This window comes from Mesorhizobium loti (genome assembly GCF_003148495.1).
Taxonomy (GTDB): domain Bacteria; phylum Pseudomonadota; class Alphaproteobacteria; order Rhizobiales; family Rhizobiaceae; genus Mesorhizobium; species Mesorhizobium loti.
In genome coordinates this window covers 1-109,365 of the sequence record NZ_QGGH01000016.1, presented here as the reverse complement: position 1 = coordinate 109,365, position 109,365 = coordinate 1, and the positions used below count along the sequence as shown (strand labels likewise).

The following is a 109,365-nucleotide window of genomic DNA, read 5'->3' as shown; positions in this document are numbered from 1 at the left end:
GCATGGTCGCCATGGTTGATCGTCTCATAGAGGCTCATGGCATAAGCGAGCGACACCCCAACCGCGATCGGCACGTCCATGTTCATGCGGCCGTGGCGCAGTGCATTCCAGGCCGAGCGGAAGAAGATGCCGCCGGCGAAGGCGAGCGCCGGGATGGCGATCAATGCGGAGACCCAGTGAAACAAGTCGCGGGTTGCACCTTCGGCGCCGGACCAGACCGAGACCGAAAGCAGCATGATGTTGCCTGCCGCGAAGCCGGCAACAGCGACGGCGCGGATCAACTCGGCAAGCGTCTTGTCCTTCTTATCAGCGTCGGCTTCGAACAGGTGCGCCTGAAAGCCCAGCCGTCCCAGCGCGGCGACAAACGGAGGCACAGAGTCCCCACGCCACCGGATCGCGACCCGTTTCGTCGACAGGTTGACACGAGCGCCTTCGACGCGATCGAGCCTTCCGAGAGCCGTCTCGATGGCCTGGATGCAGGCCGCGCAGTGAACCGTCGGCACTGAAAGGTCGGTCTGCCAAAGATTGTCGCCAAGCGATCGGCTCGCCAACCTGATCTCCTGGCTAGACGGCAGGACCGATGTGGTACTGGTCAGATCCAGCGCCAGTTCCGCGCTGGGTGCACAACAGCTCATTGCAGCGCTCCTTGCGAAATCATGATCCGGCGAACGTCGCGATAGGGCTCTGTCAGACCGGCATCGGCGTCGACTTCGACGATCCAGACGCCATCCCTTGGCAAGTGCTGCGCGGCAAATTCCTGGTCCGAGACGAGGGCGAGAGTGACGGCCTTGTCCCCAGCCTCGTAGGCGGGATGACGAAACAGTATCTTGACGCCATGCAAGGGGACCGGCTTGCCGGTGGTATCGCTCAAGCTGTAGCGGACCTCACCCCGAGCGATCGTCAGTTTGCCGGTCCAGCCGAGTGCCGCCTGCGCGCGCCCTTCCTCGGCCTTTCGGTTGAATTGCTGGCTGGCCACATAGGTGTTCTCGACGACAAGGCCGGTCCAGCTCGTGCTGGCGAGTGTCGCCATCGTGAGATTGACCGCGATGATCACGCCGAAAAAGCCGAGAATGGTGAGCAGCATGTGCCTGCCGGTGAACTCACGCGTCTTTTGCGTATTGGTGCTCATCTGGCGATCTCCGGGGCGTTGAAGGTGGCGGTGTATTCGTCCGATTCGAAGCTCGCTCTGTCCTCGACGCGGAACTTGAAGGTTTGTGCAGCGTGCCGAACCTCACCCGCTGGCTGGCGCACGAAGACCTTCAGCATGTTCAGCCGGTCGGGTTGGACCGCGATGGCGAAGAAGCGAGCTGCCGGCAGATCACTGCCGACGACGCTCATTTCGGCTCCCTGCAAGCCCTGCATCGTGACGACGATCGTCCTTGGCTCGGGGATCATGTTAAGCAGCTTGACGGTGTAACCGTTGCGGATCGAGCCGTCGGACAGGGTCACGAATTGCGGATTGCGGTCGTGCAGGACGTTGATCTCGAGTCGGTCGCGCGTCAGCAGCGAATAGATCAAGGCAAGCCCGACCGCCGTCCACGCGCCCATGTAGAAGAAGGTCCTCGGCCGGAAGATCTTGCGAATATGGAAATGCGCCAACCTGGCGGAGAATGTGCTGTCGGCCGTTCTGACGAGTGAAGGGTTCACGGGACCGGAGCCGCCTGCGGTCGCCACCGCCATGTTGGCGTTGTAGTCGGACAGCGTCGCATAGGAGATCAGCCCGCGCTCCTTGCCGAGCTTGTTCATGACGCCGTCGCAGGCATTAAGGCACAGCGCGCAAGTGATGCATTCGAGTTGCTGGCCGTCGCGAATGTCGATCCCCATCGGGCAGACTGCGACACAGGCATTGCAGTCGACGCAGTCACCGACCGGCTGCCCCGCAGCCTGGACCTTCTTGGCGTGCCGCGAACGAGGTTCGCCACGCCAGTCATTGTAGGTCACAGTGAGCGAATTCTCGTCGAGCATGGCAGCCTGGATGCGCGGCCACGGGCACATGTAGGTGCAGACTTGCTCGCGCATCAGCCCGCCGAATGTGTAGGTGGTGGCCGTCAGCACCGCGATGGTGACGTAGGCGACCGAAGCGGCGGTGCCGTTGAATACGTCGCCGATCAGCGTCGGCGCATCGGCTAAATAGAGGATCCAGGCGCCGCCGGTAGCTGCCGCTATGACCAGCCAGATGGCGTGTTTCGACACACGCAGCACCAGTTTGCGCGCGGTCCAGCGGCCGGCGTCGAGCTTCATGCGAGCGTTGCGATCGCCTTCGATCGCCCGCTCGACAACTAGGAAAAGATCGACCCATACCGTCTGCGGGCAGGTATAGCCGCACCAGGCGCGGCCGACGGTGGACGTGATCAGGAAGAGGCCGATGCCGGCCATCATCAAAAGGCCGGCGACATAGTAGAATTCCTGCGGCCATATCTCGATGAAGAAGACGTAGAAACGGCGGTTGGCAAGATCGATCAGCACGGCCTGATCAGGAGCAAACGGACCTCGATCCCAGCGCAACCAGGGCATCAGATAATAGATGCCCAGCGTGACCGCCATCACCAGCCATTTGAAGCGGCGAAAGCTGCCCGAGGCGCGTTTAGGGAAGATTTTCTTGCGCGGAGCATAGAGCGGCTGTCGTGTCTTGGCGGAGTTGACCGCTTTTGCCTCGAGCCGCTCCATCTGCGTTTTATCCAGCACGTGCATCTCCACTCGCGCGCGGCCTATGACATCGTTGTGCGACGGACTGCTTCGACAGACGTCCGGTCTGCAGTGAGCCCGCTTCGCCGTGTGGGCCGCGCCGCCTTGCTGCAGGTCAATCGCCGCATGCCGGAATGGTGTCGGGGCCCGACTCGTGCCGGGCCCCGTCGCTTGGCGGGGAGGGCCGAGAATAGGCTTCCGTTCCTATTCTCCGCCGCCAAGCGAATGGACATAAACCGCAAGTTCCTTAACCTTGGTCTCGCCGAGACGCCCGATCCAGGCCGGCATGACACCGTGCTTCGGCGCGCGGACTTGGACGGCGATGGCTGTCTCGCCGGGTGCGTAGAGCCAGATCGCATCGGTCAGATTGGGCGCGCCGAGCTCTTTGTTGCCTTTCGCATTATCGCCATGACAGGCGACGCAGTTTTCCGCGAATACCTTGGCGCCGGGCTCGATAAGACTTGCATCCTGGACCTTGCCCGAGAGGCTGGCGACATAGGCGCCGACCTGTGCGATCTGTTCGGGCGTGATGATGTCACCGAAGGGGGGCATTTCCGACTGCCGAGTATCCGGGTCGGATGCGAAACGGATGCCGTGCGCGATCGTTTGCTGGATCTGCTCGGTCGTGCCGCCCCACAGCCAGTCATCGTCGTTCAGGTTTGGAAAGCCCTTCGACCCTTGGGCGCCCGAGCCGTGGCATTGCACGCAATTGACCTTGAAGGTAGCTCCGCCGGCCGCTACCGCGAATTCACGCAGCGCGTCGTCGGCTGCAATCTCGGATACGGTCTTCTGCTGGATGGCCGCGACATATTTGCCCTTGGCGGCTTCGGCAGCCGCCAGCTCAATCTTGACAGCGTTGCGGCTGGAATAGCCAAGCACACCCTTGGTCGCGGAAGACAGCATCGGCCAAGCCGGATACGCAATTGTATAAGCCACCGCCCAAGCGACGGTGATGTAGAAGGTTATCACCCACCATCGGGGCAATGGGTTGTTGAGTTCCCTTATCCCGTCCCATTCATGACCGGTCGTTGAGATGCCCGAGACTTCATCGATATGCTCGCTGCTCATGATCAGTCGTCCTTGAGTGGAATCTGGGCGGCTTGATCGGCCTGTGTTTTGCCGCCGGGACGCAAGGCAAAGGCAATGCAGCCGACGAAGAAGAGCGCCATGGCAAGCAGACCCCAGCTGTCCGCGAATTCCCGCATCAAATTATAGCTCATTGCGTCCCCCCTCAGCGGTAGCCGGCTGCATCGTCATAGGTCTTGAAATCGACCAGTGTTCCCAGCATTTGCAGATAGGCGACGAGGGCATCCATCTCGGTCACCTGCTGCGGATTGCCGTCCAGATCACCGACTTTGGCTTTCGGATAGCGTTTCTCGACGCCGGAGACATCGGCATTCGGGTCGGCCTGGGCCATCAGATCGGCATTGGCATGCGCGATCATGTCATCGGAGTACGGGACGCCAACACGCGCGTTCGCAACCAGATGCGTCGAGAAGTCCTTCACCTCGATCGGAGCGTCCTTCAGGAAGGCATAGCGAGGCATGATAGATTCCGGCACCACCGAACGTGGATCCATAAGGTGCTGAACGTGCCATTCGTTGGAATAGCGGTTGCCGACTCGTGCAAGGTCAGGGCCGGTGCGCTTCGAGCCCCACTGGAAGGGGTGGTCGTACATGGACTCGGCGGCCAGGCTGTAGTGGCCGTAGCGCTCGACCTCGTCCCGGAAAGGCCTGATCATCTGGCTGTGGCAGAGGTAGCAGCCCTCGCGCACATAGATGTTGCGTCCGGCGAGTTCCAGTGGCGAGTAGGGCCGCATGCCTTCGACTTTCTCGATCGTGTTGTCGAGATAGAAAAGCGGCGCAATCTCGACGATGCCGCCGACGGTCACGACAAGAAGAGAGCCAACGAGAAGAAGCGTGGCGTTCTTCTCGATGATCGCGTGTTTGTCCATCAAGCCCATTATCTGGCTCCCTATTCGGCAGGCCGGAGGGCGGGCTCGGAACCTGGCAAAGGCTGCTCTTTGCGCTGGTAGCCGCGAATGGTCATGGTCACGTTCCAGGCCATGAGCAGGGCGCCGGTGAGGTACATCGCACCGCCGATGGCGCGCATGACGTAGAAGGGATGCATGGCGGCGACGGTTTCGGCGAAGGAGTAGACCAGGAAGCCCTGCTCGTCGTATTCGCGCCACATCAGGCCCTGCATGATGCCGGACACCCACATCACGGCGGCGTAGACAACGATGCCGAGCGTCGCCAGCCAGAAGTGCCAGGTGACGAGCCGCAGCGAATAGAGGCGCTCGCGGTTCCACAGCTTCGGCACCATGTAGTAGATCGCGCCGAACGAGATCATGCCGACCCAGCCGAGCGCGCCGGAATGGACGTGGCCGATGGTCCAGTCCGTGTAGTGCGACAGCGAATTGACCGTCTTGATCGACATAATCGGACCTTCGAAGGTCGACATGCCGTAGAAGGCGACTGCCATCACCATCATGCGGATGATCGGATCAGTGCGGAGCTTGTCCCAGGCGCCAGACAGCGTCATCAGGCCATTGATCATACCGCCCCATGACGGCATCCACAGCATGATCGAGAACGCCATGCCGAGCGTCTGCGCCCAGTCGGGTAAGGCGGTGTAATGCAGGTGGTGCGGGCCGGCCCAGATGTAGAGAAAGATGATCGCCCAGAAGTGGACGATCGACAGGCGGTAGGAATAGACCGGCCGGTTCGCCTGCTTGGGCACGAAATAATACATCATGCCGAGGAAGCCGGCAGTCAGGAAGAAACCGACGGCGTTGTGGCCATACCACCATTGCGTCAAGGCGTCCTGGACGCCGGAGAAGGCGGAGTAGCTCTTCGAGCCCAGGAACGACGCCGGCATCGACAGATTGTTGACCACATGCAGCATCGCGATTGTCACGATGAAGGACAGGTAGAACCAGTTGGCGACGTAGATATGCGGTTCCTTGCGCTTCAGGATCGTGCCGAGGAACAGGATGAGATAGGCGACCCAGACGATGGTCAGCCAGAGATCCACATACCATTCGGGTTCGGCGTATTCGCGGGCTTCGGTGATGCCGAGCAGGTAGCCGGTCGCGGCCATGACGATGAACAGCTGGTAACCCCAGAACACAAACCAGGCCAGTTTGCCGCCAAACAGCCGGGCGCGGCACGTGCGCTGCACGACATAGAGCGACGTGCAAAGCAAAGCGTTGCCGCCGAAGGCGAAGACGACGCCGGATGTGTGCAGCGGCCGCAGCCGGCCGAAATTGAACCAGGGTTGGATGTTGAGGTGAGGGTATGCCAGCTGCAGGGCAATGATCACACCGACGAGCATGCCGACGACGCCCCAGAATACCGTTGCAATGGCTCCGTAGCGGATCGGGCCATCCATGTAGGCGGAGGTGTCGATCGGAGCCGCCGGCTTGAAATCTGTGTTGCGCAGCAGGATCGCGGTAAAGCCAGCCACGGCGAAGAACAAAACCCCCATATGCTGGCGAAAAGGTCCTTCTACGCCGAAGCCGGCAGCCACCAGGGCCGCAAAAGCAAACAGGCTTAGAACGACGATCTCCGTGCCGAATTTCATGACATGTCCCCGACCAGGATTCCAATGCGCGGACGCCAAATCCGCGGTGCATTAATTCCGTAGTTGCCGCCTGCTCGCCCTGATCCATGTCAGAGCCGCACGATTTTGCTTCGGGCAGCATCGAGTTCGGTGCAATCAGAAGGTGGCGAATTGAACAAGGAAACGCAGCACGGGCCAACCCGCTCATGGACAAGTGCGGCTTTCTCGCGCCAGGCCGGCACAGAGGCGATTCCGGGCGAGGTCATGAAGCTTGCCCATCGGGAAAAGCTGGAGCTCTGCTTCTCCCTGGAAAGCATTGCCGATGCACTGCCGAACGTCGACCGCCTCAAATGTCTTGGAACGGCCAAGAAGATCGTTCCGCTGCTCCGTGACATTCATGGGTTTGAGGAGAGGGTGATTTTCCCTGCGTATGAGGCGCACTTGACTCCGGCCGAGGCCAAACTTGCCTCTACCAGCCGGTTGCGCATCGAGCACCTTGAGGATCAATGCTTCGCTGGCGAGGTGGCCGAAACGCTCCTAGCGATCGGTCATGGTGATCCGATAGAGAGCGCGGAAGCTGTCGGATTCATGCTACGTGGCTTCTTCGAAGGCTTGCGGCGACACATCGCTTTCGAACGCGAGCATGTCCTGCCGCGGATCGTAATAAGCGACGAAGGCCCCGACGCTTAGGTCTCATTCACAAAGGCCGGTTGCCGCGCGCCTCGGCCGCCGCAGCGCTGCTCCAGCCGGCTCATGCTGTCGACCGTTACATGGCGTTTGTTCTCGATCCGGATCACGCCGTCAGCCCGCAATCGCGTAAGCTGGCGGCTCACGGTCTCGTTCGTCAGTCCAAGGAAATCAGAGATGTCGGCACGTGTCAGCGGCAGATCGAAGCATGCCGACCCAGCCGCCGGGTCGATACTGGAATCCATATTCTGGGCGATGATGAGGAGAAAGCTCGCCACCTTCTCCGGTGCGGTCTTGCGCCCGAGAGTCACCATCCATTCAAGTGCCTCGTCGAGTTCGTCCAGCGTCTGCTTGAGCAGGCGATGCTCGAGTCCCGGTGATTCCTTCATTATCCGTTCAACGGCCGCCTTCGGAAACGAGCACAGCGAGACGGAGGTTGCCGCTTCCACATTGATCGTGCTTTTCACCTTGAAGGGCCGTCCCAGAAAATCCGGTGCGAACCGAAGACCGACAATCTGCTGGCGGCCGTCCGAAAGGCACTTCGTCAGCTTCACAACGCCTGAAAGCAAGTTTGAATAGCTGTCGACGGCCTCGGCGTCGGTGATCAGTTCGACCCCCGGCTCGATCTTGTGCCGCGACGAAGTTTTGGCGAGCCCAACCAAATGGTTTGGATCGAGCGCACCGCAGACGCCGCGATGTCGTGCTGCGCAAGACAGGCAAAGAACGGGAATGCCGGAACTGTGAATGTCTTGCCGTACTGTCATTACGCTCGCGCTACCGATCCCAAGTTTCGACAGGATAGCAAGCGATGGCAGAGAAATCCTTGCGGCAGTTTGTCCGTGCTGGAGGCTGACCGAAATCAGGGCATTGGCTCTTCGACGCGTCCAGACTTCCGGCGAGGCAAAAACGGCGGACCACCAAATGAGACCGGAATTAGCTGCCAGGCTTGGCGAGAACGTCCCGCGTTATACCAGTTACCCGACCGCGCCGCATTTCCATCCTGGCGTCGACGCTGATGTCTATCGAAGCTGGTTGAAGGCGCTCGAAAGCGGTGACGAGGTCTCGCTCTACCTGCACATCCCTTATTGCGACCGGCTGTGCTGGTTCTGTGCGTGCCATACAAAGCAGACCCGCCGCTACGAGCCGGTGGCTTCGTATCTCCGCTCGCTTCACGCGGAGATCGCGACTGTCGCCGGTCTTGTCGGCGGCAAGGCCCATGTCCGCGCCGTGCATTTCGGCGGCGGCTCGCCGACCATGCTGAAGCCCGAGGATATGATAGCCTTGGGAACTGTCCTGCGGGATAGCTTCGATTTTCTTGCCGATGCGAAGATCAGCGTCGAAATCGAACCCAACGACATGGACGAAGCCCGCCTTGATACACTTGCCGAGATCGGCATGGCGCGGGCGAGCCTCGGCGTTCAGGATTTCGATCCGAAGGTGCAGAAGGCGATCAACCGCGAGCAGAGCTTTTTGCAGACCAAGGCGGTTGTCGACGGCATTCGCTCTCGCGGCGTGGGGTCCGTGAACCTCGATTTGCTTTACGGCCTGCCGCATCAGACCAGGGAGAGCGTCTGTTCCACCGTGGCGCAGGCGCTGACTCTGGAGCCGGACCGGATGGCGCTGTTCGGCTACGCGCATGTGCCCTGGTTCAAGAAGCATCAGACTATGATCGACGAGGCATGGTTGCCGGGTCCGGCCGAACGGTTCGCTCAGTGGCAAATTGCCGCCCGTCTGATCATGGGCGCCGGATACGAGGCAATTGGAATAGACCATTTCGCCAAGCCGGATGATGCGCTTGCAGTCTCGGCTCGCGCGGGAACAATCCGCCGCAATTTCCAGGGCTACACCGAGGATCGCTGCGAAACACTGATCGGGCTCGGGCCGTCATCGATCAGCCGGTTTCGACAGGGCTATTCGCAGAACATGCCGTCGACAGCCGAATATGGACGCATGGTCGAGGGGGGACATCTGGCCACGGTCCGCGGCATCGCGTTTTCCGAAGATGACCGTGTTCGCGGCTGGATCATCGAGCGCTTGATGTGCGATTTCGGCTTTTCAGCAGCCGATCTGGTGGAACGCTTCGGGGAAGCCGGACAAAAGCTTCTTTTCCAAGCAAGCTCCATCGCCATTGGCGACCCTGCTCGACCGCTTGAACTCCAAGGTGACAGTTACGTCGTATCGGCGGAAAGTCGTCCCTTTGTAAGGAGCATTGCAGCGAAGTTCGACAAATATTTCGAAAGTGGAACGGCCAGGCACTCAGTGGCAGTCTGAGTGCCACAGACGAACGTCACCGTCTTCAGTCGATCGCGAACCTCCTCAAAATCGCCGAAACCAGCAGCTAACAATTCGATAGTGCATGTGGCGCCACTTTACGATGCTGTGACGACGCGGGTATTTCCCAAAGGGGGTCGCATGGCAGAGGGCTGGGACCCGCCTTAACCCTGCAGGCAGGGCTCCACTTCGTATCCGCCCAAGCAGGTTGGATTGTTCGGCCCAGTCTTTCACTGAATGTCAACGACGCACCCCATTGCGGCTTCCGCTACTCAGCGCTGCGGCTCTTGAATGCCCCTTTGAGATGAGCTCATTCTGAGTAACAACCGCACGGCGTTCCCACGTGTCTGAAACCATGCATCAGTGCGGCTAGCACGCCCTGCGCCTGTTCGCGGTTTCCGGGCCGCCCAGGCACTTACTTGACCTCGAGCTGCTCGAAGTTCGCGCATAGGCCTTACATGACGGATCGGTAGGCCGCGACCGCTGGGAAATTAGGCACCCGGGCGGCTGCGCCAATTGACCAACTTTATGCTTCGATTACTCGGAATCTGAACCTGACACGCGTCGCGATTTCTCTGACATGCCGGCGGCAGGCAAGCTTTCCTTTCTGGCCTTGGCAAACGCTCTGTCACCTTCCAAAAACCCTGCCAGCATGAAAGGTATGAGTTCCGCTACCGTTTCAGACTCGCCATAGGTCTGGCGGTAAAGCGCCGCATAGTCCTTGAGTGCTTGGTTCAGGTCCGCGCTAACGGTGATGGTCATCTTCGAAGGTGTCCGGTCTGGAAGCTTTCCAAGTTTCAGATCTGCCATGATTACTCCTGTTCAAGTCGGGTATGGGCGCAGCACAAGATCCTTGTGTACAATCACGCGTAGGGGCCAACCGGGGCGGACGATAATGGTGGGTTGAATATTCAGGTTCTTTTCGGTGATGCGCTGGCCGGCTTGACTGATGTTTTGCTGAGTGGATTCCCGGATTGCCTTAACTAGGTCGCTTTCGTTTTCCCCAAAGCTCAACTCGGTACCAACGCCCAGTAGCGTCGCTAGAGCAACTCCCTTGATCAGCTGCCAGGTGTGAAAATCGACCTTGTCTTCAAGCCCGGCATAGCCGGCAGTATCCGTCGCTGGCAGATTGTCGATTTCGATCGAGGAACCGTCGGGCAGGATTATTCGCTGCCAGACCAGCAATGCGCGCCTCTGCCCAAAAGCCACGACGCTGTCATAAGTGCCGATGAGGCGTGAGCCTTGCGGAATGAGCACAATGCTGCCGGTGACTGTGTCGAGCACATTCTCGGTGACCTGCGCGACGACAAGGCCAGGCAAGTCGGAATTTATGCCGGTGACGAGACTGGCCGCGATCACGCTGCCGGCCATCAGTTGGTAGGGCGAGGCCGGCGTCTGCAGCGCATGCGGATTGTAGATCCCGCTTGTGTTTCGCTGACTGATAAAATCGAGCTTGCGCTGTTGGTTGTTCTGGTCACCCTCGGCTGGGGCAACGGAAGCTGACGCGCGCGTCGCTCCGGATTGCGGAAGCGCCTCAGACGGCTGCTGCGCACTCGGCCCGCCGCCGGCGACATCTGTCTGTCTGGGTCGATTGTCGATCCGGAACAAGACTTGCGACTCGCGCGCCTCAATTGCTTGCTGGGCAAGGCGCTGCTCCTCGGCGGAGATATCCTGCCCTGGCGCGATGCCGAGCTGACGTTGGCGTTCAAGGATGGGGCGACCGAGGTCGCCGGGCAGTGGCGGTCCGAGCACAGGGGCCTTCGGCATGATCCCGGTATAGTCCTTGGGAAGCGCTTCTAGTCCCTCGGCGGGTGGCTTGCGCTCGGTGTTATAGCGGTCCTCTGCCTGGTGCTTGATACGCCATGCCGGTCCTTGAAGCGCCATCATCGTGACGCCCAGAATGGCACCGGATCCGACTGCAGCGATGGCGACGATCACACCGCGCCTGAATCGGACAGCGCGGCGGGGCGAGGCTCGCAATTGCAGCTGCTCGGGATCGAGTTTCGGCGGCGCATCGGATCGGGAAGTGTCGGTCATGAGCGCTCCCCTCACCTGCTGGGCCGCGCAAAGAGCGGAATCCGCCGCGGCGGTTGCCGGCCGTCAGTCCTGGTGATGCGCACCACTTGCTGCTGTTTGGCGCCGAGGCGCAGTTCGGCGGCAGCAAAGAGGCGATCGACGATGTAATAGTTGCCGCGCATACGGAAGTTGACGAGCTGGTCATTGCCATCGGCGCCGACGATGAAGAGAGGAGGCGCTTCACCCTGATCAATGCGACGGGGGAATTCGATATAGACCTTGCTGCCATCGTCGAAAGCGCGCGTCGGCCTCCAGGGTGGTGTGTCGCCGGTGATTGAATACCGAAAGCGGATATTCTCGAGCGCCACATTCGAAGCTACCGGCATGGCACCCTCGGCTTGAGCGTTGCGCTGGCGTAGCGCGATGATCTGGTCCTCGCTATAGGTCCAAGAGATCGCCGCCATCGAGGTTTTCTCGGTGCTTTGAAGCTGCAAATGGTAGGTGCGTCGTTCTGTGGTGATCACCAGATTGGTGGTAAGCCCCGGCGCGAAGGGTTTTACCAGCACATGGGTGCGCTGATTGTCACCGGTGCCGCTGACGGTATCGCCGATCACCCAACGCACCGTGTCGCCGGCCGACACGGCTGTTAGCTTCTCGCCCGGCTGGAGTGCGATATCGGTGACGCGCTCCGGTGCGGCGTAGAGCTGATAGAGCGCGCCATCGGCGAATGGATAAACCTGAACCGCATTCATGTACCCATACCTGGTAGGTTGCTGCGTCGCTGCTTTATTGGCATCGGAGACCCGTTCTTCAGGAGAGCGCTTGTCTTCGGCCACCCTGCCCGGATTGGGCTGTAACTGACCGGGTAGCGGCAGCGGCTTTGGCACCTCGACTATCTTGACCGGCTTCTCCGGCGGCTTCTCGATTGCGGCTGGTTTGAAATCGGCAGCATCATAGGAAATCTCAGGCGGCGGTACCGGCTTCGACGCGCAGGCGGAGAGGACCGCTGTAGAGGCCGACAGGATCAGCACGGCACGGACCGGCGACATTCTATTCTTCATTGGTGGACTCCTTTTGGGGAAACGGACGTCGGCGCAGCACTGTCGAGCTCGCGCGACCAATCGATGGCGTTGATGAAGACGCCGAGCGGGTTGTTGCGCAGTTGGTCAGTATTGCTTGGCGGGCGGATCACGATGGTGAGGATCGCGGTCCAGCGCGTCGTGCTGGCAAGGCTGCCGCGCTCAAAAACCTGCTCGGCCCATTTGACCTGGAACGAGCTGTCGGAAGCCCTGACCACGCTGGTCACTTGCACCGACACGCTGCGTGTGCCGATCTGACCGAAAGGATCGTTCGCCTTGGCGTACTCGTTGAGAAAGAGCGCCGCGCGGTCGGTGGCGAAGTCATAGGCCGAAAGCCAGTTCTGCCGCACCAGCACCGGATCGGTGGAAACGGAACGGACATTCTGAATGAAGCGGCCGAGATGCCACGCGATCTGGGCATCGGAGGGCTCGTAGTCCCGGATTGCCGGCGCAACGGCGCGTGCCTCGCCGAAGCCGTCGACCTCGACGACGTAAGGCACGACGCGGCTCTGGATCGACTGCCACACGAGTCCGCCGGAAAGTCCGGCCGCCAAGGTCAGACAGCCAAGAGCCATGAACCGCCAGTTGCGGGCCTGCACTCGAGATGAGCCTATGCGCTCGTCCCAGAGCTGCGCGGCCTTCTGATACGGCGTGACCGGCTCGGGCGTCTTGCCGTAACGTTGAATGGGTCGCTTGAATAGCATTTAGTCGTCCTTGTCGTTGAGAGAGGGATTGGCGCTGCCTCCCGGCCTGTCGCCTTCACGGACGGCCTGCATGGCGGCGTGACGGTGGGCACGGGCTGTCTGTTCGGAACGCAGGCGCCTGGCCCAGCCGGGCGCGGCATCAGCGACCGGACCAGTAGGGCTTCCGGTCATGGATGCGGTCGGCGCACCACCGGTCGCGGTCCAGGCAGCTTCGCGCCCGGCATCAACGCTGCGCCCGAAGCCTCCTGCGGCAGATCGTGCCGCCCGCATTGCGGCGCCGCCGGCGGCGCTGGTCACACCATGCATTCCAGCAGCTACACCGGGCAGGCCGGACTCGGGCGATGTTGCGCGCCCCATCTGCCAGGCCGTAGAAGCCGCTGACCCCATGGTCGTGCCGGCACGGAGTGCGGTGAGACCGCTGCCGGTTGCCATGCGCGCGCCGGCAAATGCTGCGCCTGCGGCAACGAGCGATGCACCGGCTGCGGCTGCCGTGGTTCCAAGTGCGGCGCCCGCGCCAAGCTGCGGCGCGCCCGAGACAAGACCGGAGGCTATCCCAGGTCCGAAAATGCCGAGACCAAGGAGCGCCAAGGCGCCCAGGACCTGTGACATGGCGGCGGCCAGATCCGGCTCCTTGCCTTGCAGCGCGGAAGCGAACTCGCCAAAGAGCGTGGAGCCGATGCCGATGATGACGGCCAACACCATCACCTTGATGCCCGACGAGATGACATTGCCGAGCACGCGCTCGGCGAGAAACGCTGACCGGTTCCAAAGCGCGAAGGGCACAAGAATGAATCCGGCCAGAGTGGTGAGTTTGAATTCGAGAATGGTGATGAAGAGTTGGATGGAGAGGATGAAGAAGGCGATGATGACCAGGAACCAGGCCACGAGCAGCACGAAGATGGTGAGCGCGTTGCCGAAGATTTCTGGGAAGCCGAGAAGCTGGCTTGCCTGACCGAGAAGCGGCCAGGCGCCCTCGAAACCGGTTGCGGCAATGCGGCCCGGATGCAGGAGATTGTCGGCAGATAGGTTGCCGGATGACGCATTGATGCCGAGACCGGCAAAGGACCGATAAATGATATCGGCGAGGTTCTTGAAGTTATTCAAGATGAAGGCAAAGACGCCGACATAGAGCACTTTGCGGATGAGCCGGCCGAATATGTTGGGTTCGCCGCCGAATGCCCAGGCGAGGCCGGCAAGTGTGACGTCGATGCCGATCAGGGTCGTGGTAAGGAAGGCGACATCGCCCGAGAGCAGACCGAACCCGCTATCGATGTAGCGGATGAAGGTCTCCATGAAGCGATCAATGACCCCAAGGTCGTTCATGCCGCCTTCCTCGTCGTCAAGAGATTGGTGATCAGTTGCCGGGATAGGCCGTGCCTGTGCCGAGGAAGCGCTTTGTCGTCTCGCGCGCGGCCTCCTCGGACTGCGCCTTGCGCGCCGCATCCTCGGCCTCAGCGCGGAACTGCGTTGCGAGCAGCGTCTGGATCTGCATCTGCTGCTTGGTCGAAAGCGCAAGGAGCTGGTTAGTGGCCTGACTTGCCTGAAGCGCACCGGCCGCGCCTTGGCTGCGGTTGACGAGATCGGCAAGCAGGTCGCCATCACCGCGAACATTCTCGACGATCTGCGACTGAACACCCATGGTCTGACGGAATGCCTGCATTGCGCTTTGCCAGCGGTCACGTGCGGCGCTCGCCACATCGCTGACCTTGATCGTGGCGTCGTAGCTTTCCGGATATTGATTACGCCACTGGTCCTGAAGCTTGTTGAGATCAAAGCTCAGGCCACTCGCCTGGTCCATCAGACCGTCGATCCGTTGGAGCGAGCCGGTAAGCTGACCCACGGAAGAAAAATCCAGACTCTGAAGATTGCGTGCCATGTTCTGCAGCACGGTCGCCTGGTTCTGGAGCGACTGGATCTGGTTGTTGATCTGCTCCAGCGAGCGCGCCGCCGTGAGCACGTTCTGTGCGTAGTTCGACGGATCGAACACGATGAGCGCGTAGGCCGGCTGCACGTAGTCGGCCATCGGCTTGGCGATCAACGAAAGGGTGATCAGGCCCGAGAGAAAGCGGCGCCGCATCATGACGATTGCTCCTTGGTTGGTTGAGGGAATTGCTGGAGAAGCTCGGCCGCCCAATCCAGGCCGCGGGCGCCGAGGAAGCGAAAGACAAAGCTGTCCTGCCCGTGCTTGGACAGGACCCTGTCGATCAGGCTTTGCTCGGCTGGACCCGAGGCGCCGCAAAGTGCAAGCGCGATGGGGCCGAGCCCGAGCTCGAAGAGACGGTTGCCGCAGCGCGACTGCAAATAGTAGTGCCGCTTCGGCGTGGCCCGGGCGATCAGTTCAATCTGCCGGTCGTTGAGACCGAAGCGCTCATAGGCAGTCCGTGCCTGCGGTTCCACGGCACGATCATTGGGGAGAAAAATGCGCTGTGGGCAGCTCTCGATGATCGCCGGCGCTATTGCAGAGCCGGCGATGTCGGCAAGCGACTGCGTGGCGAAGATCACCGATACGTTCTTCTTTCGCAGCACCTTCAGCCATTCGCGGATGCGGGCAGCAAAAAGCGGATTGTCGAGATAGACCCAGGCCTCATCGAGCATGAGCAGCGTCGGTCGCCCGTCGAACCGCTCCTCAAGGCGATGGAAGAGATAGGTGAGCACAGGCAGCACAGCGCTTTGGCTATGCATCAGCTCCTCGGTCTCGAAGCACTGCACATCCGACAAGGCCAGCCGATCGTCGTCGGCATCGAGCAATCGGCCGAAGGGACCGTCGAGCGTGTAGGGCATTAAGGCGGACTTCAGTGCATTGGACTGAAGCAGGACCGACAGACCGGTCAGCGTGCGCTCCTGCGCCGGCGCGGTGGCGAGGCTGTTGAGCGCCGACCAGATCGCCTCCTTCACCTCCGGCGTGAGGGTGACGTTCTCATGGGCAATCAGGCCGGCGATCCATTCAGCTGCCCAGCTGCGCCTACCCTGATCACCGATATTGCGCAGTGGCTGGAAGGCAAGCGCACCGTCCGAACCCAATACATGATGCTCTCCACCCATGGCGAGCGTTGCCGCGCGCGCCGAATTGCCTTTGTCGAAGACATAGACCTGCGCGCCGGCATAGCGACGAAACTGCAGGGCGATCAGGGCAAGCAGCACCGATTTTCCGGCGCCGGTCGGTCCAACGATCAGCATGTGGCCGACATCTTCGACATGGGAAGAAAGCCGGAACGGAGTCGACCCGCTGGTTTCGGCGATGAGGAGCGGCGGGGCCTCTCGTCCAGTGAATTCAGCCAGATGCTCGTTCGCCGCAGGACCGGCCCACACCGAGGAAAGCGGCATGAGATGGGCAAGGTTCAGCGTGTGAACGAGCGGCTGACGAACGTTGGCATAGACATGACCCGGCAGCGAGCCGAGCCAGGCTTCGACCGCATTGACGCTTTCGCGGATGGTGGTGAACCCGAGCCCATTGATGATGCGCTCGACCGCGCGAAGTTTCTCAGCGGCGGCTTGGCGATCCTCGTCCCATACCGTCACCGTTGCAGTGAGATACCCGAAGCCGACATGATCGCCGCCCAACGCCTGAAGTGCTTCATCGGCGTCGAGCGCCTTATTGTCGGCGTCGCTGTCGATGAGCGGAACGGGTTCGTTGCTTACAACCTCGCGCAGGATTGCGACGATCGATTTGCGCTTGGCAAACCACTGCCGGCGCAAGCGGGTCAGCGTCTTGGTGGCCTCGGTCTTGCCGAGCGGAATGAAGCGCGTCATCCAGCGATAGGCGAAATCCTGATGATTGAGGGCATCGAGGATTCCGGGCCGGGTGAGGTTCGGAAAGCCGAGGATGGTAAGTGTGCGAAGATGTTGCTCACCCAGCATCGGCTCCAAGCCGCCGGTAAGCGGCACATCGACCAGGATGCCGTCCAGATACATTGGCGTTTCCGGCACGGCGACCGGATGGCGGCGGGTCGAGATCGTGTCGTGCAGGTATGTCAGCGTCTCGGCGTCATCGAGCGGACGCACTTCGGGCATGAAGCCCGACAGAAGATCCAGCACACGGTCGGTCTCGTCACGGAACCGCGCCATCTCCTGGCGCCAGTCTCTTTCGCCTTCTGAATGATGCGAGTCGACGAGCGCGCTTTCCGCCCGCGCCTGGGCGTCCGGTGGCGGCATGGACAGCAAGGTCAGGTGATAGCGGCTCTCGAAATGCGCGACCTTGCCTTCGAAGGCAGCACGCCGTTCTTCATCAACCAGCCATGACGCCGCGTCCGGGAAACGCGAGGACGGATAGCCCAGCGCTTCGATGCGCTCGGCCTCGAAAAACAATGTCCAGCCGGAGCCAAGGCGTCTAAGCGCATCGTTGGCCCGGGCGCAGATGCCGATGAGTTCGGCTTCGGTCGAGCTTTCCAGATCGGGCCCGCGAAACCGAAGAGTCCGCTGAACGCTGCCGTCCTTGTTGAGCACGATGCCGGGCGCCACCAGTGCTGCCCAGGGCAGATGGTCGGCAAGCCGGTCGGCCTTGCCGCGATATTCCGAAAGGTTCAGCATGCGAGCCATCCCCTCAGGCGAAGGTGACGGACAAGCACGCTGGCAAAGTCGGGATCGCGCCTTGCGGCAAAGACCGCGAGCGTGTGGCCGCCAAGCCAGAGCACTAGCCCGGCAATCCATTGCTGCAAGCCTAGTCCGATGGCCGCAGCCACCGTGCCGTTGAGGATCGCCACCGCCCGCGGCGCGCCGCCAAGCAGGATCGGTTCAGTCAATGCCCGGTGAACGGGAACCTCGAAGCCCTCGATATGTTGCACTCCGGCGGCCATCAGACGAGCGCCCCGCCGCCAAAGGAGAAGAACGAGAGGAAGAAGCTCGATGCGGCGAAGGCGATCGACAGGCCGAAGACGATCTGAATCAGCCGGCGGAAACCGCCTGCAGTATCGCCGAAGGCAAGGGTCAGGCCGGTGGTGATGATGATGATCACCGCGACGATTTTGGCGACCGGTCCCTGCACCGATTCCAGGATCTGCTGCAGCGGCTGTTCCCAAGGCATGCCGGAGCCGGCAGCGTGCGCCGGAACTGTGAGAAGAAACGCGAGCGCGGCAAACGAAAGAAAGCGGAGCTTCTTGCGCATAAGGGGCCTTTCAGAGTTGCTGGAGTTGCGGAGGCGTGAGTGGGGTGACGGCGTAGTCGCCGCTGCCGTCGAGACCTGTGACCTCAGCGATTGCATCGATGCGGCGCGACGAGCCGCGCCCCGCGATGAAGACGATGAGATCGATGGCATCGGCGATGAGGCGGCGCGGCACGGTGACGACAGCTTCCTGTGCAAGCTGCTCGATGCGATAGAGGGCAGAGCGCGCCGAATTGGCATGAACCGTGGCGATGCCGCCGGGGTGCCCGGTGTTCCATGCCTTGAGCATGTCCAGCGCTTCCGCGCCCCTGACTTCACCGACGATGATGCGGTCGGGGCGGAGCCGGAGCGTCGAGCGCACGAGATCGGCGAGTGTGACCGAGCCCCGCCTGGTTCTCAGGGCAACGCAGTCCTTTGCTGCGCATTGCAGTTCGCGGGTGTCCTCGATGAGGATCACTCGCTCGTCGCATTCGGCGACTTCGGCCAGCAGCGCATTGGCAAGCGTCGTCTTACCCGACGACGTGCCTCCGGCGACAAGGATGTTGCGCCGTTCTCGGACTGCCTTTATCAACGCATCGGCCTGCAGCGGCAACATGATGCGATCCGCAACATAGTTGGCCAGCGTGTAGAGCTTTGCGGCTGGTTTGCGGATGGCAAAGCAAGGCGCCAGCACGACAGGCGGCAGCAGTCCCTCGAAGCGTTCGCCCGACGGCAATTCGGCGCTGACAATCGGATTGTCCGCATGCGCCTCGGCACGCACGTGGGAAGCGACCAGGCGGATGATGCGTTCCGCCTCGGAAGGATGCATATGCACGGCCGTATCGATTCGGCCTTCTCCCAGCCGGTCGAGCCGCAGCGCGCCATCGGGATTGACCATCACCTCGATGACCAATGGATCGGCCAGCGCCTCAGTGATCGTCGGACCCATGGCGGTGCGCAGCATGGCGCGGCGTCGGTGGTCGGCCTCTGGATGAGCGCTCATCCTTCCCCTCCTCCGCCATTGTCTTTGCCAAGCGAGCGTTTCCCCGATGCGATCTGGCGACCGACCTGCTCGACGAATTTGTCGAAACGCTCCTGAGCAATCGCCTGTGTCGCCTTGTCCGGAACAGGCGTGTGGGCATGAAGCGTGATCGAAAAGCGGATGAAGAGCGCCAAGCTTTCCAATGTCATGTCGACATCGCGCCTGACGTGACTGAGGTCGCGGGAAAGACGGTCCAGCCTCATGCCATAGCGCCGATCGAGTTCATTCTCGCCACGCCGCTCGATGAAAGCTTCTACGGCCTTCGCGACGACCGCGGATTTTGTGGTCGAGGGATCGCGGCTGAGGTTGTCCAGCTTCTCGCTCAATTCCGGTTCGAGCAGAAACTGGTGACGAATGCGGTGGGGCTTCATGCGCTTGTTCCAACTGGCCGGCGCTGGCGGGCCGGCGGCGGAACAAGCATTATCGAGATGCCCAAAATTGCTTACGGCCGTTATCTACGCTGAGATACGCTCGAGCTGCGGAAAGCGTTCAGAAGCCGGGGACGATATCCTTATCATCGCCCCTTCCCTCGTTGATGCCATAGGCACCTGCGACGGTGGAGATCCGGTCCATGACGCGCTTGTCCGCCATCGCCTCGCTATCATCGTCTGCGGGTCTGGACAGATCGTCCTGGTCCGGTTCCTGGGTGACGGCGGTATGTTCTTCGGGTAGGCCAGGATGGCGCTGCTGCTGAACACCTCCCTCGTCCGCATGCGCGGCGCCAGCGCTTTCATCGTCGGACGCAAGACGACGGTCGACGCCGCGTACTTGCCCAGTCCAATCGTCCGGCCGCGACATCGGGCAGTCCGCGTAGGGTCCGTCGCGCAACACCGGCGAAGGCAGCACCCGCTCGGTGAAATTGTGATCCTCATAGTATCGCAGCTTTTTGGCCCGGATGGGGGGCAATCCCGAAACCAGCACCAGTTCGTCCGCGGGCGGCAACTGCATCACCTCGCCCGGTGTCAGCAGCGGGCGGGCGGTTTCCTGGCGGCTCACCATGACATGCGAGAGCCAAGGTGCCAGCCGGTGGCCCGCATAGTTGCGCATGGATCTGAGTTCCGTGGCCGTGCCAAGCGCGTCCGAGATTCGCTTGGCCGTGCGCTCATCATTGGAGGAAAAGGCAATTCGCAAATGGCAGTTGTCCAGAATAGCGTTGTTGTCGCCATACGCTTTGGAGATCTGGTTCAACGATTGCGCGATCAAGTAGGCACGAATTCCGTAACCGGCCATAAACGCGAGCGCGGTCTCAAAGAAGTCGAGGCGACCGAGCGCCGGAAACTCATCCAGCATCATCAGCAGTTGATGCTTGCGGCTCTTCTTTGGGTCACCCTCGAGGCGCTCCGTCAGCCGCCTGCCGATCTGGTTCAGGATCAGTCGCACCAAGGGCTTGGTGCGCGAGATGTCCGATGGCGGCACGACCAGATAGAGCGACATCGGCCACTCCGCATCCATCAGATCGGCAATGCGCCAGTCGCAGTCCGATGTTACCGCCGCCACGGTCGGATCACGGTAGAGGCCGAGAAAAGACATGGCGGTCGAGAGGACGCCTGAACGTTCGTTCTCCGATTTGTTCAACACCTCTCGTGCCGCCGAGGCCACGACGGGATGGACCTGAGGCTTATTGGCCGCGCCGAGATGGTTGGTCGTCATCATTCGCCGCAAAGTCGCGGCAAACGAGCGTTGCGGGTCCGAGAGAAAGGTGGCGACGCGGGCAAGAGTCTTTTCCTCTTCGGCGTAGAGCACGTGCAAGATAGCGCCCACCAGGAGTGAATGACTGGTCTTCTCCCAATGATTCCGCCGCTCCAGCGCGCCTTCCGGATCGACTAGAATGTCGGCGATGTTTTGGACATCGCGAATCTCGTCCGAACCTTTGCGTACCTCCAGCAGCGGGTTGTAGCGGGCCGATCGCGGATCAGTCGGATTGAACAAAAGGCAATGCGAGAACCTCGACCGCCAGCCGGAGCTCAGCTGCCAGTTCTCGCCTTTGATGTCGTGAATGACGGCCGAGCCGGACCAGGAGAGAAGGGTTGGGACAACCAGTCCGACGCCCTTGCCGGAACGTGTCGGCGCAAAGGCCATGACGTGCTCAGGCCCGTCATGACGCAGATACCGGTCCTTCAGTTTGCCGAGGAAGACGCCTGCCGGCTGAAACAGCCCTGCTTTCTCGATCTCCCGCGTCGCCGCCCATCGAGAGGAGCCATAGGTGGTGACCAAGCCGCGCTGGCGCGCGCGCCAGAGGGAACCAGCGATCGCAGCGGCACAGCCCATGAATCCACTGGTGCCCGCAAGCATGCCCGCCTTGTCGAATACCTCGGGCGCATAGGCATCGAATTGGAACCACCATTCCAACAGTTTCCACGGCTCGTAGATCGGCCAGCCAGCCGCGTAAAACCATGGCGCGCCGAGTTGTTCCTGAAAGGCTAGCATATGAGCGCACCATTGCGTGGCAGCCCACACGCCGAGGAGAACGATGGCGAACACAATGGCGATCTGCCCAATCAGAAGCTTCGTGGGCGTCACTGGCTTGCTCCGCTGTTCTGGAGAGATGGATCGAGCATCGCCCGGGACGGCCGGAACAGGAATGCGCCCTATGTACGACTTGGTGCGATGAGAGGCTGTTTGGCGCGCCGTTGCTCACCTTCGAGGTGTATCAATATTCGCGCATTCCCGAGGACTGCTAAGTCGGAGGGGACTCATATCGGTCGTGCCTATCGTGAGCACGTGGTCGGCGAGCTGGCGGTGGCGTGCGGGCAAGCCGCTGAGGAAATTCCGAACATCGAGTCCGGTCTGAGGTACAACAAGCCTATCGAGATCGGATCGCAAGGTAGCCCTGCCCGCCATGGGAATTCCTCAGGCGAGTACCGACATATTGGGCGCTGCCTTATAAGTGGAAGGCGCCTTCCCGTTGCCTCTATCGCAGATAAGTTACCTTCCGGCCTTCGCGCTGGGTTTCCCAGCTGGACTGCGTTTCAGTCCCATTCGCTGTGCTTCTTGTGAGCCAGACACCATTTCTCGGACGGTGAATTGACGACATTCATTGTCCGACAAGCCCTCGCCGGCGATCTGTTGGGCAGAGGCGGCTATCACCCCGGCCGTGGCACATCCGCGCGCTGCAGAACCTCGATGAGCCGCCGGCTCAAACGCCCAGGCGGGTGCAAAGATCCACAGACGCGTTCCGCCCTAGTTGCGAAGCATATGACCGGCATTTCGCAACGCGCCTAGGAAGAGGCCGGCATGGTGAGTGACATCGATTTTGGCCTGCATTGACACCGGCATGTTGGTCCAATTCTCCAACGGTGCAATGAAGCGGGAGAAGGTACCGTCGACGACGCAGTAGCGGCTAATAAGGCCTTGTCTGTCCAACGCCAGCACACCAATCTGCCCACCTCGATATCGGATGGCTGCGAGCCGTTGGACCTCGGCGTCATCATCGATCCGCACATCGAAAAGCAGGTTTCCGCGGCTCCTCGCGGCTATCTCCGCCGCTTTGTCATTGAAGCTCAAGCAGAGTGAGCGGACGCTTTCCACTGCCATCTGGAAAACCAACAAATCCAGTTCATTCACGGCCATGTGGGCAGTTGAGCCAATAAATGGATGATTGCAATGTCGCACACGGCTTGTTCACAGGTGTCGGCGACTGATCGTTCGTGGCTTTCTGTCCGCTGCCGGCGATGGAATATTTGAAGGACGGCGGATCCCGTATTTCCTGTCGCGTTGGCAACCGCGGCGGCCACCTGCCGGGCGGCAGCGGCAGAGATAATGTCATAGACAGGTGGAAGCGTGGGCTTTCTGCCCTTCAATAGTTCCCTGACCCTACAGATTTGCACGCGCGGCCGCAGCTTGCCGCCCGCCTCAACGGATTCGGCTTCTCTGGCAGCACGTTCCATTGCTGCGGTCGCCTTGTTGAGCGTCACCAGAACGCCAAGCTTCGTGGCTGGCAAGATCGCCAACTCGCTCAAGCTCACGACCTCTATTCGATGGACGGGCACGGCCGCGCATCGCCGCGGCAGGGGACAACATCGTCGTGACCGACCCTCAAGACCTATATCGTGTCGGCGGGATCGTTCACCAGGAACGGCGAGATCGCCGTGGAGGGCAAGCCCTTCCACATCGTGGCCGTCGGCGGGAGCGGCAAGATCCACGATCAAGCAGCTGAGAAAGATCACGCATATAGCCACGATCCCGTGGTCCAGCCGATCTACATTTGAGGACGACCAGATCAAGCAGCGCGCCCTGTCGAATTTGGGTCCGGGATTGGCAGTTGGTCTATCCCTTCCTGACGATGGAACGCTCGATCCAGTCATGGCTTATAAGGCGGAGAGCGGCGACCAGAGCGCAGATGAGTACGCGCCTACTACGAGATCGGCTATCGCACCAATTCGAGCGGATCACGATCGATGGCGACACCGTGGCTTTCTTCGAGGGCGGGAAGCCGCTTGAGGCCTGCTACGCCGGCGAAGGCTGTGAAATCCTGACCTCGAAGAAAGGAAACCGCATGGGCGTCAAATTTCGCTTCGGCGTCGCCTTGGCCTCCTCACACTTGGTTGGCTGACTCAGCGGGCAACCCGGTCGAGAAAAGCGTCGAATGCGGCAGCGACAACGCGCATCGCAAAGCGATGCTGCCGCCGTACGCGGACAAAACCCTTTTCGATGTCCACAATCCCGTCCTTGGCAAGCATCGCCAAGCGTTCAGCTGAATCGAGAAAATGGATCGGATCAGATCCGTGGGCGGCACAGATTGCCGGCACATCGGCCTCGAGATCGCACATTAGTCGCTCGATGATTGCGGCTCGCGCGCGGTCTTCGTCGGTGAGACGGTAGCCCTTTGACGTCGCCAGACGGCCAGCTGCGATGTGACGGCAGTAGGAATCCCGTGTAACCTCGTTCTGGACGTAGCCCTCGCCGACACGCCCGATAGCCGACGCGCCGAAACCGATCAGGGTTTTGCAGGTGTCGGCCGAGTAGCCCAGCGAGTTGCGCCGCAGGCGACCGGTTTTCTGTGCCAGCGCGAGATCGTCGTCCGGCAAGGCGAAATGGTCGAGCCCGATCTCTCGGTAGCCGGCGGCAATCAGCGTCACGGCAATGGCCGCATCCTGTTCGGCGCGGGCAGCGCTGCCCGGAAGCGATGCCTCCTCGATGAGGCGCTGATTCTTAATAAAGGACGGAATGTGCGAGTAGCCGAACACCGCAAGCCGGTTGGGGCGCATGGCGACCGCCGCCCTCGTGGTCTCGACGCAAGACTGCACCGTTTGATGCGGGAGACCAAAGATGAGGTCGAAGTTGATGCTTGTCACTCCATGCCGACGCAGCATTTCGACGGCAGCCGCCGTCTGCGCCTCACTCTGGACCCGGTTGATCGCTTTTTGAACAATGGGATCGAAGCTCTGCACGCCGAGGCTCGCGCGGTTCACGCCGGCTGCTTGCAAGGCTTCGGCCATATCGGCCGTGAACGTGCGTGGATCGATCTCGACGGCGATCGTAGCTGTTTCCGCAAGCGCAAAGTGGCGGCGCAGGAATTCCGTCAGGGCGAGGAACTCAACTGGCCCCATGAGAGTTGGCGTTCCGCCGCCGAAATGCACATCGCTCACGGGCAGCGCCTGTGGCGCGTGCTTCGAGACCAAACGTATCTCGTCACGCAGCGCCGCCAGATACTTAACGATCGGCGCATCATGGCGGGTGATGGTGGTGGGGAAGCCGCAATACCAGCACTTTGATCGGCAGAACGGAACGTGCAAGTAGAGTGACGCCGGATCGTTAGCCGGTAGGTTCCTGAGCCATTCCTCATAAGCGTCGGCGCCGACCGCCCCAGAGAACTCCGCGACAGTCGGATAGATGGTGTACCAAGGCAGGCGGGCTTCGCGACGTTTTGTGGTCTGCAACAGTTACCGTCCCATGTTGTTGCCTTCCATCCTTACCACTGCGCTCTCCTGTGTCTTTGCGCTATATCAGTCCGGTCCGCTTTGGGCCCGATTATTTCGCAGCGATAGCCCCATTCAGCCTTGGCTGGACAGCGATGGTATGAGCACGCGCTGGTCAGGGACAAGCGCCATGGGTTTCCCGTCGAGACTTTCCCGCACACCGTTTGGTGTTACTATCCTATCCTATCCTATCCTATCCTATCCCTTCAGCGTCCGATGGAACGCAGCATGCCGCATCCGACCAGTCGATTCGGCGTTGGGACCAGACTTTTGCTCGCCGGCTGGTGCGTAAGACGGCGTCACGTAGCGATACCTGGCATCTCGATGAGTTCGTCGTATTAATTGCCGGCACGAGGCTTTGGCCGTGGCGCACCGTCTGTCAGAGCGGGAATTGTGCTCGAGGAGATCGTCCAGGTCCGCCCCTGCCAAGGCTGCAAGCTTGATGAACCAATTTAGAAAGTAGCGCTACGCCAGGCGCATGATCACCGACAAATCGCGCTCCTGTGGCCCGGCAAAGCGCCGGAGTGAAGCGCAACTCAAGCATCGCTCGCAACTGACAATCGAGCGAATTCGCATGTGCTTCCGTAAAAACAAAAATGGCCCGTGCACGGCTTCCGATTCAGAGAGGGGCTTACAACGGCTCGTCTCGACCTTCCCGCCTTTCGGAACCACTTTGTCCGGATTAGCTGGAAAGCTGGTGCACCTCGCCACCGCCGACGTGTGGCCCTTCGCCCTAACGAGGACGCTTACGCCTAGGCATGTCGGCATCAGTGGGGCATCTCGGCTGACGTACCGAGCGGTGCACTCGCATGATGTCAACAATGTCGAGGCTCAAAACAAACAAAAGCTATCGCCATTGAACGATACTGTCGCGAAGCGAACAGACGAACCATGTCCGAAACATTTGCTTTTCGTGCTCAGCTTGACCCTCAGAGCAAAAAAGGAAAACGCAAACCAAGGTCCGACGGCAAACTTGAGTGTCAATCGTAGCTTGGTCGTGAGGTTGGCACGTCATTTGCGGAGTGATTTTCGAAGCCGTTGTGACGGTACGCCCGCAGCTATCGGAGATAATCATGGCGATCGACTCGGAAGTGTTTGATTCCTCCCCGGGCATTTCAAGCAGGTGATATGAGAACAACAACTTATCGTGTTAAAGTATGATTCAGCTTCAGAGCCCCTGTTGTTGAATAATTATTATGATCCGTGTGTCACACTGCGATAGGCGCAGCGATGTGCATCGTTTTCGATTGTGGGGACAGGAAGGGCTGGCTCGTTCGTTGACGTCCCGTTCTTCAATATTTGAACGGAGATCAAGAATGAACATCAGGAGCCTCCTGCTCGGCTCAGCTGCGGCCCTGATCGCCGTTTCCTGTGCCCGAGCCGCCGACGCCATCGTCCTGGCCGAGCCTGAGCCCGTTGAATACGTCAAGATCTGCGACGTTTACGGCGCTGGTTACTACTACATCCCCGGCACCGAGACCTGCCTGCGCATCGGCGGCTATATCCGTTACGACATCGGCCTCGGCGATGTCGTATCGTATGACAAAGCTAGAACCACGGATGTGAAGACTGGCGCGGCCCAGGGCATATGGCAAAACCACACGCGTTTCACATTCAAAACTTGGACCGGGCAAGAGACCGAACTCGGTACATTGCAGACCTACATCGAGACCCGCATGAACTACGGCAAGCACACCGCCTATTCCGGTTCTGACAGTCCTCGATACTATGCCTTCAGCCAAGGCATCACGTTGACTTTCGCCTGGGTTCAGCTTGGTGGCCTCCGAGTTGGCAAGGACTGGTCCGCCTTCGACATGTTTATTGGCTACGCGGGCGACGTGCTCAATCAGATGCTTATCCCGTACGGCGCCTTCGATACTAATGTGGTTCAGTACTACTTTGACGCCGGTAACGGCTTTTCGGCTGTGGTTTCACTCGAAGAAGGCTCGGGCCTGGTCGGCACCATCGACAGCTACGTTCCGCACCTAGTCGAAGGAGTGAAATACACACAACACTGGGGCGCGATCACCGGCGTTGTCGCTTATGATAGCAACTACGAATCGGTCGCCGGCAAGGTCCGCATCGACGTCGATGTTACCGACCAACTCTCGCTATTCGGAATGTTCGGCTACGGCTCCAGCGGCAAGCTCAACGATGACGTCACTAACGCAATCGACGCTCATGGTCGCGGGTTCTACAAAAGTTGGGGCGGTAACTGGGCTTTCTGGGCCGGCGCCACTTACAAGCTCAATGAGACAACTTCGTTGAATCTTCAGCTCTCGGGTGATCAGCTCAGGAACTATGGAGTCGCTGCAAACGTTGCCTATGCGTTTCTTGCAGATTTCACAATTACAGCCGAACTCGACTATGACCGCTACGGCGACTTCGCCGTCGGCAAGGTCGACCCTTCCATTAGCTGGGCTAATGCCAACAAAAAGAGCAGTGTCGGCGGCATCCTCCGTTTCGAACGTTCATTCTAACGGGAGGAAGAGCTTCATCTCGGTGGCCTCAGGCGGCGAATGACGATTATGCGGGGGACCTGCCACGCCTGCGGCAGATAAGCCCTGACACGTTCGCAATCGGATACAGCTGCGATTAGGGCGCGGCCGATGCCCCGCTTGCCGGGATGTGACAGCTGGTAAAGCGTTGCGGCAGGTTTGCTGGCGGGCGCGTGATCGCCGAAGCAATCGCCGAACTCGCCCAGTATCCCAGCTTCGAAAACGACTGAATCGGCGGCGACTCAATGCAACCTTGGCTTCCGGAGACCGCGCTGACCGCCGCCGGCCTGACCGCGCTCGCCGCGCAGGATGCTTCGGACAAGCAAATCACCTGCGTCAAGGCGCCCTTCAAGTCGCTGATCGACCATGTCTTTATCTCGCCCAATCTCGTGCCGTGCGACCACGATTTCACGATCCTCGCGCTCGACCGAACCATCGAGCGGTTCCAGGAAGTGTCGATCATCGCCCGGTCCTCTTGCGACTGGCCGGGCCTATCGGTGAGCGTTAGATCCAGAACGAGGTTACACGGGATTCCTACAGCCCGCACATCGCAGCTGGCCGCCTGGCAAAGTCAAAGGGCAACCGTCTCACCGACGAAGACCGCGGCGAGCCGCAATCATCGAGCGAGGACGAAATAGTGGACAGCGAAGGGTTTTATCCGCATGCGGCAGGAGGATCGCTTTGTGGTTAGCGCTATTGCTGCGTATTCGATGCTTTTCTCGACCGGGTTTGCCCGTAGGCACAGCCAAGCAGCGTGAGGGGAGGCCAAAGGGATAACCAATCGTCGCTAAACGGCATGCTCCAGCAAATAACGGCAAGGCGGTAGCGGCGCGCTTGAGCCCCGGTTGAAGTGCTTGGAGTTTTTCCGAATGGGCGAGCGTTGCGACTAATGAAGGCGTCACATCATTCGACGGTGACTGATTTTGCCAGGTTGCGTGGCTGGTCGAGATCTGTGCCCATGAAGAGCGCCGTGTGGTACGCAAGAAGCTGTATCGGCAGCGAGAAGATCATCGGCGCGATAATCTCGTCGGTGGCCGGCAGCACGATCGTGTGCATCGTATCGAGTTTCGATGCGGCTGCCCCTTTTCCATCGGTGATGAGGATAATGCGCCCTCCGCGGGCGGCCACTTCCTGCATGTTGGAGAGGGTCTTGTCGAAAAAGCGATCATGTGGCGCGATGACGATCACTGGCATGTTCTCGTCTATCAATGCGATAGGACCGTGCTTCAATTCACCCGCCGCATAGCCTTCGGCGTGGATGTAGGAAATCTCCTTGAGCTTCAGCGCACCCTCCATCGCCAGTGGGAAATTTGTGCCACGGCCGAGATAAAGGACATGATGACACTTTGACAGTTCGCGCGACAGAAGCTCAATCTCCGGCTGGATGCTGTCCAGTACCTGCCTCATGAGGCCCGGCATTTCGGCGAGGCTCTCGACGAGCGCCTGCACCTCATCTTCGGTCACGGTTCCGCGGGCCTTGGCTGCGTGGATGGCGAGTGCGGCAAGAGCGGCTAGCTGGCAGGTGAAGGCCTTGGTGGAGGCGACGCCGATCTCTGGGCCGGCAAGGATCGGAAAGACCACATCGGCCTCCCGAGCCATGGTCGATTCGCGCGCATTGACGACAGCGCCAATTTTCAGCCCAAGCTGCTTGCAGTACCTCAGCGATGCCAGCGTATCGGCGGTTTCGCCCGACTGTGAAATGAACAGAGCCGCAGACTGCGGCGACAACGGAATCTCGCGATAGCGGAATTCGGATGCAACATCTATTTCGACCGGCAGGCGCGCATAGCGCTCGAACCAGTATTTTCCGATCAGCCCGGCGAGATATGCGGTGCCGCAGGCAGAGATCGCCAAGCTCGGGATCTTGGCGAAGTCGATGCCAAAAACCGCATCGGCACCATTTTCGATGAAATTGATATAATGACCGAGCGCATCGGCGATGACCTCGGGCTGCTCGAGGATTTCCTTCTCCATGAAGTGGCGATGGCTGCCCTTGTTGGCCAGAGTGGCCACGGCCACGGAGGTCTGGCGCGGACGCGCGACGGGGTGGCCGTCGTAATCAAAGATATCAGCGCCCGTCCTGCCGACAACGGCCCAGTCACCGTCAATGAGATAGGTGATTTCATTCGTGAATGGAGCAAGCGCGATCGCGTCGGAGCCCAGGAACATCTCGCCGTCGCCGTGACCGATCGCCAGCGGTGGTCCATTGCGCGCCGCAATGATGGTCGACGGATCATCCTCAAAGAGGATGGCAAGCGCGTAGGCACCCCTGACGCTTTTCAGCATGGCATGCACCGCCTCACCACGCCTCATGCCCTCCCGGCGGTGCCTTGCCAAGAGATGCGCAAGGACCTCAGTGTCGGTGTCGGTCTGGAACTCGGCTCCCGTCGCCGCCAATTCGTCCTTCAGTTCGGCGAAATTCTCGATGATGCCGTTATGGACGACGGCCACACCATCCGTGAAGTGCGGGTGTGCATTGCGTTCCGTCGGTGGCCCATGGGTTGCCCAGCGGGTGTGGGCGATGCCGATGGTACCACCCAGCGGCTCTTCCTTGAGCCTCCTCTCGAGATTGACGAGCTTGCCCTCCGCGCGCCGGCGGTGCAAGGTGCCCTCGGTGATCGTCGCAATGCCGGCCGAGTCATAGCCGCGGTATTCCAGACGCTTCAATGCGTCGACCAGGCGTTCCGACACCGGCTGTTGCCCAACGATGCCAACAATTCCGCACATGTTCTTCTCCGAATTCTTCCCGGCAGCCTTAGCCGACGCAGACGAGGGACGCCGCCCGGCATGCGCTCAGTTAGATTCTTCTAATGGAATCCAGTCAGTTCGGTAAAATTGATTGTTGGGATAGCCATCATCCACGCCATGGATGAACTAAACCTCAGTCCAATGCGGGTGATGTGAACCGGGGCGTACGCTTCCGCCTTCAACGGGCTGCGCATATCATGGCCGGCGCCCTCACCTGCGTTAATAGCATGCAAGCCGGCCGGAGGAGACGGGGAATACTTGGGCCGAGTGCGAATGGGTAGTCCCAGCGCACTCTTTGATCTCGCCGTTCAATTGTGCGGACGCTGCTTCATGCATCATTCCTCGGTTTGCTTCTCCAGGCCGGACGCAATGACTCCTTTCGGCGACGAGAAGCAAACCCTCTTCCGATCCCTGGGGCCACGCACCACGTCTTAGCTATCCGCATGGGCCGTGCGGCAGGCCGAGAATCGGTCGCCACAGTACCGGCCCATTCAGACGTCCCCTCCAGCGGATGCGCAACAGGCTGGCGTGAGAGATCTCGAGAAACCCGGCCACCGCCTCCGTTTTGCCGACGGGCTGCGGCTTTCCGATACGCGACAATGGCCACGTTGCGAGGCGAAGGATCCGTTCCATACGCGTATCGGTCACCGTCACGATCCGGGTGAGATTGTTAGCCAAGCCGAATTCGATCATGCCGGCGAAGAGCTCGTAGGTTGCTTGGGCAAGGCCGCCTGCCGCCTTGGGCGTTGATGGGGGCAAATCGAGCGCGAAACGGCTGCTTTCCCATATGTCGGGACTCGCGGGCGCCACAGCTTCACCCAGCAGCGCCGGGAATGTGTCGCGCAACATGGTCGGCCCAGTGGTTGGCAAGAGGCGCACGCAGCCACGAATTCGCCAATCGGATCCCTTGAGCAGCAGATAGACAGGCTTCAAGTCGTCAAAGGTGTCTGTTTCCATTTCGCCTCCGGTCTGAACTTCCCAATCGAGCCTCTCCTTGAAAACCCGATATCTGAGCCCGTGCATCTCTTTGAGCTCGCCTGCGAATTCGCTGTAGAGGCCAGGTGTGATCAGCTGAATCATTCGTCGCCTCCGTGCGGGTTGTGTTCCCGCCATCGAAGGGCAAAGCGCACAGCGATGCAGCCTGTGGACGTTTACAGCTATCCTCGCGGAAGGATCCGGATCTCGCCTGACCGGAGGCAGCCAGCCTGGCAACCGCATGGATCGTCCGAACGCGAGCTTTGCTTGGCATTTTCCAGATGGAAGGCCCCCTTGCCCTTTGAGACCTGCTTTCCAAGGCGTATTCGCGCGTTTTATCCATGCCTTTATGGTCTTGGAGAGCGTGGCGGGCAGGCTACACAGTGGGTGGCCGAGAGGTCGGGAATCAGTTGGAATGGAGGAATTCGTCTCGCCAAAGAGGGGATCCTTTGCAATGCACTGCCTGCCCGACATTCCCGCTTCAACGTTACGCGCCACATACCGCCGAGTAACAGCCGGACCGGCGACGCCGGCTGTGCTGGTTGTTGGCCTGATCAGCGGCGGCACGGTGAATCTGAGCCACGTCGCCAGCCATTTCCACGGACCGGCGAGCGTAGCCTCCAACGATCGCCGGCGGCGACGCTTCTTCCAGTTTACCAGTTCGACGAGGACTGGCTGGCGTGTACGCTGGTGGCGCGGCTCAACCTACGCCCGCCCTTGCGGCTGTGCCTTGACTGCACCAATTGGAAGCAAGGACATAAGGTTCGCATCAAGGAGCGAGGCAATATGCATCGTCGTAACCTGATTAGAGCATTCATCGCGCTGGGCGTGTGCCCGATCTGCGCCCAGACCGCGCGTGCGGCCAGCGCCCATTGGGGATATGGCGGCTCGGTCGGGCCGGAGCATTGGGCCGATCTGGACACGAGAAATTTCGCCTGTTCGGCGGGCAGGCAGCAGTCACCCATCGACATCGCCGGCACGGTAAAGGCGGATATACCGCGCATCGACATCAGTTGGCTCAAGGGCGGCGGCAGGATGGTGAACAACGGCCACACCATTCAAATCAACATGCCGGAAGGCAGCACCTTGACCCGCGGGGATCGCGTCTACCAACTGGCACAGTTGCATTTCCACGCGCCGAGCGAGCATCACGTGGCGGGCATGAGCTTCCCGATGGAAGCGCATTTTGTCCATAAAGACACAAAGAGCGATACTCTGGGTGTGCTGAGCGGCCTTCTTACGCCTGGCGCGACAAATATCAGCTTTGCCGGTCTCGCCAAGGTCTTTCCGGCCCGGCCCGGCGAGGAGATGGCAGTTGACGAGTTCGATCCCAACGGGCTTTTGCCAGCCTCGCTCGGCTACTGGACCTATGAGGGATCATTAACGACTCCGCCCTGCACCGAAAACGTGGAGTGGATGGTTGCAATGGAACCGGTCGAGGTCGACACCGCAGACATCAAGCGGTTTACGACGCTTTACGCATCTAACGCGCGGTCGATCCGTCCCTCCAATCGGCGCTTCATTCTAGGCCTCAGCTAAGGTCATCGCGCGCGTCAAGCAAAACCGCGGTAACAATCGGGGGGTTTCAAACAGTACGACGCCACCATGGTGGCGCTGGCATCACGATAATGCCCTAGGGTTCACAACAGCATGACCGGATCATGGGAACTTGTGGGCCGCTTGCTTGCGGAGAACTGGGTGGCGTCACCGACACCCGTACACTCCGGCCTGGATCTGCTTGATCAGGGATTGATAAATTCGACGCGTCGCTCCCGTGCTGCGAGAACCCTCCTTATACTGGACCAATTAAAATCTCCAAAAGTGGCAGTTTAGTTTGGACCAGTGAACTGCAATATTGGCTTGCAGTCAGGGAAGCGATCGTGACTGGTCGCGCCGGTCATGGATTGCTTGCGCTCGAACTGATGGAGTTGCCTGGATGTTTGAGGGTCCCATCATCGACGGTCGAATTAAGAATATTGCATCGGGATTTAGAGCCGTGAGCGTCTACGTCGATGCCACTTCAGCTGGAGAAGGACGTTTCGATCCCCGATTGCTTGGTGAAGCCTGCGATTGCGCGTTGGCGGATGGCCCGGCTTGGGCAGAAGCTCATCTGGCGAGTTGGTCCGACGCCTACGTCGTCTTTGGCGCGAAGCCTAACCGTACGCCGTGCTCAGCCCAGGCCCTCAGAAAGCGGGTTCTGAAAGACGGCACTCTTTCGACGATCAACCCGATCGTCGATCTCTACAACGCCATCAGCCTGAAATACGCAGTCCCGGTGGGTGGAGAGAATTTTGACGCCTATGTCGGAAGACCCCACCTGACGATCGCTGACGGGAGTGAGACGTTCGACACCATGATGAATGGAGAGGCGGTCAACGATCCTCCCTTGCCCGGTGAGGTCATCTGGCGCGACGACATTGGCGTCACCTGCCGACGCTGGAACTGGCGACAGGGCACTCGAACCCGCCTGAAGACCCTAACAGGCCGGATGTGGTTCGTACTGGAGGCGTTGGAGACCATGCCGGACGATGCATTGGCAGAGGCGACGGATGCCATGGTCGGAGGGCTGAATGCCTTGATGCCTGGCTGCAAAATCGCGAGCCAAGAAATTGCCATCGCCGGATGAGGTTTCCGGTCGAGCGAGCGGATCGCTGGCCGCCCGGGGCATCCGGCGCGATCGATCCGATCGAGATTATCAAGGGCTGAGAGAATGAATGTCGATCTCCATCAGTTGCTCATCGTCTTTGCTGCATATGTCATTGCCGCGGGGAGCCCCGGCCCGAGCAACATGCGCATTATGGGGGTTGCGATGGCGCGCGGCAGAGGTGCTGCGCTCATGCTTGCCTCCGGCGTCGTCAGCGGCTCGATCTTTTGGGGTTTTATGGCCTCCACCGGCATCTCCGCCCTGTTGGCCAGGTACGCCCAGGCACTGCTCGTTCTGCAGGTTTTCGGGGGGCTTTACCTGCTATTCCTCGCCTTCAGGGCGGGACGGTCGGCGCTTACGTCGGACGAGAAGCTGGCGGTGCGCGCATCGACCGACCAAGTCGCTCTTTCGCGGGGTGAGCTCTATAGGAAGGGCCTCTTGATGCATTTGGCGAACCCAAAATCCGTGCTGGCATGGATCGCGCTCGTCACGCTGGGGATCGGCCCGAATTCATCGTGGCAAAGCATCGCGGCGATATTGGGTGGCTGCGCCATCCTAAGTGTCACGATATTCTGCGGCTACGCCATTGTCTTCTCCACACCGCCTATGGTGGCTCTATATCGCCGCTGCCGCCGCTGGATCGAAAGTCTGTTGGCGATGTTCTTCGCGTTCGCCGGGCTGCGTATGCTGCTTTCCCGTATGTAGTTTCGAAAGGAATGGATGATGACTTTGTTTCGCGGCCTGTCGGCGTTCCCCCTTACGCCAACCGATGCGGAAGGGCATGTCGACACCGAGGGTCTGGCTCGTTTTCTCGAGCGTATTCAACGCGCCGGAGCGGACTCCATCGGCCTTCTGGGGAGCACGGGCGGTTATGCTTACCTCACCAGGGAAGAACGCAAGCGTGCCGTTCAGGCTGCCGTGGAATGCATCGGCGGCAAAACGCCTCTTGTCGTGGGTGTGGGTGCATTGCGTACCGATGAAGCTCAGGCTTTGGCGCGCGATGCCAAATCCGCTGGCGCTGACGGCCTGCTCCTGGCACCCATGTCCTACGTTCCCCTGAACGAGGACGAAGTCTTCCAGCACTTCGTCGCGGTGGCCGAGGCGGGGGAATTGCCTTTGTGCATATATAACAATCCAAGCACCACGCGCTTCACATTCAGCGACGCATTGATCGCCCGGCTGTCGGAGGTGTCCAACATCGTCGCGGTGAAAATGCCTCTGGCGGCAAATGACGATTACGCGGGGGAACTGGCACGTTTGCGGTCGATGACGCCTGACACGTTCACAATCGGATACAGCGGCGATTGGGGCGCGGCGGATGCCCTGCTTGCCGGATGTGACACCTGGTACAGCGTTGCGGCAGGTCTGCTGCCGGTCCCGGCGCTTGCGCTGACGCGTGCAGCGCAGTCCGGCGACGCGGTGGAGTCCAGTCGGTTGAACCGCGCTTTCGGGCCGCTCTGGACCTTGTTCAAACACTACGGCAGCTTCCGCGTTATGTTCGTCATCGCCGACTACCTCGGTCTGGCGCACGTCCAGCCACCGCGCCCTATTTTGCCGTTGCCGGAGGACGCCGGAGATGACATTAGGCAGGCATTGGAGAAGCTCGAATAGCCGAGCACAGGGCATGCCCAGTGCCACTGCTAGTTAGGCACCCGCCGCGCGGGCGTTCCGCGCACCGTTCGAGATGGAAGTTAGGCGGCGCAGAATTGGATCGGGTTGGTCGCGCTTTGGCTTTGCGGTCTCTTCGGTGGTGAAATGGTCGCAACGTTATCGTGCTCCGGTAGCGCCGGGAAGATGGGCGGCCATCGCAAACGCGTTCTGCAGCCGCATCGAACTTTCATCCGCGACCAAACGACCGGAAGTAGAATTTCGAGCTGATCGTAGGCCGCTCGCTGCCTGAAGAGGGTGCTCCGCGCTACATCGGTTTCGTCTATGGCTATGATCGCGAGCCGCAACGGCGCATTCTCGACCATCTCAAGAAGCAGCCCGTCCAAGCCAATCAGGATATCACCCTCATCACCGACGGTGGGGAAGAATCGCCGACTGGTTCCATATCACCGTGCGCATCAGGGTCCTTCGGCAGTTCGTGCAAGGGCTCCAACCAGGACGAGCAGACCGGACAGGACCTGCTCGAAACTCTGCGCAGGATCAAATGGCATCTCTGGCATGTTGACGTCTATCGGGCCCGTCACGAAATCGCCGACCTGCAATTCGACGCGGAAGGTCTCGAAACAGGCTAGCCGAACATGCGCAAGTTCCTGACCGCCATCGGCGAGTTCACCAGGCCTACATCGCCTCCGACAGTGCCAGCCTGATTAATTACGGCGAGCGTTAGCGGTCCGGAGATCGCATCTCTTCGGCCCTCGTCAAGGCCACCGTCAACGCCGTTCCAAGCGGGTCGCCAACAAGCGGCAGATGCAGTGGAGCAGGATCGGCGCACATCTTCTGCTGCAAACCCGCACGCAGATCCTCGATGACCGTCCCGACGCGCTTGGCGTGCAGCCCCTCACCTCGCCCGCGCCCCGCGGTGGTTCTTGCCAAGAGACGCTCGCTCGCATCTAACGAAAACCGCCGCTGCATTTAGCTGCATCCATTGTTCGGATGCGTGCGATCCAAACAATCAATTTGTTCAATCAGCTTCTTGAAAGCTAACCCTTGTTTGGTGGAACATGGGCTCTGGTCGTCGACGCTGGCTTAATGCAGGGGCTGCACGCAGGAGATACAATGCACAGAGATCGCAAGCGGGTTAGCGGCATAATGGCTGGCCGACCGGTGTCATCCCCAGGCTGCTGCAGCGTGCGGCTTGTCTGTCCCTCCATGATCTCTCGGAAGACAGTTCCGAATACTGCGACCGGTTGCCCGCCTTGTGTGTCGCCTCGATCTCATAACCGATGGTGAGCTGCTCAATGGGCTATCCTTCACCGGATAAGAGATGAAGTGCGAACGCTCCTCGGGGATCATGCCGATCGTACGTACGTCCTGCTTACTCTGGTCAGGCATAGAGCGCAATTTGTTGGCCCAGCTATGAAACTCTTGCCGGAAGTTAGCTCTGCCGCGTGCGTGATGGCTTGAGCGGACTGACGCAACGAAGGCTCACGAGTATTCGGTTCCTGCCGTCATTATGACGAGACTCAACGGTACCTTCAACATCGGCGTGGTTCGACTCGCCGCGCGAAAACAGGCAAATCTCGATTGAATCCGTCACGCGGTGTCAGCCTGGCATTGGTGCCTTCCCTTCTCAACAACTATCAAATCAGCATTCACGGATAGCCCAGTTTCTCACGTGCCGTAACGCCGTGCCTTCAGTTTCCACGTTCGCGTCGAGCTCGCGAGTGGCCAGAGTTCGGAGAACGGTCGAAGTCTAATCGCCGCGAAATTCAACGGAGGGTCAGCGGGGCCACGGGGGCAAAGTGCGACGGTGTCTAAGCCGTCTTTATGAGGGGAGAGGTACACATGGTTTTCCTGTTCCAGCAGCATCCGGCCGCACATCGAAGCAATGAGGAGCTAGAATTCAGATCGGACTTTCGCAAGGCGCGCACCGCGCATCAAACGCCGTTTCGTTGTGAAAAAAGGCTCAGTACCGACAACGTTTTTGTAATCGCCCTGGCGGCCTCGTTTGCGCTCTTGTTCGGGATACAGAGGCAGGACCCACAGGTCGACGAGGCGGTCCTAAGTGAACTGCGAACGATTCAGATCAACTACGCATTGCTCCAGCGCGATGTCGCCCGCGCTCGAACCGACATGGTATTGGACTTCCGCCCCGTTGATTCTACCCTCCAAGCATTGCAAAGGAACGTTACAAACTTGCAACGCCTTGCCGGGATTTCGCCGGATGAGAGCTCCGGAGCGCACTCCAGGTTGCTTGCACAGCTCAAAAAGTCCGTCGAGAACACGGAGGCTGCCATCTCGGCAGCGGCTGCGCAAAATGAGCTTCTGCAAAGCTCTCTCGTACGGTTTGCTCGCTCGGTTAATCGCCTTGAGGGGGCGCCGTCCAACAGGCTTGAACTCTCCAATTTGATCCTTCAGTTTTCGGCCAGACTACCGGGATTCAGCCTCGCATCACAGATCGATCAGTCTCTCAGCCGACTTCCTCCGAGCCAGGACCAAGCCACCCACGATGTTGTCCGCAACGGCCGCGCTATCCTGTCCGCGTTGTCGAGAGTGGACCGCGCAGCCGATCGGATCGCATCCTTTAACACGTTCGCCAAGGCCGCCGAACTGGAGCGCGAATATCTGAAAGACTACAGCTTGGCCAGCGCGCAAGCGCAGCGCACACGACTTTTCTTTGGCTCGGTGTCCATATGCCTCTGCTTGTTTGCGATCATTCGGGCCTTCAGGCTGCATGTGCGGACGAACCGGTTGGAAAGGCGGCTGGAGCTTGAAGAGGCAATGCGTGAGATCGAAGCTCGCTTCAACGAAAGTAAAGCAAAGAACGCGTCGCCGCGCTTTTCAACGGAAGCAGCGCTTAGACTTGTTCAACGCGCTTTCGACGCGGATCACTGCGCGCTTGCTCAGGTGGATCCGAGTCTCAGCAGGCATACCGAGTGCTTTGTGACGAACACGTGCATGCGTGTCTGGAACGTCGCGCTTCTTGATGAAGTCGTTTCACTTGTCCGCGCCGGACGGCCAGTGTTTCGCGTCGTTCCGGCGGCGGAAATGGTTCGCACCGCCCTAGACACTTCCGGTGTTTGTCAAATTGTTGCTTGCAGGGCCTCCGATCAGCAGGCTGTGGTTTGCATCCTTGTTTTTGAACGAGATCGCTCACTCCCCTCAGCAGGCGACCTGTGGGTTCTTGCCAGTGCCATTGTGCGTTTGAGCAACCATCTTGAAATGCAACGTGTAAATGCCGAACGCGACCTTCTGGTGAGTCGATGGGAGCAGGTGGAAAGGCTGAGGACCGTCGGCACGATCGCAAGCGGCGCCACACATGAGTTCAACAATATTTTAGGCGCAATAATCGGATATTCAGAAATTGCCCAAGGTCTGGTGCGTCGCCCCTCCAGAATACGGAACCACATCGACCAAATCATCTTAGCTGGACACCGCGCCAAGCTGATCGTTGACCAGATCTTGTCACTCAGCCGAAACCGCAAGCGCGTTGCAGTGCCTTTCAACGTCTCCGAAATTGTCATGGATCTTGCGCCATTGCTGCGGGTTACAGTTCGTGCGGGTGTTCAGTTGAACTTCAGGATCAACGAGTGGCAAACGGTGGTCGAGGGCAGCCCAACCGAGATGCAGCAGATTCTCATGAACCTGTGCAAGAACGCGTCGGAGGCTGTCTTGAACGAGGGCCGCGTCGAGGTTAGCGTTTCTCGCGCCCAGGTGTGCCAAACCAAGCCGCTGGCTCAGGGCACCTTGAGACCTGGAGATTACGTTCTCCTCTCCATCAGCGACGATGGCCCAGGAATCGCAAGTTCGATACTTCCGCATGTCTTTGAGCCCTTTTTTACCACGCGCTCTCTCGTCGGCGGGACCGGGCTAGGTCTTGCTGCAGTTGACAGGCACGTGAGCGCGCTCGCAGGATACCTAGACGTCACCTCGGTTGTTGGCCGAGGTACGCGCTTTGATATCTACTTGCCAGCCTCCGAGGAGGAGCCAGTCAGCGCTGACGTCACTTTCGGCCCATACAGCGGATCACCGGCCAACGGCGGAATCATTGCAGTCGTGGAGCCCGATCCAGCAGAGTTGGAGATTCACAAGGACAATATCGCCGCGCTGGGTTATGAGCCGATCGGCTTCGCGACCTTCGAAAGTCTTTGCGGCTGGATCGAGAGCGGGAAGGCAGCTGACCTGCTGATTTTGGCGAAGACGCCTTTCCTCGAGCGAGGACGGGCAGAGTCCGTATGCCCGGCCATCATGACGGTGCCTTTCATAGTCATCGGTGACATCGACCCCACGCCGGTCACATCTGACAATCAGGCCTTCGTCCTTCGGCTAGCGAGACCGGTCTCGTCCAGGACAATAGAGCATGCGATTCGTATAATGATGATGGCGTGATGCCGCCGACTCGCTCATTCTATGCAAGTGTGAGAAGGCCTGGCAAAAGACATCGAAGCAGAACAAAACGACGCGTCGCATCACAATGGACTTATCGATCCCGAGACGTTGTTCTAGCCTTAGTGCTTGTTAAGGAGGTCGGCTACTGTCTCTCCCCGTCGCCGGGCATCGGCGGCGAGCCATACCTCTCCCACCTCGTACAGGTCACCTTGGGTGTGGAACGGCACAATGACGTCAACGGCAGCCGACAGCATGTCAAGAAGCGTTCGATCTTCCACAGCGGCTCCTTGCGGGCTGCTCTTGACGAGGGAAAAGAGCTTTTTGAAGCCCTGGACCGGATCAGCCCCATGGATCGTTGATATTGATCCCGCATGGCCGGAGACGACTTCGCTAAGGTAGGCCCATGCAGCATCATCGCGCATCTCGCCGAGCAATATTCGGTCAGGGCGCATGCGCAAGCTCGCTTGCAGCAGTTGCTCGGCTGTCACCGCACCTACGCCGGCTCGGTCCTTCGGATAGAGTAACCGGACATGGTTCTCGTGCGGGATTACAAGCTCCAGCGTGTCCTCGATACTTATCAGTCTCTCTTGCGGGGGTATAGCGTTGATCAAAGTCTTGCTCATTGTCGTTTTGCCGCTTCCAGTAGGTCCGCAAAGCAGCATCGTGAGCCGTCCCGAAACACACGCTTGCAAAAACTTCTCCAAGTCACCATCGTCGTATTGCTGAAGAATAGTTTGGTCCTGCCGCTCTTGGCGCTGTTTTCGTGACCGCCATTGATTCCAGCGTGAGTATTCGTAGCGAGAAGAAACTTCCTTCAGTTCGGTCACACGACTTGAAGGACGCCGTATCGTCAGGCTTACTGTTCCTGAGGGAACAGCGGGCGGCAAACAGATCTGCAGCCGCTCTCCGTTCGGCAGCTCAGTCGCACAGAGGGGGCTTTGCGGTCCGACATCTTGCTTGCGCAGCGCTCCAGCGAGAATCGCGATGTCCTCCAGATCGTTATAACCTAGTGGTAGCGGATGTTTCGTGAAGACGCCGGCTTGTCGCACAAACGCTTCCCCAGGCCGGTTGATAGCGACCTCTTCGGTCCTCGGCTCCTCAAGCCATTTCAGAACGGGGTCGAGAAGCAAACGCAATTGAGGGTCAGCCTCCGATCGCATTGTTGTCTCTCCGGCGTTGGCGATGTTGGGGGGCTGGCGCCACGACGGTTGCCGTGAGACCGTATACATCCGAGAAATCGAGGTCGCGAGCCACAAAGATGGATACAGCATCTCCCTGGTTTTTCTTCAGGGTTGGCGGGATGTTGACCGTCGCTCTCAGTGTCGTCTCGACGGCTTGTCCGCCATTGCTCTGGAAGCTGTTGATGCCGCTTCCTCCGCCAGAGCTCGCCGCGTATTGACCGGCCGCCTGGAACGCGCCTTGAAGGACGCTCATCAGCATTGCTCCGCCAAAGCGTTCCCGGAAGTGATTATCCACCGTGCCAGGCACTCCGGAGCGGCCGAGCTCGTCAGCGCCCGGCGATGCTATCGAAACGAGGGCATGGTCAGGTGTTTCGATGCGCGTCCACAGCACGAAGACACGCGCATCCCCCTGTTCGAGACCATGCTGGATCTCGCCAATCACGGTCGTCCCACGATCCAAGAGCACGACATTGTTGGTGGCGCCGCGGACGTCTTTAGGTAAGACGCACTTCACATAACCGGGTAAATTTGTGTCGACTGCCGTTTGCAAAAGGCAAGGAATGATCGTTCCCTGAGTAATCACGAGATCAGGGTGCGGCAAAAGTGTGGCCCGGCTCGGCTCCTGTATGTCTGGCTTCAATCGGCCCGACAGGTCGCCACCGATCGAAATCTCATCCGCGGTCGCGGGAGCATCCTTGTGGTCGTCTTCGCTCCGCTGAGCCACGTCGGGCTTTTGACTGCTGCTGCTGTAGGCGAAAATTGGTGACTCCTCGGGCGGCGGTTCAGCTGCCGCGGGTTGCGGCGTGGATGGCGCAGGATCTGCCGCCTGCGCCGCCTTTGCGGGTGCTGGAGGTTCGGGAGCAAGCTCAATAGGCACGGGGCGGAACGGCTCGGCGTTCGGGGAAATTGGCGGGTTTGGCTGAGATGGTTCGTCTTGTGTGCTGGGACGACTTCCGAGCCAGATGAGCGACAGAGATGAGATGAGAACAAGACCGGCGACGGCCAATTTCTGTGATCCCGAAACATGCCGGCGGGCCGGCTCCGAGACCAACGATCCGGATGCATTTACATCGTGTCCCGACTGTGGGCCGGTTTCATTCATCGGCCCGAGCCTTTCAAAACGCGCCACACGTCGGGTCTCACTGTACCGGTCCCCGGCGCTTGTCCAACAGGATCATATGCCCTGTTGAAAATCGACAATACCGTATTGCCATCTCTCAGACGCCATTCCCGGGCGACTGCGGATACTTCAACATAGTCGCCTTTGACTGTGAAGTTGGCAGCGGCTTCCTTGCCGTCGGGATTGATAATGTAGAGGGAGGGTATACGGGAATTGCTTGCGAAGCCAAATACGGTGGTAAAGCCATTGTCGAAAACCTGCAGCGGCGCCAGCGATCGATCGCCCTTTGCGACGTAGTGAAAATTGCTTTCGTCGGAACTGGCAGTTGTACCGGGCCGATTCAACAAATCCTGAACCCTCTGTTCCTGCAGCACCTTTGCCCGGGCCTGACCAAGAATCGAGCGCTTTTCTGCTGCCTGTCTCAAAGCAGCGGCCTCATCACCGGGATAAGTGAACTGCACACTGTAGTATAAGTCAGGTTGCTGCTCATCTAGTTTTGGCATCGCTCTCGTTGAAATGCTGAAGACATATCTGCGGGTACCGGACTCACTGTCGGCCAGAACGACGACCGGCTGCGGCGGCAGGATCCGGCTGGCCTTAAAGAACAGGTAGTTGGCGCGTGGGAGCGCAGCCAAGTCTTTGCTATTGGAAACGGCCACGGCTGCGACGGTCTCGTTGGCCGCGAATGTGACGACCAGCGTTGCCCCCACCGCGGTCGACAGGCGCACCACTTCGTCGGGACGGTAAGCCAAGTAGCGCATCCGCGCATCATGCTTGCCGGCAAGCGGGGTGTCTTCCGCGGAAGCCTCCAGCGTTAAGAGTAGTGAACAGGCCAGGGCGAGAAACGCTCTTTTTGTCATGGCTGCACGTCACCCAGGTTCGACACGCTATCTTCCGAGGTTTGATAGGAAGTGACGAGTAGACCTCCCGGATTGGTGAGCCTTGATTGGGCAGGCAGATCTGTCAGGCGCTCGTAGCGGATGGTTGCTGTCCAGGTGGTCACCAGCGGCATCTGCCCATCGATGGAAAGGGTGCGTTTGTATCGGATCTGTTGAACGTCCGGACTGATGTCGTTTGAGGAAATATGCCCGACTTCGAGCTTGCCGAGCTTGCCGACTGTGACTTGCGGCGAGGTGGGATTCGGATAATTGAAGAAATCTTGATATTGCTGCCGCACAGCCGGTGCGCTGAAACTGGATACGAGGTCATAGCCGTATTGGGCGGAATCGGCTGTGTAGCTCTCGCGCAGGCGTACATATTCCCACAGCGAAGCATTTATGACGGCTCGCTCTTGGGTTGCCGGCAGTCGAGAGACTGACACTTCGCTGTCAACTGTTCCATCCGGGCGTACCCAGAGGAACACAGGTACGAGCTTGGCCAACGGGACCATGGCAGCGATGGTAAATGCCTGCGCAACATTTCCTAGGACCGCCGCTGCCGCAAAGGCTATGAGGGCCTTTGACAGGCGCCGCGCAGACTTCGCTCGTGAAGTTTGAAACGCTTCCACCTTCTTATAGTGGGCGGCTAGCGTTTCTCTCTCCACCAGAAGGGCATGTTCAGGAAATTTCACTTGGGCTCTTTCGCACATTCGACTTGAAGATCTTCAGGGGAGGTTTCCCATTGTCCCACGTTCAGTTGGAATGGCGAACCCGTGCAGGTCGCAAGCTTATCGGTTGTCTTGCAGGCCGCCAAAGCCAGTATTGACAAAAGTAGATAGTATTTCATGTTGAGGTACCGCGCTTGTCGATTGATTAACCACCTGCCGTTTTGGCAATGCGGCGATTGAGGCTGCTAAGAGATTGGTTCGCACCTGCCCAAGAACCGCCGGCTATGCTGCTGGCGATCGTCGGAAGCGCGACGATCAAAGCGTCACCAGCTAGGAAAAGCATATCGAGCTCGTAAAGCCCGATGATCTTGGCTGCTGTCGTACCCTTGTATTTGATCACCGCAAGCATGACTCCCAGCGCGACTGATTCGGCCGCGATAACTATCGTTGCAACGATGTTGAGGAGGACAAGCAGCAGCCCGTATGAGAGCAGTTGGCCGATCCATCTGGTAGCCATGTCTCGAGTGTGATCAAAAAGATAGCCTACAAGAACGAGGGGGCCGATCGCCAGGAGCACCTTCGTCAGAATTCCAACGGCATCATAGATCTCGAACGCTGTCCAGAGCGAGCCGTACAAAATCCATTGCGCTCCCTGGAAGGCAAGTATGTCCTGCTGATTCATTGGCCCAATTTCGGAAGCAATCCGCTGAAAGGCACTCTGACTTGCAGCGAACATTACGTCGAGCTTCTGGGGGATACCGATGAAGGGCAAGGTGCTTCCGCTGATCTGGTGGGCAAGCTTTGGAATCGTGTCGTCGAAGACCGATTCAATGTACAGCTGATAGTTGGCCTGCCCTAAGATGAGGGCGACGACAATCGATACCGTGACTACGCGCGAGATACCTCCGCGCGCGTCGACTTGACCGCGCATGACCAGAAAGCCTTGGATTATGATCCAGAGCGTGACGCACGCAACCAGAGGCGCACTGACCGCCTCTTGGACGTTTCCAATCACTTTGTGCAGCCCCACCGTAAAGGCCCCATGAAAGATCGCGTGTATGGCCGTGAATGGCGCAGGAATTCTGAAAACCATTGCGTGAACCTTATTTGCCCCTGATCAGCGCAGATGAGCCGGATGAACTAAGCGTCGCTACTCAAACATTCTGGCGGTGTCCTGGCGTTCGCGACGCTGCATCGCGGCCTCCTCTGCGGCGTGAAGGCTCGCTTGTGCAGTGGCCATCGTCAGCAGACTCGTGGCCTGGACATTTTGGATAATCGCATCATGAATCTGCTTGAGGACCAGACCGTTGGTGACGGTGGCCTGCACAATATTTCCCGAGCGGGAAAGCTGACCAAGCGTGTTGTCATTGGCCTTAAGGCGCTTGTCCATTACGCCCAGAGTGTCGGCTGCAAGAGCTGCGGCATTGATGGCACCAGCGATTTGTCCCTGTAACAGTTTCGCTTCCGAATCCGTGCCGTCGACTTTCCGGTTTGGGTTGTCCGCAATTGCACGCGCTTTAATCGAAGTTGGCGCCTGACCCTCAAACATCTGCCTCTCAAGCTGATTGCCCGACGGGTAGTGATTTCCTTGGTTCAGTGAACTTAGCAGCCCCGTGACACCGAATGACGAACTTAGTATCTCCACCATTTCCATCGTGGAAGCGAGCGTCTGGGCTGACTTTATCAGGATCTGCGCGGTGGAAACCGCTGTTAATCCCGCTTGTGTTACTACCGCCGGGTCGATGACGACAAATTGCGACCGGGCCTGTCCGCTAAGTAGAAAGGAAGCGGCAAGCGTCGTTGCTGCAAGCGTGGGAAATCTCATGAATATTCCTCCGTCAGTCTTGAATTTCGTGGTAACGAGTCATGAACTTGTTGAGCCACGCACTTGGGGCATCTCCGTGCTGGTCACGAAGCTGGTCGACAAAGCGCACGGTGTTGGCCCGCCCCGAGAGTACGGCTACATACTCGCGCATCTGGCCAAGATCGAATTCGCAAACAACACTCCCGCTCTCGCGCTTGAGCAAAAACTTGCGGCTGCCAATTGCCATTCCCTGGCGGATTGCCTCGAACTCCTGCGTGGTGCACTTCAAGCCATCGACATACGCGGCCCGGTCGGCCGTCGGTGATGGGTAGAAGATCTTGGTCATGCATTGTGCAACGAGACTGGCTCCGAGGGGCGATTCAAGCACGTGTTCAGGCTGCTGCGTTGCGAGTATCAACATGCCGTTGTTCTTGCGGACGGTGAGCAGGAACTTGTCGATAACAGCCGAGAACTGCGGGTTGAGCAGATAGAAGCGAAATTCGTCGCAGCTCATGACGAACCGACGGCCATCGACAACAGCGCCCACGCGGTGAAGAAGATATGCGGCGGCCGGCGCACAAACCTCCTCAAATTCCAGGAGCTGCGTCATGTCGAAGCCGGTAATGGAGGCATCCAGCCTGACTTCGTCCTCATCGCCGTCAAAGGCCCATCCAAGCGCATTCCCTCTACACCACCGCTGCAGCCGTGCTCCCGCGCCCTCCGAGGGGCTGTGCAGCAGGAATTCGCGCAGGCCCGCAAGTGAGCGCATGGCGGGTTCGAACGAAAGTTGACGAAGAATGCCACGTTCCAGTCGACGGCTTTCCTCCGGCGAGATCGGACCACGGCCGTCACTCTCGATGAGGGCCATCAGCCATTCGCGCAGAAAGTCCAACGAGGCGGAGGTGTTGTCCAGTCCGCGCAGAGGGGCCAAGCCGCTCGGAGCGCCTCTGCGCAACGCAAGGTATGTCCCTCCCGTGGCTCGCACCAGCAGTTCACCACCCCGGTCTTTATCGAAAAAGACGATGGCACCATTGCGATCGACCACGCTTTGCTCAAGCATCGCGAGGATAAAGGTCATCAGCGTCGTCTTGCCTTTGCCGACGGGTCCGAATATCGCCGTCATGCCGACGTCATTCTCATGGGGGATGTAGTCGAAAGACGTTCCACCGTTTGTGCGAAAGCGCGCAACAGCTTTGCCCCAGTGGCCGGAGCTGGAACCGCTGGGGAAGTTCTCAAATGAGACAAGCCCGGCAAAATTGTACGAGGTGATCGCCCCGGGGCGCGTGCGCCACCTGTTGTTCCCCGGGAGTTGGGACCAGTACGCGGCCTCCATGCCGATACCCTCTTGGACGATAACGGCGCCTGTGTCGGCCAGCCTTGCGCGCGCATTTGCTGCGCGATCTGCAAGGCTATTGAGGCTGTCGCCATAGACGCACAGGCTCAGATGATGCGAACCCATGACGAACTCGTTGCTTGCCAGTGCGTCCTCTGCCTCGGCAAGTTCATTGATCTGGGTGAGAGCCTTGTCGCCGGCGCTCGTCATCTGGCTGGATTTAAGGCTAAGCTTCGCATGAGCTTGTGGCCGAGTGAGGAAGGAAAAGCTCTGGCTCAGGACAAGCGGGAAGTTGGCGGACAGTAAGGGATTTAGCATGCCTGGCCGCGTCGTCGCCGGATATTCACGGAACGAAAACAATGATCCCACGGAGCTATCCCCGGGTCTTCGAATCTCAAGCGCCCGCTTCCCGCAGATGACCCGATCAGTGTAGATCGAGGCGCCAAGCGAGCCGGTAACCATCGGAACCGGAAGAAACCGGCAAGTCATTATCAACCGAAGCGCCTCACCAATTTCCGTGAAGAGCACGTTGCCTTTCTCGCGAATACCCAACCGGCGCAGACCGTAACCGCCGAGTGAGCCAGCAATGATCTGCCAGAGGTCCTCCAGGCTTCGCATTTGTGTGGCCAGATCGTTGTCATTCCGTCTGGGGGATTTGGCAATGCGCCAGCCTATCTTGCCGATTGCGGTGCGGGGGGACACGACGATAGTGAGGAAGTGATCGTTGCGAAAGAGCTTGCCCGACAGCACATGGCGCTCATAGGCCTCGCTCAGACTGCCAGCAAATGCACTTTGAAACTGGCGCGATGCCGGCTCCGGCACATCGTTATTGCGCACAAGATGAGCGTATAGCGTGACATTGTCATCCGCGATGTTGCGCAAGAGAGTGTTGAACGCGCGGCAGCGCGAATTGCGCATCTCTGCGTCTTCCAAATCAAAGGGCAGGCCGTTCACGTGTGCCATGGCCATGATCGATCCGTCTTCCAGCAGGACAACCTGATCGCTGAGATGACCGACATACGGAAGATAGATCTCGCCAGATCTCTCGGTCCGGCCACTGGCGCCAAACATTACACCATTCCTCTTCCGCGTTTCGGCACTCTGATCGGATTGGCGCTGACGCTCGCGCCACCCCAGACCGGCCCGTCCACGCTTCTGCCGGCAGTCTGCAAATAGAGGAGCGCGACGCTTGCGGCGTTATAGTCACGCTCAACCACCAGCCGTGCCCCGAACCAGAGTGGCACGAGCACGATTTCATAAAGTGGGTTTTGAAGGACAATGATGACGAGACCAGCCAACATCATCAGCAATCCGGCCAGCGTCAGCGGCACCCCCAGAAACAGTGCGGGGCGTGTCGCCGCCACATAGAGGGTGCTCACTTCCAACCGGTCGCTCATCAGCCACCGCCTATGAGCGCCTTGCCCAGGAAGCTGGCGCCGAACATGATGACGATCCCTCCAACGACACCCGCAACCAAGCCAAGTGAAGCACGACCGAACATCCAAGAGATGCCGATGGCCACGAGTCCGAGCACGGCCAGTGATTGTCCGAAGGGGCCAAGTATGAAGGTGCAGATATTCTGGACCATCTTGGCGGGATCCGTCCCTCCGGTCACCTGAGCCGAGGCTGGCCCGATGGAGAAGACCGTCCACGCGGCGCCTGCAGCAGCGGCCGGTACATATTCAGCCGCCGTGCGCAGCATGGAAAAAGGCGAAGGAACACGCGTTTTAAGCGCACGAAGTATTTTGAGTGGCGTCATCATTGTATCTCCATGGTTCAATCGAATACGAGTTTGTTCGGGTTCGAGGATTCCCGCTCTTCCGCAGCCTGGCTGCCTGTCGGACCGGAGGGATCGGCCCCGGAGCGGTTTGACTCATACGAGCCCCAGATGTCCCAAGAATTTCGTTTGGGCTGCTTTCCATTGGCCTGTTGGCTCTGTTGGAGCAGAGGCGGCACGGCTTTCCGACCGGGTGCCTCAAGGTGTGGCGCATCTTGAGCGGTCGGCTCCAGGGTTGGCTCGGGGTGACTCGAGATGTCCTTTGCGGCTGACTCGACCTTGCGTACATAACCGTTGGTGAAGCCACGCGTGACGTCGCCCGTGTTGTAGGCCGAGATGGCACGGCGAAGCGCCAGTTGCTGCGCCGGAGCAGTCGTGCCGCCGGCATACCGGCTTTCAAGCAAGTGGGCGGCGGCCGATAGCGAGGCGCAGGGCTCGAAAGCCTTTTCCGGCGTGAGATTGAGGAAGGAAAAGTTCTTGCTGTTTATCTGCATCAATCCGACATCGACAGAATGTTGTGCTTCGAGGCGGTTCTTGATGCCCCGCGTCGCTTCCAGGCGGTCTATCCAGCGAAGCTGCTCACCTGTGGTGTTGTCATGAGCCACCAGCGTTTCAAAGCCACTTTCAATTTTGGCAATCGCGGCGAGCGTGGACGGCGCAACCCAGGGAGCGCATTTGCGCGACAGGCGGTGGAATTCACGGGGCGAAAGTGGCGCGGGCTCGGCGGGGAATGACATGGATGTCAACAGGGCGATGGCCAGCGGCCAAGCTGCAATGAACATTCCTATCCCCTACCTTTCCAAGCGTCCGGACCGGTTCTGGCCCTGTCCGGCACGCGCTTATCGGGCAGGTTTGTTACTGCGTGATGTTCAAGTTCAGCTTTTCGGTTTCAACTGAAGCAAAGAGCTTGTTCATGTCCGGGTGCATGGGCACCTTGCGCATGCGCGGGTTGCGCGGGCGCGATCAGCCGGCACATCTCGACCATCGTGGTGGACCATTCCTGCGCGGGATTGCCCGCCCCGGCCGTCCGTTGCTCCTGCAGCGTCAACTGCGACTTGGCATGGGCGGTGATGGAATCTTGTGTCAGCGCCTGGCCGAAGGACAAAATGGGGAGCTTGGCGGGTTCATCTCAGGCTGCGGAAGCTTGGGTCGATCGAACGCGAGAACCGACTAGGGCGCCGAGCTGCCCAATGTTGCGGCATGCTGCCGTTGTTGCAAGAGACAGCCATGCGCCCTGCATACTCAGGCATTGGTTGAAACCGCGAGTTCGTCCGCGAAGCTCGTCGGAGGCGCAAAATACGCGGGGACGAGGGTCAACTGGGAAGACGTGGCGGCGCAGCCGGCCTGGTGCGAGACCTGGTTCAGCTGTTCGGCCGCGCCGCGAACTGGTGGGTCACGCACAGTCCCATCGGCAGAAACCGCAGGCGGATTGACGCAGTCCGACAGCGCTCTCGACAAGTACAGTGACAGGCTCAAAAGGAAGGTATTGCATCAACTGAGAAATGTTAGCTCGCAAGGTAACCGTAACCGTAACCGGACCTGCCGATCGCCGGGAACAGGATTGGCGCCGCCGGCCACCTCCCAATGACCTGCCTTGGGCAGGAGACATACCGGTGGCACAAGGCCACTATAGCGAATCACGGCCGTTCTTCGGCCAACCGCCTCTGCGATCAGTCAACCGCCGCGGTGCTCCACCGCGTCGGAGCCGCACGCACGAGCGGGAGGATTTCGAGGTGATCCAGGTCCGCAAGCGCCAGAAACGCGAAGAAGATGCAAGGACATGGCAAGCGACCGGGCGTCCGTGCCGTCGTAATCAAGTGGTGTTGGCAGGCCTACACCAACGGCGGAGCTCGCGAATAAGCGAAGGACCACTCGGCAGGGTCATACCGGCGCTTGCAGCTGTGTGGTGGCCACCGGCTGCCTGGATGCGGTCAATTCGCTGTGGATGAAAAGACCAGGCCGAGCAACGGCCTCACATTGGCCGCACGCACCGGCGAGTGGCAAGGGGCAGCTGTCCTGCGTCGGTGCCCCAAGGGTTGCTCGGCAACAGCTTTAGACAAGGGGATTCAAGATTGAAGGTGAGCCGTTGAAACATGTTCTTGTCATTGACGATGATGCCGCAATGCGACGCCTCATCTCCCAGTATCTCATGATGCATGCCTTGAAGGTGACCGCAGTCAACGATAGCAAGCAGTTTAACTACGTTCTATCGCATGAGCCAGTCGATCTCGTGGTTGTTGACCTCAACCTCGGCCGGGAGGATGGGCTTGCCATCGTCCGCAACCTCGCGACGAAATCGGATTTACCCATCATAGTGATCAGCGGCGACCGGCTTGATGAGGCGGAAAAAGTCGTTGCGCTGGAGCTCGGCGCAACCGATTTCATTCCCAAGCCTTTCGGGCTGCGCGAGTTCTTGGCCCGCATTCGAGTAGGGCTACGCCAGCGCATTTCCAGTCCGCGAACGAAAGATCATCGCTCATTTCGGTTCGGAGCCTGGAAGCTCAGCGTCAAGCAGCGGCGACTGATCTGTGCGGAGCGTGGCGAAGTCAAGCTTACCGCATGTGAGTTCAACCTGCTGATCGCGTTCCTGGAGAACCCCCGCAATGTCCTATCCAGAGAACGGCTTTTGCTCGCGAGCCGTGTGCGTGGAGAAGAGGTCTACGATCGAAGTATCGATGTCCTAATCTTGCGCTTGCGCCGAAAGCTGGAGGCTGATGCGGCCAATCCAAGGCTAGTCAAGACATGCCGTGGTGCAGGGTATTTCTTCAACGCTGACGTAGACGTTAGCTACGGAGGCACCTTGGCCGCGTGACAGGAGCTATTCTGGAGATTGGCTGATGAAGCGTGGCGGTGTTTTCTGGCGGCCCTTAGCTCGGCGCCTGGATGTCTGACCCAAGGCAGCATCTCGTCGATCTGGCTGGGATGGCTGTTGACGATCCTGGTGGTGAGGACGTCGGCGAGATAACCGAGTGACTCGACACCATCGAGCCTGCAGCTTTCGATCAACGACGCAATGACCGCCCAGTGTTCGGCACCGCCGTTCGAGCCGGCGAAGAGCGCGTTCTTGCGGACGGATTGAGCGCTCGACGGTGTTGTTGTCGATCTCGGTGCGACCGTCGTCAACGAAGCGCGAGAGGCCTTCGCAGCGTGAGAGCGTGTAGCGGATTGCCTTGGCGACCTTGGTCTTCTGACCGATCAGGCCGAGCTTTCACGCAGCCAAGGTTCAAGATGGCGACAATAGCGCGGCTATTTTCCCGACGCGTCGCACGGCGTTCATCGGCCGGTCGGCCGCGGATATCGTCCTCGATCTTATTGAGGTGGGCGATCGTCTCAGCGCCTCGCTGGCGATCGGCGAGTTCCAGGCCTACATCGCCTTCCAACAGTGCCAGTCTGATCAATTGCGGCGAGAGCTACCGGTCCGGAGATCGCATCAGCCTCTCCGTCGCCAAAAGAGCTGTTCTGCTTAGCCGTCGAGCTCAACGCCCAGCGTCGGAGCGCTCTCTGCTCCTGAAGGAAGCCATGAGGTCCGCTCGGGCTTGATCGGAGGCTTGGCCGATGGACGTTGTGTTTGCGTCGCTCGGCTGCCGCCCGATGGCGAGGCTTTGCGAATTGTCAGTCCTCTGCCTTTTCGCCGGTCTCAACGGCGCTGTGTAACGTTCAGTGTTGATGATGACGCCCCCGCTGTTCACGCGGTTGCTCCTGTGCAGTGTACTCGTCAGCTTGTCCTCGGCCTCGCGCGTCTGGCCCAAGTGCCGTTCCAACGGCGCTGGCGCGACCTGTCTGGCTTGCTGCTCTTGCAACGCGGCGTGTTGCACCTGCGACCCGGCTGCTGCCAAAGCTTCGGCGGGGCTTGCGGCAAGCTCGTGCGGCAAGCGGCCCTCTCTCAGTCGGTTTTGCAGCGCCTGCCGATCGGCGACGAGGTAGTTGAGGTGCAGCGGCAGCTGCTGGTCTGGCCGCTCTTCGTTCGCCAATCGACGAACCAGCTCGCGCGTGCCGTCCACCACGAAGACGCCGCAGTCAACAGCGTTTTTCTGCTGCGCCATGTCGGGTGTTACCAGGGTCGCGTCCAGTCTTGTAGCGAGCTTTCGTGCAGGCGCGTCGTTGTATCGCTGTTCATTTTGCTGGATGGAGTCGTAGTGATAGGCGACCGCTCTTTCCGGATCGCGGCGATCTACGAGGAGCAGCGACCAATGGGTGCCGCGGTCAATACCCACCCCATCGTTCACTGGCACGAACAGGAAGTCGGATGGGCCGGCGTTTCGATTATAAATCGACTGCAATGTGCCTCGCGCGTCTTGCTGCTCCATGTGGCGCAGCAGATGGGAGACCGACGGATCGACCAGCCGCGTCCGGGCGGCGAGCGCTGGATCGGCCTGCTGCAGCTGCTGCTCGAGGAATTCGTAATCCCTCTGGATATGTTCGTCGCCCAGCAGTTGGGTGGCCCCGAGCACCGCCCCCCGGGGGAGATTGGACGAGCCTGACGGAAGGGCTTCGATGTGTGCATCGGAGGAGGTGGTCAGATCGACCAACGGAACCCCGAGATGGGTGTCTGAGAGCCTGGCGGTCGCTGGCAAGGCGGGTCCCGGAGCCCTTGCCGGTACTGCTGCCGCTCCAGCTTCCCTTATCGCTCCGCGATGGAGGAGCCAAACGTCGTTGCCCCCCTCCGGCCTCCGGGCGGTGTAGCCGTGACCATTAATATCGAAGTGCCATTCCGGCTTTTCCGCATCTGGCAAGAGGCCATGGCGGTCCAAGAAAGAGAGCATTGCGTCTGGGACGCGTTGAGTCCCATGGGAGAAGTCTTTGGGGACGGCGAACGAAACGTTTATGGAGTCCTCGATCGCAGCCGGGGGCGCCTCGGACCTTGCTGAGGGCGCGGCTCCCGCATGCAGGCTTCCAATGTGTTCGGACCCTGTCCCTTGAACCGGTACCCCTTGCAATGGCAATTCACCCAACTGCCGCATGGGGGGCTGCATCGGCACGCGGCCGCCTTCGCTCGGCGGCTGCTGAATGGCGATGCTTTGCGGATTATCAGTCCCCTGCCTCTCCGCCGGCCGCAACGGCGCCGTCGAATGTTCATTGTTGATGATGAACCGCTCGGGTGGCAGGAGGTTGCCCTGGTCAAGCGCATCCGGCCAGGGCCGGATCTGCTGTTGGCTGGCAGCCAAGACTGGCGGGGCGGCGGCCTCAACTCCGGCGTGCCCAGAGCCGGCCGCTGCCAAAGCGTCCGCCACGATCCTGTCTGACGCAGGCTTCGCATCGCGAACCCGTTCAAGCGCCAAGCGGAGAAAATCGTTGCCTGGAAACAACGCCTCGGCGAATTTGATCCGTGAATCATGATCCAGCCCAGAGATCGTCTGGCCCCGCCTCTCAAGCGCCTCAGAAAATCTGCGAAGACTACGACCATAGGCAACACGGGTGCTTGGGGCCAAGCTGCTGTCACTGGTCACTTGTTCTAAGACATGCGCATCTGCCTTTGAAGGCACCGCCACTGGCCACCGGCCAGTCGCTGAATAGCCCGGCTCATGATACGCACGCAGGACGTTCAACGCCGGCCTTATATCCTTTATGTCAGTGTTTTTTGGAAAGAAGGTATCGAGGTGATCGACCAGGGATTGGTGATTTTTTAGATCAGTCGCTTGGCCACGAGCGCCGAGATCATTCGCCAATCGGCGAAGCGCATACGAGTATATTCGGAGCGTCGGCGCGCTATGGTGTTGCTGAGCCTCGGCATGGGCGATCGCCTTATCAATCACGTCCCGGTGTTCGTCGGACAAGTGGGGATAGCGGTTAGCCGGGGCACCAACAGACGCTGAATAGCCCGGCTCATGATACGCACGCAGGACGTGCAACGCGCTCTTCATATCATCGCTTTTCGGAAAGAAAGCATCGAGGTGATCGACCAGGGATTGGTGATTTTTTAGATCGGTCGCTTGGCCACGAGCGCCGAGATCATTTGCCAACCGGCGAAGTGCATACCTGTATTTTAGGACCGTGCTCTCGCTATATTTTTGCTGAGCCGCAGCGTGGGCGATCGCCTTATCGATAAGGTCCCGGTGTTCGTCGGACAAATGGGGATAGCCGGTGGCACGGGCGCCACTCGCGACAGGTTCGGCTCGGCGCGGCTCGGCCACGTGCTGCTCAAAACCCGCTTGCCGCGCTTGGCCAGCATCCGGCAAGGGGCCAGGGCGGTTCAAGGAAGAGAGCATCGCGTCTGGGACGCGTTGGGTCCCATGGGAGAAGCCTTGGGGGACGGCGAATGAGACGTTTATGGAGTTCTCGATGGCAGCGGGGGGTGCCTCAGCCCTTGCGGAGGGCGCGGCCTCCGCATGCAGCCTTCCGATGTGTTCGGACCCTGTCCCTTGAACCGGTACCCCTTGCAATGGCAATTCACCCAATTGCCGCATGGGAGGCTGCATCGGCACGCGGCCGCCTGAATTGCCGATTTCGCGCGGCTGCTGCTGAATGGCGGCGGCTTGCGGCGTATTCAGGGCCCTCTGCCTCTTCGCTGGCCGGAACAGCGCTGTGGAATGTTCGTTGTTGATGATGCCCCCCTGGGGTGGCAGGTGGTTGCCCTGGTCAAGCGCATCCGGCGAGGGCCGGATCTGCTGTTGGCTGGCAGCCAAGACTGGCGGAGCGGCGGCCTGAACTCCGGCGTGCCCAGATGTTGCGAAAGCGTCCGACACGCTTCTATTGGGGTCCTCCGGTCCAGCACGCATCCCTGGGTTGCTGAGCGAAGACGAGGCGGCTTGATCATCCTGCCGCTGCTGAAGCACTTCGCGGAACTCCTGTTCCAGTCGCAGAAGCTCCTCTGGATTGGTTGGCGGCTTGTGAGCTCGATTATCGAACAGCGGCCGCAAGGCCTCGGGAATCTCCGCATTGTGAACCCGCTGCAGCGCCAAGCGGAGTTTCTTGTTGCCTGGAAACAACGCCTCGGCGAGTTCGGTCCGCGAATTGTGATCCATCCCAGAGATCGTCTGGCCCCGACTCTCAAGCTGCTCAGAAAATCTGCGAAGAAGACGACCATAGACGACACGGGTGCTTAAGGCCAACTCGCTGTCACTGCTTAATTTTTCCAAGATACGCGCATCTGGCTTTGAAGGCACCGCCGCTGGCCACCAGCCAGTCGCTGCATAGCCCGGATCATGATACGCACGCAGGACGTTCAACGCCGTTTTAATGCTCTGGTCATTCGGAAAGAAAGTATCGAGGTGATCGACCAGGGATTGGTGATTTTTTAGATCAGTCGCTTGGCCACGAGCGCCGAGATCATTCGCCAATCGGCGAAGCGCATTCGAGTATATTCGCAGCGTGTCCGCGCTCTGGTTTTGCTGAGCCGCAGCGCGGTCGATCGCCTTATCAATAACATCCCGGTGTTCGGCGGACAGATGGGGATAGCTGGCAGCAGGGCCGCCAGCAGTCGCTGAATAGCCCGGCTCATGATACGCACGCAGGGCCTTCAACGCGCTCTTCATATCAACGTCTTTCGGAAAGAAGGCACCGACGTGATCGACCAGGGATTTGTGATTTCTTAGATCGGTCGCTTGGCCACGAGCGCTGAGATCATTCGCCAACCGGCGAAGTGCAAACGTGTATTTTCGGGCCGTGGTCTCGCCATATTTTTCCTGGGAGTGGGCGATCGCTCTATCAATAAGGTCCCGGTGTTCGTCGGACAGATGGTGATAGCGGGAAGCACGGGCGCCACTCGCAAAAGGGTCGGCTCGGCGCGGCTCGGCCACGTGCTGCTCAAAGCCCGCTTGCCGCGCTTGGCTAGCATCCGGCAAGGGGCCAGGGCGGTCCAAGAAAGAGAGCATTGCGTCTGGGACGCGTTGAGTCCCATGGGAGAAGTCTTTGGGGACGGCGAACGAAACGTTTATGGAGTCCTCGATCGCAGCCGGGGGCGCCTCGGACCTTGCTGAGGGCGCGGCTCCCGCATGCAGCCTTCCGATGTGTTCGGACCCTGTCCCTTGAACCGGTACCCCTTGCAATGGCAATTCACCCAATTGCTGCATGGGGGGCTGCATCGGCATGCGGCCGCCTGAATTGCCGATTTCGCTCGGCTGCTGCTGAATGGCGACGGCTTGCGGCCTATCCACGGCCCTCTGCCTCTCCGCTGGCCGCAACAGCGGTGTGGAATGTTCATTGTTGATGATGCCCCCCTGGGGTGGCAGGTGGTTGCCCTGGTCGAGCGCATCCGGCGAGGGCCGGATCTGCTGTTGGCTGGCAGCCAAGACTGGCGGGGCGGCGGCCTGAACTCCGGCGTGCCCAGATGTTGCGAAAGCCTCCGACACGCTTCTATTGGGGTCCTCCGGTCCAGCACGCATCCCTGGGTTGCTGAGCGAAGACGAGGCGGCTTGATCATCCTGCCGCTGCTGAAGCACTTCGCGGAACCCCTGTTCCAGTCGCAGAAGCTCCTCTGCATTGGTTGGCGGCTGGTGAGCTCGATCATCGAACAGCGGCCGGAGCGCCTCGGGAACCTCAGCGCTGAAAGAAGGCGAGGCGGCTTGCTCATCCTGCCATTGCTGAAGCACTTCGCGGAGCCCCTGGTCCAGTCGCTGAAGCTCCTCTGGATTGGTTGGCGACTCGTCAGCTTGATCGAACAGCCTCCGGGCCTCGGCAAGGTGCTGCTCAACGCCCACTTGCCTGGCCTGGACCGCTTGATCCTCTTCCAAGCCGGCGTCCTGCACCTGCGGCAAAGCTGTTACACGGGATGGATTACTATTTCGCTGGTCCACATTAGCCTCGCATCAAACTGTATCGTCAAAAATCCTGCGCCAATTCACGCAGCGGGTCATCGAGTTGAGATTCTGCCGAGAGCCCCTCGTCCGCTATCGTCAAGGGTACCGGCTCCGGGAGGGCGCCTGTCTGGCTTTCGAAGATGCGTTTAAGGATGCGGTCCGAAAAATATCGCACCTTCCTCAATTGCAATGGTGGCAGGCCTTTGATGAGAACAATCTCGTAGTCTTCATCGAGCAGCCGAACCTGTTCGGGACGCAGCAGCGGTGCACCTTGATGCGAATTCTGAATGTTCCAATCGAACGTTCGCGCCTGGCTGGCAAGGCCGTGAACGGGATTCGAGGAGAAACCGTCACTTACCATGGCCGAGACCTCAACGGCCGGAGCGATCTCTGCTTCTGGAGGCAGCCATTAGATCCTCGCGGGCGTGATTATAGGGGTGACTTAGGGACTGCCCGATTTCACCACCCCGCCGCAGCTGTTGACGGGAGGTTTGCGGGCCTACTGTATCACGGACTGAAGCCGCAATACCTGCTATGTGGTCGTCCAAATTCGCATTCCGTTCCTCTACTGCATGCCGCGGCGGAGGCATGTGCGGCAAGATATCTTGCATGCCGGGAACTGCGTGAGCTTGGGCCTGTTGATTTGCGTCGAACTGGTGATACACCGCCAATTCCGGCGGCGCGACAGGAGGCCGGGGCAGCGAGTCCAGTTGGTTGGCGGCCACCAGAACTGATTCCACTGCGTCTTGGTGCGTGCGCGAGGAAGGATCCATTCCGTAGGCTCCCTGAATCATCAGTGATGCGATTTCCTTTTGTTGGTCTTCAGGAATACGGGACAATGCGTTGCGTACACTATCAGCGAACTCGGGTGAGATCACTTGTACTTCTGCATATTTTTTCCACGATACGGGTGCGTTTTGCTTCCGGCGCAAATCGTTGGCAGTCTGTTCATTTGTGTCCGGATGCACGAACGGAATCAACCCCTCAACACGGTTTTTCAGGAATTCGGCGGTGCTTTTGTCCATCGACCAATGACCTTCCTTGACCGGCACTCCGCTCCATGCGCTGTCTTTCAACCGAACAGCGGGACCGTTGGCCCAGGCATCCATAACCACGGTCGACCTCGGGTCGCGGCTTCCGCGCCGCAGTTCGTTCCAAATGTGACCCGCCTTGACTGGGATCTCATCACCTTCGTCGGTTATCTCTTTCATTGACACGGAAGCACTAGAGGTCATACTCCGCTCGTCGGCCGCCATGTGTGGGGCGTGGACGATAGCGGAAAGGGGAGCGGTCTGATTGCAGCACGCCGCTCCCATGACTACGGCCACTGCAACCTTAATGTTGTCGTCTGCTCCCATCATTGCAACCGACGATCCGATGCTGTTGTGGCCGTGAGAGGGAATGTCGTCCACCTTAACGTTTCCCCGGCCATGCTTGAGCAGCAGGCGAACGTCGTGAACTGTTTGCCCCGCTGTCGCGAGTCTTATCGGGCTGGTGACGTCGTCACCGACGACACACGCTCCCATATGATAGGCGGCCTGCTGGATCTGATGTGGCTCCAGAGGCGCATCTCCGCCCCGTCGCAACCTGTCGGCAGGCGTGCCCACGGAGACCTTCAGCGCTGCCGTGGATTCTCGCGGCGACTCTTCCGTGTCATATGTGGCATGTCGAGTCGATCCGGAGGATTTGGAGATGCAAATTCCCATAGCCGTTCACCTGTAGTGGAGTTTCTGATCGCCGAGGGACGGGATACGCGAGACGGGCGCTTAACCGTCAGTGTCATCTGGATGAGCTTCCATCAAGGGTGCCGGCTCCGGGAGGGCGCCTGTCTGGCTTTCAAAGATGCGTTTAAGGATGCGGTCCGAAAAATATCGCACCTTCCTCAATTGCAATGGTGGCAGACCTTTGATGAGAACAATCTCGTACTCGTCATTGAGCAGCCGAACCTGTTCGGGACGCAGCAGCGGCGCACCTTGAAACGAATTCTGAATGTTCCGGTCGAACGCTCGCGACTGGCTGTAGGAAATCGATTTGGCTTCAAACGTGTATTCACCGATGGCTTTGGAAATGTAGGTTGGAGTCTCGTCATCGGCCGTGGCCATGAACACTTGCAGTCCGGTATTGCTGAGAAAATTCTGCTTACCAGCCTCTCCATAAGCCCCCGTTAGTGCCGAAAGGCTTTGGATGATGAGCATGAAACGCCCCTTGTAGCCCGCGATAGTCGTAATTGCGGTCTCGATCGCCTCCAGCTTCCCCAAGTGCTTGAACTCATCGAGCAGAAAGAGAACCTCGTGCTTTTCGTCCTGGCGGGGCAGCGACCGCTGTAGAATTGAAACGGTTTGCTGAAAAAATAAGCGTATCAAAGGCGCGATCACCTCAAGGTCGTTCGGACCAACGCAAAGATAGATGCACGTTCTGCGACGGCGAAGATCATAGACCGAAAAGTCCGAGCGACTTGTAGCCGCCTTGACAGCCGGATCCGCCCACAAGTTGAGCCCGCCATCGCCGAGCACGGACGTGTAGGAGGTTAGGATTTTCGTGTCGTTCCCCGCCATGTCGTCGAAGATGCGTTGTGCCTCTTTGTTCCGGGTCTCCATGGCGAGCTGCGCGAAGAGCTTAAACTTCTCCCCCGGCTGAGCGAACAGATCATAGACGGCGCCGATTGTTGGCGTGCCCCGCTCGATGCAGGCAAGGATCCCCGCGACAAAGATATCTCGCGCGCCGCTGACGAAACCTTCCGCCCCCTCCCCCTTGGCCGTAATCAGGTTCGCGGCCAAGCGGCGGGCTTCGGTGAATTGCTGCTGTGGATGCAGTGCTATGAGATCCAACAGTGGATTGTAGCAGTTTGTGCGCCGCTCTGAATCCAGTGGCGCGAATTTGAACACTTCGTGGCCTGCGGCTTTACGCGCCCTCGATGTGAGCTCAAAGAGCTCCCCCTTGACGTCCAGAGCTATCACAGAGCCTTTAAATGTAAGTAGCGTTGGAATGACTATGCCGACACCCTTGCCAGCGCGGGTCGGCGCAACGATGAGGCTGTGAGGCTGCTCGCCATTGGTCAGGTAATAGCCAGGCCAGAAAGGACCACTCGTCTTCCCGAAGACCGGCCCTGTCACGCCACGGTATCGTCGCAGATATCCCGTGCGTCGCATTTCATCCACTCGAGCCCAACGAGCGGTCCCGTGGTGTTCGAGCTTGCGGCGCAATACGAACTGCTGAATCAGCAAGACAACCGCGGATGTCGAGAGCACGATAGCCGCGCCCTGATAGAAAACGGGGGTTGCGAAACCCAAATAGAAGGGCGTCTCAAACCAAAAGGCACGGACATCAAACGCCATCAGAGCCTCGCCGCTACCCCCGTGGCGGAAGGTTGCGTACAGACTTGCCGCACAGAACCCCAAGGCGAGTGAGCACGCGATGCTAATGGCTATGTTGGGGGACGTCGTTTTTGTAGAAGACATTGTTCCATGGCCGAATTAGCCGTGCTGATGCTGCGCTTGCTTTTGACACCGAACCGAGGTCGCGCGATGCCGACGCTCGACAGATCGATGCCGCAGCGGGTGGTGCGATGCTTGCATCGCGCCACCCGGCAGACGTGGATTTTGAAAGTTTCACTAGGCAGCTACGTCGACGGCCAGGGAATTGGAAACAGCAAGGCCGTGAACGGAATTCGGGAGAGGAAGCGTTACTGCCATGGCCGAGACCTCAACGGCCGGTGCGATCTCTGCTTCTCCTAGCCTCCATTAGATCCTCTCGGGCGTGATTGTAGGAGTGGCTTATGTCCCGGCCGACTTGACCACCCCGCTGCAGCTGTTCGTGGGAGGTTTGCGGGCCAACTGTATCACGGACTGCAGCCCCAATACCTGCTATGTGGGCGTCCAGATCCGCACTGCGTTCCTCTGCTGCATGCCGCGGAGGAGGCATCTGCGGCAAGATGTCTTGCATGCCGGGAATCGAGTGAGCTTGGGCCTGTTGATTTGGATCCAACTGGTGATACATCGCGTACATAGCATTGGATGCTGTCGACCTGACGTGGCCATCCGGATCGGTAGCCAATTCAGCGGCCTGATCAAAAATGCGAGCTTTATTTTCAGCGTTAAACTTGCTGAAGTTTTGCGCAGCGTAAAGCGCTCCGATAGCTTGCGAAGGTGGGTCCATGTTGCCAATGCGATTAACAATACTATCTTGTGTCTCTGGCCGAAGGTAATGAGACACGTTACTGACTGCTCTGAATTGCTCCAATGCTACTTCATCCGGGGTGTGTCCCAACCCGGCAGTCAATTTATCCCCCAGATCGACGGCTGATCGTCCAAGCTGATTGGTCCGCGTTTCAAACTTCGCGAGGTCAGTTTCTGGCTCGGTTCGAGTGCCCCGAACGGCTATGCGCTCTCGCCTCCCGAGTTCTTTGAAGGTCCCAAGATTTCGCGCTGTATCGCGCGGGTTAGCGCTTACCAGCCGTTCTGCAACATCGGTCAATGGTCCGTATGGAAGGTCACGGAGGGTACTGCGATTCCCCACGTCTTGGGATGAACTTGCAGCTGCGCGTGCCCGTTTGTTATCGCGATCCATTGCTCGGCCTCCAAAGTCGTTAAGTTACCCAATCAGGGTACCACCGACGCTTGACCTGCTAAACCGATATGAGGTTACAGTTGTAGTCTGGCAGAAGCTTCTCCCAACTCTGGGATACGCCGCGAGCCGTAACCGGGGCAGATTTCCGGGCGGAAGGGTTTGCGGCGAGAGCGTTCGTGATTCACCGTTTGCGTGACGCATCAGGATCGTCTCATATAAGAGAGTCCGTCGCGATACGCCCCGCGAATGACGATGGTACCTTCGGCTTGACTTATCCTTCGCGCTCTGCGGGTCCGACGAGAAAATCAGCCTACCTTGCTGAGACTACCTGCGGAGGACTTGCCGCTACGGCGGTCCTGCTCGATCTCGTACTTGATCTTCTGCCCATCAACGAGGTTTGAAAGTCCAGCCCGTTCTACAGCTGAAATATGGACGAAAACGTCCTGACCGCCGTCATCGGGCTGGATGAAGCCAAAACCTTTGGTGCTGTTGAACCACTTCACTGTTCCGGTCGCCATATCTGTGTATTCCCTGTGGCCAGTGCGAACCAGACGGGCCGTGAAGCCGATCCTGTTCATATTTCGTAGAGTTAAACCCAGCAAAAACGAAAATTACAAGCCCACCTCGGGGTTGCGGCGCGAAAAGCCATTGCTCTGTTTGGGAACGCACCGAACAGGTGCCGGTGAGCTTGAGCGCAACGCGCTGCAAGACGCTCGAGTGCCGAGGAATCTCTCCGACAAGGATACGTCTGAGCCGCCCATAATGCCGGCTCGGCAACCACCCGAATGGATCGAAGCCGATCTGCAAAACGGATGGTGAGAGCGTTGGCTCGTTTCCAACCCATCCTGTCTCACCAGCGCGGACGCCTGGACGGATGTCAACGCCGGAAAAAGAACCGCATCGATTGGTCCCGCTTGCGGCCAGCTCCAGTCGGCCGCTCGATCGCAAGCGTGGTTCGAGGAGGAAGATCTCCCAGGTGCAATGCGAGGAGACGCTGGTCCAACTCCTTGTCGGCTGCCGTAAGGCGGTGGTTCAGACGAAGGTAGTCCATCCAGGTCGGGGTGCGGAAGGTTTCTGTCCAACGCGAAGGCTGCTGGAGGTCGCGCTGGAGATTCCAGTGTCGCGCACCAACGCCGCTTTGTACTCGCCGCCGTTCCCGCATCTGCTCCAGGAACGCTTCGACATTTGCTTCGGGTATTGAATATTCGATCTTGGCGACGATCGGCCCGCTTCGGGGCTTCAAATCCAGGGCAACCTGAGGCGTTTCGAAGCCAAGAGGAGCCTGATCGGAATCTTTCCATTGACGGATGGGCAGCAGGAAGCCGGTGCCAGCGACCAGCACCAGCGCGCCACCTGAAAGCTCCAGAGCCGAGCTCAGCGAATAGCTCTCGGCCACCGTACCCCACAGCCAGCTGCCAGCCGCGATGCCGCCGGATGAAAGGGCATAATAGATCGAGAGCGTGCGACCAACGACCCACCTTGGACTCGCCAACTGGACGCTTACGTCCAGCCCGGTCCAGGTCACGACCCAGCCCGCGCCGCCGAGCGCCAGCGCGATAGCCGCCACCGCCACCGAGGGGGTGAAAGCAAGCGATAGACAACAAGCCGCACAGGCGATGCACGACAGTGTCGTCAAACGTTCCTGGGACAGCCTCCGTCTCAGAATGTTGTTGCAGATGCCGGCGAACAAGGCGCCGGTCCCGAAGCCGGCCATCAGGATGCCGTAAACGACTGGCCCTCCCCCCAGCTGATCGCGTGCGACGAGAGGCAAGAGCGCTAGTATAGAGATGCTCGTCAGCCCAAAAAGGGCACCGCGGGCAATTGCTGCCTTGATTTCGGATGACAGGGCAGTGAAGCGCGCTCCGTCATGGATCGCCGTGGTCAATGGTTCACTCGGCAGCGGTGACGAGCGAACATGCCATTTGCAGCGCCCTATGGTCCACAGCAGCATCAGATATGTAAGCGTCGCCACTGCGAAAGCCGTCAAAGGGCCAAAGGAAGCAACGACGACGCCACCGAGAGCGGGACCGATGCTTCGGACGGCGTTATATCCGACCGAGATAAGCGTGACGGCGGCCGGAACATCGCGCTTTCGCAGGATATCGCCAACCGACGCGTGCCAGGCGGGGTCGGTGAAAGCGGCGCCTACTCCGGCCAAACAGCTGAATGCAAGAACCATCCATGGATTGAAAATTCCGAGACCTGCAAGAACAGTCAGCATCGTCGAGGACAATGCTATCACGCACCAGCCAGCGAACATGAGATTGCGGCGGCTGTAATTGTCCGCTAGGGCGCCGGCGATAATTGACAGGAGGAATGTGGGCAAGGTTGTCGAAGCCTGCACCAAGGCGACCATCACATCCGATGTCGAAATGGTCGCCATCAGCCAACTGATGGCAACCATTTGAATCAGCCACCCTAGACTGGATACCTGTGTGGCAATCCAGATCGGACGGAAAGTTGAATTCTCGAGCGGCGCGAACGTTGCCGATGACACCGGATTAACTTCTTCACGCGCCACCCCGCTCATTGGGCCGAGCCTCCCTTCGCTGCCAGTTGTATGAGATTTCTCCCCGCCCACGTGCCCATGGAGGAATGGCAGGATCAGGGCATTTTATCTGCGCAACGCAAGTTATTTTTGCCTGGCCGATGCTGTGGCAGAACCGAATGCTTCCGGTGGAGCTATCGTTCCGCTATGCGGGACGAGACCGGTTCGATCCTGTCGTTGTCGATCCCCGACCACGTTACAAGAATCGTCAGTTTGACGATCCTTGGCGTCTCCAACCAAGCCACGTCCTGGGCATCGACTTCCCTTCTGGTGATCACGAGCTCCCGCGCATTGAACCGCCTCGCCAAGAGGGATCAATAGTCTATCTTTGGCGTAGGTATTCAGCAGCTTGCTAAGGCGCCCGCCGCCACGTGCGGGCGACGCCGGCATCAACCGGCGGGCAGATGCGCCGGGGGCAACAACCGCGCCTGACGCAACGCCGCCAGATCAGCCGAGCCGGTGCAGAAGCAGGCGACGGCCAACTGGCGGATGACGATCTCGAAATGCGCGACAACCGCCTCGGTGGACACCGTCGCCGCGCGCAGCACGCCGGCCGCCTGCCCGGCGATGTCCGCGCCCAGGCGGATGGCCTTGGCCACGTCGACGCCGTCGCGGATCCCGCCCGACGCGATCAGCTTCACAGTTGGCAGCGCCCGACGTACCGCCTGCACGCTGGCCGGGGTCGGAATCCCCCAGTCGGCGAACGCCATCGCCACTGCACGGTCGGCATCGCGGGCGCGCTCGCCCTCCACCGCGGCCCAACTGGTGCCGCCGGCGCCGGCGACATCGATGACCGCCACGCCCGCCTTGACGAGCGCGCAGGCCACCGAGGCGGACAGGCCCGACCCCACTTCCTTGGCCACAATCGGCACGTCCACGCTGCGCGCGGCGCGAGCGATCTGCGCCAGGACGCCGCGCCAGTCGCGGTCGCCCTCCGGCTGTACCGCTTCCTGCAGCGCATTGAGATGGACGATGAGTCCATCGGCCTCCAGCGCATCCACCGCCCGGCGCGCCAGGTCCAGGCCGTCGGCCTCGCGCAGTTGCGCGGCGCCGATATTAGCCAGCAAGGGGATGTCTGGGGCCATGCGGCGCAGCGCGCGCGTCAGCCCCTGGGAGTTGCGGGATTGCAGGCTCACGCGCTGCGAACCGACGCACATGGCGATCCCCAAGGCTTGTGCTGCCTCGCTCAGATGCCGGTTGATGGCCTCGGCGCGTGGCACGCCGCCGGTCATGGAGCTGATCAGCAGCGGCGCGCGCATGGTCTTGCCCAGCAGCGAGGCGCGCAGGTCGATCTGCGTCAGGTCCAACTCGGGCAATGCGCAGTGTTCGAAACGGATGTACTCCCAGCCGGCGGCGACCGTGGCCGGCGCCGTTCGCCGATCCAGCACGATGTCCAGATGGTCGTCCTTGCGCCGGCCCGGGATGTTGTCGCTATCGCTCATGCTCGCTCCATCCGTCGCATCGGGGGACGGCGTTGCATCGGATCGGACCGACGGCAGCGCGCGCACGCAGCCGCATCCCGCCGTTCAGGCGGGCGCACGCTGGCCTCCCCCCGCAGCGTCGCTGCGGTAGCGGCTGGTCGAGGTCTGGTAGTACTGCGCGCGGATGGCCGCCATGGCCTCGATCAACGCTCCCCACGGCGCGGGAAAGCGTTCTTCCGCCATCACCCGGTGCAGCATTCGCGTATGGCCGGCCAACTCGTCGTTGAGGAACTCCACCACAGGCATAGCCGGATAGCGCTGCCGCAGCAGGATCGCCGCGTTGTCGGCCTCGCCCGCCGACCTGTCCTTGTCGCGTCCATGCAGATCGTTCTGCAGGCGCCCTATCGCGGAGATGAGCCGCAGGACCTGGCGAAACGCCGGACGCGCGCGCAAGGTCGCCATGTCCAGCCCCCACAGCAACGACAGGCAACAGAACACGTTCGTGTAGGCGATCGAATCGATGCCGTTGTGCAGGTACTCGGCGTAGGACCAGCGTTCCGCCCCTACCGCCTGCGCGTGTCCGGCGCGCAGCGCCGCGCAGTAGCACCGGGTGTCGTCGAGCAGCCGAGCATAGTCGCGACGATCGTAGGCGAGCGCGGCCAGCGAAGCGCGCAGCACAGCGCAGCCCTCGAATCCGGGGAGCGCGCACGGCACGCCCTGCCCCAGCGCCTGCTCCACCGCGGCGAGCTCCTCCGGCGCGATCAGGCCAAGGTCGTTGCAATCGTCGAGCCAGAACAGCAGCGCCAGTTCGCGATAGAACGCCACGATCAGCGTTTCGGCCTGCGGATCGCGGCCAGTGCGGGCGCAGGTGTCGCGCAGGCTCGGGTGGATGCGCTGCAGGATGTACTGGCCGCCCCTGACCGCTTCCACGGCATGCTCGTCGGCGAACCCTGTCAGGGAACGCCCCCACTCCAGCACCTGCTGCAGCGCGCGTTCGGTCTGGATCATGGCGCCGCTCCTGCTCCCTCGGCCAGGACGCGCCGCCCCCAACGAAGCGCCAGCCACAACCCGGCGAGTTCGGCCACGCGCACGACCCGGGTGGGGCAATACAGTTCCTTGCCGATCCACAGCGACGTCTGCGGCAATGCATGCGACACATGGCGGGCGAGCATCCACTCCAGCGCACGCGCCACCGTCTGCGCGATGCGCCGGCGCCCTGTCGGCTCTTCGCTCGCGTCCATCACGTGCAACGCGAACAGCGCATAGCTGGTTTCCTCAAATGAGGATGCGCGACCGGCGCCCCAGCCGCCGTCATCGCGCTGCGCCTGCAGCAGCGCCGCCAGCGCGCGCTCGTCGCGCCACTGGGGCTTGCCTTGCGCCAGCGCAGCGACCGCATGCGCGGTGGGATACAGCCACGAAACGTGCCATTTTTCGTTGTCCCATAGACCGTGCAGGTTGCGATTGGCCTCGACGTAGTAGCTGGTGCCGGCGGCGGGCTTTCCCAACAGTCGCAACGCATGCAGGGCATGGATGTTGGTCGACACCGAGGCATTGCGCTCGCCGGGGAAGGTGACGAATAGCTCGCCGATTTCGAAATCGCGCAACGCATCGACCGGCGGGTCGCGACCTGCAAGGCGCAGGACGCACAACGCAACGGAGGTGTCGTCGGCATCGGCCGCGAAGTGCAAGGCCGGGCCCAGACCGCGCACGCCCATGCGGGCGTCGAGCTGCGCGACGATCACGCGCACGGCATCGGCGAACGCGGGATGCGCGAACAGCCCGGCCAGATGCAGGGTGTACAGCGACCAGCATGGCTCGAACACATTGATCGGCCAGACGTTGGGAACGACACCTTCGATGCCGCTGCGCGTCGCCCGCGATGCCGCCTGCAGATATGCGTCGGCGCGCCCGACCTGCGGCGTGCTCCCCTGTGTTACGGCGTGCGCGCGCCAGGCGGCGGTGGCCGCCGGACTGATGCCGATGCTGCCGTCGTCGTCCGGGCATGCAGTGGTCGGCGAGGTTCCCCAGGCTTCCCAGGAGTGCAGCAACGGATGGCCGCTCGGCAACGTCGCCACCGCCCCCAACTTGACAAGGCACGCTTGCCGCAACGGCAACAGCGCCGGGTGGCGCGGAAACGCCACGCCGCCCAGCAAGGATGCGGCCTCGCCGCACAATTGCGGCAGGATCAGCTCCGCGCCGATCGGCGCGTCTTCCGGCACCGAATGCGCGTAGGGATCGGGCTGGCGCTCGAGGAACCGGGTTGCAGCCTGGACTGCGTCGGCAGCGCCGGGAAGAGGATCGGCACGCTGCAATGTCAGCAACGCCGCCCAGGTGGGCGCATGGCGGAACAGCGGGAAGTCCGCGCTTCCCCATCCGCCATCGGCCTGTTGTTGCGCGATGAGCCACGCGTATGCGTCCTGCCGACCGGCGACTTTGCCGTGGAACTGCAGAGCTCGCGCCGTGTCGTAGACGGACGGACCGACGCTGCCGCCGTCGCTCATCTCGATCAGCAGGTGGCGCAATTCGGAAAGGATCTGGTCGGACAGCGCGTTCACGCGGTATGTTCCTTCTGCAGACAGTTGACGGAACCAGGATCGGGCAGACGCCGCGCACGTCGCCGCAGGCCCGTCGCGGCCCGGCGCGCGGGCAGCGCCGGACGGCCGCCCTGCTCCGGCGCGGCGACGCGCCCCATGCTGGGGCCGGTCCGCCGCATAGGCTTGCGCCCAGCGCGCCGCGTGCGCCGCGGCCGTGCTGGGCAACCGCTGCGATCGCCGCCGCCGACTTGGACACAGTGCAGCATGCACCGCTCACGCCGGCCGATCGATCGCAGCGGCACAGGGGCGACTCCATGCGGACGGGCGCGCTCATGCGCATGGCGCGTGCTTGAACAGATACGCGTTGGCCCGCTGCAGCATCTGCGCCAACCGTTCCGCACGCGTTCCCAGCGGGGCGATGGCCTCCCCGGCGTCGCGCAACAGATCCAGCGCCAACTGGCGCGCTGCCTGAAGCCCCATGATCGACGCACAGGTCGGCTTCTGCGCCGCCGCGTCCTTGCCGGGGGTCTTGCCCAACGTCGCGGTATCCGCTGTCGCGTCGAGAATGTCGTCGACCACCTGCAACGCCAGGCCGAAACAGGCGGAGTAGCGATCGAGCGCACAGTACAGCGCAGCGTGGGCGGCATCCTCCGCGATGGCGCATAGCGCGCCCATGCGAACGGACGCGCGCACTAGTGCTCCGCTCTTCATCCGGTGCATCGCCACAATCCTGTCCAGCTCGACGTGCTTTCCTACCAGCGACAGATCCATGGCCTGCCCGCCTGCGGCACCCTCGGCGGACACCGCCTGCGCCAGTTCGCGCACGAGCGCGATACGGTTGTCGCCCGGCGCATCCAGGCTCGCCAGGGTCAGGAAGGCGTGCGCCTGCAGCGCATCGCCGACCAGGATCGCAGTGGCTTCGCCGAACTTGACGTGCACGGTCGGAAGGCCGCGGCGAAGCACGTCATCGTCCATTGCGGGCAGGTCGTCGTGGACCAGGGTACAGGCGTGCATCATCTCGATGGCGGCGCCGACATAGTCGAGCATGTGCGCCGGCGTGTCGGCCAGTGCGCCGGTAGCCAGACAGAGCAAGGCGCGGGTGCGCTTTCCGCCATGCAGGGTGGCGTAGCGCATCGCCGCCATCAGCTCGGTCTCACCGTCGTCTTCGGCGCAGAGAAGACGCGCCAGCGCCTGTTCGACCCGCCTTGCGCCGTCCTGCATCCAGATCTCCGGCGGCAGCCTGCCGGATGCGCCGCGCGCCTGCGCGTCGTCGTGTAGCGTGGAATCGGTCTGCATGTCGTTCATGTCCTTGTACCTGGCACAGCCACGGCGAGCGTCCGAGCCGCCGCGGTGTTGGCGGCGTCGCACCGAGCGCGCGCGCCGAGTGCAGCATTGCCGCGCGTCGCCGGCGCAGCTGCCTCGCCACACGGGGCATGCGATGCCAGCTCATGAGAATCCGATGCGGATTTTCATGGACGGATGTGCGGTCGGGTAATAGCGCCGACCTTTTTCGACGCCGCTCAGCAACCGCGGCCGCACCCCGGCCTTGTGCATGGTCAGTGCCAGGGCAATGCAGAACTGCACCATTTCCAGCCATACCAGGTGGTAACCGATGCAGACGTGTGGGCCGGTACCGAACTGCAGCATGTCCACCGGCCGGATCGGCTCCGTGAGTTGCAGCCACCGTGCCAGGCGGAACTGATCAGGCGCCTCGTGCAGCAGCGCCGAGGTCGAGAAATGCAGCAGCGGGATGCACAGATGGGTGCCCGCAGGAATGCGCCGTTGGCCGAGTTGCAATTCCTGCAGCGCGCGACGGGGCAGGAGCGTGGTCGCCGGATGCACGCGCAGCGTCTCGCGGAACAGCGCCTCGGCGACCGGACACTGCGCCAGGTCCGCGTGCCGGGTCGGCACCGCGCCCACGCGTTGCGCCTCCTCGACCAGGGCGTCCCACAGCCCAGGCTGCCGCGCCAGCTCGATCACCATCCAGGCCATCGTCGAGGCGGTGGTGTCGTGACCGGCAAGCAGCAGCAAGCGGATATTGGCGACCAGGACGTCGTCGCTGAGCGCATCGTCGCTGCGATCGAAGGCGCTCACCATGTCGTTGATCAACCCAGTGCGCGCGGCATGCGCGCGCGCGTCGCGGACGAACTGGCGCAACTGCGCGTCGATCCAGTCGCGGGCGGCGCGGCCGCGCCGCAAGGGCAGTCCGGGCAGGTCGATCGGGGGCGCGACGATCAACTGCAGCAGTTGCCGGTATTTGCGATGCCATCCCGGCAAGTCCTGCGCTGGGATTCCCATGAGGCTGAAGATGAGCTTGAGCATCAGGTCGCCGGTCTCGCGCAGGATGGTCACGTCGCCGCGGTCGCGCCACGCCTGCACCCGCGCCTGGATGACGGGCGCGAACAGGTTGCCGATGCCGGCCTGGGTCAGCCCCTTGGGCAGGAACGCCGCCTTGATCGCGTCGCGCGCCTGCCGGTGCGCGCCGCCGTCCTGGGCGACCAACGTTCCGCCAAGCAATTCGGGCGCAATCTCTTCGATCAGCGCCGAGGACACGTCCTTGTGCCGGAGCAGTGCGAACGCATCCGGATCCACGCAGGTCATCAGGTGTCCGGCAGGGCCGAAATCCAGCCAGAAGTGGCTGCCCAGCGTCCGTTCCGCGCGCCGCAGCAGGCGCGGCAGGTCGCAGACGATGGCGGGAAGATGCCCGACCAGGGGGAAAGCGCCGGGCACGACCGGGATGTCGTCCCGCAGCCGGTGCCGACGGTCCAGCGGGTTGAGCAGCATGTCCATCAGCAGCGCGGCGCCGCGGCCGCTTCGGCGGTGTCGGCGCAGGCGCGGCTGTTGCCACCGTCGGCGTACGTCGGCACATGCGCCAGCATGCCGCCGTCGATGCACAGGACCTGGCCGGTGATGAACGCAGCATCGTCGGAGAGCAGGAACGCCACCAGCGCGGCCACGTCCTCGGGGCGGCCGACGCGCTGCAGGAGCTGGTGCCGGCTCAGATGCCGTTGCATGCACTCGTCCAGCTTGGCGAGGAGACGCTCGGTCATGATGAGACCCGGCGCAACCGCGTTGCAGCGGATCTGCGCATGACCGTACTGGGTGGCGAGCGAGGTCGATAGCATGTTCATCGCTGCCTTCGACGCGGCGTAGGACGTCTGCGCGGTGTCACCGCTGAGCCCTTGGCACGACGACATGTTGACGATCGCGCCACCGCCGCGGGCGATCATTCGTGGGATGGCCTCCCGGCAGCAGAGCAGCGTGCCGCGCAGATTGGTCGCCATGGTCTGATCCCAGACCGCCAGGTCCAGGTCGAGGATCGCGCGGTCGCGCGGGGTCAGATGCATGGCGCTCGCGTTGTTCACCAGCAGGTCGACCGCACCGAAGTGCCGCTCCGCCGTCTCGAACAGCGCTGCCACCGCCTGCGCATCGGCGATGTCCATGGCCAGGGCCAGCGCGTAGCCCGCTTCGGCCGCGATCTGCGCGGTGCAGGCGATGGCCGCCGAGCCATCAATGTCGGCCACCACCACTCTGCCGCCCTCGCGCGCGATGGCGAGGGCGCATGCCTTGCCGATGCCGGCGCCGGCGCCGGTCACCACGGCCACCTTGCCTTCAAACCGTCCTCCTGGGTTGCGTTGGTCTTTCGCGGCATGTCGCTCAGCCTCCGCCGGAGAAGGCGCAGGGTCGGCGCTGGCGCGCTCGCCAGCGTCGCTTTCGATGACCCGAATGGCGGCGACGGGGCACTGGCTGGCCGCGAGCCGCGCGGCGGCGTGCAGCGCCTGCGGGACCGTCGCCACGCACACTTCGGCCACGCCGTCCGGTTCGCGCTGGCGAAAGGTGCCCGGCAGCGTCAGCACGCACTGCCCGGTGGTTCCACACAGATCCTGGTCGACCACGACGCGCATCTCAGCCCTCCTGCGCATGCAGGCGTACCGGCAGCGCGCGGAACGTCCTAAGGAACGCGGAGGGCTCCCGGGTCGGCTGCTCGGCCAATGCCAGCGTGGGGAACCGCGCCTGGATCCGCGGCAGGCTCTCGGCCAACTGCACCCGGGCCAGTTGCGCACCGAGGCAGAAGTGGATGCCGTGGCCGAAGCTCAGCATGATCTTCCCATCGGTCGACATGCCAGGAGTGGTGCCGTAGAACCGCGCGGGATTGAAGCGGTCGGGATCGGCGAAGGCGTCCGGGTCGCGATTGCCGGCCGCGATCAGCACGCGCACATCCGCGTTCTTCGGGATCACCACGCCGCCCAGTTCGATGTCGCGCTGGGCGATACGCGGAATGGAGCTGAACATGGCAGGCGCGTCGCAGCGCAGGACTTCTTCGACGAATGCCTTCACCCCCACGGCGTCTCCCTGCAGCCAGTGCCGCTGTTCGGGATACGCCAGCATCGCCAGGACCGCATGGTCGATGGTCGCAGCAGTGGTGGCGAAGCCGCCCAGCAGCATGCCCCACAGCATGCTGATCAACTCCGCATCCGACAACGTGTCGGCATCGTCGTCGTGTGCGCCGACCACCATCGACACGATGTCGTTGCGGGGATCAGTGCGCTTGCGCTGTATGAGGTCACCGAAGTAGGTCTGCACCCTGGCGCTGGCCGCGTCCGCCGCGGCGAGCTGGGGATCGCTGGCGTGTGGGCTCAGGCCTTCCAGAATGGCGCCGATGCCGGCGGCAAGCCCGAACATGTCGTCCTGGGGCATGCCGAACAGTTCGGCGAAGACCAGCATTGGCAAGGCCAGCGCGAATTCCCAATGCAGGTCCACCGCCTCCCCGCGCTCCAGCGCGGGCGCCATGCCGTCCAGGCGCGCTGCGACGATGCGCGCGATGCTCGGCCGCAGGTTGTCGATCTGGCGCATGGTGAAATCGCGCGAGATCAGCCGGCGCAGACGCGTATGCGTCGGTGGGTCCTTCATCGCTAGCGTGGACGCCAGCAGATTGATTGACAGGCTGGTCGCCGCACGCGGGAAATAGCGCGCCAGTTCGCCCGGCGCCGGTCCCCGAAACGCATCGCCCGTGGCCTTGAGTGCCCAGTAGATGTCGGCGTGGCGGCTCAACAGAAAGAGGCCCGACGCCGCGCGGTGCACCGGATCGTGCTCGCGCAACCACCGCATGAACGGATACGGGTCGTGGATGCACGCTGGCGACGACAGTTCGGCGAAGGCGTCCCGGCATGCTGCCGTGGTTTCTTGCACGTCCATCTTGGTTACCTGTTGGCTGGCCGATCTGACCGGCGCGTGCTAGGTGCGCCGGCAAATTGCGGAGAAGATCGCGACTCCCGGCGGCTTCCGTGCATCACCAGAGCACCGGCAACTCCTCGAACCCGCCAGTGATGATCTCCTTGCGCAACTTTAGTTCTTCGGGCGCCACGGCCAGGCGCAGCGCGGGAAAGCGTTGGAAGATCGAACCGACCACCACCTTGAGTTCCAGCCTGGCCAGCGCCATGCCGATGCAGTAGTGCGGCCCGTGCGAGAATGTCAGGTGCGGATTTTCGTCGCGTCCGATGTCGAAGATTTCCGGGTCGTCAAAATGGCGCGGATCGAACGACGTCGCCGGCAGGCCGATCAGCACCTTGCTTTCCGCGGGAATATGCACCCCCGCGATAGTCACGTCGGTCCTCGGATAGCGCATGACGCCGTCCCAGCCCGCGCCCGGCGGGTACATGCGCAGGATTTCCTCCACCGCCTTGTCCACCAGGGATGGATCGCCGACTAGGCGTTCGCGCTGTTGCGGATGGCGGAACATGGCCAGCAGGCCGAATTCGATCTGCGCGACGGTGCTCTCGTGCCCCGCCACCAGCATGCCCGCCGCCAGGCCGATCGCCTCTTCCTCGGTCGCATTGCCCTGCTCGACCGCCGCGAGCAGATCCGTCAGCAGGTTGTCGCCCGGATCCTGGCGCTTGTCCCACAGCTTGCCGCGAATGTAGGCGCGCAGTTCTTCCCAGGCCAGGCGCGACGCGCTGCGCGGGCCGCTTTCATGCTGGTGCGTCATCACTTCGTCGGACAGCCCGGCGAAAAAGGCGTGATCCTCGTAAGGCACGCCCATCAGCGCGCTGATGACCATGGCCGGCAGCGGAAAGGAGAGGTGGCGCTTCAGGTCGGCGGGCTGGGGCTGGGCCGCCAGCGTCTCGAACAACTGCGCGGCGATCGCCTCGACCTGCTGCGCGAGCAGCTTCACCCTGCGGTTGCTGAAGGCAGGCGCCACGATCGTGCGTAACCGGGCATGCTCGCCCCCCTCATGCGAGACCAGCCACCCCGGCGAACCGAGAATCACCGAATCCGGGGTGAATGCCGCCGGCGGCATTCCCGCGGGCCGGAACGCCGCGTCGGACAGCGCCGCCTTGGCTTCGTCGTAGCCTGTCACCCACCAGCCTTCGTGCCCGGAGGGGAAGCGCACGCGGTGGATCGGACCGTTGGCGCGCAGCGCCAACATCTCGGGCGAGGGCTCGATGTGATCGACGCGCCACATCGGCAGCGTCGGCAAGGGCTGTTCGGACATGGTGGCACTTCACTCTCTAAGCGATGGAGGGGCGGAAGGCGCTGCGGGCAGCGAATGACGTAGGACGGCAATTGAACGTCCTGCGCGGCGTAGCCCTACTCGATTATCAAGATCGGCCAACGTGTAACTGCCTAGGCATACCGCGCGGCAAGATGCAGAACTTTATCCTGCGCCTTCGAGTTCAGGATAAGACGAGTGGTGGGCCTTTGAGTCGCAGCCGGCCATCAAGATTTCCTGCGCAAGGGTCGACAAGGGCAGCAGCCTGTTTGGGTACGGGGCGGTTTCGCCGAGGCCCCCTTGCATAGAATGCTATCTGATGCGGATTTGACATTTTGCTTTTCTTTCTCCGTTTCATCGATCGCGGTGTCATCCACGAAATGAAGGTCGGTCGGCGGCTCCCGGCTCCCAAGAAGGAGTTTCAAAACTCGTGCCAATTTGGCCGACCCAGCAGAAGAAAAACATTGTGATTACTTTTCAGCGGATTAGCCTGAGGCCAGACAAGAGCTTGGCGAAATAGGCCGGTGTCGCGGACCCAACAAAGACGACAGAAGAGTGTCGGATAGGCGACACCTTCTTTGTCAGTTGTCCTGGAATGATGGCAGGCCACCTGACCCTATTGACCCATAGGAGGTTGGCTCAGGGGTTCACCTGCTTGCTAAGGGGCGCGCTCTAGGCGGCTTGCGGGCGCGTTGCCAATGCAACACTGGCTATCCGCAACACCGCCATCTGGGGCGAAGCCGGCACGGCCTGCGCGTCGGAGTCCAAGAAGTTCGGCGCTTGGGACGGCAACCTGATGACGGAATGGCATGTCCGCTATGGCGGTCGCGGCGTGATGACCTACTGGCATGTCGAAAAGGGCTCGACCTGCATTTTCTCGCAACTCAAGCGCTGTTCGTCTTCGGAGGTCGCCGCGATGATCAAGGGCGTGCTGCGACACTGCACCAACGTGGAGATTCAGGGCCAATATTCGACAGCGGCCATGGCCAGAGCGCCGTCGGCGCCGCTTTTTGCCGCCTGCTCGGGTTCACCTGCCGCCACGCCTGAAGGCGATCGCCCGGCAGAAGCTGGCGCCGTCAGGCCTGCGCGCTGAATTGCCCAATCTGCTTCCCATTCTTTCCAACGTCATCAACTGAGAGGAGGTTGAGCAGCAGTATGGCCACAGTCAATCTGGGCCGGCATCGATCTGACTGCCATCCCGAAATATCACAGTCGCAGCGGTGGCCAGAACGACCATCGGAATAGCGTCTGGCCTTCGTTCATCCCGAAGAAGGGATGACCGACCAGTCCGTTTTTCGCGCGCGAATGCGGCAGCTCCATTGCGATCGCGGCAATTCGGATTGGCGCGGGCGCCATGTGCTCCGACCCTGAGGGCTGTCCCGGTCCTCGCGAGCTATCGCTCAGCGGCGATCAAGTCATCGGCTTTCGGAATGACCGGCGACGCCTCGTCTCAACGATTAGGCCGGTCGGGCTGTCGGCCGTATTCTTCGCCTTGAACACGGCGGTTCGCTTCGGTTTTGGTTTGGGTGGCGCTTGAGGCTCTACCCTTGGCTCTGGCGTTTGCTTGCCCTTTTGTTTGTCCTTGCGGGCGCAAAGCAAAGCCTTGGCGGTCGCCGCGTCCGCATCCGAGACCACGCCGGCTGGCTTGCCATCGAGATTGACCCGTGCAGCGCCGGCATCCAGTCTCGCCAAGTATTTGGCCATCTTGGTATACGCCAGCAGGGCTCTCCTCAATTCATCATCGGACAGTCCGCCGTCGAGCACCCGAATGTCATGATGGATGCCGATCTTGAGCGGCCTGGGCGCTTTCGGATTGAACGCCGCAGGCCACTTGGCCGATAGATAGCGGAAAAGCTGTGCAGGCGATTTGCCTCGGCTACAGCTCATAAGCCTCGCCCCATTGTTTTCGTTTCCAATTCGGACCTTCCTAGCACTGATATATGCAATGATTTGGAAAAATGAGCATTCGCCCCGCAGGGCAAGCAGCGGGCGCCTCCTCATTCGGACAGGCGAAGTGCCTGGTGGGCCGAGCAGGATCGGCACCAATCACGCCGAGCCGTCCCGATAGAGTTCACAGCCATACATCAGGGTCGGTGGAATGCTGTTCCCCAATATCTCCGCCAGCTCATTGACCCTTGGCAGCGCATCTCAAACGCCGGCAGCGAAAAAGACTCGACGGCCTCCGCGGAGGCCGTCAGCGAGTAGGACCCGAAACCGTCGCGGCTCCTCTCACCCGTTCGGCCGTTCCGTCGTACCAGGGCGTCGCGTAGCGTGAAAGCTACTCAGGCGACCGTTCCGTGATCTCGGCCGGATCGACGCCGTCCTGGGACAGGAAGGCAGGCGAATGGCTGGCAAAAAGCGTTCCGCCACAACCCGGCGTCGATCACCAGAACCTGGCGCGGGCGCGGCGGAACTGCCGGGCGGCGGCCATTCCGGAATAGCTGCCGCCGATGACAATAGGCGCAGCGAAATTCAGAAGGTTGTGGGCGACAGGCTTCGGACTCCCATTCGATTGCCGACTCGGCTCATGCCTCGACGGACAATATTCTGAGGATGTTTGCACATCACGTTCATGGTTGCCACCATGGAGATCGCCTCAGAAGCGGCGCCCAATCGGAAACATTAGCACCTCCGCGTTTTGGCTCGGCTGCTTGAACTCCTCGACGGCAACTGCCTCAATTAGCAGATCCAAGGCTTCGCGCCCCCTCTGGCTGATCGGGTCATCGCCTCGCAGGTAATGATATGCTCGATCTAGATGCACTCGCGCGGCGGAAAAATCGCTTGTCATATGACCCTCTCAGTTGCCGCCCGCGTTAGCCGTCTACGAGGTGAGGGTCACGCAATCGTCAATATCCACAGACGGATTTGATTTAAATCGCGGGAGAAACCAAACACCGGCTTGTCCTATGCGAGAGCTCCTTGATTATGTCGCCGGCGGGCCCGGTGGACTCTGCAATAGGGTTGCCAAGCGAGCCCTGCCAATGCGTCCCCAGCATCATCCATAAGCCCTCCCGAGTTTCTGGTCAGTCGAGCGGTCGCACGCGCAGGCTTGCGGCGGCAATCGGCCGGGTGGCGAAGATCGCCGCGAAGGCGGACAGCAAATCGGAAGCCGACTCCCGTTTGTGCGATCTCGAGAGCTACAGGGCGTTGATTCCTCATAGGATATTCCGTCATCACATCGCTGACGGGCGCCCAGCTTGCGAAAGCAAAAATGGAGGCGCCCTCTTGACCGACACCGAAAACAGCGAAATCAATCATCCATTGAACCCATGAACGCAACAACGCCAGCACACTGTCCGGGCCATATTGTTTATTTCCGGCGCCAAGAGACCAATCGGGACGCTCTTGTCGCCGAGTAGAGGCTGAGGAATGACCCCCCAGGTAGCGGCTCGTTAATCATGCGGGGGCGTAGCCAAGAAGCATCACAGCACCTGCCCAATCACATTTGACCTTAAAGACCCGGCACCCAGATTGTGCCGAGTCTTTTTCCGTCGTTAGGGCAGCCTGATCCAATTTGAGCGGGTCAGGAATAATGTCCCAGCACGGCGATCAGGAACCTTCTTAAGCCCGTCACCGACTTCAGAAAGCCGACGGGAGCTGCAACGACTTGACTAGGGGTGCCCTGCGAGCTTGACGGTGTCAGCCCCGCCTGCGCGCGAAGCGCCAGGAAAGGCCGGTTAAAGAGCCGGCCCGCTTGCAGGAATCGAACTCATGGATGACTGAGGCGTCGGCATCCTCGATGCCCATCGCTCGGCACGACGCCACTATGGCTGTTCTGCGTTCTGTCTTATCGCTGTGACATTTCCCGCACAGGATGACGTTAACGACACTCTTTCCCGCATGAGGTGATGAGAGCAGGTTAGAGTGACGCGCGGCAGGGAGGACAGGAGGGGATGGCAAAGGCTGAAACTCGGTAAGACGGCGCAGACCGTCACGCTTGCTACAAAGAGAATGTTCTTCGAAGAGTATCGTTATGATCGATCCGGCGTCGCGAGGTTCGGCCGGCTGAAGGGACGCTGGCAATGATGCGGTCAGGGGATGGTTGGCACGATCCACGCCAGGCGCCTGCACAGATCACCCCGCAAAAGTGGCGGACGGGACCTGGAATCGAGCCGACATTGCGAGATTTTCGCGGCCGTGGCGGCTTCGCTTTCTGCTGTCCGCAGGGCGAAGCGCGCATCAGATGAGGGCCAGCGGCGGGTGCATCGGCGTCCGAACCGCGGGGATGACGAACACGATCTTCGCCGGCTAGGACAGCGGCACCGCGAACTCAATGTTGGAGGCGCTACGCCGCTCGATCTAGCGGAGGCGTGGCGAGTCGATGCGGCCGGCCGGCAAAATCCGCGCTGCCGCTCGATTTCGGGAAGGATCCCTTGCCGCTTAAATATGATTCACCGATGAAGCTTAGAGCTTACGGCAGCGATGGCTGCGCAAGGCATGGTCTACCGAGGGGGCTGGACAGTGCCGCCTCGGCAGCTGTCACAGCAGGCTTGGTCGCCGATGTCTGGTCGGATCGAGATTCGGCATCTGAAAACAGCCATCACGGTGCGCGGAAGGTATCCTGTCCGCTGCCGAGGGCTTGCGAACCATTTCACTGCCGCGTCGAATACGATGGTACAGTGTTGCGCTGGCAAGCCGCTGGCGCCTTTTTGCGGGCTCAGTGGCGCTCCGACCGGCGTAGACTTAGAAGTGCCTGATTTTATGGAAAGAATACCAACTTATTCGCTTATAGTCTATTACAACTCGACAGTTCCGGATTTTACCGCCTTTATAGCTGCAACCGTTCTGCTAGACGTATCCAGTTTTTTCAGTATGTTTTTTATATGGAAATTGACCGTATTCACGGTTATTCCCAGGATGAGTCCTATTTCCCACGACGATTTCCCTCTTGCTGTCCACAGAATACACTCTTTCTCTCTTGAGGAAAGCTCCAGAGCTTCCTCAAAGCCAATCGGAGTCCCGAACTTTGCTACCTTCCAATGGAAATGCAATGCAGCAAGTTGCAAGTAGGTGATTGCTTTATTTTGGAATTCGCTCCCCCCGGGCCGTGCAAAGCTCATGATCGCAAAACTGGCATCCGAGCCGTGCAGTGGAACGCTAATGCCTGACCTCAAGCCGAAAGTCGCAGCCTCATCGAAAACGCGTCGTTCGTCTTTAGTCGTGTGCGCGTCATTGTACACCTCGCTCCATCGAAAGGCGCTTGCCCGCTTTCGACTCGTCTTGATAATGGGATCTATCCTGTCATAACCCATTTCGAAATAGCGCTGCTGCCATTCATCGGGATAATTCAGCATTATATTCGGAACACTTGAGCGAGAGCGATAGGCGACCCACGGGCAATCAAAATTCTGGGCAAAAGCAGATAATAGCTCGAACAACTGCTCGGATTGAGCAGCACCATCGGTCTGGTCGAGAAATCGGCCGAACTCGGCCGCAAACACTTCCTTCGGGAAATGCATCGACGGGACCAACGAAGTCGACCGGACACGCTGGTAGTCACTCGCCACTGTTGAGTGACTGCGGTCTTCCACGGATGTTCCATATTGACTCACTGCAGCCTGTTGCATCGGATGCCGTCCCTGGTGAAAAAGCTGCCGGCGGGTACCCCGAGGGCCCAGCAAAAGCCGAACGTGCCGATTAGGCCGACCACCCCACGCAGCAGATGCGCGCCGACCCTGCGGTCTTCCCACAACAGTCCGGGCGGCCTGGATAGTATCGTCAACGTCGGAACAAGACCTATAACGGCGCGGAAAACACGATTTGAGCGATCGAATAGTCGGTCGACAACCATTTGATTATTGCGTCCATGACGCAGAAGACGAACACACCGCTGGCATACATCGCGATGCCGTGCGCTGGCGATTGGGTTGAGGGTACCAATCTGGGCACAACGTAGCCGCTAGATTGCTTGCGACCGTCCCCGCAATGTAGTCGTGCTGCCCCCGATAAGCCGTGAGTATAGTTGGATGGAGGCCGAGACGCTGGGCCGCCCCGCCGTACGGCAGATCAGTTCCAGAGCCTTCAACTAGAATGAACGCTCTTCTTGCCATCCCGTGGTTCATGCCGTGCCCCAGTCCACAATGTAAGCCGACGTCCGGCTTTTTGACGGGCCTAGCCTAAGACGCGCCATGAAGGTATCATCGTCGCTGATTTGCAGTTGTGAAGTTGTGTGAATCTATTGCAAACGGCCGTTAATGCGGCGTGCTGGATCTCACGGGAAAGCGGTGGCTATAAAGGCTGAGACAATTCAGCGGCCGCTATTGCCGGCATGGTTAAGTTCGCTCTTCATGAAATGGACACGCACTTTTGCCTTATCCCGCGCAGTGATCGACGGCCAGGGCCGTCCGATCTGCACATGGTTGCTGGAAACACCGCCGACCTCACGGTGCTGTTGCCCATCGTCGATCGGCTGCGCGACCGCTTCAAGGTGGGACGGGCCTGCGTGGTGGCCGATCTCGGCATGATCTCGGCGGCGGGCATCGCGGCGCTGGAGGCGCGGAAGTTGGAATACATCCTCGGCGCCCGCGAACGCTCCAGCGTCATCGTGCGCGATCTGGTGATGACGACGAGCAGCGGTTTACGCCGCTCCTAGTCGAGAGGGTCAAGGGCGAGACCCAGCTGTTCGTCAAACAGGTCAAGCTCTCCGGCCAGCGCTAAATCGTCTGCCGGTGAGCCGGTTAGGTGCGGAATTAGCGCAAGTTACGACACGGATAATTCATTTGTGACGTAACAGGGTATGAATGGCCAAGTTTGAGATCCTGACGGGTGTGCTGAGCGACAAGGTGCACTGAAGCGATATTGCAAGAAGCGTTCAGCGCGGATGGGAGCGTTTCCGATGTAGCGCGCCGGCACGACGTTCTTCCGCAACAGATATACGCGTGGCGAAAGAAGTTCTCGCCACCCAAATTGAAGTCTCCAGAGACCGTACGCTCATCCCGGTTTCTCTTATCGGAGCGTCGGAGAGCTCCAGCGATGGTTCCACGAGTCGGAGAGCTTCAGCGATGGTTCCACGAGGAGCAGTGTGCGGTCGAGGCGCAAAGACGTTGGAATCGTCCAGAGGAATGGTCGCCTACTGAGGATTGCAGCGGACATGGATCTCGAGGTGCTATCGTCGCTGGTCGCTTGTGTGGAGGCGGCATGATCGGGCCTTCTAGGAAGGTGCGCGGCCATCTGGCCTGCGGAGTGACGCATATGCGGCGCGGCATTGATGGACTGTCGGCGCTGGTTGAGACGGCTATCAAGGAGGCGGCGGGCTCCGGCGCAATCTTCGGCTTCCGCGGAAAACGCGCCGACCGGATCAAAGCTGGAGCCATCTCCGATCGCTGACGAAACGCTGTTGCGCACCGGTGTGCTCCACGATATCGAGGGTCGTATCCGCGGCATGTCGGCTGACGAGCGGCGTACACTGCGCCAGCAACACGCCAAGCCCATTCTGGCGGACCTCAAGAGCTGGATAGAAGAGACGCTTTCGCCGGCGAAAGACCGATACGAGGCTGGGTAATGGCACGCTCGAGGTTCGTCTACACGCTTGAAGACGTCGCCAGCACGATCAGCGAGAACCTCGAATTAGTCGAGGAGCTGACCGCCAACTCTGACAATATCGCCGAGGGCGAATTGGTTTATGTCCGCGATGGCAGTGAAGATGGCACAACAGGCCTGACCGAAAATGGAATTGACGACCTTCAAAATCTCCTCGCCGATATACGGACGTGGGATGCTTGCATCCGCCAGTTCCTCGTCGATGAACAATGCGATCCCGAGATGATCGAGCGCGTCATGGCAGATGAGGTGAAGCGCGTCCTATAGCGTCGGCCGCTCGACCAAGCGAAAACGCTTTCGCCGGACGCTCACAGAGTTTCTCGAGATCGAACGTATCATATTGCCAGTTGCCAGCGCGCTCTAATATCGCGCCTGCTCGAACGCGAACTCGATACATTAAGGTTCATTCGCTTGATACAGACCGGGGAATGTGAGCGGCCGACCGGGTCGGCGGGAGAGGTGGACGCCGCCAGGATGCACCGAGATTCCCTACTGGCACTGTTATTTGTCGCCTGCCCTAAATTGTCGAACAACTGACAATGCGGAACGCTTTTCGGAAGTATGCTGTCCGCCCATTCCTCGAGTCGCATACGCGGCACGGTGATAGTCGGCCTAGTTTCTCGCCGCGCTCCCATTTAGTCCTTGAAACATATGCAACAAATCAATTCTGCTGCTCTTTCCCGCGCAACTGGCACGAATATTGATGCTTCCCGCTGCGAGGCCCAGCAACCGCCGGACTGAATTCACGTCGCGGCTAACCGCGATCGATAGAGCGAAGGAAGGAACAAGTCAGGTCTGCGCCAGAGCGCATTCTGTTTGAAATGGCATCGGCAAGTCCATGAGCTTCCAAAGGGCGCTCGCCGCGCTTGTCGATCTGGGCGGGAAGATCTTTGCTTGCGATATCAAAGGCAAGGGCAGGGAGAAGGACAATAGGTGATGGCACGCGCAGTGCGCAACAGCATTCAGTGGGTGAAGCACGACTTCTCCGGAGCGTATAACCGCAAGTGGCCGCACGCCTATTTTCGCGCACATTTGGCCTTGGACTATATGCTCCCAGATCGGGCTAAGCCGGTCTTCGAAAGGATCTTCGCCGATTATCGACGCCGTCGAAACAAGACCAAATTGAAGATTATCGATATCGGTTGCTCCTATGGCGTCAACGCTACCTTACTGCGCACCGATCTCGATCTCGACGATCTGTATGCTGCCTACCTGGGGTCGAGCGGTCCGCTCTCGGGCCGACATGAAATCGAGCATCGCGCCTTCTTTCGCAATCGCGGCCTTCGTGACGACATCCAGTTCGTCGGCGTAGACCCATCGTTCCGGGCTGTTCGCTATGCGCGGAACCAGGGCCTACTGGAGGCCGGTATCCCAGCTAATCTGGAAACCCGGGAGTTAACGGTGAAGGAACGTTGCGCCCTGGCGGACGCAGACATCATCATCAGCACAGGCTGTGTGGGTTACGCCACGGAGCGAACCTTTGCGCGCGTGTATGACGCCTCGGCGGCATCGCGCCCGTGGGTCGTCGTCTTCGCAATGCACCCTTTCTGCTATGACGACATCGCCGCCGCTCTTCGAGGTTATGCATTGGAAACCAGGCTCGTAGACCGGTTCAGACAGCGCCAGCGCCGCTTCTCCACAATCACGGAACGGCAGGCGATCCTGACTGCTATGGCCGAGCTCGGCATAGAGGATCGCTTGGAACGCACGACGGGCTATGTCTTCGCATCCTGCTACATCTCCGCACCGCCCGGAGAAGTGCCCTATGGTCGAACTCTGGTCAGCGCGGTGGGATGACATATGAGGCCAAAGGGTTTCGACGCAAGGTGCTTAAGCGCCATGGCAGTGCCGTGCGGGCGGCCTGTCCGAACACCGAATTCGTGAGCTTGGACAATCCATGATCAAAACATCTGAGTTCGGGCACGGACGCCTTTCGAAAACCACATGGCTCTCTTTGTCGCAAGCGTTACAAATTTTCGCCGCAATGCCGGCAGGAACGGGCATGTAATTGCAAGCCATTCAAACAACACCGATTTTTGACCTGGCACGACTTTTGCTATTTGGACGGTGCTAACTGCCCCAAAAATATTGGAGAATGTCCATGACCAAACCCGATCTCGACGACAGGCTTCGCGCGCAACGCCAATCCTTCGACAAAATACCTATTGTCGATATAGGGCCGCTTCTGGATAACAGCGGCGTTCTGGGCGTGGCAAAGGAAATCCGCTGGGCCCTTGCGAACGTTGGCTTTATGTACGTAAAAAACCACGGCCTGCCAGCACAATTGGCGGACGAAACCTTCGCGCAAGCCCGCGCGTTCTTCGACCAGCCGCTTGAAGAGAAGATGAAACTTCACATGGTCAATTCGGGAGTTGCATTGCGCGGTTACGTAGAGATTTTTGGCGAAAACACAGATCCGACGAACACAAAAGATTTGAAAGAGTGTTTTGACATCGGCCCTGAGCGACCTACCCTTGAACGCCCCTTCTTCGGTCCGAACCAGTGGCCGGCGGCGCTACCGGGGTTTCGTGAGACTGTGTTTGCGTATCACCAGGCAATGAAGGACTTCGCGACAAAACTTCTAAGAGGAGTCGCGCTGAGTCTCGACCTTCCCCGGGATTTTTTTGATTCCAGGGTAACCGATCCGATCACCTATCAACGTTTGCTTCGGTACCCGACGCAGTCGGGACGGGTGGAGGAGAAAGTCATTGGCATTGGCGCGCACGTCGATTACGGCAGTCTCACGATACTTACTCAGGACAGTGTCGGAGGGCTCCAGGTCATGAATCGTGAAGGGGTCTGGGTTGAAGGAGTGCCTATTGCCGGGACTTTCGTCATCAACATCGGTGAGCTTTTGCAGATACTAACCAACGACCTGTACATTGCCAACTTTCATCGGGTGGTGAACACGTCCGGGCGCGAGCGTTATTCGATTCCGTTCTTTATCGACGCAGATTATGATGCCGTGGTCGAGCCGCTTGAGAGGTACGTGTCTCCATCGAACCCCTCGCGCTATTTGCCCGTCACCTGCGGAAAGCATAAATTCAAACGGTTCGTAAAGACCTTTCCACATTTGGAAAGGCTCGACCTTGAACAATGAGGAGCGGGTTTCGAGCTCCATCGGCGAACCTTGCATTGCGGCGACGCGAAGCCACAAAACACTGAACCAGTTTTAGTATATTGTGAACGAAGCCGGCCGCCGCCGACAATGCGTTGGCTCCGTCTCCCTGCTGCCCGTCGAGGCGACTGCGGCCCATGCGTCGCTCGACTTCGATATGGCCGCTGAGGCGGAGCGGCGGTGCATTTAGCGCTTGATGGCTGGAGTGATGCGGCATTTCTAGCCGTTGGTGAAGACTCCAAGTTTTGATTCTGCGGCCCGTAATGGCTGAGATAGACGGCGCCGGCAGGGCTCGGCTGATCTCGTTGCCGATGATCTTTACATTCGAGATGACGAGCGCGTGTGGCCATGACCTGACACGGTTAATTCCCTCGATCTGAAACTAAATTGAGTGTTCGACTTCGATTGAAGGACGAACTTTTGAAGAAAAGGCGGTTTACGGAAGAGTGCATCATCGCGGATCTGCGCGAGCATAAGGCCTGCGCCAGCGGCACTAGCTAATGCTTCATGTTGATGATCTGATCAAAACCGCGTGCGTCACGCTCCGTAGCCTCAATATCCAGGAAGTTACTATGTCGTACATAGTGCGCTAGTTATTTCGGAGGTATCTTTGTGAGCGGGCACAACATTATCGAGGTTCCGGAATTTTTAGATCAGAGCAAAAGCAGCGCCCGAATGACAAACACCGATATTTACCGTGCGCTACGGCACCGGATCTGTTTTCTCGACTACCAGCCCGGCCGCCGGTTGAACGAGCGCGAACTCGCGGCTGAATTCGGAGTCAGCCGCACGCCTATGCGTACCGTGCTACAACGCCTCGAGTACGACGGCCTTATAGTAAGCCAGCATGGGACCGGAACGAAGGTTACATCCACCGACTTAAGTTCGATCCGCGATATATACGTCGTCCGAATGCGATTGGTGGACGCTATGGCGGAGTCCGAAGCGCTTCCTATTACTAGCCAAACTCTTCGAGACTTTAACGAACTAGAAGAATCTTGTCGTGCGCTTCTTCATCAGGGAAATAAGCGGCAGTTCGCCGACATTATCATTCGCCAGCATGGTATCCTCCATGGCCTGAGCCGCAGCGCACCCCTTAGGAATTTTAGCGACATCTTGTTTTTTCGGTCGGCACAATTCTGGTTCCAATTGCTCGAACGGATTGACTTCGCGCAACAGGTTGGTGATTTGCTGAATGAGTTCCGTATGATCCGCACCGCCCTTGAATTGCGGGACGTGCGACTGGTCGCGACCATTCACAAGGCGCATCTGGCAATAGTTCTATCGCGATTAAATGCTATGGATAGCGATAAAGGGTGAATTTTCCCACGCCTGAAGGCGGTGGCTTCAGGTTACGACTTAAACCGGATCGGCCCGCCCCTAGGGCGGACACGGAGCGAACTCACGTCACATTGAAGGTGTCGTCGCGTTTGGGTGGTAGTTGGTTCTCCGAAGCGGGCTTCCAATTGTAAATCGAGGCATCGCTCACCCCGTGCTTGCGGCACAGATCGGCGACCGAAACGCCGGCTTCCGATCATGCGAACTCGTCCGGACCGCGCACTGCATCGAGCTCGCCATTCCGTGGCGGGGTGTGGCCGCCATCTGAGCGCGGCCTTCGCACATCGGCACCCTACCGATCGGCAATCTTCATCACCCAGGCCTTCATGCTGGACCGTCTGGTTGTGGCGCGAGGATTGCCTTGATGCGGTTGGCGATCCGTGTACGTTCGCGGAGGAGATTGTCTCGTTCACGGTTCGACGGCGGGCGTCCTCCTCATTGATGGTTGGGATGGCTGCTATGCTGCAGTGGCGCTTCTCGCCCCGCAGCCAGCAAGAAAGGCGTGCATCAGCAGTTCGGTATCGAGGCGATCGGTCTTGGCACGCCGATGTTCGCGGGAAACCGCGACGCTCGATGGATGTATGACATAAGCTTCGACAGCGCGCCAGGAGCCAGCGCGCCAACCAAAAGCCATCGCGTCCAGCCTCATAGGCGACCACGATGCGCCGGACTTCACGCCCGGCCTGGATGGCTTCGCTGCGCCAGCGGCGCAACAGCCTGAGCACCAAATCCGGGTCGGCATCGAGCTTCTTGAGAGGGTTACGTTCAAATCCAGGGATCGTCGCAGCAATTAGCCACTTTGTCTGGTTCATCTCAATCACTGCGACCAACGTCCTGTCCCGATCAAGGGCGGTAAGGGATTTGCTTGCATCAAAGGATGGTGACATGGGGGCGCTCCTTAGCTGGCTGCTCAACAGCGCCGAGGGTGCCACACGCTCGCCGCCGCCCATAGCATCTACAGCGCTACTAACGGCGCGCTCGCGAGCGGCTTCGTAACCGCCGAGCTACACCACCCAATGGGACACGACCCGGGATAGCGGAATTGCTGTCCAGTTTTTGCGGAGCGCGCACTGACAGACAGAAAGTTCGACAGTCCTGTTCTCCATTCAGCGAGTTACGTGCGCTATTGGTACAGCCACAACTGCGACGGCTCGCCACGAACCGCGGACCATCTGGTTCGCGGCTGCAGACAGCGGCGGTACTACAACGTCAACGCCCTTACGCGCTTTAGCCCTACTTGATTAGGTGGCTACCCAAGGGAGGAAGGCCGTGGTTTGGTTGGTTATAGGAGACACCGTTCGAGCTGCCCCCTTACGAGACAATAACAGACGCGGTATGGAGATGGATCTATGAAACTCGCTTCTGGATATAAGGCTTTTTGGGAAGCCGCCCACAAGAACTACCCGGATCAAACGAAACCGGGTGGAAATCTCGATTGGATAATCGAAATTAGCAGCGTTGTGAATGCTGAGTGTTCCGACCGCTTTGCAAAGCCATCGGCACGAGGATGGAACTCGTATTTTCACGCAAAGCTTTTTCCTGACCGATCTACAAAAGTGGGAGCCTTGGCACAAACGTACAAAGGGTTACTCAATATCAAGTCCCCTTTTGACCTACATTTGTATACGAGGCTTATTTGGGAACTTCAGCCGCGGACAATTCTGGAACTTGGTTCTCTTCAGGGCGGCAGCGCATTGTGGTTTGCTGATCAATTATCGGTGCTATGCGAAAATAAAGGTGAAGTTCATTCCTTCGATATTAACACAAAATGCATCCATCCAGACGCAACTCATCCAATGATTAACTTTCATCAAGTCGATCTTTCAAACATTGCTAATTTCGATGAAAATCTACTGAATAATCTACCACACCCATGGCTCGTAGTCGATGATGCCCATATCCAAGTATTTCCGATATTTTCCCACTTGGGCCAATTTCTTGTATCTGGAGATTATTATGTCATTGAGGATGACCCCATGCGTGCAGATAGAGAGATTATTGATGGCTTGGCGTTGGTCGAGCAATCTGGATTTCTAATTGATACTTATTACACCGACGCGTTCGGGACCAATTTAACTTGCGCTCCAAATGCATGGCTTCGAAAGGCGTAAGGCTGGACCGATAGGCGCGATCGCCATCGCGCTTGGCGCCGCGCCGGCGGCGCTTGCCCTTGCCAGATGTCGGCTGCGTGGACTTCTCCATGCCCGATGGCTTGGTCGGCTTGATCGGGGGACGCAGCGGCAGGTTCTTCAGCCGGGCAAATCTCATCCTTCAGGGTCTGGTTCTCGGCGCGTAGCGCCTGGTTCCCGATCTCAAGGCTCTCGACCCGGTCTTCTGACAGTGTGGCAAGGCGCTTGTTGGCGACACAAAATAGAAGAGAGTTTGACGATGCTTGGAGAAGCGCGCGCGAGAACACATGCCCTGCAGGACCGCCTCCGGTCAAAAGGAATCGAACTTGCTATCTTCACCGACGAGAGCTCGATTGCCTACCTCGCAGGTTTCTGGGGCTATCTCGCGGTCGAATTTGGTCGACCAACCTTCTTTCTGGTCCGGCCGGACGAGGAGCCTACAGTCATCACGCCGCTCATGGAAAGTGAGATGGCGTCAAAGATGACCTGGGTGAAAAATGTTCGCGGTTGGGAAGATTCCGGACCAAACCGATGGGAAAAGGTTCTCGGCGACGCCATCGGCGACGCACCCGATGCACTGTGGATCGAGGCAGGAAGCATCCCTGCCATCGTCCGGAATTTCTTCGACGAGCAGTATAGTTCGGTGACCCTGAACAATATCTCGCGCACTCTCGGCGAGATACGAACGATTAAGTCCCCAGCGGAAATCGAAGTTATGAAACAGGCGGGACAGGTTGCTGGCGCAATGATGGCTGCCGCACATCAATCGCTCGAGGTAGGCGCGCCGGAATACGAATCGGCGCTTGCCGTCATTGCAGCGGGTACTCGCAAGGCGGCCAGCTTCCTTACCCCGAAAGGATGGGAGGCATTTGTCTCACCCCTCATCTACAATCTGCAAATAATGCAATCGGGAGCAGATACATCTATGGTGCATCGCCGGGCCAACACGCGGCTACTAAAAAAAGGCGATCCGGTTTATTTTTGCTTCTGCAACATGGCCCAATTCAAGCAGTATAAACTTGGGTTCGACCGAATGTTCTTCGTGAAAGAAGCTAGCGATGAAGCCGTGAAAGTGCAGCAGGCGGCGATTGACGCCCAACAGGCCGCATTGCACTCTATCCGCGCAGGAGTCACTGCAGAAAGTGTAGCTATCGCTGCAAACGACGCCTACGCTGCTGCTGGATACACAACCGGCTATCGCACAGGCCGTTCGATTGGTGTGGCTTATCTTGAGGCGCCTGAGCTGAAGATTGGTGACAAGACAGTGCTCCAAGCGGGTATGACATTCGCGGTGGACGGCGGCATCACGGTGGACGGAAAATTTGGCGGCCGCATCGGGGATTCGATTGTCGTGAGGGAGACCGGCTTCGAGTACCTCACTGATTACCCGCGCACCATTCTGTATTCTTGACTTGTTAGGATGCGTCTCGGGCGAGGTCCCCGCCGAGACGAGCTTGCAGACCTCACAAACGCGCTCGCTGCAATTTGCAACGCTGGCTTGCGCTTAGGAAAGCGCTTCTATCTCCTCCAGCACACGATCCACGTCCGCCGTGTCGTTATAGGCGTGGACCGAGATTCGCAGTCGCCCATCGCCTCCCCAGGTCAAAACACTGCGCTCGCGCAACCGCGCTTCCAATTGTTCGGAATGAGGCGTTGCAATCGATATATTGCCGGCCCTGTCCGCTGGTCTCGCAGGTGTGAGCTGATCAACGTCCAAACGATTAAGCCCGTCAAGCAGCACTCGGCCAAGCTCAAGAACATGCGATTCAATCCTGGAGATTCCGATTTCCTCGAGCGTTGCCAGAGCGTTATCGAGATAGTAGATGCTCATAAAGCTGGGGTTGCCTCCTTCGAATTTCTCTATTGTAGGCTTCAAGTGAAAGCTGGTCCGTTGGCGCCAGTCGGCCTCGTGGATAACCGAGTTCCAACCGACTGCCTTTGGTTCGAGTTGGTGCCATCGTTTGGAGTTTACGAAGAACACTCCGACCCCATGCGTTCCCAGCAGCCACTTATAGCAACAGGAAACAACCACGTCGCAAAGCGACCCATCTACAGGAACGACGCCGAGCGAATGCGATGCATCGACAACGAGCCGCGCTCCACACCTGTCGGCAATCTCTCTTAGAGCAGCAAGATCGCTTCGCGCACCGGTAAGGTAGCTAACATGACTCACTACGATCGCTCGCGTATGTGAATCCACCGCATCGGCAACCTCATCCAATGTGGCGCAACGCCCCCCCCCAACTCTCCTCAGTTCGATCCCAGCAGCCTGCCAAATGTGAAGAAGAGATGCGAATTCACTTGCACCGACGACGACGTTGTCGCCCGGACGCCAGTCTATTCCAACAGCGACCGCGTGGAGGCCCGCAGTTGCATTCCACAGGAGCGCAATCTCCTGCGATGTAGCACCGAGGAGCCTGGCCAGGCGCTCCCTTGCCCTAGTCGCGGTCGCAAACATTCGATCGCGCCCCGGCATACCAACACCCTTGTCGACCATAAATCGTGTCACCGCTGCAGCATTGCTGATCAGAACTGGCGTTTCACCACCCGCGGCCAGGTGGGTCACGTTCTCAAGTCCGATGAATTCACTCTTTGGGATAAGGCTGCCCGCTCTCACTTGTTACCTCCCACGAGATCGCTTTGATGCAAGAAACAGTTCGAAATCTAAGGAGCGAATTTGTTCGCTCGAACAATACGCCAGGAGCGACAACTGTTTTCCGTCCCGATCCAGGCCCACCATTGCGATACAATCGGGTCTCGGAATCAAGACCTTTTGACGCCTGCTCACCTGGACTGTGCTGGAAGACTTCCGGGGCTGGGGAATCTCAAGGTGGGCAACTTGCAAGCACGTGGAACGACATTCGCTCTTGAGCACGTTTGGTCTGAACGGACGCCTCCTTGGCGAACAGCATCGCCGCATCAGCAATAACGGCGCACTCTGTAACGCAGCAAGAGGCACAGCCGAGTGCGAAGAATAATCGAAGGCAAAATAGGCGGTAGACGGTGCCTCTCACGAAAAGTGTGCGTCCTCAGGCGGGCCAAATTTAACCCATGCGTTCTGACGCGTAGCTTCCTGGGCTCGCCGGGAAGACGACAGTGCGGTTGCCGTTCAAGAAGACACGGTGATGAATGTGGGCGTGGATCGCTCGCGCCAGGACCTGACTTTCAACGTCACGGCCCATTGAGACGTAGTCTTCCACGCTTTGAGCGTGCGTGATGCGTACCGTATCCTGCTCAATGATTGGCCCTTCATCAAGATCGGGCGTCACATAATGGGCCGTGGCACCGATCAGCTTCACCCCGCGTTCATACGCCTGCTTGTAGGGATTAGCTCCCTTAAAGCTCGGCAGGAAGGAGTGATGGATGTTAATGATCCTGCCCGACATCTTGCGACACATTGCGTCTGAAAGAACCTGCATATAGCGGGCGAGAACAATCAGCTCGGTACCTGTCTGCTCGACAAGGTCCATGAGCTGCCCTTCCGCCTGTGGTTTGTTCTCCTTCGTCACCTTGATGTGGTGGAAGGGAATATCGTGATTGACCACTACCTTCTGGTAGTCGAAGTGGTTCGAGACGACGCCGACGATATCGATCGGGAGAGCCCCGATCCGCCAACGGTATAGAAGGTCGTTGAGGCAGTGCCCGAACGCCGAGACCATCAACAGCACTTTCATCCTTTGCGTTTGGATGTGAAGCTCTGCTTCCATTTGAAACTTTTCGGCGATTGGTTTTAGCCCTTCGGCAAGCGCTTCGGCTCCTTTCCCGTCCTCTGAAATGAAGGAGACGCGCATAAAGAAGCGACCAGTGCTGAGATCGTCGAATTGCGAACTATCGACGATATTGCAGCCCATTTCGTAGAGAAAACCGGAGATGGCGGCCACTATGCCTCGCGTTGATTGACACGTTGCTGTCAGGATAAAAGTGGTCATTCGTTGCCTTTACAGGTTATCGGGAAAGGTCCGGTTAATTCGTGAAGCGGGAAGTTGGCCGCAAAAGTGGCTAGAGGGTTTTCGGGCCGGCCTTTTGCATCCGACCACGACAAACGTTGCGATTTGGCGAGGAGGTTAACTCAGAAATTCGCGCCAGGCGCTCAGATCCACGTTCCCCCCGGATACCACTGCAACGACGGTCTTGCCGCTCCACATTTCGGGGTGCCGCAGGACCGCGGCAACCGCAGCTGCTCCACCGGGTTCGGCAACGATCTTCATCTCATCCGCCAATAATCGCATCGCGAAAATGACGTCAGCTTCTGACGCTTCGTAGCCGTGGGAGACAAGTTTCTGATTGATCGGAAAGGTCTTCTCACCTGGAATTAGCGTTACGATCGAGTCGCAGATTGAGTTGTACCCAGGTTCATTTCCAACACGTTCGCCTGCGATCAACGATCGCCTTGTATCGTCGAAATGTTCCGGTTCAGCCGCGCAGATGGTGGTCGCTGGGGACAACTCCGCCATGGCGGTGGCGATGCCAGCGATCAGCCCGCCACCACCAACGGGGCACACCAGAGCGTCTGCGGACGTTTTCAGTTTCGCCAGTTGATTGACGATTTCCAGTGCAACGGTTCCCTGCCCCGACATCAAAACATAATCATCATAGGGAGCAATCAAAGTCGCTCCCGTTTGCTCGGCCACATCTCGTGCGATCTTGGCCCTGTCGCCGGTTGCCCGATCATATGTGATCACCTTGGCCCCACACTGGGCGGTGTTGCGCAGTTTCACGGCCGGCGCATCCTGCGGCATGACTATGGTAGATGGGACATTCATTTCCGCCGCCGCGGCGGCGACCCCTTGAGCATGGTTGCCGGATGAAAAAGCCACGACACCCGCCGCGCGCTCCTTTTTGCTCAACGACGCGATCTTGACGTAAGCTCCACGAATCTTGAACGATCCGGTGCGCTGCAAGCACTCGGCTTTTACGAGGAAGCGGAAGCCAAGACGTCGGTTGAGAAGTTCGGATTCGAGCAAAGGCGTAACTCGTGTTACGCCCTCGAGGACCCGCGCGGCATGGACGATCATTTCGTATTCGAGCATCGCGCTGCTTTCCAACTTAGACCTAGTAAAATCTCATTGCGGCTCACTGCACGCAATCAGCGGTGAACCCGGAGGCTCGAAGCCTCGGAAGGTCCGTGCTCGCGGCAAGCCTGTTCAAATCGCTGAATTTGCTCTGTGCTGTCGCAGTAGGACATCACTATGCGAACGCCTTGACCTTTGCTCCCAAAATTCCACGGCCTTAGATGGATATCTTTGTTCCGGAGTGCCTCCAGAAGGCTCGCCGGCAGAATGGCGAACACCTCGTTGATATGCACTGGATGAACCAGCTCAACACCCGCACACGGTCTTAACACACCGGCTATGTGTTCGGCGTTCCAGTTTGCCTGCAGAGCATTTCGCAGCCACAGATCATCCTCCAGATAGCTCAAGAGCTGCACTGACATGTAGCGCATCTTTGAGCATAAGTGCCCGGCACGTTTGTGCATGACGCTCAGTACCTTGGCGATTTCCGGATCGAAGGTGATCACCGCTTCTGCATTCATGGTTCCATTCTTGATAGTGCCGAAGGTGAGAATATCCACGCCAGCTTTCCAGGTCATTTCAGCTGGCGTTACGCCCAAACGAACTATTGCGTTCGCTAAGCGTGCCCCATCAAGGTGGACTTTCATGCCTGCCGCATGCGCGATTTCACTCAGCGCATGTAATTCATCCAGCTCATAAACAACTCCTGCCTCTGTGGCTTGGGTGAGACTGAACGCGCTGACCGCCATATGATGCACGTTGCCTATGCCGTGACGACGCAGACCGTCCTCTAACACGGCAGGCGATATCTTATGGTGCTCACCTGCCAGCAAAGTCATGCGGCCGCCACCGCTATAGAATTCCGGCGCACCAGCTTCGGTCGTCACAATATGCGCGCTCTCGTGACAGAAGATCGTGCCATATGGCGGCGTGATGGCGCCGAGCGCAAGACCATTTCCCGCAGTGCCGGTAGACACCGGAAAAATGAAGGTTTCACGCTCAAAAAAGTTCGAATAGGCCTGTGCCAAGGTTGCGGTGAATTGATCTGCTCCGTAGGCCACCTCGACGCCTCGGTTGCAGTTCACGAGGGCATTCATCACCTGTTCGCAGACCGGCGCGCCATTGTCTGAATTGAAGTGATAAGTTGCTATTTTAGATCCTCCCGTTTCCAGGAAAAACCGCCGCCGAATTCAGTGGAAGCATCCTGGAGCACATCCCATAGATAGTCGGCTGAGGCGAAATCAGTCAGCATGTGCAGGCCGTAGGGCCCGTCCTTCATTTCGCGGATCAATACGGCGCTGATCCGCGCTACGACCGTTTGTACGACCTCACCTTGGAGAAGCCGATCCCTGCGCAAATCCACACCGCAAATCTTCGCCATCATCTGCGCAATACACCTGCCCTCTAGATGGAGCCAACTATGGCTGTCGGCACGGGGAAGCGGGTACCCTATTCGGCGCTCACCGCTGGCATCGTCGGCATTCCAGCTTGCCTCTAGGTCGCTGCACACATTACCTACCGCGTCTGGGTCAGGCAGGACGAGGTACTCTTCCTTTCCGAGCCGCGCGATGAGAGAGCCATCGGACAGGGCGATCGCTTTGTTTGGAACGTCCGGGACGGCGCTGACCTTCGAGCTCAGCCATTTCGTCGTCCCGTTACCCTTGAAGCCGATCCGCGGCAGCGTCGACAGGTCACGGATGACGACATTCTCGTTCTGCGGAGTCTGGCTCGCGCCGGTCAAGCGATGAGCGAACGGACTTCTAGCAATAGCGCCCACCTTACATCTCCTGCCGCAGGTTTTCGGGATCGTAGAAATGAGGAGACGCAACTTGCGCATGGTGCTCGCTTCCGTCACTTGCACGCAGCACAATTCGGCTTCCAAGATCGGCGTCCGAGCGGTCGGCATAGGCCAGACCGATGACTTTTCCCAAAGTCGGCGAAAAAGCGATTGAGGTGATGAACCCTGCCATGGAACCATTCTTCACAACCAGATTAGACTCCTGGAGCCCAGCCGTGGGCATCCGATCGAGGGCAAACCCGACAAGTTTGCGGCTCGACAATGTCTTGCTCCGAATTTCTAAACTGCGCTTTCCAACGAAAAACGGCTTGGAGTTGGCTACCGCCCAGCTCATATCCAGCTCTTCGGGCGTGGTCATGCCGTCAGTGTCCTGGCCGATTATTACGTGCCCCTTCTCGAGGCGCATGAGCCTCTGGGCTTCAAGACCAAACGGGCGAATACCGAAAGCCTTGCCCGCCTCCCCAATCGCGCGCCAGAGTTCTGATGCGAAGCGTGAGGGCACATGTATTTCGTAACCAAGCTCGCCGATGAAACCCACTCGAAATACTCGAGCAGGGATGCTCGCTACCGTCCCTTCACGGTAAGCCAGGTATGGAAAGTCTTGCGGCGACAAGGCAATGTCATCGCAAAGTTGTGCAAGTACCTTGCGGGCGTTGGGTCCTGCCAGGTTGACCCCCGCATAAGCGGCCGTGACATTCGCTATATCCACGTCGAGGCTCCACTGGGCGTTCCACCACAGCATGTTGCGGTATATTCTATCCACGCCGGTGGTGGTCGCGGTGACGTAGAAATAGTTTTCGCCGCGCCGACACGCGACACCGTCATCAATGACCGTGCCCGCCTCATTAGTCATAAGCAGGTAGCGGGTCTTGCCAACGAGCAGCTTCACATAGGCAAACGTGTACATTCGATTTAGAAATTCGGCCGCATCGGGCCCCCGCACATCTAACCCACCCAAAGTCGAAACATCGATCATGCCCACGTTGTTTCTTGCGTTCACAACCTCCTCGCCAATGAGCCTCTTGGCATCGCGTTCATGACCATAGTAGGCGGGGCGCAGCCAATTTCCCGCAAGCAGCCATGCTGCTCCTTGAGCGCTATGCTGTTCATGCATCGGTGTTTGGCGAAATGGCGTGAACTTTCGACCCGCCAAAGTCGCGATTTTTTCCGTTGTGACCGGCGGCCGGGCGGTTGTGACGCCAACCTCACTTATTGTCCGATTTGTGTATTTCGATACGAGCATTGCAGTCGCCAGAGCAGCATGCCGGCCTTGACTTGGCCCCATGCCGACGGTCGAAAACCGCTTTACGAGTTCGAGCTCGCGATACCCGTCCGCAATGGCGTTCTTGATGTCCTTGACCTGAAGGTCTTCGTCAAAGTCGACAAAGTCCATTCCCTTCGGATGCGGGAAGATCGGGCAAGGATGATTTGGGAAACCTCGATCCCGAGCCGGAAGCGCGGGCCGACGTTTGCTCTGATAGCCGCAATTGATCGCGGCCGCTAAGCCCTGAGCCGCGCCATGAGCTACGCAATCGTCCAGGTCGAAAAATCCGTCGACGGATCCGGCAAGCAGAACGCCTTTGTCCTGCCCATCGATAGTGAACTGCACGGCCTCATCATCGTAAGCGAGCTTGCCACCCGCTTGCAGTGGCAGCTGATAGGCGGGAACATAGCCGACGGACATGCAGACCAGGTCACAATCGATCTTTCGGCGCCGTTTGCCTGCAGTGCCCTCCGCATCAATTTCGGCAAGCTCCACCCCACGGACGTGCAAATCCCCCTTTTCCGGTCGTGCCTCATAGAGGCACCATCCATCCAGAATCGAGACCTTTCGTTGCGTTAGCTCCGAACGCAATGGTCCGCAGTGGCCGGCCTTACGGAGATCGCAAATTGCCGCCAGGTCGACGCCGGCTTCAAAAAGGTCAAGCGCCACGCCATATGCGTCATCGTTGGCAGCGAGTATGACTGCACGATTGCCAGGCTTTACACCGAACAGCCGAATGAGCCGCTGAGCCGCCGAACCCTGCATGATGCCGGGCAAATCGTTGTTTCGAAACTGTGATGGCTGCTCTATGAGCCCGGTCGCGAAAATGACCTGTTTGGCCCGCAGCTTGTATAGTCGGTTACCGCGAATTACCGGCAGCCAGTTATCAGCATACCACGCATTGCAGATCGCGTCGGTCCAGATCTCGATTTTGCTGTGGCCCCTGACCTCGTTGACAAGGTCCCTTTCGCTTGCCAGTCGCGCATAGTTCAGCGCCCCGCCTATCCGTGGGTTCTCGTCCACCAGCAAGACTGATGCGCCCGCATCAGCCGCGGCAATCGCCGCCGCCATACCGGCGGGCCCTGCTCCGACGACGACCACGTCGTACCAACCATAGGCCTTGTCGTAGTACCCTTCGGTGGGTTTTGTGACGTCGAGCTTACCCAGCCCAGCTTTGGCCCTAATGATGGGCTCCCACACCTTTTCCCATATTCCTTTGGGCTTATAGAAGGTTCGATAGTAAAATCCGACCGGCATGAAGCGCGAAAGCCTGTTCATGACGAACCCGCTATCCCTGCGTGCCGAATTGCCAACATTTTGGGCCCGTACCGCCAGACCGTCCGATATAGGATGACGATCGGCAAAGACGCTTACCTCGTTTCCGATCTGGACAAGGGTGTTCGCGTCTTGAGCGGCCATGGTCAGGATACCGCGTGGTCGGTGGTACTTGAATGACCGTGACAATATCCATTCGCCGTTAGCCGCAAGCGCCGACGCGATTGTATCCCCGGCTAAGCCTTCATACTCTCGCCCGTCGAACGTGAACTTGAGTTTTCTCGATGCGTCGATTAGCAGCCCCTTGCGTGGCGTCGCGCTAGTCATGACGCTTCTCCCAAAGGTCCATCTGCCGGTACAGGAAATGTCGCCAGAATCTCATCGGTCACTGTGTTCCGTTCCGCAAGGAACCAGAAGTTTGTCGGTGTGTGACACCACCACTCACGCACGACGCCCGCTGTATTGTTGGACATCCAGACGTACTCGGCCCACTCGTGGTCGCTCGCGCCGGATGGCTCAGGTTGCCGATGCACCTCTCCATGGCACTGGAACTCGGTTATGTTGCGTGGCCCGTTCAGAGGGCATGTCATCAACTTCACGTTAGGGTCCTCAATGGCTTGCAGCGGTAGCGCCCATCTCATTGACCAGATCGAAACTGTGGAACCGGCTCAACTGAAATGGCCTGATTTCGTCAGCAATGCGGTTTTCCGAAATGGCCTTCGCTAAGAAGAATCCGCTGGCCGGGGTCGCCTTGAAACCCCAGGTGCCCCAACCTGCGTCCAGCCAATAGTTCGAGAGCGGACCCTGACCCATGATCGGGCTGTAATCCGGCGTCATATCGGTGATCCCGGCCCACTGGCGCAAGATCTTGAGTTCTCCAATGAACGGGAACATTTCCAATGCCGAAGCAGCAAGACCTTCCTTGAGCTCCAGTGTCGAGCGAGTGTTGTAGAGCTCGTATGGGTCCGAGCCGCCTCCGATGACGAGTTCGCCTCTCGCCGATTGCGAAACGTAGCAATGCAGAGCGGTTGACGACACCATCGGATTAAGGAAGGGTTTGACAGGATGCGTCACCATTGCCTGGAGTGGATAGCTGCGGATCGGCAGCTTCAAACCGACCATCTTTGCTACGACTGAGGAGTACCCGGCGACGCACTGCACCACGGTCCCGGCTGAAACATCACCGCGATTTGTGCGCAGGCGCGTGACTCTATCTCCGGAGACTTCCATCCCCAGAACTTCCGTCCTTTGATGAAGCTCGACCCCACGCTCACACGCGCGGATAGCATATCCCCATACGACTGCGTCGTGACGCGCGATGGCTGCGCTTGGGTGCCAAAGACCGCAAAGGACCGGCATACCCTTGATATCGAGATTGAGCGAGGGGACCAAGCTTCTGATCTGCTGGCGATCAACAATCTCGTTAGCCTCACCACAAAAGTCGCCGGCGTCGGCGCGCAGGCGAAGCGATCGCGAAACTCCGTCCGAGTGGGACAACGTGAGCTGCCCCCGGCGCGAATACATCATGTTGTAGTCGAGCTCATTGGCCAGGGACTCGTAAAGTCTCAGGGCCTTCGCATAGAACCGTATCGAGCGCTGATCCGTGTAGTTGGAGCGGATCACCGTGGTGTTGCGCGCGGTGTTCCCGCCTCCAAGATAGCCCTTCTCCAGAATCGCAACGTTGGTAATCCCATGGTGCTTCGCCAGGTGGTAAGCCAATGAGGCTCCGTGACCACCGCCGCCGATGATGACGACGTCGTAGTGGGATCGCAGATCTGGAGTGCGCGGTATCTCATTGCGTTCGGGATAACGTCTTGAAAAGCCGTACTTTAGAAGCGCAAACACCAAATTTCTCCCTCTAGGAGCGCGGCCGGGAAATGGGCGCTTTGCTCGCTTGCAGGAGCGATGCCAATACCGTCGTTTGGTCAAAGCGGGGTCCAATCACACGCGATGCGATACGCATCCGCGCCGCCCTTCCAGGTTCGGCAAAACGTCGTGAGAAGGCATATCTTGGGGACGTATGTGCCATTTCAGGCGTCTACTTTCGGTAGCGGAATTGAGAACTGGTCGCTTCGCTCAATTGCGTGTGCGGCACGCAAGACAGTCATCTCGTCAAAATACGGGCCCACCAATTGCAGTGCGATCGGGAGACCCTGCGTATGCATCGCGCATGGCATTGTCAGCGCCGGGTGACCGGTCATATTGAAGAATGTCGTGAACCGGGTGATCGCGTTGCCGATCGCTTCGTTTACCCCGTTTCGTGTCACCTTGACGGTGCCCACTTTCTGGGCGATTTCGGGCGTCGCCGGGGTAAGGATCAGATCGACTTGGTCAAAAAGCCTATTCGTCTGCTGTCGGTAGATCTCGATGAACCGCTTCGCTTTGACATAGTGCTCCGCCAGAATGCACTGTCCCAACGCCAAACCAGCACGGAAATCCGCGGAATAAAGGTCGCCGCGCTCCTGCAAATAAGCGGAATGCGCGCTGAGCGCTTCAGGCATCTGCACGGTGAGCGAGACTGTACGGCTATGTTCCATATCCGGAAATGTCACCGGCACAAGCTTTGCGCCGTTTGCGACAAGATACTCTTTTACACGTTCAATCGCCTCCAGGATTTCGTCGTCAGCACGCTCGTAGTAGAAGTTGGTCGGAATACCGACGCGCAATCCTGAGACGTCCTGATCAAGCGCTTCAGGGTAATTTTCAACGGGCCGATTGACTGAAGCGGGATCGCTGGGATCGTAGCCCGACACGATGCTCAGCAGATCGGCGCAGTCCGCAATCGTGCGCGTCATCAACCCGACGTGATCCAGCGTCCAGCAATACGGCACCACCCCCGAAGTGGGGACCCGCCCGATCGTAGGCTTAAAGCCGACAAGCCCGTTCAACGCAGCGGGCGCTCGGACGGAGCCACCGGTGTCCGTTCCAAGTGCTGCCGGCACGAGACCAAAAGCCACCGCGGCCGCGGAGCCGCTCGACGAGCCACCCGCGAGACGCGTCGGATCGTAAGCGTTGACGGCTGTCCCATAAACCTCGTTTTCGCCCGTTGCGCCGTATGCGAATTCATGCAGGTTCGTCTTGCCAAGACTAAGCGCCTGGGCTGCCCGCAACTTGGCGATTGCAAACGCATCCTTTTTGGCAATCCTGTCGTGGAAGACCCGCGACCCGGCGGACGTTCGAACACCCTGCACGTCGAACAAATCCTTCGAGGCATAGGGAATTCCGGCGAACGAGGAGCCGGTCAAATCATCACGCGTGAGCCGCGACGCCTTTTCTCGCGCAGTATCAATCGTCGTCGTGATGAAAGCCTTTGATTGTGGATTGTGTCGTTCGATCCTCTCGGCGAATGTATCCACAAGCTCGACCGGGGTTACCTCACCGCGCTGAAGCATCGACCTCAGGGTCTTGACGCTCTGAAATGCGATATCGTTACTCATGCCTGTCTGCACCTTGGACGCTCATAGCCGGTGGCGTGGTCCCCAAGTCGATTTTCCTCAGCTGCTCAAGCTCATTCAGGAGATCCTGAAACCCGGTGATGATCCCCAGTTGGGGATCGACCAATTCGTTTATTTCGTCGTCTGACCAACAATGCGATGCCATCTGGGTGCATATGCCGGTTAGCGTAGCTTTTGTGAGTTTCTGCATGAGAATCCTCGAACAACGATCGCGAAGAGCGTTCTGCGCAACTAGGGTCGCCAGTGACGGCCCATGGTAATCAGCGAATGATCAGAGTTTCGGGTGTTTTGTTTGTGAGGATCTCCCCACCGTTCTCGGTCACCATCACAGTGTTGGAAATGAAATAGTCCGCGACTTTCGTGTTGGTGAACCAGGAATGTGCATGGACGACCATGCCGACTTCTATCTTACGGGTCGACTTCGGGAAAAGGCTGGTGACCATGGAGCCGCCTGTCCAGCTCGGAGGAAAGCCAATCCCGACGAGGTAGCCGCAGTGATGACGGTGGTAGTCGACGAGGCCCGCGCTCGCTGCCACTTCGTGCCAGGCCTCATAGGCATCACCTGCTTTCGCGCCCGGCCGAAGGGCTTCGCAAATTGCCTTCATGCCGCGAATTGCAAGCTCGGCAGACTCCTCGACACCCTTCGGCGCGCTACCGACATAGACAAGCCGGCCCATCGGAGATTGGTACTTGCGATATGAAGCGCAGGTTTCAAGGAAAACTGCATCGCCGTTTCGGAACACCTCGCCACGCCAGGTGGTATGTTCTTCACCTAGCCGACTAGTCGGACGAATGAATGGGCCAAAACCGGGATACTCGCTTCCCTCTAAGATCATCTTGCTGTGACAAGCCGCGGCAACTTCGTAGTCGGTTGCGCCGTCGCGCACCGCGTCGACCGCAGCCAATGTACCTAGATCAACGGCGTGGGCCGCTTTCCGTGTGTATTCCATTTCGAGCGGGGACTTCACAAGACGTAGGTCGTCAAGAATCCCGGAAGCGTCCACCCAACTTACGCCGGAACGGTCGTCTTGAATGCGCTCAGCGTGTCGCGCTGTAAGGAAAAGGCTACGCTTTTCGATCCCGACGCGGCCACCCGACAGACCCAGGTCTTTGATGGCCTGATGGACGTAGTCTGAAAGCTCTTCGTGATCCTTGTGCCCGTAGAACCGGGCGTTCCGGACCTGGTTCTCTACCGTTATCTGCTCCATCGCGCGGCAGCAGAGGCCCATTTCTCCACTTTGATTCAGAACGAGCACATGCGCCGCGAAGAATCCCCAGTGATCAAGCCCGGTGAGATAATAAATGTTCTCAGGAACGGCAATCAAGATGCCATCAAGGTTGTTCTCTGTGAGCGCCTTACGCGCGTTCGATATGCGACGATCAAGCTCATCTTTTGGAAAGGGTGAAAGGTAGGTCATGGACGCCCTCAGGTGCTGTATCCAGTTTGCAACATTGCAGATAGGTATACCTCTGGTACCGCCACTCGAGAAAAATGACAAGGGCAATTTTCTAGGGTCGACGCAATAGGCCCCAATTTAGCGGAAAATTGCGACGAGCAGGAACATCCCCTTGCGGCCCCTCTGGGACAATGGTATACCTCTCAGGCAATTTTGCATAAACCCAAAAACAGAGGGAACGGATGAAAATGAAAGCTATCTTGGCTGCAATCGCCGCGACTGCTGCTCTATTTATCGGCGTCGCTCAAGCTGACGGACTGACGGACAGCGCTAAAGCGGGAAAACCAATACGCATTGGTTTCGCTCATGAAATCCCATGGGCTTATCCGGGGGATAAAAACGAACCGCTGGGATTCGCGAACGCACTGGCGGTCGGCGTCCTAAAGTCTATGGGGTACACTAATATCGAGCCGGTCGTGACCGATTGGGGTGGCTTGATACCGGGGCTTCAGGCAGGGCGCTTCGACATTATCACCGGCGGAATGTACATCACCGGCAAGCGTTGCAAGAACGTCGCTTTTGCCGAACCAATGGGGAAATTTGGCAACGCGTTTATTGTCAAAAAAGGCAACCCGAAGGGGATTCAGAACTATAAGGACATTAAGGAGAAGGACGCAACGATGGTGACTGTGTCCGGCTACGTCAATGTTGACGAGGCCCTTAAGGAAGGAGTCCCTGAAAGCAAAATTATGCAGGTGCCAGGCCCCACTGAACTGCTTGCTGCCGTTCGCGCGGGCCGAGCGGACGCCGGAGCTAGTAACTATTTCGACGCCAAAAATCTGGCCGCTAGCGCATCCGACGAAATCGAAGTGACTGACCCGGCCGCTCTACCCGATTGGACGAATAATTGGGTAGCGATTGCATTCAAGCCTGAGGACAAGGACTTTCTGAAGGCGTACAACGAGGCCCAGGCAAAGTACCTCGGTTCGCCGGAAATGCTTGAGGCAGTCGGGAAGTTTCAATACACGAAAGCTCAGCTTCCGGGCGATGCAAAAAGCGAATGGATCTGCGCCAATCGGTAACAATGAGTTGGCTGGCGAGCTGCGTGAGGCAGCTCGTCAGCATTGCCGAAGCGAGCTCCTATGACATACACCTCGTTCCTTGCGGATTATGGTAGCCGGTTTGTAGACGGCGCGCTCGTGACCGCCATCCAATTCCTTTGCTCCTTGGGGCTGGCCGTATTAGTGGCCAACCTCTTCGGCCTGATGATGCTGTCTTCAAACCCGGTTGTGAGGAGAGCCGCAGTAGGCTACGTCGAGTTTTTTCGCGGCACCTCACTGCTGGTCCAGCTTTTTTGGTTGTTTTACGTGTTGCCGCTGTTTGGCATCACATTGGATAATTTTCTTACCGGATTTCTTGCAGTCGGCCTGAACCTTGGCGCCTACGGCGCCGAGCTGGTTCGGGGCGCCATACAGTCGGTGCCGCGCGGTCAGTGGGAGGCATCTTACGCATTGTCGATGTCGCCAGCCCAACAAATGCGAAAGATTATCATCCCGCAGGCCTTTGTAATTATGCTGCCGGCCTGGGGAAACTTGGTGGTCGAGCTGCTCAAAAGCACCGCGCTGGTGGCGCTGATAGCAGTTCCTGATCTTATGTTTGAGGCGCGTCAGCTGAACAGTTCAACTTATCTCTCTACGTGGACTTTTGGAACAGCCCTGATCATCTACTACGTCTTCTCTCGATTTCTCATCACGCCTTGCATGCGCTGGACCGAGCGCATCATGGCTCGGCGGATAGGAAGGGCTTGAGCGATGCAGTGGGACTTCGCATTCACAGCCGAAATCCTGCCCAAGATGCTTTGGGCTACGGGCAATACTCTTCTGGCTGCGGGCATGGGATACGCCATTGCCGTTGTCATTGGTCTCTTGTTTGCACTTGCTCAGCGAACACCGTTGCGTATTTTGACGTATATTACCCGGGAAATCGTCGAGTTCATCCGCTCAACTCCCCTCGTCCTGCAGATCTTCTTTGTGTATTACGTCGGGCCAGAATACGGGATTTTTCTGAGCCCTTGGGTGGCAGGCATGATCGCCATCGGCCTGCACTATGCTGCCTATCTCTCTGAAGTTTATCGGGGTGGCATTGAGTCGGTCCCGAAGGGGCAATGGGAAGCATGCACGGCCATCAATCTAACGACGATGCAGACCTATAGGCGTATTGTTTTGCCGCAAGCTCTTCCCCCTTCAATTGCTGGGATGGGAAACTACTTGGTCAGCATTTTCAAAGATACGCCTATGCTATCTGTAATTGGTGTTGCCGAATTGATGCAGGCAGCAAACGCCGTAGGCGGGCAAAACTATCGCTACCTTGAGCCTTACACGATGGTGGGCGTTATCTTCCTGGTTATCTCACTGACCGCCGCGCGCGCCATTCGTTGGTTTGAAGCGACCGTTCGCCGTAAGTTAGGAATGCAATGATGGAAGATCTCTCGTCATATCCCCTCGAGCTCGTCGGTCCAGACATACCGATGGTACGGTTCATGAAGGTCCGTAAGAGCTATGGCGACCTTATCGTTCTGGACAACCTGAACTTGGACGTCGCACCAAGTGAGATGGTGAGCATCATTGGCCCGTCGGGATCCGGCAAGACGACGGTGCTGCGCATGCTGATGACCCTTGAGACGATCAACGGCGGCGTCATCTATGTGGATGGCAAACCCCTCACCCACATGCCAAAAAACGGCGTACTGGTGCGGGCAGATGCAAAGTACCTGCGAAAAGCACGCTCCTCGATAGGAATGTGCTTCCAGCATTTCAACTTGTTTCCCCACATGACGGCGCTACAGAACTGTATGGAGGGGCCGGTCTTAGTGTTGGGTCTCTCGCGCCGCGAGGCTCGAGAACGTGCCGAAGAGCTTCTCCTGATGGTTGGCATGATCGACAAGAAGGACCAACATCCCTCCCGGCTTTCGGGTGGCCAACAACAGCGCGTGGCGATTGCCCGCGCCCTGGCGATGCGGCCCAAGGTTATGTTGTTTGATGAAGTTACCTCGGCCCTTGATCCCGAGGTAATTGGCGAAGTCACGAATGTGATTAAGGATTTGGTGTTCAAGCACAGGCTGACGATGCTTATGGTGACCCATCAAATGGGTTTTGCTCGTGATATTTCCGATCGCGTCTGCTTTTTCTATGGTGGAAAGATTGAAGAACAAGACAGTCCTGCTGAACTGTTTTCCAATCCCAAAAGCAAACGAACGCAACAATTTTTGAGCGCAGTCAAAGCGGCAGATTGATGGTCGGGACTCCTGTCAGAATTGGAATAGCTGGGATTGGCGCCATAGGCTCGTCCGTGGCACGCGCATTGGATCGGGGGGAAATAGTTGGGTGCGAACTGGTGGCTATCTCGGCCCGCAGCCAAAATCGGGCCGCAGAGTTCAATGCCACTTTGAACAGTCGTGTGTCCTGCCTCTCGTTTGAAGATTTGGCTAGAGAGTGTGATACAGTTTTGGAGGGTCTCCCGCCACAGATGTTCGACGCTATCGCGCTGCCAGTCCTGAGCGCCGGCAAGACCCTGATAGCTATGTCAGCGAGCCAGTTGCTCGGTCGAGAAGATCTGGTGGAGTTGGCGCGCCGCATGGGAGGGCGAATTGTGGTCCCATCCGGGGCGATGCTTGGGCTCGACGCCATCAAAGCCGCGGCAGTTGGTGAGATCCGCAAGGTGAAGATCCGCACCCGCAAACCGCCAAGGAGCCTTGCAACCGCACCTTATGTCGTTCGCAACGGGTTGAACTTGGAAAGTCTTAAAGAAGCAGTTTGCGTTTTAAGAGGCACCGTGAGCGACGTGGCGAAGGAATTCCCCGCCAACGTGAATGTCGCTGCTGCTCTAAGCCTGGCGGGTCTCGGACCGGACCGAACGCAGATGGAGATTTGGGCAGATCCTAGTCTAATGTTCAACACCCACAACGTAGATGTGGAATCCGACAGTTCGAACTTTTCCATGTCGATACAGAACCGCCCAAGCGACGAGAACCCGGCTACAGGGCGTATCACCGCGCAGAGCGTAATCGCGTACTTACGTCAAATGAACTCGATTTTGCGCGTTGGAACGTGACTCGATGCCGTTCATACCCTGCTGCAGCTTAGAGAAAGCTAGCGATGACACGCCACGGCTCCCTGGTACCAACGAACGAAACCACCTTGACTGCTCCTGAAGACAAAGACGGGGTTATGGACGGCGAGAGGCAACCCGCCGGAAAAATGAGCAAACAGGAAATATACCTCGAATTACGGCGCCGAATATGCCTGCTCGACTATCAGCCAGGTAGCCGGCTCAATGAGAGGGAGCTCGCATCGGAATTTGGTGTCAGTCGGACCCCCCTTCGCACAGTCTTGCAACGCCTGGAGTACGACGGTCTGATCGTAAGCCAGCACGGCAACGGAACTGAAGTCACATCGATCGATCTGAGCACTATGCGCGATATATACATCGTTCGGATGCGATTGATGGACGCTATGGCCGAGTCTTCACCTCTTCCCGTGACAGACGATATCCTTTGCGAAATCCAAGACTTGGAGCAAACCTGTCGACATCTATTAGATATGAAGGATAAAAGGCAATTTGCCGAAATCATTATCCGACTGCATAAAGTTCTGCATGGCTTGAGTAGCAATGGCCCTCTGAGGGACTTCAACGATATCCTTTTCTTCCAGTCAGCTAGATTTTGGTTCCTGCTTCTTGAGAAAATGGATTTTCGGCAGCAGGTGGAAGACCTTATCGATGAGCTGCGCGTGATACGAAGAAGCCTGGAGCTTCGGGATGTACGTCTGGTCGCGACGGTTCATAAGTCCCATCTGGCGATGGTGTTATCCAGGCTCGACGCCATGGAGGCAGCTAGCGCAAACCGGTCGGAATTTTGAAAGCTCGGGCGGCATTCGATATTGGAGTCACCATATGAACATGCCGACAATTGGGTTTATTGGAACCGGCGACTTCTCCGCCTACTTAATTGCCGCCCTGCGAAGGGGTGGGTTTGGCGGTCGAATTCTTCTCTCGCCCTATAGCCGAGTTAAGGCAGAGCGGCTTGCCACCACCCACGACTGCACGGTAGCCGCGGATGATGCGAGCATGTTCGCCAAAGCCGACTGGATCCTTTTGGCGGTGCGGCCCGAACAGCTTGCCAATGCGTTGCCCAGTCTGGCTATGCGTCCAGAGCAGGTATTAATTTCGGCCGTCGCCGGCGTCACCATCGCAGAATTGAGGGCAGCAACGGGCAAAGGCATATCGGTGGTGCGCATCATGCCGTCGAGCTACATTGATACGATCAACGATGGCATTATTCCGGTTTTTCCTGCGTCTCACGGCCTCGACGCGGTGTTGAATTATGCAGGTGAGGTCGTGACGTTCGATACCGAAGATCAATTCGAACTTGCGATGTTCGGTGCTTGCCTCGCTGGGTGGACGTACCGTTTTCTCGCCACGCTTGAAGGTTGGTTCTTGGAGCGCGGGCTCACGCCGGCCCATGCCCGGCTAATTGTGGCAGGGAATGTTGCGGGAGCGACTGGCTACGCGCTGGCGCGGCAGGATGTCCCACTTGAGGTCGTTTCTGACGGGATCGCGACGGAAGGTACCTACACAAAAGTGGGGCTGGAGCACCTCGCCGAGAGGCGAGCCGCTCTGCCTTGGTTGGAGGCTCTCGATATCGTCTTCCGAAGGCGGAACTTGCTGACCTAGTCACGGGCGGAGCTGAAGTAATTGTTCGACGAAAGGCAGTTGCCCGAGGAGGATTATCGTACATTGGGCTGGCTCAGGCAACTTACCAGAGAGTTGAGAACCGCACTTTTAAGCTGATAGTCAGATCGCTCGGGACGAGGATTTCGGGTCCTCTCCATCCCGTTTCGCGGATACTCAAGCTGCGCCGGCGTAACCGCCTAGGCAACACCTGTCCAATTGGTTTGTCCGTTATTGCGGCCCAAGGCGCTTCCGTTAGTAAGCGCCTTGCCGATCGCCTATGGATTTGGGCTTGACGTTTTCCGGAATCGCCAGGGCATGAGTTCCTCGATCTGGCTCTGCGGATGGCCGTT

Annotated in this window: 91 protein-coding genes and 8 pseudogenes; 31 read left to right on the top strand and 68 right to left on the bottom strand. The window is 59.3% G+C overall.

Annotated features, from left to right (window positions below):
• The 7 genes from C8D77_RS32215 to ccoN form a co-directional block, all read right to left on the bottom strand.
• A partial coding sequence (locus C8D77_RS32215; RefSeq protein WP_146211847.1) for a cation transporter occupies positions 1 to 635 on the bottom strand: 635 nt, incomplete at its 3' end.
• Positions 632 to 1,129 carry a FixH family protein gene (locus tag C8D77_RS32210; RefSeq protein ID WP_006329246.1) on the bottom strand — a complete coding sequence of 166 codons (498 nt, stop codon included), beginning with the start codon at positions 1,127 to 1,129 and terminating at the stop codon, positions 632 to 634. The genes C8D77_RS32215 and C8D77_RS32210, both read right to left, overlap by 4 nt.
• Positions 1,126 to 2,691 (bottom strand): cytochrome c oxidase accessory protein CcoG, encoded by a 1,566-nt coding sequence (gene ccoG, locus C8D77_RS32205; protein ID WP_109671461.1) that lies wholly within the window; start codon positions 2,689 to 2,691, stop codon positions 1,126 to 1,128. The genes C8D77_RS32210 and ccoG overlap by 4 nt, the downstream gene beginning before the upstream one ends.
• 198 nt (positions 2,692 to 2,889) lie before the next feature.
• Entirely contained in the window at positions 2,890 to 3,753 is an 864-nt protein-coding gene (gene ccoP, locus C8D77_RS32200) for a cytochrome-c oxidase, cbb3-type subunit III (protein ID WP_019856557.1), read from the bottom strand.
• A 2-nt stretch (positions 3,754 to 3,755) separates the two neighbouring features.
• A complete protein-coding gene (locus C8D77_RS32195; protein ID WP_027033462.1) occupies positions 3,756 to 3,905 on the bottom strand; it encodes a CcoQ/FixQ family Cbb3-type cytochrome c oxidase assembly chaperone in 150 nt (49 codons plus the stop codon).
• Between the two features lie 11 nt (positions 3,906 to 3,916).
• Entirely contained in the window at positions 3,917 to 4,648 is a 732-nt protein-coding gene (gene ccoO, locus C8D77_RS32190) for a cytochrome-c oxidase, cbb3-type subunit II (RefSeq protein ID WP_109671460.1), read from the bottom strand.
• A gap of 11 nt (positions 4,649 to 4,659) precedes the next feature.
• Positions 4,660 to 6,270 (bottom strand): cytochrome-c oxidase, cbb3-type subunit I, encoded by a 1,611-nt coding sequence (gene ccoN / locus C8D77_RS32185; RefSeq protein ID WP_109671459.1) that lies wholly within the window; start codon positions 6,268 to 6,270, stop codon positions 4,660 to 4,662.
• A gap of 129 nt (positions 6,271 to 6,399) precedes the next feature.
• Between ccoN and C8D77_RS32180 the strand changes: the two genes are divergently transcribed.
• The gene (locus tag C8D77_RS32180) at positions 6,400 to 6,939 is read left to right on the top strand and encodes a hemerythrin domain-containing protein (protein WP_109671458.1); all 540 of its coding nucleotides are present in this window, start codon (positions 6,400 to 6,402) and stop codon (positions 6,937 to 6,939) included.
• Here the strand turns inward: C8D77_RS32180 and C8D77_RS32175 are convergent.
• On the bottom strand, positions 6,936 to 7,700 hold the full coding sequence (locus C8D77_RS32175; protein ID WP_109671457.1) for a Crp/Fnr family transcriptional regulator: 765 nt from the start codon (positions 7,698 to 7,700) through the stop codon (positions 6,936 to 6,938). The two genes, C8D77_RS32180 and C8D77_RS32175, sit on opposite strands and share 4 nt — an antisense overlap.
• Positions 7,701 to 7,857: 157 nt before the next feature.
• Between C8D77_RS32175 and hemN (C8D77_RS32170) the strand changes: the two genes are divergently transcribed.
• Positions 7,858 to 9,207 carry an oxygen-independent coproporphyrinogen III oxidase gene (gene hemN, locus C8D77_RS32170; protein ID WP_097572451.1) on the top strand — a complete coding sequence of 450 codons (1,350 nt, stop codon included), beginning with the start codon at positions 7,858 to 7,860 and terminating at the stop codon, positions 9,205 to 9,207.
• 537 nt (positions 9,208 to 9,744) lie between these two features.
• Here the strand turns inward: hemN (C8D77_RS32170) and C8D77_RS32165 are convergent.
• From C8D77_RS32165 to C8D77_RS37375, 14 genes are all read right to left on the bottom strand, one after another.
• Positions 9,745 to 10,017, bottom strand: a complete 273-nt coding sequence (locus tag C8D77_RS32165) for a DUF2274 domain-containing protein (RefSeq protein WP_027033457.1) — start codon at positions 10,015 to 10,017, stop codon at positions 9,745 to 9,747.
• Between the two features lie 12 nt (positions 10,018 to 10,029).
• Positions 10,030 to 11,244 carry a TraB/TrbI/VirB10 family type IV secretion system protein gene (locus C8D77_RS32160; protein ID WP_109671456.1) on the bottom strand — a complete coding sequence of 405 codons (1,215 nt, stop codon included), beginning with the start codon at positions 11,242 to 11,244 and terminating at the stop codon, positions 10,030 to 10,032.
• Positions 11,245 to 11,255: 11 nt separating this feature from the next.
• Positions 11,256 to 12,272, bottom strand: a complete 1,017-nt coding sequence (gene trbG / locus C8D77_RS32155; RefSeq protein WP_170136882.1) for a P-type conjugative transfer protein TrbG — start codon at positions 12,270 to 12,272, stop codon at positions 11,256 to 11,258.
• 8 nt (positions 12,273 to 12,280) lie between these two features.
• A complete protein-coding gene (gene trbF / locus C8D77_RS32150) occupies positions 12,281 to 13,006 on the bottom strand; it encodes a conjugal transfer protein TrbF (RefSeq protein ID WP_109671454.1) in 726 nt (241 codons plus the stop codon).
• On the bottom strand, positions 13,007 to 14,329 hold the full coding sequence (gene trbL, locus C8D77_RS32145; protein WP_109671453.1) for a P-type conjugative transfer protein TrbL: 1,323 nt from the start codon (positions 14,327 to 14,329) through the stop codon (positions 13,007 to 13,009).
• 31 nt (positions 14,330 to 14,360) lie between these two features.
• Positions 14,361 to 15,086, bottom strand: a complete 726-nt coding sequence (gene trbJ, locus C8D77_RS32140) for a P-type conjugative transfer protein TrbJ (protein ID WP_065004902.1) — start codon at positions 15,084 to 15,086, stop codon at positions 14,361 to 14,363.
• On the bottom strand, positions 15,083 to 17,533 hold the full coding sequence (gene trbE, locus C8D77_RS32135) for a conjugal transfer protein TrbE (protein ID WP_109671452.1): 2,451 nt from the start codon (positions 17,531 to 17,533) through the stop codon (positions 15,083 to 15,085). Before trbE ends, trbJ begins: the two co-directional genes overlap by 4 nt.
• Positions 17,527 to 17,799, bottom strand: coding sequence for a VirB3 family type IV secretion system protein (locus tag C8D77_RS32130; protein WP_006329217.1), 273 nt, complete (start codon positions 17,797 to 17,799; stop codon positions 17,527 to 17,529). The genes trbE and C8D77_RS32130 overlap by 7 nt, the downstream gene beginning before the upstream one ends.
• Positions 17,799 to 18,107, bottom strand: a complete 309-nt coding sequence (locus tag C8D77_RS32125) for a TrbC/VirB2 family type IV secretion system protein (protein WP_010914020.1) — start codon at positions 18,105 to 18,107, stop codon at positions 17,799 to 17,801. The genes C8D77_RS32130 and C8D77_RS32125 overlap by 1 nt, the downstream gene beginning before the upstream one ends.
• Positions 18,108 to 18,117: 10 nt before the next feature.
• Positions 18,118 to 19,086: a P-type conjugative transfer ATPase TrbB gene (trbB, locus tag C8D77_RS32120; protein ID WP_069091251.1), complete on the bottom strand. Its 969-nt coding sequence runs from the start codon at positions 19,084 to 19,086 to the stop codon at positions 18,118 to 18,120.
• A complete protein-coding gene (locus C8D77_RS32115) occupies positions 19,083 to 19,496 on the bottom strand; it encodes a CopG family transcriptional regulator (RefSeq protein ID WP_027033450.1) in 414 nt (137 codons plus the stop codon). The genes trbB and C8D77_RS32115 overlap by 4 nt, the downstream gene beginning before the upstream one ends.
• 118 nt (positions 19,497 to 19,614) lie before the next feature.
• On the bottom strand, positions 19,615 to 21,645 hold the full coding sequence (locus C8D77_RS32110) for a conjugal transfer protein TraG (protein WP_109671451.1): 2,031 nt from the start codon (positions 21,643 to 21,645) through the stop codon (positions 19,615 to 19,617).
• Positions 21,646 to 22,305: 660 nt separating this feature from the next.
• On the bottom strand, positions 22,306 to 22,695 hold the full coding sequence (locus tag C8D77_RS32100) for a hypothetical protein (RefSeq protein ID WP_165779609.1): 390 nt from the start codon (positions 22,693 to 22,695) through the stop codon (positions 22,306 to 22,308).
• Positions 22,686 to 23,084, bottom strand: a complete 399-nt coding sequence (locus C8D77_RS37375) for a hypothetical protein (RefSeq protein ID WP_133117144.1) — start codon at positions 23,082 to 23,084, stop codon at positions 22,686 to 22,688. The genes C8D77_RS32100 and C8D77_RS37375 overlap by 10 nt, the downstream gene beginning before the upstream one ends.
• A gap of 90 nt (positions 23,085 to 23,174) precedes the next feature.
• On the opposite strand from C8D77_RS37375, the gene C8D77_RS37865 reads away from it, so the two are divergent.
• Together C8D77_RS37865 and C8D77_RS32095 are read left to right on the top strand one after the other, a co-directional pair.
• The gene (locus tag C8D77_RS37865) at positions 23,175 to 23,333 is read left to right on the top strand and encodes a hypothetical protein (protein WP_165779608.1); all 159 of its coding nucleotides are present in this window, start codon (positions 23,175 to 23,177) and stop codon (positions 23,331 to 23,333) included.
• A gap of 53 nt (positions 23,334 to 23,386) precedes the next feature.
• Complete coding sequence (locus tag C8D77_RS32095; RefSeq protein WP_097572444.1) at positions 23,387 to 23,677, top strand: ZinT/AdcA family metal-binding protein; 291 nt, start codon at positions 23,387 to 23,389, stop codon at positions 23,675 to 23,677.
• Position 23,678: 1 nt separating this feature from the next.
• Here C8D77_RS32095 and hemN (C8D77_RS32090) read toward each other — a convergent pair whose 3' ends face one another.
• The gene (gene hemN, locus C8D77_RS32090; RefSeq protein WP_109671450.1) at positions 23,679 to 25,004 is read right to left on the bottom strand and encodes an oxygen-independent coproporphyrinogen III oxidase; all 1,326 of its coding nucleotides are present in this window, start codon (positions 25,002 to 25,004) and stop codon (positions 23,679 to 23,681) included.
• 1,355 nt (positions 25,005 to 26,359) lie between these two features.
• Here hemN (C8D77_RS32090) and C8D77_RS32085 point away from each other — a divergent pair.
• Together C8D77_RS32085 and C8D77_RS37860 are read left to right on the top strand one after the other, a co-directional pair.
• Entirely contained in the window at positions 26,360 to 27,523 is a 1,164-nt protein-coding gene (locus C8D77_RS32085; protein WP_170136880.1) for a porin, read from the top strand.
• 263 nt (positions 27,524 to 27,786) lie between these two features.
• Positions 27,787 to 28,179, top strand: coding sequence for a hypothetical protein (locus C8D77_RS37860; RefSeq protein WP_165779606.1), 393 nt, complete (start codon positions 27,787 to 27,789; stop codon positions 28,177 to 28,179).
• A gap of 265 nt (positions 28,180 to 28,444) precedes the next feature.
• Here C8D77_RS37860 and glmS read toward each other — a convergent pair whose 3' ends face one another.
• Both glmS and C8D77_RS32060 read right to left on the bottom strand, forming a co-directional pair.
• Complete coding sequence (gene glmS, locus C8D77_RS32065; protein ID WP_097572441.1) at positions 28,445 to 30,268, bottom strand: glutamine--fructose-6-phosphate transaminase (isomerizing); 1,824 nt, start codon at positions 30,266 to 30,268, stop codon at positions 28,445 to 28,447.
• Between the two features lie 456 nt (positions 30,269 to 30,724).
• Positions 30,725 to 31,369, bottom strand: a complete 645-nt coding sequence (locus C8D77_RS32060; RefSeq protein ID WP_006329186.1) for an acyl-homoserine-lactone synthase — start codon at positions 31,367 to 31,369, stop codon at positions 30,725 to 30,727.
• A gap of 681 nt (positions 31,370 to 32,050) precedes the next feature.
• Between C8D77_RS32060 and C8D77_RS32055 the strand changes: the two genes are divergently transcribed.
• From C8D77_RS32055 to C8D77_RS32025, 6 genes and pseudogenes are all read left to right on the top strand, one after another.
• A complete protein-coding gene (locus C8D77_RS32055; RefSeq protein WP_109671448.1) occupies positions 32,051 to 32,803 on the top strand; it encodes a carbonic anhydrase in 753 nt (250 codons plus the stop codon).
• 397 nt (positions 32,804 to 33,200) lie between these two features.
• Positions 33,201 to 33,890, top strand: coding sequence for a B3/B4 domain-containing protein (locus tag C8D77_RS32050; RefSeq protein ID WP_097572440.1), 690 nt, complete (start codon positions 33,201 to 33,203; stop codon positions 33,888 to 33,890).
• Between the two features lie 84 nt (positions 33,891 to 33,974).
• A complete protein-coding gene (locus C8D77_RS32045; protein WP_027056312.1) occupies positions 33,975 to 34,613 on the top strand; it encodes a LysE family translocator in 639 nt (212 codons plus the stop codon).
• A gap of 18 nt (positions 34,614 to 34,631) precedes the next feature.
• Positions 34,632 to 35,519 (top strand): dihydrodipicolinate synthase family protein, encoded by an 888-nt coding sequence (locus tag C8D77_RS32040; RefSeq protein ID WP_027056313.1) that lies wholly within the window; start codon positions 34,632 to 34,634, stop codon positions 35,517 to 35,519.
• Between the two features lie 254 nt (positions 35,520 to 35,773).
• A pseudogene (locus C8D77_RS32030) lies at positions 35,774 to 36,383 on the top strand (ISKra4 family transposase); the annotation flags it as partial.
• A gap of 978 nt (positions 36,384 to 37,361) precedes the next feature.
• Positions 37,362 to 39,905 carry a two-component system VirA-like sensor kinase gene (locus C8D77_RS32025; protein ID WP_109671468.1) on the top strand — a complete coding sequence of 848 codons (2,544 nt, stop codon included), beginning with the start codon at positions 37,362 to 37,364 and terminating at the stop codon, positions 39,903 to 39,905.
• Between the two features lie 119 nt (positions 39,906 to 40,024).
• Here C8D77_RS32025 and virB11 read toward each other — a convergent pair whose 3' ends face one another.
• The 12 genes from virB11 to C8D77_RS37370 all read right to left on the bottom strand — a co-directional run bounded on the left by virB11 (position 40,025) and on the right by C8D77_RS37370 (position 49,771).
• A complete protein-coding gene (gene virB11 / locus C8D77_RS32020) occupies positions 40,025 to 41,065 on the bottom strand; it encodes a P-type DNA transfer ATPase VirB11 (protein WP_027056317.1) in 1,041 nt (346 codons plus the stop codon).
• The gene (gene virB10 / locus C8D77_RS32015) at positions 41,049 to 42,188 is read right to left on the bottom strand and encodes a type IV secretion system protein VirB10 (protein ID WP_027056318.1); all 1,140 of its coding nucleotides are present in this window, start codon (positions 42,186 to 42,188) and stop codon (positions 41,049 to 41,051) included. The genes virB11 and virB10 overlap by 17 nt, the downstream gene beginning before the upstream one ends.
• Positions 42,185 to 43,066: a TrbG/VirB9 family P-type conjugative transfer protein gene (locus tag C8D77_RS32010; protein WP_027056319.1), complete on the bottom strand. Its 882-nt coding sequence runs from the start codon at positions 43,064 to 43,066 to the stop codon at positions 42,185 to 42,187. Before C8D77_RS32010 ends, virB10 begins: the two co-directional genes overlap by 4 nt.
• Entirely contained in the window at positions 43,063 to 43,776 is a 714-nt protein-coding gene (locus C8D77_RS32005; protein WP_027033433.1) for a type IV secretion system protein VirB8, read from the bottom strand. The genes C8D77_RS32010 and C8D77_RS32005 overlap by 4 nt, the downstream gene beginning before the upstream one ends.
• Entirely contained in the window at positions 43,773 to 43,931 is a 159-nt protein-coding gene (locus tag C8D77_RS32000) for a type IV secretion system lipoprotein VirB7 (RefSeq protein WP_080680416.1), read from the bottom strand. The genes C8D77_RS32005 and C8D77_RS32000 overlap by 4 nt, the downstream gene beginning before the upstream one ends.
• 26 nt (positions 43,932 to 43,957) lie before the next feature.
• Positions 43,958 to 44,845, bottom strand: coding sequence for a type IV secretion system protein (locus tag C8D77_RS31995; RefSeq protein WP_027056320.1), 888 nt, complete (start codon positions 44,843 to 44,845; stop codon positions 43,958 to 43,960).
• 57 nt (positions 44,846 to 44,902) lie between these two features.
• The gene (locus tag C8D77_RS31990) at positions 44,903 to 45,577 is read right to left on the bottom strand and encodes a TrbJ/VirB5 family protein (protein WP_027056321.1); all 675 of its coding nucleotides are present in this window, start codon (positions 45,575 to 45,577) and stop codon (positions 44,903 to 44,905) included.
• Between the two features lie 13 nt (positions 45,578 to 45,590).
• Complete coding sequence (gene virB4 / locus C8D77_RS31985; protein ID WP_027056322.1) at positions 45,591 to 47,960, bottom strand: type IV secretion/conjugal transfer ATPase VirB4; 2,370 nt, start codon at positions 47,958 to 47,960, stop codon at positions 45,591 to 45,593.
• Entirely contained in the window at positions 47,960 to 48,286 is a 327-nt protein-coding gene (locus C8D77_RS31980) for a type IV secretion system protein VirB3 (protein WP_019856520.1), read from the bottom strand. The genes virB4 and C8D77_RS31980 overlap by 1 nt, the downstream gene beginning before the upstream one ends.
• A complete protein-coding gene (gene virB2 / locus C8D77_RS31975; RefSeq protein ID WP_245436993.1) occupies positions 48,286 to 48,591 on the bottom strand; it encodes a pilin major subunit VirB2 in 306 nt (101 codons plus the stop codon). The genes C8D77_RS31980 and virB2 overlap by 1 nt, the downstream gene beginning before the upstream one ends.
• Before the next feature lie 74 nt (positions 48,592 to 48,665).
• Complete coding sequence (locus C8D77_RS31970) at positions 48,666 to 49,448, bottom strand: type IV secretion system lytic transglycosylase VirB1 (protein WP_027056324.1); 783 nt, start codon at positions 49,446 to 49,448, stop codon at positions 48,666 to 48,668.
• A 107-nt stretch (positions 49,449 to 49,555) separates the two neighbouring features.
• The gene (locus C8D77_RS37370; RefSeq protein ID WP_133117143.1) at positions 49,556 to 49,771 is read right to left on the bottom strand and encodes a hypothetical protein; all 216 of its coding nucleotides are present in this window, start codon (positions 49,769 to 49,771) and stop codon (positions 49,556 to 49,558) included.
• Positions 49,772 to 50,752: 981 nt separating this feature from the next.
• On the opposite strand from C8D77_RS37370, the gene virG reads away from it, so the two are divergent.
• Positions 50,753 to 51,478 (top strand): two-component system response regulator VirG, encoded by a 726-nt coding sequence (gene virG, locus C8D77_RS31965; RefSeq protein ID WP_027033428.1) that lies wholly within the window; start codon positions 50,753 to 50,755, stop codon positions 51,476 to 51,478.
• Here the strand turns inward: virG and C8D77_RS31960 are convergent.
• The 5 genes and pseudogenes from C8D77_RS31960 to virD4 all read right to left on the bottom strand — a co-directional run.
• A pseudogene (locus C8D77_RS31960) lies at positions 51,454 to 52,021 on the bottom strand (IS66 family transposase); the annotation flags it as partial. The gene virG and the pseudogene C8D77_RS31960 overlap by 25 nt on opposite strands.
• Before the next feature lie 121 nt (positions 52,022 to 52,142).
• Entirely contained in the window at positions 52,143 to 57,359 is a 5,217-nt protein-coding gene (locus C8D77_RS31955) for a Ulp1 family isopeptidase (RefSeq protein ID WP_425453778.1), read from the bottom strand.
• A 64-nt stretch (positions 57,360 to 57,423) separates the two neighbouring features.
• Positions 57,424 to 57,717: pseudogene (locus C8D77_RS31950) on the bottom strand (type IV secretory system conjugative DNA transfer family protein); the annotation flags it as partial.
• Positions 57,718 to 57,772: 55 nt separating this feature from the next.
• A complete protein-coding gene (locus C8D77_RS38165) occupies positions 57,773 to 58,813 on the bottom strand; it encodes a type III secretion protein (RefSeq protein ID WP_245951939.1) in 1,041 nt (346 codons plus the stop codon).
• A gap of 354 nt (positions 58,814 to 59,167) precedes the next feature.
• Positions 59,168 to 60,859, bottom strand: a complete 1,692-nt coding sequence (gene virD4, locus C8D77_RS31935) for a type IV secretion system ATPase VirD4 (protein WP_036240972.1) — start codon at positions 60,857 to 60,859, stop codon at positions 59,168 to 59,170.
• Between the two features lie 6 nt (positions 60,860 to 60,865).
• On the opposite strand from virD4, the gene C8D77_RS37855 reads away from it, so the two are divergent.
• Entirely contained in the window at positions 60,866 to 61,135 is a 270-nt protein-coding gene (locus tag C8D77_RS37855; RefSeq protein ID WP_170136874.1) for a hypothetical protein, read from the top strand.
• 1,137 nt (positions 61,136 to 62,272) lie between these two features.
• Here C8D77_RS37855 and C8D77_RS31925 read toward each other — a convergent pair.
• From C8D77_RS31925 to C8D77_RS31875, 11 genes and pseudogenes are all read right to left on the bottom strand, one after another.
• A complete protein-coding gene (locus C8D77_RS31925; protein ID WP_027056331.1) occupies positions 62,273 to 62,485 on the bottom strand; it encodes a cold-shock protein in 213 nt (70 codons plus the stop codon).
• Between the two features lie 359 nt (positions 62,486 to 62,844).
• Positions 62,845 to 64,497 carry an MFS transporter gene (locus tag C8D77_RS31920; protein ID WP_109671446.1) on the bottom strand — a complete coding sequence of 551 codons (1,653 nt, stop codon included), beginning with the start codon at positions 64,495 to 64,497 and terminating at the stop codon, positions 62,845 to 62,847.
• Between the two features lie 407 nt (positions 64,498 to 64,904).
• Positions 64,905 to 65,957 (bottom strand): type 2 isopentenyl-diphosphate Delta-isomerase, encoded by a 1,053-nt coding sequence (gene fni, locus C8D77_RS31915; protein WP_109671445.1) that lies wholly within the window; start codon positions 65,955 to 65,957, stop codon positions 64,905 to 64,907.
• Between the two features lie 84 nt (positions 65,958 to 66,041).
• Complete coding sequence (locus tag C8D77_RS31910) at positions 66,042 to 66,944, bottom strand: terpene synthase family protein (protein WP_027033421.1); 903 nt, start codon at positions 66,942 to 66,944, stop codon at positions 66,042 to 66,044.
• Positions 66,941 to 68,491: a hypothetical protein gene (locus C8D77_RS31905; RefSeq protein ID WP_109671467.1), complete on the bottom strand. Its 1,551-nt coding sequence runs from the start codon at positions 68,489 to 68,491 to the stop codon at positions 66,941 to 66,943. The genes C8D77_RS31910 and C8D77_RS31905 overlap by 4 nt, the downstream gene beginning before the upstream one ends.
• Positions 68,492 to 68,800: 309 nt before the next feature.
• The gene (locus C8D77_RS31895; RefSeq protein WP_109671444.1) at positions 68,801 to 69,766 is read right to left on the bottom strand and encodes a polyprenyl synthetase family protein; all 966 of its coding nucleotides are present in this window, start codon (positions 69,764 to 69,766) and stop codon (positions 68,801 to 68,803) included.
• A 150-nt stretch (positions 69,767 to 69,916) separates the two neighbouring features.
• Positions 69,917 to 71,260 (bottom strand): cytochrome P450, encoded by a 1,344-nt coding sequence (locus C8D77_RS31890; protein ID WP_109671443.1) that lies wholly within the window; start codon positions 71,258 to 71,260, stop codon positions 69,917 to 69,919.
• A complete protein-coding gene (locus C8D77_RS31885; protein ID WP_342770063.1) occupies positions 71,260 to 72,075 on the bottom strand; it encodes an SDR family oxidoreductase in 816 nt (271 codons plus the stop codon). The genes C8D77_RS31890 and C8D77_RS31885 overlap by 1 nt, the downstream gene beginning before the upstream one ends.
• Positions 72,076 to 72,249: 174 nt before the next feature.
• A pseudogene (locus C8D77_RS38995) lies at positions 72,250 to 72,375 on the bottom strand (ferredoxin); the annotation flags it as partial.
• 1 nt (position 72,376) lies between these two features.
• The gene (locus C8D77_RS31880; protein ID WP_109671441.1) at positions 72,377 to 73,666 is read right to left on the bottom strand and encodes a cytochrome P450; all 1,290 of its coding nucleotides are present in this window, start codon (positions 73,664 to 73,666) and stop codon (positions 72,377 to 72,379) included.
• 94 nt (positions 73,667 to 73,760) lie between these two features.
• Complete coding sequence (locus tag C8D77_RS31875; protein ID WP_109671440.1) at positions 73,761 to 74,963, bottom strand: cytochrome P450; 1,203 nt, start codon at positions 74,961 to 74,963, stop codon at positions 73,761 to 73,763.
• 688 nt (positions 74,964 to 75,651) lie between these two features.
• Here C8D77_RS31875 and C8D77_RS31870 point away from each other — a divergent pair.
• Positions 75,652 to 76,093: pseudogene (locus C8D77_RS31870) on the top strand (Tn3 family transposase); the annotation flags it as partial.
• 277 nt (positions 76,094 to 76,370) lie between these two features.
• On the opposite strand, the gene C8D77_RS31865 reads toward C8D77_RS31870, so the two are convergent.
• The 3 genes from C8D77_RS31865 to C8D77_RS31855 form a co-directional block, all read right to left on the bottom strand.
• A complete protein-coding gene (locus C8D77_RS31865) occupies positions 76,371 to 77,003 on the bottom strand; it encodes a ProQ/FINO family protein (RefSeq protein ID WP_245951938.1) in 633 nt (210 codons plus the stop codon).
• Positions 77,004 to 77,556: 553 nt separating this feature from the next.
• The gene (locus C8D77_RS38560; protein ID WP_109671438.1) at positions 77,557 to 77,748 is read right to left on the bottom strand and encodes a hypothetical protein; all 192 of its coding nucleotides are present in this window, start codon (positions 77,746 to 77,748) and stop codon (positions 77,557 to 77,559) included.
• Positions 77,749 to 79,696: 1,948 nt separating this feature from the next.
• Positions 79,697 to 80,527, bottom strand: a complete 831-nt coding sequence (locus C8D77_RS31855) for a LuxR family transcriptional regulator (protein ID WP_245951937.1) — start codon at positions 80,525 to 80,527, stop codon at positions 79,697 to 79,699.
• 788 nt (positions 80,528 to 81,315) lie between these two features.
• On the opposite strand from C8D77_RS31855, the gene C8D77_RS31850 reads away from it, so the two are divergent.
• From C8D77_RS31850 to C8D77_RS31820, 7 genes and pseudogenes are all read left to right on the top strand, one after another.
• The gene (locus tag C8D77_RS31850; protein WP_170136878.1) at positions 81,316 to 81,552 is read left to right on the top strand and encodes a transposase; all 237 of its coding nucleotides are present in this window, start codon (positions 81,316 to 81,318) and stop codon (positions 81,550 to 81,552) included.
• 206 nt (positions 81,553 to 81,758) lie between these two features.
• Complete coding sequence (gene tnpB, locus C8D77_RS39165) at positions 81,759 to 82,286, top strand: IS66 family insertion sequence element accessory protein TnpB (RefSeq protein ID WP_109671435.1); 528 nt, start codon at positions 81,759 to 81,761, stop codon at positions 82,284 to 82,286.
• A pseudogene (locus C8D77_RS37845) lies at positions 82,261 to 82,431 on the top strand (IS66 family transposase); the annotation flags it as partial. The gene tnpB and the pseudogene C8D77_RS37845, both read left to right, overlap by 26 nt.
• 29 nt (positions 82,432 to 82,460) lie before the next feature.
• Positions 82,461 to 82,766 (top strand): hypothetical protein, encoded by a 306-nt coding sequence (locus tag C8D77_RS31835; RefSeq protein WP_109671433.1) that lies wholly within the window; start codon positions 82,461 to 82,463, stop codon positions 82,764 to 82,766.
• Between the two features lie 669 nt (positions 82,767 to 83,435).
• Positions 83,436 to 84,296 (top strand): hypothetical protein, encoded by an 861-nt coding sequence (locus tag C8D77_RS31830; RefSeq protein ID WP_245951936.1) that lies wholly within the window; start codon positions 83,436 to 83,438, stop codon positions 84,294 to 84,296.
• Positions 84,297 to 84,600: 304 nt separating this feature from the next.
• Complete coding sequence (locus C8D77_RS31825; RefSeq protein WP_109671465.1) at positions 84,601 to 85,599, top strand: isopenicillin N synthase family dioxygenase; 999 nt, start codon at positions 84,601 to 84,603, stop codon at positions 85,597 to 85,599.
• Between the two features lie 630 nt (positions 85,600 to 86,229).
• The gene (locus C8D77_RS31820; protein WP_245951935.1) at positions 86,230 to 86,937 is read left to right on the top strand and encodes a GntR family transcriptional regulator; all 708 of its coding nucleotides are present in this window, start codon (positions 86,230 to 86,232) and stop codon (positions 86,935 to 86,937) included.
• Between the two features lie 139 nt (positions 86,938 to 87,076).
• On the opposite strand, the pseudogene C8D77_RS31815 reads toward C8D77_RS31820, so the two are convergent.
• Positions 87,077 to 87,148, bottom strand: a pseudogene (locus tag C8D77_RS31815) (transposase); the annotation flags it as partial.
• A gap of 155 nt (positions 87,149 to 87,303) precedes the next feature.
• Positions 87,304 to 87,842 (bottom strand): annotated as a pseudogene (locus tag C8D77_RS39160) (IS110 family transposase); the annotation flags it as partial.
• A gap of 462 nt (positions 87,843 to 88,304) precedes the next feature.
• Here C8D77_RS39160 and C8D77_RS31805 point away from each other — a divergent pair.
• Positions 88,305 to 89,066, top strand: coding sequence for a CmcI family methyltransferase (locus C8D77_RS31805; protein ID WP_109671431.1), 762 nt, complete (start codon positions 88,305 to 88,307; stop codon positions 89,064 to 89,066).
• Between the two features lie 277 nt (positions 89,067 to 89,343).
• Positions 89,344 to 90,495, top strand: coding sequence for a M24 family metallopeptidase (locus C8D77_RS31795; protein WP_109671430.1), 1,152 nt, complete (start codon positions 89,344 to 89,346; stop codon positions 90,493 to 90,495).
• Between the two features lie 93 nt (positions 90,496 to 90,588).
• On the opposite strand, the gene C8D77_RS31790 is transcribed toward C8D77_RS31795, so the two are convergent.
• The 10 genes from C8D77_RS31790 to C8D77_RS31740 form a co-directional block, all read right to left on the bottom strand.
• Positions 90,589 to 91,701: an aminotransferase class V-fold PLP-dependent enzyme gene (locus C8D77_RS31790; RefSeq protein ID WP_109671429.1), complete on the bottom strand. Its 1,113-nt coding sequence runs from the start codon at positions 91,699 to 91,701 to the stop codon at positions 90,589 to 90,591.
• A 427-nt stretch (positions 91,702 to 92,128) separates the two neighbouring features.
• Complete coding sequence (gene purU / locus C8D77_RS31785; protein WP_109671428.1) at positions 92,129 to 93,013, bottom strand: formyltetrahydrofolate deformylase; 885 nt, start codon at positions 93,011 to 93,013, stop codon at positions 92,129 to 92,131.
• 135 nt (positions 93,014 to 93,148) lie between these two features.
• Positions 93,149 to 94,114, bottom strand: a complete 966-nt coding sequence (locus tag C8D77_RS31780) for a threonine/serine dehydratase family protein (RefSeq protein WP_109671427.1) — start codon at positions 94,112 to 94,114, stop codon at positions 93,149 to 93,151.
• A 56-nt stretch (positions 94,115 to 94,170) separates the two neighbouring features.
• Positions 94,171 to 95,247, bottom strand: a complete 1,077-nt coding sequence (locus C8D77_RS31775; protein ID WP_281277064.1) for a threonine aldolase family protein — start codon at positions 95,245 to 95,247, stop codon at positions 94,171 to 94,173.
• On the bottom strand, positions 95,244 to 95,873 hold the full coding sequence (locus tag C8D77_RS31770) for an aminomethyltransferase family protein (RefSeq protein WP_170136876.1): 630 nt from the start codon (positions 95,871 to 95,873) through the stop codon (positions 95,244 to 95,246). The genes C8D77_RS31775 and C8D77_RS31770 overlap by 4 nt, the downstream gene beginning before the upstream one ends.
• A gap of 1 nt (position 95,874) precedes the next feature.
• On the bottom strand, positions 95,875 to 98,760 hold the full coding sequence (locus tag C8D77_RS38885; RefSeq protein WP_109671424.1) for a 2Fe-2S iron-sulfur cluster-binding protein: 2,886 nt from the start codon (positions 98,758 to 98,760) through the stop codon (positions 95,875 to 95,877).
• Entirely contained in the window at positions 98,757 to 99,023 is a 267-nt protein-coding gene (locus C8D77_RS31760; RefSeq protein ID WP_245951940.1) for a sarcosine oxidase subunit delta, read from the bottom strand. The genes C8D77_RS38885 and C8D77_RS31760 overlap by 4 nt, the downstream gene beginning before the upstream one ends.
• A gap of 19 nt (positions 99,024 to 99,042) precedes the next feature.
• On the bottom strand, positions 99,043 to 100,278 hold the full coding sequence (locus tag C8D77_RS31755) for an FAD-dependent oxidoreductase (RefSeq protein ID WP_245951934.1): 1,236 nt from the start codon (positions 100,276 to 100,278) through the stop codon (positions 99,043 to 99,045).
• Positions 100,279 to 100,463: 185 nt separating this feature from the next.
• Positions 100,464 to 101,870, bottom strand: coding sequence for an amidase (locus tag C8D77_RS31750; RefSeq protein ID WP_109671422.1), 1,407 nt, complete (start codon positions 101,868 to 101,870; stop codon positions 100,464 to 100,466).
• A 278-nt stretch (positions 101,871 to 102,148) separates the two neighbouring features.
• Positions 102,149 to 103,306, bottom strand: coding sequence for a M24 family metallopeptidase (locus C8D77_RS31740; RefSeq protein ID WP_109671420.1), 1,158 nt, complete (start codon positions 103,304 to 103,306; stop codon positions 102,149 to 102,151).
• Between the two features lie 221 nt (positions 103,307 to 103,527).
• On the opposite strand from C8D77_RS31740, the gene ehuB reads away from it, so the two are divergent.
• The 7 genes from ehuB to C8D77_RS31705 are packed head-to-tail and all read left to right on the top strand — an operon-like array spanning position 103,528 to position 109,015.
• The gene (gene ehuB, locus C8D77_RS31735) at positions 103,528 to 104,367 is read left to right on the top strand and encodes an ectoine/hydroxyectoine ABC transporter substrate-binding protein EhuB (protein WP_245951933.1); all 840 of its coding nucleotides are present in this window, start codon (positions 103,528 to 103,530) and stop codon (positions 104,365 to 104,367) included.
• A 60-nt stretch (positions 104,368 to 104,427) separates the two neighbouring features.
• Positions 104,428 to 105,093 (top strand): ectoine/hydroxyectoine ABC transporter permease subunit EhuC, encoded by a 666-nt coding sequence (ehuC, locus tag C8D77_RS31730; RefSeq protein ID WP_109671419.1) that lies wholly within the window; start codon positions 104,428 to 104,430, stop codon positions 105,091 to 105,093.
• Positions 105,094 to 105,096: 3 nt separating this feature from the next.
• Positions 105,097 to 105,762, top strand: coding sequence for an ectoine/hydroxyectoine ABC transporter permease subunit EhuD (gene ehuD, locus C8D77_RS31725; protein ID WP_109671418.1), 666 nt, complete (start codon positions 105,097 to 105,099; stop codon positions 105,760 to 105,762).
• On the top strand, positions 105,762 to 106,577 hold the full coding sequence (gene ehuA / locus C8D77_RS31720) for an ectoine/hydroxyectoine ABC transporter ATP-binding protein EhuA (protein WP_109671462.1): 816 nt from the start codon (positions 105,762 to 105,764) through the stop codon (positions 106,575 to 106,577). The genes ehuD and ehuA overlap by 1 nt, the downstream gene beginning before the upstream one ends.
• Positions 106,577 to 107,395: an aspartate dehydrogenase gene (locus tag C8D77_RS31715; protein ID WP_109671417.1), complete on the top strand. Its 819-nt coding sequence runs from the start codon at positions 106,577 to 106,579 to the stop codon at positions 107,393 to 107,395. Before ehuA ends, C8D77_RS31715 begins: the two co-directional genes overlap by 1 nt.
• Before the next feature lie 44 nt (positions 107,396 to 107,439).
• A complete protein-coding gene (locus C8D77_RS31710; protein WP_109671416.1) occupies positions 107,440 to 108,201 on the top strand; it encodes a GntR family transcriptional regulator in 762 nt (253 codons plus the stop codon).
• Between the two features lie 34 nt (positions 108,202 to 108,235).
• Positions 108,236 to 109,015, top strand: coding sequence for an NAD(P)-binding domain-containing protein (locus tag C8D77_RS31705; protein WP_170136875.1), 780 nt, complete (start codon positions 108,236 to 108,238; stop codon positions 109,013 to 109,015).
• The last annotated feature ends 350 nt before the right edge of the window (positions 109,016 to 109,365 follow it).

Excerpts from the sequence above, each read along its gene's own strand:
- C8D77_RS32195 (WP_027033462.1), bottom strand. The coding sequence starts at position 3,905 with ATGAGCTATAATTTGATGCGGGAATTCGCGGACAGCTGGGGTCTGCTT.
- C8D77_RS32125 (WP_010914020.1), bottom strand. The coding sequence starts at position 18,107 with ATGCGCAAGAAGCTCCGCTTTCTTTCGTTTGCCGCGCTCGCGTTTCTT.
- C8D77_RS32165 (WP_027033457.1), bottom strand. The coding sequence starts at position 10,017 with ATGGCAGATCTGAAACTTGGAAAGCTTCCAGACCGGACACCTTCGAAG.
- virB11 (WP_027056317.1), bottom strand. The coding sequence starts at position 41,065 with ATGCGATCGGAGGCTGACCCTCAATTGCGTTTGCTTCTCGACCCCGTT.
- virB4 (WP_027056322.1), bottom strand. The coding sequence starts at position 47,960 with ATGTTTGGCGCCAGTGGCCGGACCGAGAGATCTGGCGAGATCTATCTT.
- C8D77_RS31850 (WP_170136878.1), top strand. The coding sequence starts at position 81,316 with ATGGTTGCTGGAAACACCGCCGACCTCACGGTGCTGTTGCCCATCGTC.
- C8D77_RS31990 (WP_027056321.1), bottom strand. The coding sequence starts at position 45,577 with ATGAGATTTCCCACGCTTGCAGCAACGACGCTTGCCGCTTCCTTTCTA.
- C8D77_RS31910 (WP_027033421.1), bottom strand. The coding sequence starts at position 66,944 with ATGATCCAGACCGAACGCGCGCTGCAGCAGGTGCTGGAGTGGGGGCGT.
- C8D77_RS31705 (WP_170136875.1), top strand. The coding sequence starts at position 108,236 with ATGAACATGCCGACAATTGGGTTTATTGGAACCGGCGACTTCTCCGCC.
- C8D77_RS31890 (WP_109671443.1), bottom strand. The coding sequence starts at position 71,260 with ATGGACATGCTGCTCAACCCGCTGGACCGTCGGCACCGGCTGCGGGAC.
- C8D77_RS31880 (WP_109671441.1), bottom strand. The coding sequence starts at position 73,666 with ATGGACGTGCAAGAAACCACGGCAGCATGCCGGGACGCCTTCGCCGAA.
- C8D77_RS31780 (WP_109671427.1), bottom strand. The coding sequence starts at position 94,114 with ATGCTCGAATACGAAATGATCGTCCATGCCGCGCGGGTCCTCGAGGGC.
- ccoO (WP_109671460.1), bottom strand. The coding sequence starts at position 4,648 with ATGGGCTTGATGGACAAACACGCGATCATCGAGAAGAACGCCACGCTT.
- C8D77_RS32100 (WP_165779609.1), bottom strand. The coding sequence starts at position 22,695 with ATGGCCGTGAATGAACTGGATTTGTTGGTTTTCCAGATGGCAGTGGAA.
- ehuA (WP_109671462.1), top strand. The coding sequence starts at position 105,762 with ATGGAAGATCTCTCGTCATATCCCCTCGAGCTCGTCGGTCCAGACATA.
- trbE (WP_109671452.1), bottom strand. The coding sequence starts at position 17,533 with ATGCTGAACCTTTCGGAATATCGCGGCAAGGCCGACCGGCTTGCCGAC.
- C8D77_RS32040 (WP_027056313.1), top strand. The coding sequence starts at position 34,632 with ATGACTTTGTTTCGCGGCCTGTCGGCGTTCCCCCTTACGCCAACCGAT.
- C8D77_RS32025 (WP_109671468.1), top strand. The coding sequence starts at position 37,362 with ATGGTTTTCCTGTTCCAGCAGCATCCGGCCGCACATCGAAGCAATGAG.
- C8D77_RS32000 (WP_080680416.1), bottom strand. The coding sequence starts at position 43,931 with ATGAAATACTATCTACTTTTGTCAATACTGGCTTTGGCGGCCTGCAAG.
- C8D77_RS32130 (WP_006329217.1), bottom strand. The coding sequence starts at position 17,799 with ATGGCCGCCGGAGTGCAACATATCGAGGGCTTCGAGGTTCCCGTTCAC.
- hemN (WP_097572451.1), top strand. The coding sequence starts at position 7,858 with ATGAGACCGGAATTAGCTGCCAGGCTTGGCGAGAACGTCCCGCGTTAT.
- C8D77_RS31795 (WP_109671430.1), top strand. The coding sequence starts at position 89,344 with ATGCTTGGAGAAGCGCGCGCGAGAACACATGCCCTGCAGGACCGCCTC.
- C8D77_RS31825 (WP_109671465.1), top strand. The coding sequence starts at position 84,601 with ATGACCAAACCCGATCTCGACGACAGGCTTCGCGCGCAACGCCAATCC.
- C8D77_RS31710 (WP_109671416.1), top strand. The coding sequence starts at position 107,440 with ATGACACGCCACGGCTCCCTGGTACCAACGAACGAAACCACCTTGACT.
- ccoG (WP_109671461.1), bottom strand. The coding sequence starts at position 2,691 with ATGCACGTGCTGGATAAAACGCAGATGGAGCGGCTCGAGGCAAAAGCG.
- C8D77_RS31920 (WP_109671446.1), bottom strand. The coding sequence starts at position 64,497 with ATGAGCGGGGTGGCGCGTGAAGAAGTTAATCCGGTGTCATCGGCAACG.
- C8D77_RS32045 (WP_027056312.1), top strand. The coding sequence starts at position 33,975 with ATGAATGTCGATCTCCATCAGTTGCTCATCGTCTTTGCTGCATATGTC.
- C8D77_RS32010 (WP_027056319.1), bottom strand. The coding sequence starts at position 43,066 with ATGACAAAAAGAGCGTTTCTCGCCCTGGCCTGTTCACTACTCTTAACG.
- C8D77_RS31980 (WP_019856520.1), bottom strand. The coding sequence starts at position 48,286 with ATGAGCGACCGGTTGGAAGTGAGCACCCTCTATGTGGCGGCGACACGC.
- C8D77_RS32055 (WP_109671448.1), top strand. The coding sequence starts at position 32,051 with ATGCATCGTCGTAACCTGATTAGAGCATTCATCGCGCTGGGCGTGTGC.
- trbG (WP_170136882.1), bottom strand. The coding sequence starts at position 12,272 with ATGTCGCCGGTCCGTGCCGTGCTGATCCTGTCGGCCTCTACAGCGGTC.
- C8D77_RS32210 (WP_006329246.1), bottom strand. The coding sequence starts at position 1,129 with ATGAGCACCAATACGCAAAAGACGCGTGAGTTCACCGGCAGGCACATG.
- purU (WP_109671428.1), bottom strand. The coding sequence starts at position 93,013 with ATGACCACTTTTATCCTGACAGCAACGTGTCAATCAACGCGAGGCATA.
- C8D77_RS31995 (WP_027056320.1), bottom strand. The coding sequence starts at position 44,845 with ATGGTTTTCAGAATTCCTGCGCCATTCACGGCCATACACGCGATCTTT.
- C8D77_RS31855 (WP_245951937.1), bottom strand. The coding sequence starts at position 80,527 with ATGCAACAGGCTGCAGTGAGTCAATATGGAACATCCGTGGAAGACCGC.
- virB2 (WP_245436993.1), bottom strand. The coding sequence starts at position 48,591 with ATGCTGCGCACGGCGGCTGAATATGTACCGGCCGCTGCTGCAGGCGCC.
- trbL (WP_109671453.1), bottom strand. The coding sequence starts at position 14,329 with ATGAACGACCTTGGGGTCATTGATCGCTTCATGGAGACCTTCATCCGC.
- C8D77_RS32085 (WP_170136880.1), top strand. The coding sequence starts at position 26,360 with ATGAACATCAGGAGCCTCCTGCTCGGCTCAGCTGCGGCCCTGATCGCC.
- C8D77_RS31970 (WP_027056324.1), bottom strand. The coding sequence starts at position 49,448 with ATGTTCATTGCAGCTTGGCCGCTGGCCATCGCCCTGTTGACATCCATG.
- trbF (WP_109671454.1), bottom strand. The coding sequence starts at position 13,006 with ATGCTATTCAAGCGACCCATTCAACGTTACGGCAAGACGCCCGAGCCG.
- ehuD (WP_109671418.1), top strand. The coding sequence starts at position 105,097 with ATGCAGTGGGACTTCGCATTCACAGCCGAAATCCTGCCCAAGATGCTT.
- C8D77_RS37860 (WP_165779606.1), top strand. The coding sequence starts at position 27,787 with ATGCAACCTTGGCTTCCGGAGACCGCGCTGACCGCCGCCGGCCTGACC.
- trbJ (WP_065004902.1), bottom strand. The coding sequence starts at position 15,086 with ATGATGCGGCGCCGCTTTCTCTCGGGCCTGATCACCCTTTCGTTGATC.
- C8D77_RS31895 (WP_109671444.1), bottom strand. The coding sequence starts at position 69,766 with ATGCAGACCGATTCCACGCTACACGACGACGCGCAGGCGCGCGGCGCA.
- ccoP (WP_019856557.1), bottom strand. The coding sequence starts at position 3,753 with ATGAGCAGCGAGCATATCGATGAAGTCTCGGGCATCTCAACGACCGGT.
- glmS (WP_097572441.1), bottom strand. The coding sequence starts at position 30,268 with ATGTGCGGAATTGTTGGCATCGTTGGGCAACAGCCGGTGTCGGAACGC.
- C8D77_RS32115 (WP_027033450.1), bottom strand. The coding sequence starts at position 19,496 with ATGAAGCCCCACCGCATTCGTCACCAGTTTCTGCTCGAACCGGAATTG.
- C8D77_RS38885 (WP_109671424.1), bottom strand. The coding sequence starts at position 98,760 with ATGACTAGCGCGACGCCACGCAAGGGGCTGCTAATCGACGCATCGAGA.
- C8D77_RS31750 (WP_109671422.1), bottom strand. The coding sequence starts at position 101,870 with ATGAGTAACGATATCGCATTTCAGAGCGTCAAGACCCTGAGGTCGATG.
- C8D77_RS32160 (WP_109671456.1), bottom strand. The coding sequence starts at position 11,244 with ATGACCGACACTTCCCGATCCGATGCGCCGCCGAAACTCGATCCCGAG.
- C8D77_RS31835 (WP_109671433.1), top strand. The coding sequence starts at position 82,461 with ATGGCACGCTCGAGGTTCGTCTACACGCTTGAAGACGTCGCCAGCACG.
- C8D77_RS31875 (WP_109671440.1), bottom strand. The coding sequence starts at position 74,963 with ATGTCCGAACAGCCCTTGCCGACGCTGCCGATGTGGCGCGTCGATCAC.
- C8D77_RS31805 (WP_109671431.1), top strand. The coding sequence starts at position 88,305 with ATGAAACTCGCTTCTGGATATAAGGCTTTTTGGGAAGCCGCCCACAAG.
- C8D77_RS32050 (WP_097572440.1), top strand. The coding sequence starts at position 33,201 with ATGTTTGAGGGTCCCATCATCGACGGTCGAATTAAGAATATTGCATCG.
- C8D77_RS32175 (WP_109671457.1), bottom strand. The coding sequence starts at position 7,700 with ATGACAGTACGGCAAGACATTCACAGTTCCGGCATTCCCGTTCTTTGC.
- C8D77_RS31830 (WP_245951936.1), top strand. The coding sequence starts at position 83,436 with ATGGCACGCGCAGTGCGCAACAGCATTCAGTGGGTGAAGCACGACTTC.
- C8D77_RS31715 (WP_109671417.1), top strand. The coding sequence starts at position 106,577 with ATGGTCGGGACTCCTGTCAGAATTGGAATAGCTGGGATTGGCGCCATA.
- C8D77_RS32060 (WP_006329186.1), bottom strand. The coding sequence starts at position 31,369 with ATGATTCAGCTGATCACACCTGGCCTCTACAGCGAATTCGCAGGCGAG.
- ccoN (WP_109671459.1), bottom strand. The coding sequence starts at position 6,270 with ATGAAATTCGGCACGGAGATCGTCGTTCTAAGCCTGTTTGCTTTTGCG.
- virD4 (WP_036240972.1), bottom strand. The coding sequence starts at position 60,859 with ATGTCTTCTACAAAAACGACGTCCCCCAACATAGCCATTAGCATCGCG.
- C8D77_RS38560 (WP_109671438.1), bottom strand. The coding sequence starts at position 77,748 with ATGACAAGCGATTTTTCCGCCGCGCGAGTGCATCTAGATCGAGCATAT.
- fni (WP_109671445.1), bottom strand. The coding sequence starts at position 65,957 with ATGAGCGATAGCGACAACATCCCGGGCCGGCGCAAGGACGACCATCTG.
- C8D77_RS37855 (WP_170136874.1), top strand. The coding sequence starts at position 60,866 with ATGGCCGAATTAGCCGTGCTGATGCTGCGCTTGCTTTTGACACCGAAC.
- C8D77_RS31925 (WP_027056331.1), bottom strand. The coding sequence starts at position 62,485 with ATGGCGACCGGAACAGTGAAGTGGTTCAACAGCACCAAAGGTTTTGGC.
- ehuB (WP_245951933.1), top strand. The coding sequence starts at position 103,528 with ATGAAAATGAAAGCTATCTTGGCTGCAATCGCCGCGACTGCTGCTCTA.
- virB10 (WP_027056318.1), bottom strand. The coding sequence starts at position 42,188 with ATGAATGAAACCGGCCCACAGTCGGGACACGATGTAAATGCATCCGGA.
- C8D77_RS31740 (WP_109671420.1), bottom strand. The coding sequence starts at position 103,306 with ATGACCTACCTTTCACCCTTTCCAAAAGATGAGCTTGATCGTCGCATA.
- trbB (WP_069091251.1), bottom strand. The coding sequence starts at position 19,086 with ATGAGCGCTCATCCAGAGGCCGACCACCGACGCCGCGCCATGCTGCGC.
- C8D77_RS31760 (WP_245951940.1), bottom strand. The coding sequence starts at position 99,023 with ATGACATGCCCTCTGAACGGGCCACGCAACATAACCGAGTTCCAGTGC.
- ehuC (WP_109671419.1), top strand. The coding sequence starts at position 104,428 with ATGACATACACCTCGTTCCTTGCGGATTATGGTAGCCGGTTTGTAGAC.